This window comes from Lactobacillus psittaci DSM 15354, from assembly GCF_000425905.1.
In the GTDB taxonomy this organism is placed as follows: Bacteria; Bacillota; Bacilli; order Lactobacillales; family Lactobacillaceae; genus Lactobacillus; species Lactobacillus psittaci.
This window is the reverse complement of sequence record NZ_AUEI01000008.1, coordinates 1-99,836: the sequence shown is the minus strand read 5'-3', so window position 1 is coordinate 99,836 and position 99,836 is coordinate 1. Positions and strand designations below refer to the sequence as shown.

The following is a 99,836-nucleotide window of genomic DNA, read 5'->3' as shown; positions in this document are numbered from 1 at the left end:
AACCTGATGATCACAGGACTACTAGCATTAGAAGTAATAAATCTAATATTAGTCTGAAGATGACCATTATGAATCAGATTAACAGAACTGCAAAAAGGACAAGCAGGCTGAATAAGAGTAGCTTGAAAGACCTTATACTTAATACCGTTAATTAATTTAAAGAAATGAGCATTAAAAGTGATATTAGGGTCTTGGATATCGAGCGAAAATTTAATACAATCATTGTAAGAGGACATAGAAAAACCTTCAATCTATTAAAATTTGAGTCGTGTTGAATTTTATTGTAAGTAGAGGGGCTATGGCCTCTTTTTTTTGCAATAAAAAGGATTGATATACCATAACGTGTATATCAATCCTTTTTTAGTTTTATTTCTCGATCAAATCACTTTCAATATCAGCTAACATTTGCAGGCCAATTCGTTTAAAAGCATGATCTTCAATTTTATCCGTATACTTCATAATTCCAATTGCTGTCAAAAAGATTAAAAAATCTTTCGACCAAAAACCAAGCGAAAATTGATTAGAAATCTTAGAATTATATCCTGTTAGAAAAGAAGCTATCAATTCCTGATTCTGTTCAAAATCTTGATAAAACAACTTAATAAAGTCCTGGTATCTTGCTCCCTTTCTAGCTCGTTCATAATCAATTAATACTAGTGTATTATTAACCAACTTATAATTTCTAACTCCAACATCCCCATGAAGTACTACCTTATCGTTTGCTAGATTATGTTCAATAACAGATTTCTTTTCTTGAAATTGCTCTAATATTGCTAGTAGTCTAGCTTTGATTTCTTTATTTTTTAAGATTGCAACATCTTGTTCAGCCTTTTGAAAATAAGCTTTTTCGTCATAGATTCCATCAAAGCTTTTAACTTTATTATGAAAACTAGCCAAAACACACCCCATCTTATAAGCCATTTCTTTTGTAACTGGTAAGTCTAAATCTACCGGACAGATATCTGTCATAACTAAGATATATTTACCATTAAGTTCTAAATTTTCTAATATTCGATTAGATAATTGCTTAGTAACTTGTTTTTCAGTCTTAAATTTTGCTCGTGAATTAAAGACTTTCACAAAAACAGAAGCATGATATTTATTACTATATCCTACAAAAGTATCATTAAGTGATTCATGGTTGATTGGAGTTAGATTACCATTTATTTGGTCATTTAAACTTTCTAATATGGTCATCCTTTTATCCCTACTTTGTCGTGCCACGCACAACCAATTCCGGCTTTACATAAGTCTGCCCTTGCGCGGAACCTGATTGCTTAATCTTCTCCAGAATCAATTGTGCTAGCATATCACCCATTTTAAAGATTTGTTGTTTAACTGTTGTTAATTGCGGATTTGACACTTGATCTAGGAACACCCCATCAAAGCCAATTACCCCATAATCTTCAGGTAATTTTTTATTTAAACGTGACAAAGCCCGACATACCCCAATTGCCAAGCGATCACTCGCGCAAATAAAGCAGGTATTAGGCTTAATATTTTCAATCTGCTCATCAATCAGCTTTTCAGCTAAATGTGAATGATTCCCTGTTCTAAAAATCTTCGGTTCTAAATTGCGTTCTTGCATACTTGCCAAATAGCCATATTCACGCGCATACTCAAAGCCTTCTTTAACGTCAATTCCAATAAAAACCGCATCTTGATAACCACGCTCTAAAGCATATTTAGTCGCAATCGAAGTGCCATAGCGATTATCAGTATCGACAAAGTCAAAATTACTTGAAGTTTCACCAAAAAAGATAAATGGCTTCTTTAATTCATCAAAAATTGGATAATTGTATTCACGCGCGCCAGTAATAATATATCCGTCGGCATTACCTTTTTGAATTTGATCAATATCAGTTACTAACTGAATTGCATAACTATCTGCCTTTAAGCCACGTGCAACCCCGAACAACAAGTTCATATAGTACGGCTCAGTTGTATCAATATCTTCCAAGGTGACAAACTTAATAACGTTAGTTCGATTGTTAACTAGTGCTCGGGCAACTGAATTAGGATGATAGTCTAATTTAGTCATTGCCTTTTCAACTAAAGCCAATAATTCTGGCGTAACTTGCTCAGGGTGATTAATCGCCCGTGAAACCGTCATTTTTGAAACATTTGCTTCTTTAGCTACGTCAGAAAGAGTTACCATTATTTTGCCTCCAAGAATTTAGTTCTTATTTCTTGTAAATCATCTTTGCTAAAGCCAAGAACATGAATAAAGAAGTTATCAAAACTTCCCCATCCCATCCGGATAGTTTCAGTAATGCCGGTAATAGCCTGTCCTTCTCCGCGAGTAATGTTCATTTTAGCAACCATTTTTCCTAAATCATCATCGCTAACTTCATCATTTGAATAAGCAAAATGATAGAGTTCATTGGTTAATAAATAGTCCTTGCTGATGGTTTCATCATCAACGCCTAGTCCCATTAAGATTAAGGCCGCTGTCATCCCTGTCCGGTCTTTACCAGCTGAGCAGTGAAAAACTAGCGCCTGATCATCAGCTAATTCAAGCATTTTTTCAAATACTTGCGCAAACATCTTTTGACTATGAGGACTTAAAATTACCCTTTGATAAATCTGACCTAAATAGTCATCTACTGGCTTGATGTGGTGGAGCCACTTTTCTAAAAACTTATTATTACGCTCGCCAGCTTCTGCATATAAGTGACAATCAACTAATTCAGCATTCCAGCGTTTATCAGGTGCCATTTCTTGCTCATAGATTGACCGTAAATCACAGTCAATTCGGATATTTAAGCGCGTTAAAGTTTCTAAATCTTGGTCAGATAATGAACTTAATGAATCTGCCCGATATAATTTACCACTTTTGACCTTGCGGCCATCAAGTCCGACATACCCACCGAGGTCACGGAAATTACTTGCGCCATCTAATTTAACTAAACGTGCCATTTTCTTTTCTTCCTTTTAATGTGCAAATACTCGAACTGCCTTTACCGCCTTCTGCCAGCCGGCATAAAGTTTATCTTTTTCTACTTCATCCATCTGCGGATTAAAGGCTTGACCTATAGCAAAAATATTCTTAATTTCATCAAGGTCTTGCCAATATCCTACACTTAAACCAGCTAAAAAAGCTGCCCCCATACTAGTGGTTTCTAATACCTTGGCCCGCTGAATGGTCGTTCCTAAGATATCTGCTTGAAATTGCATTAAATAGTTGTTGTTGGAAGCTCCGCCATCAACTCTTAAGGCTGGAATTTCAATACCACTATCTCTTTGCATAGTGTCAACTACATCCCTAGTTTGGTAAGCAAGTGACTGTAAGGTGGCCTTAATTAAGTCTTTGTCAGTTGTTCCACGTGTAACACCAAAAACAGCTCCACGGGCTTCAGAATCCCAATATGGCGCTCCTAAGCCGGTAAATGCAGGTACTACGTAAACTTCATTTTCTGATTTTGATTCTAAAGCAGCTGCTTCAGAATCAGCTGCATTTTTAATTAGCTTCATTGAATCGCGTAGCCACTGAATTGCACTTCCGGCCACAAAAACTGATCCTTCAAGGGCATAAGTAACCTTGCCATCAATCTTATAAGCAATAGTAGTTAATAAGTTATTATTTGAAGTAGTTGGCGTATTACCAGTATTCATTACAATGAAAGAACCTGTGCCATAAGTATTCTTAACCATCCCTGGCTTAATTGCTAGCTGGCCAAAAAGTGCTGCTTGCTGGTCTCCGGCCATGCCACTGATTGGCACCTTACCACCAAAGAATTGAAATGGCTCTGTTTCACCATAAACTTCAGAATTACTTTTTACTTCTGGAAGCAAGCTAGCTGGAATATTTAATAAATCCAAAATATCTTGATCCCAGGTTAAATCATGAATATTAAATAGCATCGTTCTGGAAGCATTAGTAAAGTCAGTTACATGAACTGCTCCATTAGTTAGCTTCCATACTAGCCAAGTATCAATGGTACCAAATAATAGCTCACCTTTTTCAGCTCGCTCTTGTCCATTTTCAATTTGATCTAAAATCCAGCGAATCTTGGTTGCTGAAAAGTAAGGATCAATGATTAAGCCTGTCTTTTTACGAATCATTTCACCATAACCAGCAGCTTTTAATTTTTCTGCTAAGGCTGTAGTTTGGCGCGATTGCCAAACAATTGCATTATAAACAGGACGACCGGTTTTTTTGTCCCAAATAACAGTAGTTTCTCTTTGATTGGTAATACCAATACCAGCTATTTGATTGGGACGAATTTGTGAATTAATAAAAGCAGAAGCAATGGTAGTTTGAACTGCATTCCATATTTGTTCAGGGTCATGTTCCACCCAACCAGGTTGAGGGAACAATTGAGGGAATTCCTTTTGTGCCGTGTAGACTTTTTCTCCGGCATGGTTAAAAATTATCGTTCTAGTTGAGGTTGTTCCCTCATCAATTGCCATGATATATTTCTCGTCCAAAATAATCCTCCTACTGTAAACGCTCTTATTAAGAATTTTAGAGGTTTTTGTCAAATTTACAAGCCTTGAATGCTAGTCTGCCCACTTATTTTAAGCTATACTTAAGCTATTAGTAAATACTACCAAGAAAGGGGCATTTTTAATGGCAAAAGAAGAAATTATTGCGTTAACTATTGCTGGTAATGACAGTGATGGTAGCGCTGGAATGCCTGCGGATTTACATGCATTCTATGCACGCAAGGTCTACGGTATGGGATTAATGACCGCCGCTGTCGCTGGCAATACAACCGGAATTTTTGCTGCCCAAGTAATGCCAGTTGATTTTATTCAAAAGCAATTCGAAGTTTTAAACGAGGATTTTTCAATCAAGGCCTTAAAGACTGGAATGCTAGCTAACAAAGAAATTATTGACTGTGTAGCAAATAACATTGAAAAATATGACATGGGCAAGATCGTTATTGATCCCGTAATTATCACTAAACATGGTGCAAGTTTACTTGATGACGATGCTTATGATGCCTTCATCAAACGCTTATTGCCATTAAGTGATATCATTACTCCTAACTTTTATGAACAAGAAAAATTAGTAGGTCAAACTTTAGAAACTGAAGCTGATATCATTACCGGTGCTAAGAAGCTACAAGCTTTAGGTGCTAAAAATGTCTTAATGAAAGGTAAACATACTGGCAAAGAAGAGACAGTTACTGATATCCTATTAACTGAAGAAGGTGAAATTCATAAGTTTACCAAGCCTTACTTTGAAACTAACCGCGTTAACGGTACTGGTGATACCCTTTCAGCTGTAATTGCAGCTGAACTTGCTAAGGGGCATGATTTAATCAGCGCAGTTGAAACTGCTAAAGAATTTACTTATGAAGCAATTGCTCACCCTATCTTAGTAGGTTCAAAATTTGGCCCTATTAACCATTGGGCTGCTCAAGCAAAAATAAAGGAATAAGAAAAGAGTTTAGTAAATGACTGATAAATTAATCAAGATTGCATATTTATACGAAGACTTGATGAATACTTATGGTGACAGTGGTGATGTCAAAATCCTACGTTTTTTGTTAAAACGTCAAGGCTACACTACTCAAGTGGACAATATTTCTTTAGGCGATGAATTTGATGCCTTTGACTATGACTTTATTTTCTTTGGTGGGGGACAAGATTTTGAACAAACTGTTGTTGCTAAAGACTTACCTCGTCACAAGGAAACCTTAGAAAAATACATTAATGGTGGTAATCCAATGCTTACAATTTGTGGTGGCTACCAATTAATGGGCGACTACTACAAAACTAATTCTGGCGTAACCATTAAGGGCTTAGGTATTTTGCCACTTCATACTGTCTTTAAAGCAGATAAGCGAATGATTGGTGATACCAAGTATATGACTGAATGGGGCGAAGTAATTGCCTTTGAAAATCACTCTGGTCAAACTTACTTTGATGACACTAACAAGTTGCATCCCCTTGGTCGCATGATTGAAGGCTACGGTAACAACCCACAAGATAAAGAAGAAGGTTTACGTTACCGTAACTTCATCGGTTCATACTCTCACGGTCCTTTACTTAAAAATGTCAACGTCGCTAATGCTATCGTTGAATTAATTTTGAAACGTCATCAAGACCGTATCAGCGCTTTAGCTAAATAAAAGTAATATAAAAACCGTTAACTCACTTAAGTGAATTAACGGTCTTTTTTTATTCTAAGCCAACTTTTTTAAAGATATCGTCAACGTGTTTTAAATAATAATGATAATCAAAGGCATCTTCAACATCTGCTTTTGATAAATAGTCCATAACTTGGCTATTTAAGACTAAATCTTTAAATTGCTTTTGTTCATCCCAGGACTTGGCAGTTAATTTTTGAACCATATCATATGCAGCTTCTCTTGATAAAGAAGTTTCATCAATTAACTTCAAAAGTAGTCTTTGTGAATAAACCAAGCCATAAGTTCTGTTCATATTTTTCAGCATCGTTTCTGGGAAAACATCAAGGTTTGCCAAGATGCGGTTGAAGCGATTAAGCATATAATCAAGCAAAATTGTCGTATCCGGTAAAATAACCCGTTCAGCTGATGAATGTGAAATATCACGCTCATGCCATAAGCTAACATTTTCATAGGCGGTAATCATATGTCCCCGTACTACCCGAGCTAAGCCACATAAATTTTCTGAGCCAATTGGATTACGCTTATGGGGCATAGCACTTGAGCCTTTTTGGCCTGCTCTAAAGTGTTCTTCGACTTCATGAATTTCAGAACGTTGAAGTGAACGAATCTCAGTTGCCCAATTTTCAATACTTGTTGCTAGTAAGGCTAAGCTAGCAAGATATGCCGCATGTAAATCTCTAGGCAAAACTTGGCTAGTAATTTCTTGCTGGTTAAGTCCTAATTGCTTTAACACACTAGTTTCAACTTCTGGTGGCACGTTAGCAAAATTACCAACAGCCCCTGAAATTTTACCAGACTCAACTCCGCTAGCTGCATGTTCAAAACGGTCAATATTACGCTTAATTTCAGCGTACCAGCGCGCAAGCTTCAAGCCAAAAGTAGTGGGTTCTGCTTGCACGCCATGGGTTCTCCCCATCATTACAGTGTTTTTGTGCTCAAGTGCTCTTTTAGCAATTGTATTTTTCACCATAGCTAAATCTTGGCGTAAAATCTCATCAGCTTGTTTTAACAAGTATCCTTGAGCAGTATCAACAACATCAGTTGAAGTTAAGCCAAAGTGAACCCACTTTTTTTCTGCTCCTAGGCTTTCTGAGACTGTTCTCGTAAATGCAACCACATCATGATGAGTTACTGCTTCCAGTTCAGCCACACGCTCTGCTGTAAAACTAGCATTTTGGCGGATTTTTTCAGCATCTTCTGCTGGGACTTCGCCCACTTCACTCCAAGCATTAGTAGCTGCAATTTCTACTTCCAGCCAAGCTTGATACTTATTTTGATCTGTCCAAATTTTCCCCATTTCAGGGCGAGTATATCTTTCAATCATTAGTTAAAATTCCATGGATTCTTAATTACGATAGTTTGTTCACGGTCTGGTCCGACAGAAACTGTGGCTAGTTTTAAGCCAGTTAACTCTTCTAAGCGTTCTAAGTACTTGCGCGCATTTTCTGGCAAGTCAGCTAAAGATTGAGCTTTAGTGATATCTTCATCCCAGCCAGGCATTTCTTCATAAACTGGCTTACAGCGTTCAAGTTCAGCTAAACTTGCTGGATAATAGTCAATCTTTTCACCATCTAATTCGTAAGCTGTCGCAATTTTAATCGTCTTAAGTCCAGTTAAAACATCAAGCAAGTTAAGAGACAAGCAGTCAATTCCTGAGACGCGCTTAGCATGACGTAAAGCAACAGTATCAAACCAGCCTACTCTTCTTGGTCGACCAGTAACTGTACCATATTCATGACCAGCTTCACGAATATAGTCACCAGTTTCATTTACAAGTTCAGTTGGAAATGGACCAGCCCCAACGCGAGTAGTGTAGGCCTTACAAATTCCCAAAACAGTATCAATCTTGTTAGGTCCGATTCCAATTCCACTAGCAAAACCACCAGCAATTGAATTAGATGAGGTTACAAATGGATAAGTTCCTTCATCAATATCAAGCATAACCCCTTGTGCACCTTCGCAGAGGATTTGATTACCACTATCAATTGCATCATTTACTACTACTGAAGTATCAGTCACATATTGCTTAATCTTTTGGCCAAATTCCAAATACTTATTATAAATTTCATCAAAATCTAGTGCCTCTTTGCCATAAATCTTAGTAAAGATGGCATTTTTTTCGGCCAAATTAAAACGCAATTTTTCAGCTAAAGTATCTTTTTCTAATAAATCACAAACACGGATACCAATTCTTGAAGCCTTGTCCATGTAAGTTGGCCCAATACCATTTTTAGTGGTTCCAACTTTATTTGCACCTTTAGCTTCTTCTTGGTAAACATCTTGCAAAATATCATAAGGCATAATTATGTGTGCCCGGTTAGAAATCTTTAAATTAGAAGTGTCAACACCATGTTCTTCTAAATAAGTTAACTCACCTAGTAAAACTTCAGGATTAATAACAACCCCATTACCAATTACAGCAGCCTTTTTTGCTGCAAAAATTCCAGATGGAATTAAGCGCATCTTAAAAGTATGGCCACCAAAAACAATTGTATGTCCTGCATTGTTACCACCATTAGCACGTACAGTTAAATCTGCATCTTGTCCCAAAAAGTCAGTAATCTTACCCTTTCCTTCATCGCCCCATTGGCTACCAACAACTGCTACAACTGTCATAAAAAATCACCTCATACGTTTTAACACAATTACCTTCACAGTCTAGCAAAGGGATTACTCTTTGTCAATCAAAATACGAACTTTATATTTTATAAAAATAAATTTGTTTAGGTTTTTGTTTGACAAAATGATTTTTTATCCGTATAGTTACTAGCGGATTAAAAATAAAGGAGCTATTTTATGAGCAACTATTTCAGTATGGAAGCCTTTGATTATAACGATATTCAACTAGTACCTAATAAGTGCATTATCAAGAGTCGGAAAGAAGCTGATACTTCTATCAAATTCGGAAGCCGAACATTCAAAATACCGGTTGTTCCAGCTAATATGCAAAGCGTTATTAACGAACAACTCGCAATTTGGTTAGCACAAAACGACTATTATTACGTTATGCACCGTTTTCAGCCCGAAAAAAGAGCTGATTTTATCAAAATGATGCATGATAAAAAGCTCTTTGCTTCAATTTCTGTTGGAATTAAGGATGAAGAATACACTTTTATCGACGAATTAGTAAAGCAAGACTTAATTCCAGAATATATTACAATTGATGTTGCTCATGGTCATTCTGACTATGTCATCAAGATGATTAAATACATCAAGGACAAGATGCCAGATAGTTTCTTAACAGCAGGTAATGTTGCCACTCCTGAAGCAGTTCGTGAACTTGAAAATGCTGGAGCTGATGCAACTAAAGTTGGTGTTGGTCCTGGTAGAGCCTGCATCACTAAGCTAAAAACTGGATTTGGGACTGGTGGCTGGCAATTAGCAGCTCTGAGAATGTGTTCAAAAGCTGCCAGCAAGCCTATCATTGCCGACGGTGGTATTCGCCATAATGGTGATATTGCTAAGTCAGTTCGCTTTGGTGCAAGTATGGTGATGATTGGTTCAATGCTTGCAGGTCATGAAGAATCTCCAGGTAACGTCATCAAAATTGACGGCAAAGTTTACAAACAATACTGGGGTAGCGCATCCGAAGTCCAAAAAGGTGGCCACCACAACGTTGAAGGTAAACAATTACTTGTTCCTTACCGTGGTTCAATCAAGGACACTTTGAAGGAAATGCAAGAAGACTTACAATCATCCATTTCTTATGCTGGTGGTAAGAACTTGCAATCTATTCGCTTAGTTGACTATGTAATTGTCAAAAGCAGTATTATGAATGGTGATATCTAAACAAAAAAGGCATCGCATTAGCGATGTCTTTTTCTCTTTAAAGTTGGTGGATTTACACTTACCAGGAAAACAGCCACAATAACTAAAACTGAGCCAAGTAAATCCATTGGTTTTAAAACTAAGTGAAAGACGATTACTGACCCTATCATTGCACTAACTGGTTCAAAAGCGTCAAGTAAGCTAACTGTACTTGGGCTAATATAGCGTAAGGCACTAGCCATCCACTGAAATGGAATCAAGGTTCCAATGATAATTACCCCAGCTAAATCAACTATCATCTTCAACGTAATTTCCATCTTAGGAAAAGTCGGGTCAATTATCCATAAGCCAATTCCAGCAATTAACAAGCCCCAGCCTGTAATCACAACAGTTGGATAAAACATAATAATTCTTCTAGGAATTAAGGTGTTAGTCGCAACTCCAACAGCGGACAGTAAGCCAAAGAATAATACTAATGGACTCAAAGCCAGTTGGTCCAATCTACCATGTGTTGCCAGTAAAAATACGCCCGTAAAAGCAATCAGTGTAGCAATCATATCTAGATGGCGATATACTTGCTGGCGCGTAATTAACATCCAAAAGATAACGAAAAACGGACCAACAAATTGAATCACTGTCGCAATTGAAGCATTTGCTTCTTTAACTACCATAAAATAAAAGAGCTGAACGGGAATTAAGCCAAACAGCCCATAACAAGCCACTGTTATTGCATCTTTTTTATTCTTCCAGATTGCAAGTGGCTGTTTTTTAGTTACAGCTGCAAAAAGCAAAATTAAAACACCACTAATAACCATTCTAAATTTGGTTAAAAGAGTAGCCGTAATTAAATGGTTAGTATTGAACAAGCTTTTTCCAAAAAGGCCTGAAACGCCCCAAAATATACAAGCTAGTGCTGCTAGTAGCGACCATTTTGCTTTTTGACTCATTAGTTAATATCTCCAATTCTAAAATTCTCAATATCTAATCATACGGAGTTTTTAAAAAGAATCAAGCTAAATTTAAGCCAAAATAAAAAGCCCTAATGGGCTTTTTTTAGTTATTCAAAGCTTTTTCTGCAGCTTGACGTTCACGTTTAGTCAAAATAAATAAAATTAGCGGTAAAATTACTGCTCCGAAAATAAGTGAACCAATTGCAAACCAGTTAAGACTAGTTACTCCATTTACAGTCGTACTAAATTCACCTTTCCAATCATATTCTACTAGCAAAAAGCCAGTAATCAATAAAGACAAGATTGGAAAAATAATATCAGTCACCATATTTCTCTTAGCTACTAAGATTGGTTCTACGTTTTTACCAAAGTAAAACTTCATGACCCCAACAGGCACTACAATGAAACCTAAAAAGCGAACAGTTGCACTTAAAATAATTAAGTTATCAGTTGAGTAATGAAAAGCCATTGGCACTAAAACTGCTAACACTAAAGTAATTAAGAAAGTTCGAGCGGGGAAATTCCGCTTAGTTCTTTTGGCAAGCCATTTAGGGAATTGGTTTTCTCTTGCCATTGCTTCCAAAATTCGAGGCGCATGGAAACTTGAAGCGATATTAATCCCAAACATTGAAACAAGTGCTCCAATCAAAATAATTGCTCGTAAAATTTTATTATTAAAAATCGCTGCTACTGCAACAACTTGCTTAGTTTCAAGTAAAGTTCGAGGATCATAAATCATCGCCACACTAACCACACCCAGATAAACTAAGGCAATAACTAAAATTGCAAGTGGAATCGCTCTTGGTAAGTTTTTAGCAGGATTTTTCATATCTTCTGAACCAGAAGCAACTGATTCAAAGCCAGTAAAAGCATAAAAGGCTGAAACAATCGCCATAACTAGGCCACTCGTAGTCAAAGTTGGGACTACATTTTTTCCGGCAATTTTTAAGGTATCAATTTCACCAAAATTATTAGTACCTGTCATAAAAATTAACAAGCCACCTGCGACAATTACTAATCCTAATGCTGCTAATTTGCCTACTGTGGACCAGTTCATAATTAGCTTTACTGCGCCCTGACCAAATAAGTTAATAATAAAAATTACTAACATCAAAATCACAAATCCCAAACTTACGCTCATAAAGTCATTAGGATTGCCACCAAAAATTGAAATCGTGGATTTAATTACTGCAACTGCCATTACACCCCAAGCTACACTTGCGGAAAAGTAACGTAATACCCCCATATAAAAGCCAACATTTTCACCAAAAGCCGCCTTACTATAGGCATATGCCGCACCAGATTTAGTCACGTATTTGGCAGCAGCAGCAAAAGAAATAGCTAATATTGCAGCAAAAATTGCGGCTGTAATATAAACAAATAAGGCCTTACTACCTACTCTTGAAACCACGCTACCTGGAGTTAGAAAAATTCCTGATCCAATGATTGAATTAATCGCTAATAAGACAATCGACCAAAAACCTAATTTGTCTGTTTCCCGACTTTGATTATCCATTATTAACCGCCTTTTCAATGATGTACTTAAACAAATTATTCTGATATGCCACTTGTCGATTATTATGAAGCATTTCAGGGTGCCACTGCACTCCTATAACTAGTCCATTTTCACTTTCAAGACCTTCAACCACATCGTCACTGGCTTTAGCATTGGCAATTAAGCCTTCACCTAAAGTTTTAGCCAAAAGATGGTGGAAAGAGTTAACTCTAATTGCTTGATGTCCTAAAATTTCAAATAACTTACTGTCTCTTTTTACAGTTACTCCATGAGTTGGCAAACTAGGAGTATGACCTTGATCATGTTTCAAAGTAGTTTGGTTGCGATATGAAATATCCTGGTAAAGTGAACCACCATGAAAAACATTGATTATTTGAAATCCACGACAGATACCTAAAACTGGAATTCCCTTTTCTTCAGCGGCCTTAAGTAATAACATATCGAAATGATCTCTTGCAGGCCAAATCTCACCTAATTTAGGAAGTGGTTCTTCTCCGTACAAATTAGGGTCTACGTCATGACCACCAGATAAAATCAAGGCTTGTACATGATCAAGTTGACTTTTTATTACTTCATCATCTTCAGAAAACGGAATAATAAAGGGAACCCCTCCATTTTTAATGACAGAGTCAACATAGTCTTCATTAACATAACTACGCCGGTAGCCAGGAAACATGCCACCTTGATCAATTAATTCTGAACCTGATATTCCAATAATTGGTTTCGTCATAGCTTGTCCTCCCGCTTACTTTTAGTTCGTAATAAAATAGATTATAAGATTTTTATCAAAAAATGTACAATAAAAAGATTTAGATACCCTTCCATTCTTCCAAAAAACGAGCAATAAAATCTCTCATATAAGCTGTTCGCTCTTGGGCAATTTTTTTACCGGCAGGTGTATTCATTTGCTTTTCTAAATTAAACAACTTTTCATAGAAATGATTAATAGTAGTAGATTTATGTTGTCGATATTGGTCATGACTTTGCAAATCAATTGGTTTAATTTCAGGATCATACATTTTTTGCTTGTGACTTGCACCATAACTAAAAGCTCGGGCAATCCCTATTGCTCCAAGGGCTTCAAGACGATCTGCATCTTGAACATATTGACCGATTAACGGCAATTGATAATGTTGCTCAATATTTTTAGAAAATGACATATGTTCTAAGACAAATAAAATGCTTGAGATTTCATCAGGTCTTAAGCCTTCAGCTACTAGCATTTGCTTCATTTCTGCCTTAACTTGTTCAGGATTAGTAATTACTTTTTCATCTATTGTATCGTGCAAATATCCCATCACTGCAATCAAATCTAGTTGCCTTGAGTCTGCCTTTTTAAAATCTTGCTTAAATAACTTTTGAGCAAGATTTGCAACTCTTTGACCATGATAAAAATCATGACCAGTTACGTCATCATCTAAATACTTATGAGTAAAACGCTTGATGTTTTCTATATCCATATCTTCACCTACTTAACTTTCTTAAATCCAGTTTACTCTTACTTTATTTTTTCACAAAATAAAAAGACTATTTCCTGGGAAATAGCCTTTTTAAATTTATTCACTTCTTAACTAAGCAACCTGCTCACCATTTAATGTAAGCTTGCCATCAGCTACAGCAAAGCTTACGCTCTTAGTATCTGGATGATTCATAATTAATTTAGCAATTGGTGTTTCAAGTTTTTGTTCCATAACCCTTCTAAGTGGACGAGCACCAAACTTCTTGTCATATCCAGCCTTAGCAAGTAAAGCCTTGGCTTCATCACTGATTTCAACTCTAACATTACGCTTTGCCAGAACATTGACAATCTTACGCAAGTACAAGTCACAAATCTTACTCATATCAGCTTCACTCAAATGGTTAAATGGTACAATTGCATCTAATCTGTTCAAGAATTCTGGTCTGAAGTATAGTTCCAAAGCCTTAATCAAACTATCATGATCAACTTTACCATCTTTCAAGACCTTATCTGAAAAGCCAGCATTGGAAGTCATAATAATAATTGTATCCTTGAATGAAACCGTTCTGCCTTGAGCATCAGTCAAACGACCATCATCTAAGATTTGTAATAATGCGTTAAAGACTTGTGGGTTAGCTTTTTCAATTTCATCAAGCAAAATCAAGCTATATGGATTGTGACGAACTCTTTCAGTCAATTGACCACCTTCGCCATAGCCAACGTAGCCAGGAGCTGAGCCTATCAACTTATTAACTGCCATTTGGTCTTGGTATTCACTCATATCAAGGCGAATTAACTTATCACTTGAACCAAATAATTCTTTAGCTAATTGCTTTGCAAGTTCAGTTTTACCAACACCAGTTGGGCCAGTAAGTAAGAATGAGCCTGTTGGGCGGTTAGTATCTTTAAAGATTTGCTTTCTTGAAATTGCATCACAAATTGTTTCAATTGCTTGATCTTGGTCAATTACTACACGCTTTAATTTATTAGCTAAGTCTAAATTCTTCTTAGCTTCACCTTCGTGCAATTCACTCATAGGAATTTTAGTTTTAGCCTCAATTAAAGCATAGATATCCTTCCCAGTTACTTCAACGCTAGTTTCACTATTGCTATTTTCAAGTTTAGCTTTCAAATCCTTAATCTTAGTCTTATACTCGCCAGCCTTATCGAAATCTTCTGCCTTCGCAGCTTCTTTCATTAAAGCTTCAGTATGTTTAATTTCCTTCTTAAGACTAGCTTCATCACTCAAATCAAGGCCTAAACTCTTTTTAGCACCAGCTTCATCAAGTAAGTCAATTGCCTTATCAGGTAAGTAGCGACCTTGAATATATCTTTGTGAAAGTTCAACTGCCAAACGAATACTATCATTATCATATTTTACATGGTGAAAGTCTTCATACTTTTTCTTCAAGCCCTGCAAAATCTTAATAGCCATTTCAGTTGTAGGTTCAGCCACGCTTACTTCTTGAAATCTTCTACTCAAAGCTGGATCTTTTTCAATTTGACGGAATTCTTCTGTCGTAGTAGCACCAATCAATTTCAAAGAGCCATTTGCCAAAGCTGGCTTTAAGATGTTAGCAGCATCCCCTGAATTGTTTTCAGAGTTAGTTGAACCAGCACCTACAATATTATGAAGTTCATCAATGAATAAGATTGTATTTGAATCTTTAGTAGCTTGATCAATAATCTTTTTTAACTTTTCTTCAAAGGCCCCACGCAAACTTGTACCAGCAACCAAGTCGTTGATATTAATTGCATAAATGTGAGCATGACGTAATTTTTCTGGAACTTGTCCATTGGCAATTCTTTCAGCTAAGCCTTCAACAATTGAAGTCTTACCAACACCAGCAGGTCCTGTCAAAACAGGATTATTCTTCTTACGTCTACTCAATATTTCAATTACATTATCAATTTCAGTATCACGACCAATTACTGGGTCAAATTTATTATTTTTGGCTTCTTTTACTAAATCTATACCTAATTTTTCTTTTTGCTTAGGTTGTTTAACTTCTTGAATTGTTTGAGGGTTACTAGAGCCATTTGAGAAATAGTAACGTTTTACATTGTTACCATCTTTAAAGAATGAATCATTTAATTCGTTAAATAAGTTGTCAAAATCGTTGTCAAAGTATGTCATATATCTCTACACCCCTTATGAATATTAACTTTTCGATTAACTATTAGCACTCTAACTCATCGAGTGCTAATCTTTAATCATCTTTAGTATAGCATCTTTTCCACAAGGTGCAAGATAAATGCTTAACTTTTTCCACATTTTTTTGGCTCTTGTGAATAAATAAAAAAGATGGCTATTTAGCCATCTTTTTAGCTTCACAAACTATCTGTTTTTTCTAATCATTCTCCGATTCTGATTATCCTTTTGGAGGACGTATTGCTTAATCAGTTCAACTACTTGCTTATTTTGTGGCAAACTTGAATGCTGTGCGTCAAGTCCTGTAACTGTCATAGCCGTAAAATGAGCAACTTGTTTTTGGAAAACATACTTAGCTGCTTCCACGCTATTTTCAGGTACCAAGCCATCTGATTCATAATTTTCTCCACCAGAAATTGAATAAACCGTTAAGCTTCTAGGAATCTTAGACTTATATTTGATAAAGTCTGTTAACATTTGCGTTTTATTTTTGATGTTACTTTCACTAAAGTTATATGGACTACCTAAAGTCATCAAGACTTTAACTTTTATAATACTTGCATACTCACTATAGTAGTGCTCTAACCAATAAGTCCAAATAAGGCCTCCATTGGAATGTCCAAATGCCTTAAAATTATTAAACTTGTATTGCTTTGATAAGGCGTTAAAGGCTATATTCAGCCATTTAGCTTGCTTTTTGATATTGCTATAGCCATCATGATTATTTTTAAATCCCACTACAATAATTGGCTCTTGATCTTGCTTGCTGATAGAACCAGAATATGTCAGACTTCCATCCGTACCAACATTTACTTTTAGCAAACTATGCTTACGATCGGTTTTTTGATTTAGTAATTTAACTAATTGATTAAAGCGTTCTGTTGTAGCGCTAGATCCTGGAACCATAATTACAGGCGAAAGTTGAGAATTATGGCGCTGAGCACGAGCTTTATTAGATGAATTCATCCATATAATAGTTGGAATTGCCGTCGCTATAACCACTACTAGAGCAGCCAATATCCAGCAATAATCTTTATTTAGTAGCTTTTTGGGCATGAGTTTTTTCATTATTACCTAGCTCCTCTTTGATAATCTTTTTCCGTCCCTTAAAGCTGATTACCCGGCTATCTTGTAAGGTATCAATTTCAGCAATCCGCTTTTGCACATTCATATTTATTTTATAAAAAGGCATAACAATATAAATATCTAATACTACTAAGGCAATCGTCATTACCAAAGCCTGCCATGAACCGTTAGTTCCAATATATGGAATTAATACTCCTGGCGTTCCAGCTAAGACTGGATAAACGCTAACTGGAATTAAATGTAAGGCAATTGCTAATGATGAAATTACAATATTAACTAAAGGAATAACTAAAACTGGCAAGACTAAAAGTGGATTCAAATAAATTGGAAAGGCTACCCAAAATCCATTGAAAGCTCCAAAAAGGGCAGGAAAAATTGAAGCTTTTGCAATTAACTTATTTTGACGACTTTTATCTAATAGCAATACTGCAATAATCAAACTAACGGTAAAAGCTGCGCCAGACAAAGTGCCATATGATTGCACTAAGTTGGAACCTAAATACTTAAATGGCACATTCCAGCTAGAGCCATGAGTCAAGGCATAGTTAAAATTAGCTGTTGCAGCGCCACCATTTTGGCCTGACATCGCTAATTCTAGTGGCGTTCCAATCCCTAACCAATGCAAAAAAATTGCTAATAAAACTAAAGGGACATTAATCAATAAGTTATTACTTGTAATAAGCTTATCCGCCAAAATAGTGACAATATTAGAATTAAAGATTTTAACCTGTAAAATATAAATTAAAATTGCTACTATTATCGCCATTAATAAAGAAGCGGTAATTGGCTTAATTGCAGCAAAAGCACGTTCCTTGATATCAGATACGTGTTCCATTCGTTTTTGAGTGTGGTCTTGACCTAAGAAATGATAAACTTGCCCTACCAAATAACCTATTAACAGCGTGACAAACATTCTTTTTATAGACAATAACTGCAAATTAATCGTACCGAATTCATTATTCACACCTGGATTTCTTATGAAAAAGATTGCGATAATCGCAGTAATACCTGCAAGTTTTGAATCTTTGTTATAAATTCTGGCAGTATAAAGAGCCATAAAATATGCAGCATAAACGCCAAAAAGGCTAAAAATAGCAAAAATTACTCCATTACTAGCAAACCGAGCTACCTGGAAAAAGGCTCTTGGGAATACTTTTCCTAAGTTTAAAATGTTGAAAAATAAACTATCATGACTTAGCAAAATTTTTGAGAACATCTGAAAAAATGCCCCAATCAAAGCAAAAGGCATAATCATCGCAAATGTTCTTTGAGCTGCTCTAAAAAAGACACGCTCACGCATCCTTAAAAGAAGCTTTACTAGTTTTTGTTCCATTTATATATCCACTCCTAGTTTTTATACAATAATTTTATCATTACTCCTGCTATAAGGCAGGTTAAAACAATTGATGTTATAATAAAAATAAAAAGGGGAGTGGAGCTTTATGACGAAGAAGATAGAATTAGACCCTGAAATTGAGCGCTTAGTATCAACTTATTGCGATAAGATGCATCTAGACTTCAACTCTTTAACTAATAAAGCATTAAAATATTATATTGTTAATAAGCTTAGTTCTAAAGAAGTTCGTCAGGCGAAAAGAAATAATGAACCTGATACTAAACTTATCAATGACTTATTCCAAAGTAACTATGGACCTTGGATAAATGATTAAACTGCCTTTAGCGACAGTTTTTTTTATGGAATTGTAATGATTACTTATAAATGAGGTGAGCTTTTGAAAAAACGAATTGATCCTGTTAAATTGCAATATTTACTCTTAGGAAGCTTAATCGCCAATACTGGAATTAGTTTTATTTGGCCCTTAACTACTATTTATTTAACCAAAAACTTGCATGAATCTTTAACGATGGCAGGGATTGTGCTATTCTTAAACTCTGCTTTTACTTTATTAGGTAATTTATTTGGAGGGCAATTGTTTGATCGTTGGCATCCCTTCCAAACCATTGCCACTGGTGTTTTCATCGCAATGGCTTCAACTTTTTGCTTAATTTTTTTAAACGGCTGGCCATATTATGCAATTTTCCTATTAACTCTAGGGATTGGCAATGGAATTGTTGTAACTAATCTGAATTCGATTGCGACTTTGATGCGCTCTCGCAATCCTAGTTATGTTTTTAATGCCCTTTATTTCACTCAAAATTTAGGTCTAGTCTTCGGCTCTTTAATTGTCGGTTTTATTTTGCCTTTAGGGATTGACTACCTTTTCATGCTAGCCTTTCTGATGTTTCTGCTATTTGAAATTATCATTCTTGCTACTTACCGTAACTTAAATGCAGCTAGACTTGCCCATCATACTAATATTCGACAATCTTCAAATAAAGAAAAGATGGCCAAGGCGCATTTAATCCAAATTTTTGCGTTAATGCTCTGCGTCTTATGTGTTTGGATTGCTTATGAACAGTGGAACTCTAATATTTCAACTTATATGTTAAGTTTGGGTATGAAAGTACAGCAATATTCAATCTTGTGGACTTTAAATGCGATTTTGATTGTAATTTTTCAACCAATTTTAACTCATTTTGATAACTTCTTAACAGATCATTTGTCCGCACGTCTGTGCTGGGGCACAGCCTTATTTGCGATTGGCTTTTTACTATTACTTATCAGCCAACAATGGCTATCCTTTGCTCTAGCTATGGCCACTTTAACTATTGGTGAAGTATTTTCACTACCTGCAGTTTCAACTTATGTCAACCAACGTGCCATCGATTCAGAAAAAGGTCGCTATCAAGGATTCGTTCAATCAGTAACTTCAGCCGGTCGAGCAATTGGGCCCTTAGTTGGAGCCTTATTAATTGAAAACTTAAGTTACCAAGCACTATTTATTTTTTGTACAACAATCATTATCATTGCAATTACAATTTTCGCTATTACAGATCAACTAAAAGTAAAGGAAGATTAGATGGATTCAAAAATTAATCAAAATCCTGTTAAGACACCGCTCTTATTACTCGGTTCACTTATTTATAATATTGGGATTAGCTTTATTTGGCCCTTAACTACTATTTATATGCACCAATATCTCCATCAAACCTTGACTGTTGCAGCAATTATTTTACTTTTATATTATGGAACAACGCTTTTAGGTAATGAAATTGGTGGCTGGATTTTTGATCGAATTACACCCTTTAAAACAATTATTTTAGGGGCATTTATTACCAGTTTTTGTACCCTAGCGATGTTTTTAATTCCAGCTTGGCCCTTTTATCCAATTTTTTTGGTCGTTTACGGCATTGGTGATGGAATTGTTACTACTGCAATTAATTCAATTGCTACGACTATGAAAAGTCATGCATCATCTTACTTTTTCAATCTACTTTACATGACTCGTAATTTAGGACTCGTTGTAGGTTCACTTTTAGTTGGGCTTGTAACTATTTATGGCCCTCGTGCCTGGTTTATTTCTGCCTTTGGCTTTTTTGCAGTTTTCATTTTCTTAATCTTAGCCTGCTTTAAAAAGTTAGACCAGCATAACCTAGTTCAAGATATTGAACAAAAAAGCATGACGGTTGGTGTACAAAGGAGCTTCTGGGTTATTCTAAGCTTAATCTGCTGTATGTTCTTTTGCTGGTTAGCATATGAACAATGGGATTCTAACTTATCTGTTCATATGTTAAATAACGGAATTACAACAGCCCAATATAGTTTTTGTTGGACATTGAACTCTGCCTTAATTGCAATTTCTCAACCGATTTTAACCTACTTTGATGACTTTTTAAGTAAAAGAATCAATAGTCGCTTATACCTCGGTTTTGCACTCTTTGCTAGTTCTTTTCTAATCTTAATTGGAGCTAATAGTTACTGGCATTACTTACTCGCAATGTTTATTTTAACTTGTGGTGAAGCTTTAGCCTTCCCAGCAGTAAGTGCTTATGTTCATATGCATGCTCCTAAAAGTCAAGCTGGTCGCTATCAAGGATTAGTTTTAGCTGGAACTAGTGCCGGGAGAGCTTTAGCTGCTTTATTCGGGGCCGTTTTACTTAACTTTGTTAAAATGCCAACTTTGCTTTTAATTTTGGCTAGTTTAATCATATTAGCTCTTATCAACTTTATTATTTTCAATAACCTAACAAAAAAGGACGCCTAAGCGTCCTTTTTATTTATCTCTCAGCTAAACTCAATGGCATCCGTTTCAAAATAACTTGAGCCAAAACAATCATAGCAATTGAAATTAATATTGCACTTGCAATTTCTACCAAATTAAAGCTACCAAAAGCCACTGCTCTTAATGCCTTCAATTGATAAGTTAAGGGATTAATTGCTGACAAAATCTTGATAATAAGTGGGGAATTATCACTAAAAACATACAAGGTTGGTGCTGCATATGAAATTGGTGAAAAAATTAAAGTCATTACCACATCACGTTGCTCATATGATGAAATTCTAGTACTTAAAATAATGCCTAGAGTTGACCAAAATTCAAGCGAAACAATTAAAACTAGGAGTGATAAAAGTAAGTACCATAAATTATAAACACCACCAGTTAATAGCCCTAAAACAATTAAAATTGCACTTTGAAATAGCAGACCAATAATAGGGAAAAAGCTCATCCCAGCAAGATAATGCCAAGGTTGTACCCCATTAGTAAATTTAATTGCCAGTAAACCATACTCTTTATCAACTGTTGCCCGATACATCGCCTGTGACATTTGCGTCGTCATAAAGAAGGTTAAGACCCCAGTTAGTGCATATTGCTTATATGGCAGAGTAAAACCAGCATAATGAACTGCATTTAAATTTTCATTTAAGGCCATTACCAATAAGCCATAAGTAATCAGTGGTTGCATAAACATTGATAAAAGAAGGCCCTTATTATGGACAAAAGCGCGCCATTCATTATTAGCCACAATTTTAATTGATCTTAGTCCTAGTGAAATATTTCTAAATTTAGCAGGATTCATTTAGTTACCTCTTTCTTGCAAATACTTATCTCTCAAGCTAGTACTGTCAGCTAAAAAGTCCTTTAAACTACCAAAGAATTGTTGTTCATGTTCATTAATAAATAAAACCTGATCTGCATAACTTTCTAATAAAGTTAAATCATGAGAAGAAGTTAGAACTAAGGCACCATTTTTAACTTCAGTTTGTAAATAACGAAAGAGCTTCTCACCAGTTTCGACATCTAATCCAGTCGTTGGTTCATCTAAAATATAAATTTTAGGTTTACGGGCAATTTCCCGGGCAATTTGTACCCGTTGTTGTTGTCCACCAGAAATGTGGTCTACTGGCTTATCTTTCAAATCAACAATATCAAGTAATTCTAAGGCAAATTCTGCCTGCTTCTTTGCTACACTCATCTTACAACCAGCTAAAAGTGGTCCCTGAATAACATTGTCAAAAACATTTGTATACCAATCGATCAACTGACTTTGCGGACTAAAACCAACAGCATTAAAAGGATTCTTCTTATCGGTTTCAACTTGCCAGTTAATTTCTCCAGCTAAAGGTTTAACAATCCCAATCATTGTATTAATTAAAGTAGATTTTCCGGCACCATTTGCTCCGATTAAGGCAATAAATTTACCTTCTTCTAATTTAAAATTTAGATCCTTAACTACCGTAGTTGTTTTATAGCCGATTTGCAGCTTATTTGCAGTAATCATTTAAGCTTCCTCCTCCAAATAAGTCATTTTTAATTTAATTTATTTATTTTAATATTTTAATTTTTTTGTATTGCTATGTCAACCTTTTTCTTATAAAAAAGCAAGGCATCAAAGATGTCTTGCTCATAGATAATCAAAATTCAAATCGCTTGTTTTTTACAACAAAAAAGCCCAATTCCACCAACATCGGAACCAGGCTCACACAGTATGTACCATCACTTAAACTGACCACATATAATTAAGAGAAAATGTCTTTGCTACCGAAAAAGATATTTTCATAAGATGGTACATGTAAATATTAGCATAGACTCAAATTTTTAACAATTGTTTTTAAGTATAAATTATTTATAAAGTATCTTCTTGATTTCAGTTAACTGTTTCTTTTTTGCTATACTGTAACTAATTCTTTTAGTAATCGAGAAAGGAAGGAAAAATACTATGCGTGTTTTAGTAACTGGTGGTGCTGGTTATATCGGCTCCCATACTGTCCTTAAATTAATTGAAGATGGCAATGAGGTTGTCGTTTTAGATAATTTAGTAACAGGACATAAAGAAGCAGTTAACCCTCAAGCCAAATTTTATGAAGGCAGTGTTCTTGATACTAACTTAGTCTATGATATCTTAACTAAAGAAAAAATTGATGCCGTAATTCACTTTGCAGCTTATTTACTTGTAGGTGAATCTGTTGAACAACCTTTAAAATATTATCACAACAATGTTACTGGCATGATTAATTTACTTGAAGCAATGCAAAAAGCCAATGTTAAGACCTTAGTCTTTTCTTCAAGTGCTGCAACTTATGGTGTTCCCGAAAAGTTGCCATTAACTGAAAAGTCACCAACTAATCCAATCAACCCTTATGGTGAAACTAAGTTAATGATGGAAAAAATTATGCGTTGGACTGACTCAGCATACGGCATTAAGTCAATTGCTTTACGCTACTTTAACGTTGCCGGAGCTAGTTTAGACGCCTCAATTGGAGAAGATCATGCCCCAGAAACTCACCTAGTACCAAACATTTTACTTTCAGCTGAAAAAGGCGATGGTAAATTCACTATTTTTGGCGATGACTATAATACTCCAGACGGTACTAATGTCCGTGACTATGTTCATGTTGTTGACTTAGCTAGTGCCCACGTCTTAGCTTTACATTACCTAGGAAAAAATCGTCAAAGCGAAATTTTTAACTTAGGTTCAGCTCACGGTTTCTCAAACTTAGAAATCTTAAAGAGCGCCATTAAAGTTACTGGCATTGACATCCCTTATACAATGGGACCACGCCGACCAGGTGATCCAGATTCTTTAGTTGCTGATTCAACTAAGGCTAGAACAATTCTCGGCTGGAAGCCAAAATATGATAATATCGATGATATTATTGCTAGTGCCTGGAAATTTGTTCAAACTCATCCCCACGGCTATCAAAACTAATAGCAAAATAAAAAGCAAGAATCTTATGATTCTTGCTTTTTTCTAACCAATAATTAATGGTGTTAATTTATTCATTTCAGCTCGTAATTTGTAAAAGTTACCAGTTTGATAATTAGATTGAACGATAATGGCATCTTGTCCATCATTTGAAGTTCTTACAAAGGTATAGTAACCATCACTGGCACCATTTGCTCCCTTAAAAGATGAATTATTGTAAAAGCCACCATTGTAAAAGCCAGGGGGATTCCCCTTAAAAATGATTTGCCGGCTTTGCTCTGTCAAAATATTACCAGACAAAGCATCTTTTAACACCTTATATAAATCCTGATTAGACATAGCTAGTGAGCCTGCACCAAGTTCGCCATGAATCTCATTCAAATCAAGCTTGGTTTTATTAACTTTACCATTTGAGCCCACACTATATCCTGAAACAAAATTAATATTAGCTAAAATCCTAGCCTTGCTCCAAACAAAAGCTGTGTGTTTTAACTTTAAACGTTTAATGAAGTATTTCTCAACTAGTTTTTCATAGCTAGTGTGGTTAACTTTAGCTACGATTCCACTCAAAAGTACATAGTTCAAAGTTGAATAAAAACTTTTGCCTAACATTTTGGAATCGAACTGAGTATTAGCTACGGCATATTTAAAGTTTTTAGCATCACTAACAAAAGGTACTGTACCTAACTTAACTTTATCTTTCAAAGTTAAACCTGAAGTCATTTGTAATAAGTTAGCTATGGTAACTTTATTACCACCTGGGATATTAGGATAATACTTAGCCACCTTATCATTTAAACTCATCTTACCATCTTGAACTGCTCGCATTACTAATGTAGCAGTCATAAATTTTTGGACGGAGTTAATTAGATAACTAGTGTCAGTCTTATTCGCTGTAGCATAATTCATAGCTACTTTGCCATTCTTAATTACCAAGACGGAACCATGAAAAGCTAATTTATTTAAAGACTGGCGCACTATTTTTCTTTTAAAGAGCTAAGTCCACCTTTTTCAGAATTGGTTGATTCATTGATTTTTTTAACTTTAGTTTTGTTTTGCCAATAGCGAGTAAAGAAATAATTATCGATATGATAATCAATAGGTACATCCTTAGTTTGCATAAATGGCTTGACATACTTATCAACTGCAATCCAACCATTCCAACCTAAGTGAATTGTATCTTGCATGAAGTACTCTTTACGCCCATCTTTAGACAAGTCTGCAATATTGTAAAAGCCTTGCTTTACAAGCTGATACTTAATCTTAGCAACAGACTTTTGGTACATATCTTTATTAAGACCAGTGTAATTAGCCCACTTATCATTAATCGGTGGAATAATGAACAAGACATTAGTATGTTGACTAGCAAATTGCTTAAGCATCAACTCAAAGTCTGAATATTCAACTGATTTAACATAATCAAACTTAGCTTGACTACCCTTTAGTTTCTTTAATTCCTTTAAGTTTAAGCGGGTCTTAAAGAAGGTATTATCAATTGCAAATTTATTATTAGTTGTATGCTTCTTTCCTTGTGCATTAGCAACCTTAGTTAAACCAGAAACTGAATAATTATCAGGTAATAACTTAGCTTGATTCTTAATGTGGTTAATCCGGTCAGGCAATTGGAATGTACTGAAGAAAGTATCTTCATTTATCAAAACTCGACGACGCAGCTTTAGCCACAATCTTTGTTCTTTTGAAAGCTTTTGACCTGAAGCAATCGTCATCAAGGCATACTTGATAGTCTCTGTTGATTTCCCACTTGGCATTTGCAAAAGACGGCGAGCTGCATATCTAGTAGCAATGGAGTCCTTGGCATCTAATAAGAAGTCGATTGCTTGTAAGTTTGAATAGTATAAACTGAAAGCTTGTTTATTTTGACCATGCTTGGTAAACCATTGTGGTGAAATAATTACAACAGCTTTTTTGTTAGTTAATTCAGACTTAGTTCCCTGCATCCCAAAGTATTGAGCTAATGACTGACTACCTGGACCTCCTAATAAGAAGGGAGTGTAGTTTCTCTTATACTTATAAGCTAAAACGCTTGGGTGAAGTGGGTCCATTCGTGAAAGTTCACTCGAACCATAAAATGGCACATAGTTAGAACTAAAAGCTTCTTGCTTCATCCGTTGACCCTTAAAAATTCGATCACCTTGTGAAGTAGCCGCTTCAAAAATACTATTAGCGCTATAAGTTCGGTCCCATGGGAAAAGCAATACGCAGACCAGTAATACTACTGCGCAAATGACTGGGCCGAAGATTTGCCACAGTCTACGTTTGTTACTCATTTTCTAAACTTTCTACCTTTGCCACAATCTTGTTTGGAGTATCCCATTCTTCACGGTTAAATTCTGATACTGGAACTTGAATACCAGTTTCTTCTTGTAAGTTCAAAAGCATTTGAACTGTTGCTAATGAATCAAGTAAACCATTTTCAAAGATATTTTCATCCATTTGGTCACTTAAATCTTCACCAGTTAAATCTTCTAAAACGTTTAAAACAACTTCTTTTGCATCCATAATAAAATCTATCCCTTTCTAGTTACTTCCTAATGGTGCATTGGATGGAACCATAAGGTGTCTAAAAATCCTGAGAAAATCAAGAAACTAAAACAAATAACATTAAATGTAATAAAAATTGCCAATGCCTTAGTATATTTGTTACTTGGCAATTGCTTTTTATGCTTACGCTTAAATCTTAACCAATAATCATTAATAATGATAGCGCAGGCATGGAAAATACCATAAACAACGTAATACCAAGTTACCCCATGCCAAAAGCCCATGATTAAGAAGTTAATTAAATAGGCTACTTGAGAGAGGCGAATTCGGTTTTTGAATAACTTTTTCTTCATAGCAAAAAAAGTAAAGCGCATGAAGATAAAGTCTCTAAACCAAAATGATAAAGTCATATGCCATCTATTCCAGAATTCCTTAATATTTGGTGAACTAAATGGCTTATTAAAGTTCATTGGTGTCTTAATCCCCATAAAATATGAGGTTGAAACTGCAAATAATGAATATCCGGCAAAGTCAAAGAATAAATACATACTGTAGCAGTACATATATCCGACTAAGGCCCAAGATAAACGTAATCCGCCATTAATTTTACCATTAACAATAGCTGCTTGTGCTAGTTGTGGCAATAAGTATGTTCCAAAGAACCATCCTAAAACAAACTTATACAAGAAACCTTGGAAAAGATATTTAACAGCCTTTTCCAAGCTATCAAGATAATCTGATCTACTTGGAGCTTCATTAAAATCTTTAGCAAAGCGGCGATAACGATCAATCGGACCAGATGAAATTACTGGGAAGAACAATAAGAAGCGCGCATATAAAATTGGGTCTACTTCTTTAATTGTTCCGTCTCGAAGTTCCATAATAACTTGAACTGTCTTAAAAGTTAAATAAGACACACCCAAAAATCCAATTGTTATTGACTCATTGGCTGGAATTACCGGAGCTAATTTTACTAGTGTTAATGGCAGAATTGCCAAAATTACAAATAGTGAAAAAATACTAGTCTTTTTACCACCATTTTTGACGTATTTTTGGAAGGCAAAGGTAACCAAAAATTGGTAGACAATATATCCTAGCAAGGTTACTCCTTGCACCCACTTATCGCCGCCAAAAGTTAAAACTAAGAAAACAATTGAAAAGATTGCTTCATATGTCTTAAACCGACGACCAAAATAAAGTCCAATTATTAACGGTAACAGCAGCAAGAGCAATAATAAGAAATATTGCGGGTTACTGTATGGTTGTAAATTTATCAAGCGTTAACCTCCTTAATTACGGCCTTGATGTCAACCTTACCATTTTGAGAAATTGGCATATCATCACGATAAACAAAGCGTTGTGGAATCATGTATGGCATCAAGTTCTTAGCTAAGTCTTCACGCAAAATCTTAGTGATTTCAGCGTCAGAATACTTATCTTTAACACCATCATTTAATTCGATTTGCGCTATTAATTGCTTAACTTTGTGATCACGGTCATATTTTGGTGCCACTACACCATAACGAACCAAATCATTCTTACTTAAGTAGAAATTAATTTCTTCAAGCTCAATCCGGTAACCGTTAAACTTAATTTGGAAGTCAATCCGGCCACGGTAAAATAGCATATCGCCATCAAAAAATCCTGCATCCCCAGCGCGATAACTTGCATATGCTTGCTTTTCATCTTTAAAGAAAGCGGCCGTTGTCTTTTCTGGATTGTTCAAGTATCCCTTTGAAACGCTAGGACCAGTAATGATAATTTCACCTTCGCCTGGCTTTTCTCCCTTGCTTTCGTCGATAGTAATTTGGGTATCGTCTTTTACCTTACCAATTGGTAAACGATCATACTTAGCAAGTAATTCATCAGTAATTTCTACTTGGGTAACGGCAACTGTTGCTTCAGTTGGTCCATAAGTATTGAAAATCTTACTTTGTGGGAACTTCTTCTTTAAAGTTTCGGCACATTTATGAGTTAATTCTTCCCCGCAGAACAAGAAATGAGTTAAATCAGGATGGTGTTCACCATTAAATGTAGGATCTAAGAAACACATTTGAGCAAATGAAGGGGTTGATACCCAAACATTAAATTGTAACTTTGGTAAAGTGGAGAACAATTGACCCAAGTTTTCAGTTACATCATGTGGTAAAACAACTAACTTACCAGCAGTAACTAAAGCTGGGTATAAGCTCATCACTGACAAGTCAAATGAATATGGAGCTTGGGCTAAGAAACTAGGATTCTTAGGTAAGTCATAATCTTCAAGTTCCCAATTCACAAAACTTAGCAAGTTATCATGACTAATTTGAACACCCTTAGGCTTACCAGTCGTACCTGAAGTGAAAATAATATAGTAATTATCATCTCCAGCCACAAACTTGCTTTCATCGCATTCAAAGTCACCAGTTTCAAGTTCACTTGGTTTAACCACAGTTAAATTATCCAAATCAATATCAGGTAAAGTATCAATTGCTAAAACAACACTGGCTTTTGATACTTCTTGAATCATAGTTAAACGTTCAGCATTAGAATAGCTAGCAATTGGAATATAAGCATGTCCTGCTTTAACACAGCCTAAAAAGCTAGCAATCATTTCAAAGTCTTGCCCGCCCCAAATCATAATAGGTTCTTTAGCTGCAATGTCTAAGCTTGAAATTTTATGTGCCCATTCATCAGAGCGCTTTTTCAAATCTCCGTATGTATTGGTTGTTCCAAGATAATCATAAGCAATTCGGTTAGGTTCTTGAACTGCGATTTGATCAATCTTCTTGATAATGTTTTCAATCACTGGTAAAACCTCTATATTTGTTAAAATTCATTGTAAATAAAGTGCACTGAGTCAATCCCACTGTATTCGTAGAGATAAATGAGTGCAATTAATATGGCGAAGTAAAAAAGTGTTCTCAAGACAAAGCTAGTAATAGCTTGCTTGCGAGAAACGACCTTCTCCTCTTTCTTGTCTGTCATATTCTCACCTCTAATAACCTAAGGATATATTACAACAATGTTACAAAATAATGCCTATTGTATACCTATCTTTACAAAATATTAGTATCTTAACTAATTAGGAATCTTTTTAGCAGCCAAAAATAATGGAATAGATACCACTGGTGAAACGAATAAGATTGCAAAAATAGCCAGTCTAAACATTACTTTTCTATTATAGCAAAGGCCTGTCTGATTACTAAGCAAGATAACGGTTGCAAAAATAATTGTTACTAATAATTCAAAAATTGCCAAATTCGCTAATCCACTATTCAGTTGAAATAGCAATAAATACATTGAAGCTGGCACTAAACATAACCATCCCGCAATTTTAGTTAAAAAAACTATTTTCTTTTTAGTAGCATCAGTCATCGCGTTTCTCCTAAGTTTAATATGTTGCGAATAACGCATTAATATTAATTGATAAAATTCGATCCATAATCGTAATTTGTGAACGGGCGTAATTTTTTGAACCTGATTCAAACAAGCATAGTAACTGACCATGCTCAACTGTTAATTGCTCTAAATATGGTGGCATATCAATTACCTTTTCGGCATTCTTTTCATCCAGTGAATTTAAAGCATTAGTTGAAAAAATATATAGTTTAGAATTTTGACTGCCATATGATTGTGATAAGAAAATCTTATCTTGGTAAAAAGCTATCCCTTGAATTTGTTTGTCCATGCTAGCTGAGCCACTAGCCGTTGACCAAGCAGCTGAACCGGTACTTGCTTTAATTTCATTAGTTGTAATCGAACCCTTAAAGTTTCCACTTCGAGCAATTGGATAAGCAGCTACAGTCCCTTTTTCATACATATTAAAGAAGCCGACAAATAATTGATTATCAAAATAGGTCACAGTTGAAGCTCTAGAAATACCTGGTAAAGCCATCCGGTTATTATACTTAATGGGTTTTCTTCCTTTATACTCTATCAAAGCCTTCAGCGGAAAAGAAGCTAGCGCTGATTCATCTCCTAATGAACTAGTTAGCCAGATATTTTGAGCAACTGGATCATACGCAATCCCTCCTAGGTGCGGCCGACCAGGTACTTGAACAGTTTTAAGATACTTACCGGTATTTTTATCTAAGACCCAAATAACAGAGGCATGTTCATGTTTCCCATCATATGCAGTAATTAAGAGGTACTCTCCAGCTATCGCTAAGCCTTGTGGCGTCATATTTCCGCTAGTTTCAAACTTTTTATTTTTGAAGTTAAAGCTTTTAGTTGATACTAGTCCTGGAATAACCACGTTTTTTCCGACGTTTGTTAGACTAGGTGTATTAAATGAAACATTATATATGAAAGGATAATTTTTACGAATTTTCTTTTCATATTCTGCTTCACTATACCAAGCTGGACTAATACTAGTTCCATCTTTTGCCTTCTTAACTGCTGGCCTTTTACTAATTAAGGCCTCATACGCACTATAGCGCTGATATGATTGATATAAACGATATGCTCCATAAAAAGTTGCTAATAGAAATAGACACAAAAAGCAAACTCGAAAAACTTTTTTGAGCCACTTCCCCACGAATATCACGTCCTCATCATGTATTAGTGTCTATTATACCTGAATATAAGAAAAAAGATTCCCGAATTAAATTCGAGAATCTTTTTAGGCTTTTAATTTTAATACTTAGCTTCCCACTTAATTGCCTTAATTGCAGCTTCAGCATCCTTAACACTGTCATCAGCTAACCCTTGCTTAATAGCAGTTTCGCAAACAGCCTTAGCGACAGTTTGAGTAAAGGTATGAATTTGTTTTACTGGTGGTAAAACGGCTGCACCTGGCTTAGTAGTATCAACTAAGCCACCAAGTGAGTGAGCTGCGGCAGAAATCATTTCATCACTAACAAGTTTTGCCTTAGCAGCTAAGACGCCCAAACCTACACCTGGGTAAATTAAAGCGTTGTTAGCTTGACCAATTTCGTAATTTACACCCTTGTATTCAGTTGCTTGAACTGGAATACCAGTAGCAATTAATGCGCGGCCATCAGTCCACTTAAGTAGGTCATTTGGCATAGCTTCAATCAACTTAGTTGGGTTTGAAATTGGGAAAATAATTGGTCTTTCAGTATTAGCAGCCATTGCTCTAATTGCACCTTCAGTAAAGGCACCTGGAGTAGTTGAAGTACCAATCATCACGCTTGGCTTAACTGCCTTAATGATAGCTTCAAGATCAGTTAATTCTTCACTATTTTCAAATTCACTACGTTTTCTGACAAATGGCTTTTGTTCTGGAGTTAAACCTTCAGTATCTTCAAATAATAAGCCTTGCTTATCAACTAAGTAGAAGTGCTTTCTAGCTTCTTCATCACTTAAGCCTTGAAGTTTTAATTCCTTAAAGAGTAAGTTAGCAATTCCCATACCAGCAGTTCCGGCACCGAAAGTTAAGAACTTTTGATCAGTCAATTTTTGACCAGAAATTTCAAGTGCACCTAAAACACCAGCTAAGCAGACAATTCCTGTACCTTGAACGTCATCATTGAAGACAGGAATATCATTACGGTACTTATCTAAAATCTTGGTTGCATTGTCACGGCCGAAGTCTTCAAAGTGAATGTATACTTCTGGGAAAAGCTTACGTGCACTCTTAACGAACTTATCAACCATGTCGTAGTACTTTTCACCAGTAACACGCTTGTGCTTAAGACCTAAATAAAGTGGATCATTTAATAAAGTTTCATTATTAGTACCAACATCAAGTGAAACAGGTAAAACTTGGCTTGGATCAATTCCTGCAGCAGCAGTATAAATCATTAACTTCCCAACAGAAATGTTAACACCATTAGTACCCCAGTCACCGATACCTAAAATACCTTCTGCATCAGTAACAACGATTAAACGAATGTCACGACCATCAGCGGCATTCTTTAAGCTTTCTTCAATTTCATCAGTATCATCAATTGAAAGAAATGCTGCTTCTTGTGGTAACATAAAGATTTCACTGTATTGTTCAATGGCAGGGGCAATTACTGGATCATAAACAATAGGAAGTAATTCTTCAATATGGTGACTCAATACGTAGTAGAATAAAGTACGGTTAGTGTTAAATACTTCCATTAAGAACTTACGCTTTTGCATACCATCAGGTCTAATTTTGTATTGGTCGTAAACTCTCTTAGCCTGTTGTTCAATAGTTTGAACGTCACTAGGTAAAGTACCAATCAAACCTAATTTTTTACGTTCTTCTTTAGTAAAAGCAGTGCCTTTGTTTTTAAATGGGTTGTGAATAATATCAATAGCTTTCATAAAACTCACCTTTCTGATAATTTGTCATATTTATCGCGTTTACAAGATGAGTTTATTATCCTAAATAATTTATTGTCAAAGGTTGCTTCTACCATAAATTTTATTTATATGAGGTGTAAAATGAACTTACAAGACTTAAAATATTTTCATGAATTAGTTAAGCAAAAAAGCTTTACTAGAACCGCTGAACGCTTTAACGTGAGTCAGCCAACTATTACTGCTGCAATTAAACGTTTAGAAGCCCAATTTGGTAGCCATTTACTAATTCGGGATCAGTCCCACAAAAAAATCATTATTACTAAAGCTGGAATGCAACTAGAACAACATGCTCAAGCCGTTATCAAAGAGATGGCAGTTGCTGAAACTGAACTGAAGCAAAATGCTGAAGAAGATATTTTATTTGGTTTGCCTCCTATTATAGGTGATCATTTTTTCCCAGCTTTTGCAGGCAAGCTATTAAAAGAAAATATTTTAAATCATTTAAATGTACTAGAATTCGGCTCAAATGAACTACTAAAAATGCTCTTGGCTGGTAAGATTAATTTAGCTTTGCTAGGCCTAGTTAATATTCATAGAAGTACAGATGTTAAATTAACAGTTTTAGCAAAATATCCTTTTAAAGTGATTGTTTCTAAAAATCATCCCTGGGCTAAGAAAAAAGGCCTTTACTTTAATGAATTAGCTGATCAAAACTTCATTAACTTAACAGAAGACTTCGTCCAAAATCGCGCTCTCCGGCATTTACAGGAGCAAAATAAGGTTACACTAAAAACAATTTATCGCTCTCCTGACGTGGCTATTATTAAATCTCTAGTTGCCCAAAATTTAGGAATTTCAGTCTTAACTTCACTTGCAATTGATGATACTCAAGACTTAGTAGCTCTACCTTTACTTGATGACAATAACCCTAGTTTTAACGTCGTTATTGCCACAAGAAACAACTATCTCCTTAGCCAAAAAGAAGAACAATTGTGGAATATTTTGACTCAATCATAAAATAAAAATATTTTCTTTACATTTATTAATATATTTCGTCAAAGTTTTTTCACAATTTCCCTCTAATATATAAACCATAGCAAACAGGAAGATCCCCCTGATGCTATAACATCCAACTTTTTTCATTCATTCTCCTCCAAGTAATGAAAATCAACTTTTTAATCTACATTCCCCAAGTAGATTCTCATATATATTCCTCAATACATGCCCTGCATTTTTGCAGGGTTTTCTCATGTCCATTTTTTGTCTTAAACATTTGATATATTTTTCTTTACCTTTTCTTAAGGATTAAGGCAAAATTTGTTCACAATTTGTCTTTATTATATAAACCATAGCAAGCAGGTAGACTTGCTATACTCCCACTTTTTATTTCATTCATTCTTACTCCTCCAAAGTAGATTGAAACCCTATATAGTCCCGCTTTTGCGGGACTTTTTTTATGCAAAAAGCTAGCTTTTCGATTAAAATTTAGATTAGTAGTTAGGAGGTCATATTTGATGTTTTCCCCTGAAATCCAAAAACTTATTTCTGAAAAGGCCGGTGCTTTTCTAATCCCTGCTTCCAAAATTGCCTTTGTCCAAGCCGATGCGCCACTTTATCATGCCTTTTTACTTTTAAGTAAAGTAAAATACGCTAAAATTCCAGTACTTGATTCTGAACAAAAGGTCGTCGGCTTAGTTTCTTTAGCGATGATTACCGAGAAAATGTTAACTAACGATGATATCGTTATTGAACCCTTGTCTAATTTAAAAGTAAAAGATGTTATGCAGACAAACTTTCCTGCCATTAACTTTGTGCAAACAACTTTAGAAAAACAACTTCACTTACTCATTGATAATCCTTTTATTCCAGTAGTTAATGATAGTGGCGTTTTCCAAGGTTTATTAACTAGACGAGAATGGATTAAAGCCTTTAATTATGTAGCTCATACAATTAATGAAAAATATGATTTTACACCTAAAGATGTTGGGAAATAAAACCAGCATCTTTTTTATTTGACACATTCTTAATTTATAATGATTATATTTTGCAATTTAGAATCATTCTAGTTTACAAATTGGATTCTTGGTGTTACATTTTATTCAGAACATCACTTTTCACCTATAAGGAGAAGGATTATGAAACATCAATGGAAATTAATTTGCGCCATTATCATCGGAATTGTTGGCGTAATTCTAGACTTCGGTCTACACTTACCAAATTTAACTGCTTTAATTGTTGATATTGCCGCTATTTTAATGGCGATTTCTATGCTAAAAGAAATGATTGCTGATATTCGCGCTGGCCGTTGGGGTGTCGACATCTTAGCGATTATCGCTGTTATTAGTACTGTAGCTGTAAATGAATTCTGGGCAGCCTGGATGATTTTAGTAATGTTAACTGGTGGTGAATCACTTGAAGATTACGCTACTAGCCAAGCTGATAAAGAATTACGTTCACTACTTAATAACACTCCTCAGCTTGCTAATAAGTTAGTTAACGATCAAATTCAAGAAGTTAAAGTTGACGACCTAGCAATTGGTGATCTCGTCTTAGTAAAACCAGGTAGCCAAGTGCCAGTTGACGGTGAAATTGTTGCTGGTGAATCAAGTTTTGATGAATCTTCTTTAACAGGAGAATCTGTTCCTGTTAATAAAAAGCCCGGCGATAAAATTATGTCTGGTTCAATAAACGGCAATATCGCTATTAAGATGAAGGTAATCAAAAAAGCCGCAGATTCTGAATATCAGACTATCGTTGCCTTAGTTAAGTCATCAGAAGCTAAGCCAGCCAAGTTTGTTAAAATGGCCGATCGTTATGCCGTCCCATTTACAATAATTTCATTAATTATCGGGATTTGTGCTTGGATAGTTTCTGGTAATCCAATTCGTTTTGCTCAAGTTATGGTTGTTGCTTCTCCCTGTCCGCTATTAATTGCAGCTCCTGTTGCATTGGTTAGTGGTATGAGCTCAATGTCAAAAAATCACATTATTGTTAAATCTGGTACCACCTTGGAAAAGCTGGCAAAAGCTAAAACTTTTGCCTTTGATAAAACTGGCACCTTAACCAAAAATGAATTGGTAATCGACGAAATCCATCCAGAAAATGGCTATACAGCTGATGAAATTCAAAGTTTAAGTGCCAGTGTTGAACAACAATCGAGTCATATTATTGCCACTAGTTTAGTTAAAAATACTTCAGCTCAAAACTTACTACCAGTAACTAACTTGAAAGAAAAAGTTGGTAACGGCGTTAGTGGTACCGTTGCTGGTAAAGAAGTTAAAGTTGGTAAATTAACTTATGTTGCTGCTAATCAACAAGCTAATACTAAAAATGCAACTACTATTTATATTTCCATTGATGGTAAATATGCTGGCTATATTAGCTTTAAAGATCAAATTCGCCCTGAAACTAGTGCAACTATCGCTAGCTTACGTAAGCAAGGTGCCCAAAGTATTATGATGCTAACTGGTGACCATAAAGCTGTTGCTAAAAAAATCGCAGCTAGCGCCGACATTGACGATGTTCGTAGCGAACTTTTACCTGCACAAAAAATTGCCGCTGTTAAGGAAGTCAGCGCTGAAAATCGTCCAGTAGTAATGACTGGTGATGGTGTCAATGATGCTCCTAGTTTGATGGCAGCTGATGTTGGTATTGCTATGGGTGCTAAAGGGGCAACTGCTGCTAGTGAAAGTGCTGATGCTGTAATTATGGTAAATGATTTGAGCAAAGTTAGTGATGCAGTCGCAATTTCTAAACATACCATGAAAGTAGCTCATGTGGATATTTTGACAGCAATTAGTATTGTTATTTTAATTGAAATTATTGCCTTTACAGGTATTATTCCAGCAATGGCAGGGGCCGTTTTACAAGAAGTTGTAGACTTAATTACAATTTGTCTTGCATTATTAGCCAAGACTACTCCCAAAATTATGAAAAAAAAGCCTACAAATCAAATACTTGCAAAGCAAGTTAAGTTTTCGTAGAATATTTAATTAGTTAAATATTAAATTTAGTGGTTGGAGTTTTTAAACTTTCAAGATTTGCTTCTTTGGGTCAAGAAGCCTCTTGGAAGTTTTTTTCTTTTCTCCTGCTTTTTGAAAGGATGAATTAACATTGCATTTTATCGGTGAATTAATCCTGATTTTGCTTGCAACTACAGTTTTAGGACAAATTTTTACACGGTTGAACTTGCCTCCAGTAATTGGTCAATTATTATCGGGTATCGTTTTGGGCCCAGCATTACTTGGAATAGTCCATTTAAACAATACTATCAGTCTATTTTCAGAGCTAGGTGTAATCTTACTGATGTTTTTAGCTGGTTTAGAGAGTGATTTAAACCTATTAAAAAAATACTTTAAGCTGAGCTTTTCCGTTGCCTTCATTGGCGTCATCTTGCCTGTAGTCTTCATGACAACTTTCACTTTATTATTTCACTTAGCCTTTTTAGAAGCTCTATTTATTGGGATTGTCTTTGCTGCTACGAGCGTTTCAATTTCAGTAGAAGTTTTACATGATGCCGGACAACTTCACACTAAACCTGGCGTCGCCATTTTAGGAGCAGCGGTTGTTGATGATATTTTAGCTGTTGTTGTTTTAAGCTTGTTTACTTCATTTTCACATGAAGGTGGCAGTAGCGGTTTAACTAACAATTTAGCTCTTAACTTCTTAATTGAAATTATTTATTTCGTTGTTGTCTGGTTTATCTTCAAATTTGTAACACCTTATTTCATGCGTTATGCCGAAAAGTTTGAAATTAACTACTCTGTTGTTATTGCTTCTTTAATCTTAGCCTTTACTTTAGCTTGGTTTGCGGATATCACCGGCTTAAGTGCAGTGGTTGGTGCCTTCTTTGGTGGACTTGCAATTCGTCAAACTCCTCAAGCCAAAGAAGTCAAAGATTCCGTTAGTGCAATTGGTTATTCAGTGTTTATTCCAGTATTTTTTGCGGGAATCGGCTTAGAAATGACTTTTGCCAGCCTAAGTAAAGATATGATTTTTATTATTGGAGCTACTATCCTAGCTTTATTATCCAAATTCTGGGCAGGCAAGTATACCTGCAAGTTTTATGGGTTTAATAAGGTTGATGCCAGCATTGTTGGTGCGGGTATGATTTCTAGAGGTGAAGTTGCTTTAATTGTTGCTCAAATTGGAATTTCGCATAAGCTCTTCCCACAAGATATTTATTCCAGCTTAATTTTAGTCATCATTGTTACTACCATCTTATCGCCATTTATTTTAAATTACTATATTAAGCAAAAGTCCATAGCTGAAGCATAAAATAAAAGAGCAAGCTTTCAAAAGAAAGCTTGCTCTTTTTTCGTTATATTAGCAATTTTTATTTTCCAATTAAGGAGAGCATTCCTAAAACTGCAACACAGTTATTTAAGATATGAACAATTATTGAATAACGTAAATCCTTAGTCTTTAAGTAAACTAACGCTAAAATCATCCCCATTGTAATGTAAACTACAGATGATTTTGATAGGCTAGGATCGTGCAAAAAGCCAAATAAAAATCCATTAAAGAAAATCCCTAGCCAAAAATTCAATTTGTTTTCTTTAGTAAAGAAAACATTGAAAAATAAACCTCTAAAAATAAATTCTTCAAAAATTGGTGCTAAAAATGCAGTGTATATGAAGAAAAGGATAGTTGCCTTGTTAGCAATCTTTTGTAATAATTCTTGGTTATTTGAGCTTTGACCATGAGTTAAGAATATACTTAAAATAATTTGAAGAGCCATGATTGCAACAAAACCTAAAATGCTAAGTCCGATTCTTTTAGAAGACCAATGAGGTTTTTGGTTAAAATTCCAATCATTATCATAATCAAGCTGCTTACGATAACAATAACGGAACAAGAAAAATAAAGCGATTGTTACAAGCACAGTTATAGCTATTATTGCTAGATAGAATTTATTTTGTTCCCAAGTCTTAGGTAAACTATAGCCTAGGAGCGAAAGTTCATATAAAACAAATAAAAGAACTGCTAGAGAAAGTCTTTTAACATAAGTCCAAAGTGACATAGAAACCTCCGAAATTAATTATTACTACAATGATATATAAAACAACCACTTAAATGCAAATACAAAACCTAGTTTACCTATAATTTAAAATTTTTTGTTATTCTTATAACAAGAATGGAGGTTGACACATGAATTTAACTGAATTAATCTTTCAAAAAATCAGCTCACACTTTGCCTTGTTCTTGGTTACAATTAGCTTAATTTTCTTTTTTGCCCTCTTTTTCTGGCTATGGTTAAGAGAACCACGGCGCTTACTAAATGGTAATATTTTAACTATTTCCCTGGCCATACTAGCTTTTTGGTTAAGCATTATTGTTTATGAATATGGGCCCCTTTGGCTACGCCTGCTCTGGTATGATGCACTTCTTGCGGGAATATTAATAATTTTATTAATTTCATCAGTTTCTTGGCTGTTGCTACTTTGGAATTCGTACTTCGTACTAAAACATGAAAGCCATACCCTTCCCAACTTATTAACTTTATTTCTAGGACTTGGTCTCGTCGCTTTTTGGTTTTACGGGGTTTTTACACGCTGGCTCCATGTTCCAGTTTATTTGATTCCAATTATCGGAATTGCACCAACTATTGCATTTTATCTACTGATAGTTATGTACAGTTTTCTAATTAATCTTTTCCTTTATCAATTTGTCCCGAAAAAATATCATGAAGACTACTTAATTGTCCTTGGAGCTGGATTAATTAACGGTGAAACTGTCACCCCACTTTTAGCCAAAAGAATTGATCGAGCAATTACTTATGCGCAAAAACAAGCTGCTAAGACAGGAAATTTCCCTAAAATTATTATGTCCGGTGGTCAAGGCTCTGATGAAAAGATATCTGAAGCTAAAGCAATGGAAAATTATGCTCTTACATTTGCTATTCCCCGGGAAATGATTCTCTTAGAAGATAAATCTAAAAACACTTATGAGAATATGCTCTTTTCTAAAAAGCTAGCTGAAGATAATTTTGGTAGTAAAAACTTTAAGGCTAAATTTTTCACTAACAATTATCACCTATTACGCGCCGGTATTTTAGCAAAACAGGCTGGACTTGATGCTAATGGGGTTGGTGCTAAAACTCGCCTTTATTATTTGCCAACCGCTACTTTAAGAGAATTTGCGGGAATTTGTATCTTACATAAAAAGCGTCATCTAGCTGTTATTTTACTGATAATCCTATTTTCATTACTAAATGCGGTTTTGTCCTATGTTAACATCCGTTAATATTCGTGATTAAGTCGTATCTCACACTTATAGCTGACCAAAGCTAAGATTTTTATGGGAATTTCTGCCGACGTTTCAGTTTGTATCTGAACAATGTTTGTAATCAATTTAAAAATAGTTCGCAATTTATCTTGACGAACTATTTTTTTATTGGTAAAACATTACTTGTAAGCTATTAAAGCTAACTTGGAGGTTTATATGAAGTTAAAGAAGATTTTTGTTACAGCTGTAGCCCTCGCTACTGCCGTTGTTGCCACTGCTTGCTCAAGCAGCAATACTGCTAAAAACAGTAGTAAGGCTTATACCCCTAAAAAGGTATTAAACGTACAATTTGTTCCTAGTTCTCAAGCAAGTACTCTTGAAGCTAAGGCTAAGCCACTTGAAGGCTTACTTAAAAAGCAACTTGGTATTCCTGTTAAAGTAACTGTTTCAACTAGTAACAACGCCTTAGTTGAAGCTATGCAATCCCACCAAGTTGATGTTGGTTTCTTGCCACCTGACTCATACGTTTTAGCTCACAAGCGTAACATCGCTGATGTTTTACTCCAAGCCGAACGTTTCGGTTACGATGAACCATCAGGTAAGATGAACAAGACTTTAATGGACAAATACCGCGCTATGGTTGTTGTTAAGAAAGGTTCAAAGATTAAGTCTTGGAAAGACCTTAAGGGCAAGAAGATTGCTGTTCAAGAATCATCTTCAACTTCTGGTTATGTTTTCCCTGTAGCTGAACTTTACAAAAAAGGATTAAATGTTGTTAAGGATTCTAAATTAGTTCAAGTTCAAGGTCACGACCAAGCAGTTTTGTCAGTATACAACGGTGACGTTGATGCAGCCTTTGTCTTTGCAGATGCAAGAAATATTGCAGCTAAGGATACTCCACAAGTTATGAAAGACGTTGTGCCTATTTACTTCACTAAGTGGATTCCAAACGACACCATTTCAGTTCGCTCAGATATGTCTAATTCATACCGTAACAAGCTTAAGAAAGCATTCAAGGCTATCATGAAGACTGCTAAAGGTAAGAAAGTTATGTCTAGTGTATACCAACATTTAGGTTACAAAGATTCTAAAGATTCTAACTTTAATGTTGTTCGCGAATACGAAAAAACTATCGACAAAGTAACTAAGTAATTTTTCTATAGATTATCCCTTTAAATCAAGGTATCAGCACAAAGCTGATACCTTTTTATTATTAAAAATTTGATAGTTATTCCACTTTTTCACATTTTTATCCACAAGATATTGTGTTATTTAAAAATATTTTTTCAAAATATTGTGTAATCCTTTATTGTTCTAGGTTTCTCACCCTCTTTGAGTACTTTTATAAATGTTGATATACCAAGGTTTATAGCGTTTTTCCCTTCTTTGACAAAATAAACATGGCCTGCTAGGCTAATTTTCGTTGTTTATTTTGGAGGGATAAAAATGAAATTTAAAAAGTTGTTAACTGCAGCTCTTGCGCTCGTAATCGCCGGAACTGCCACTGCTTGTTCAAGCAATAAAACTAGTCAATCTGGTAATGGCTACACACCTAAAACTTTGAATGTACAATTTGTGCCAAGTGTTCAAGGTAGTCACTTAGCGGACCGTGTTAAGCCACTTGAAGGTTTACTAAAAAAAGAACTTGGTATTCCTGTTCATGTTTCTGTTTCAACTAGTAATACCGCTTTAGTTGAAGCTCTTGCCTCAAAAAAGGTAGACGTTGGTTTTATTGGCGGTGATACTTATGTTTTAGCGCACCAAAAGAAAGCTGCTGATGTCTTGCTTCGCGCCATGAACGAAGGTTATGATGAGCCTTCTGGTAAGCCAAACGGCCAAAAAATGAGTCACTATCGTTCAATGATTGTAGTTAAGAAGGGCTCTAAGATTAAATCTTGGAAGGATCTTAAAGGCAAGAAAATCGCCGTTCAATCACCTTCTTCTACTTCCGGCTACGTTGCACCTGTCGGCGAACTTTATTCTAAAGGCTTAAATATTCCTAAACAAACTCGCATGGTTCAAATTCAAGGGCACGACCAAGCAATTTTATCAGTATATAACGGTGACGTTGATGCCGCTGCTGTTTTTGCTGACGCTAGAAACTTAGCAGCTAAAGATGAACCAAAGGTAATGACTGGAGTTAAGCCAATTTACTTCACTAAGTGGTTACCTAATGACACTGTTTCAGTTAGAACTGATATGTCTCAAAAGTTCAGAAAGAAACTAGCTACTGCTTTTAAGAAAATTATCAAAACTAAAAAAGGTAAAGATGTCTTGTTCCACATCTATAACCACCTTGGCTATGTCAATGCCAAAGATAGCGACTTCGATATCGTTCGTAAATATCAAAAATTAGCAAACGAAGCTACTAAATAAGCCGAAAAGCACTCCTACCAGGAGTGCTTTTATACATATTGTGTCTATATCGGTTTTTAATCACAATATTTTGGGATTAATCCACTTATTCACACTTTTATCCACAAGATATTGTGCTATTTTATAAAATAATCAATATATTGCCCCTGATGCATTGATACATAAGGCTTAACACTATTTCGCCATATTTTTAAAACGTTGATATATCAACGTTTATCGTGTTTTTGTTGCCTTTGACAGCTTAGATAAAGACTGCTAATCTTGATTGACGTTAAAAGTATTTTTTAGGGGAGAATATGAGGATGTTTACCAAAACTAAAAAAGTTTTGTCTTTTAGCGTCATCCTAGCAGCACTCGGCCTGACAGCTACTGCTTGTGCTAATAAGTCTGCTAATAACGCAAAAAGTTCAAATCACAGTGTTGCCTTAGTCACTAACAATACTGGGGTTGATGATCATTCGTTCAACCAATCAGCTTGGCAAGGTCTACAAAAATATGGTAAGTCTCACGACTTATTAAAAGGTCCTGGCGGATATAATTATTTCGAATCTAGTTCTGCGAGTGATCATGTGCCTAACATCGAGCAAGCTATTAAAGCCAACTATAAAACAATTGTCGGTGTTGGTTACGAATTAGGTGATGCTATTAAAAGTGAGGCTGCTAAGCACCCTAAGAACAATTTCATCATGATTGACAATGTCATCAACAAAAAGAATGTTGCTAGTGCAACTTTCAAATCTAACGATGCATCTTATCTAGCTGGGGTTGCAGCAGCTTACACTACCAAGACTAACGTTGTTGGTTTTGTCGGTGGTGCCCATGGCGTTATCTTAGATTTGTTCGACGCCGGTTTTGCTAAAGGAGTTTACGATGCAGCCAAAGCCCAACACAAGAAAATTCAAATTTTGAATGCTTATGTTGGTAACTTCTCAAGTGTTGATAAAGCTAATGCTATTGCTAAAGCAATGTATGCTCGTAAAGCTGACGTAATTTACCAAGTTGCCGCTACTGCCGGCGAAGGGGTCTTCCAAGAAGCTAAGAATATCAACGCTAAAAAGGCTGCTAGTGACCGCGTTTGGGTTATCGGTGTTGACTCTGATCAATCAAGTCTTGGTCAATACACCGATAAAAACGGTAAAGCTGCTAACTTCACTTTAACTAGTACCATTAAGGGTATCGGAACCGCTGTTGCTGATATTGCCAACAGAGCTTATAATAACGACTTCCCTGGTGGTAAGCACTTTGTTTACGGCCTTAAAGGTAATGGTACTTATGTACTCAAGGGTAATATGAATAATGCAGCCTGGTCTGCAGTAGAAACCGCTAAGCAAAACATTATTGCTGGCAAGATTAAGGTTCCTACTACACCATCTAATAATTAATTAAGTTAACTAATGTTAAAAAAATAATTGAGGAGAATGGATTTTTATGAAATTTAAGAAAATTACTACAATTGCTGCCATTGCAGCTGGTTTAGGTCTTACTTTAACCGCTTGTTCAAACAAAACCGCTACTAACACTAACGGCAAGAAAAATAAGGGTACTGTCGCTTTAATCACTGACGGTAACGGGGTTAACGATAACTCATTCAACGAATCAGCTTGGAATGGTTTTAAAGCTTATGGTAAAGAACATGGCTTAAAGCAAGGTAACAATGGTTACCAATACTTCCAAACTAGTGGTGCTTCTGAATTTGTTCCTAACTTGGAAGAAGCTGCTAAGAATTTCGATGTCGTTTATGGTGTTGGTTACCAATTAAAGGATTCTGTTGCTAGCGTTGCCAAGAAATATCCTAAAAAGAACTTTGCCATCATCGATGATGTAATTAAAGGTCAAAAGAACGTTGTTTCTGCTAACTTCAAGTCAAACCAAGCTGCTTACCTTGCAGGTGTAGTTGCTGCTTACACTACTAAGACTAACGTTGTTGGTTTCATCGGTGGTGCTCACGGTGATATCGTTGACTTATTCGACGCTGGTTTCACCAAGGGTGTTAACGACACTGCTAAGAAGCTTGGCAAGAAGATTACCATTTTGAACCAATACATTGGTAACTTCAATTCAAGTGACAAGGCTAAGTCAATTGCTTCTGCAATGTACGCTAAACATGCTGACATCGTAATGCACGCTGCTGGTGGTGCTGGTAACGGTTTATTCCAAGAAGCTAAAGCCCTTAACCAAACTAAGAAGGAAAAAGATAAAGTTTGGGTTATCGGGGTTGATATTGACCAATCAAGTCTTGGTAACTACAAGTCAAAAGATGGCAAGAAATCTAACTTTACTTTAACTTCAGTTATTACTGGTGTTAACATTGCTACTAAAGATATTGCAGACCGTGCTTACAAGGGCAAATTCCCTGGTGGTAAGAACTTACAATACGGTCTTGATACTAATGGTGTTTCAATTACTCGCGGTTACATTTCAGACAAGGCTTGGAAGGCTTCAAGAACTGCTAGACAAGATGTCATCAAGGGCAAGATTAACGTTCCAATTCACCCAAGTAAATAATTAATATTAATTCACTAAAGAAGAGATAGTTTTGCAAAGAGCTATCTCTTCTTTTTTACCCTCCCCGCATAAAAATCGAACTTTATTATAACTAGGTTTACTCAATGTATGTATTTTATATTGACAGAGATAATTTTGCTGTTAAAATATTATTTATACATCTAATATGCAAACATTTATCAAATAACAGCAGGAGGACGTTGTTGTGAAAAAATCAAGTTTTAGTAAGGTATTGAGTACTAGTATGGCAGTTATTGCTACAGGTTTATTATTAACCGCCTGCCAAAATAAGAGTGCAAAAAATGCGAACAATGGGAAGGCTAACCACTCTATTGCTTTAATCACTGATGGTAATGGGATTGATGATAAGTCATTTAACCAAGCAGTTTGGCGTGGCTTTCAAGCATATGGTAAAGAACATAATTTAAGCCAAGGTAAAGGTGGATATCAATACTTCCAATCTTCTAGTGCTGCTGATTTTGTTCCCAACTTCACTCAAGCTGCTAACGCCGGTTACCAAACAATCTACGGAGTTGGCTACATGATAACTGATGCTGTTAAGTCTACTGCTAAGAAATTCCCTAAGAAAAACTTTGTTATCATCGATGACGTAGTTACCGGTAAAAAGAATATCGCTAGTGCAACTTTCAAATCTAACGATTCTTCATACCTTGCTGGTGTAGCTGCTGCTTACAGTACTAAAACTAACACTGTTGGTTTCATTGGCGGCGCTAAGTCCACTGTTTTAGATCTATTTGAAGCTGGATTCAAACAAGGTGTAGCTGATACAGCTAAAAAATTAAATAAGAAAGTTACAGTTTTAGATCAATATATCGGTAATTTCACTTCAATAGACAAAGCTAAATCAATTGCCCAATCAATGTATGCCAAAAAGGCTGATATCATCTACCAAGCTGCTGGTAATGCCGGTAACGGTGTTTTCCAAGAAGCTAAAGACTTAAACTCAGAAAAAGCAGTTAATGATAAGGTATGGGTTATCGGGGTTGATATCGATCAATCTTCTCAAGGTAAATACACTGCTAAAGGTGGACAAAAGTCAAACTTTACCCTTACTTCTGTCCTTAAAGGTTTGAATATTGCCGCTAAAGAAATCGCTGACAAAGCATATCAAGGTAAATTCCCTGGCGGTAAGCACTTAGTATTCGGACTACAAGATAATGGTGTATCTCTTACCAAAGGAAATTTAAATTCAAAAGCCTGGAAAGCCGTGCAACAAGCGCGTCAAGATATCATTGATGGCAAAATTAAGGTTGCAACTTCTCCAAGTAAGTAGCACAATATATAGTGTGTCATTTCTAAAACACTTCGTAATGATACGGAGTGTTTTTTGCTAAATTTATACAGGGAAGGAAAGCTATGGAAAAAGAGAACACAAACATTATTGAGATGCGCCATATCGTTAAAGACTTCAATGGTTTTAAAGCTAATAACGATATCAACCTCACGCTTAAAAAGGGCGAAATCCTGGCGCTTCTAGGTGAAAACGGGGCTGGAAAATCGACTTTAATGAGTATTCTTTCTGGTCTACTAGAACCAACCTCCGGCGAAATTATTGTAAGAGGAAAAAAGGTGGATATTTCAGGTCCTAATGTAGCTAAAGATTTAAAAATTGGGATGGTCCACCAACACTTTATGTTAGCCAAGGCTTTCACTGTCCTTGAAAATATTATTTTGGGTCATGAAACTACTAAGGGTCTTAAAATCGACTTTAAGACTGCGCGCAAGCAAATTCTTGCCCTTTCACAAAAGTATGGGTTAGCGATTGATCCTGATGCTAAGATTTCAAATATTACTATTGCTCAACAACAAAGAGTTGAAATCTTAAAAGTACTCTACCGCGGTGCTGATATTTTAATTTTTGACGAACCAACTGCTGTTTTAACACCACAAGAAATTACTGAGTTCATCAAGATTATGAAGAACTTACGTAACGAAGGTAAGTCAATCATTTTAATCACCCACAAGTTAAAAGAAATCCGTGAATCAGCTGACCGTGTAACAGTTATTCGTCACGGTAAAAGTATTGATACGGTTGACGTTGCTGGTGCAACTGATGAAAGCTTAGCCGAAATGATGGTTGGCCGCCATGTTAACTTCAACTTAGCTAAGAAAGAAAATCAACCTGGTAAAACCATCTTAAAGGTAGATAACTTAAAAGTTAATGAAGACCGTGGGAATTTAGCTGTTAAAGGTTTAAGTTTTGAAGTTCATGCTGGTGAAATCTTAGGTCTTGCTGGAATCGACGGCAACGGTCAAGATGAATTAGTTGAAGCTTTAACTGGTTTACGCCATGTTGCAGCTGGTCATTTTGAAATTAAGGGTCAAGATATGACTAACAAGCGCCCTCGTCAAATTACTGAATTAGGTGTTAGCCACGTCCCTGCCGACAGACAAAAATTCGGCTTAATTTTGGAAATGTCTTTAGCTGATAACATCGCTTTGCAAACATACTACCAAAAGCCATATTCAAATCACGGTATTATTAACCACAACGCTATTACCGCTCATGCTCGCAAACTAATTAAGAAGTTCGATGTTCGGACTACTGATGAAAACTTAAAAGCTGGTGAATTATCAGGTGGTAACCAACAAAAAGCAATTATTGCTCGTGAATTAGACCGGAATAGTGACTTAATCATCGTCTTCCAACCTACACGTGGTCTTGATGTTGGAGCGATTGAATATATTCATAAGCAACTTTTAGCTCAAAGAGACGCCGGTAAAGCAGTCTTGTTAATTTCATACGAATTAGACGAAATTATGCAACTTTCAGATCGAATCTTAGTCTTACATGATGGCCAAGAATCCGGTGAAGTTAACCCACAAACAACAAGTGAAAGAGAGTTAGGATTATTGATGACTGGAGCTAATCAGAAAGAAGGTACCAACTAATGTTTAAAGTTACACCGCAAACAAAGAAAATCTTGGTACCACTTATTTCTATTATTGCTGGCTTTTTAGTCGGTGCGATTATCATGTTAATTTGGAGCTACAACCCATTTGTAGCTTACTCTTCAATGTTTTCTAGTGCCCTAGGTAATATGAATGGTATCGGTGAAACTATTCGTGAAGCTACGCCATTAATCTTTACAGCAATTGGATTTTCAATTGCAAGTAGCGCCGGCTTTTTCAACATCGGCTTACCTGGTCAAGCTCAAGGTGGCTGGCTAGCAGCAATTTGGATTGCCTTAGCTAATCCACACTTACCCAAGTATATCCTCTTACCTTACGCAATTATTGTAGGTACCTTAGTTGGTGCTTTAATTGCTGGGATTGCCGGAGTTTTAAGAGCATACTTTGGCACTAACGAAGTTATTGTTACTATCATGGTTAACTACATCGTGCTTTACTCATGCCAATACTTGATGCAAAACGTGATGAACAAAAACCTCAGAGTTTCAACTGATGCAACCAAGACTGTTCCTGCAGCTGGTAGCTTACAATTAGACTGGCTTAGCAACATCTTCGGTGGTTCAAGAATTAATGCCGGAATTTTCTTAGCTTTAATTGCTCTACTTGTCTTTTGGTTCATTATGAAAAAGACCGTAACTGGTTTTGAAATTAAATCAGTTGGGCTTAACCCATTTGCCTCACGTTACGCTGGTATGAGTGCTAAGAAGAATATCATTATTTCTATGCTTTTATCTGGTGGATTCGCAGGTTTAGGTGGCGTTGTTCAAGGCTTGGGAACTTACCAAAACTACTTTACTCAAACAACTAGTGTCGACATTGGTTTTGATGGAATGAGCGTTGCCTTGCTTGGTAGTGGCACTGCTTTGGGGATTTTATTTGCCGCTATTCTTTTCTCTATCCTCAAAATTGGTGGTTTAGGGATGCAGACTTTAGCTGGAATTCCTTACGAAATTGTTTCTATCGTTATTGCCGCAATTATCTTCTTTGTCGCAATTAACTATGTTATTGGCTTGCTCTTTACCAAGAAAAAACCTAATTACAACCAACCTGAAACTTTAGCAAATATTCCAAATAATAGTGTTGATGGCCCGGCAGTTAAAGTCGGGAAAGGAGGAGAAGTTTAATGAATATCGTTTCAATTATTGCCTTGATTGTATCTTCAACCTTGGTTTATTCTGCTCCTTTAGTTTATACCGCTTTAGGTGGCGCATTTAGTGAACACAGTGGAATTGTTAATGTTGGACTTGAAGGCATTATGACCATGGGAGCATTTTCAAGTATTGTCTTTAACTTAACTTTTGCTTCTACCTTCGGTTCTGCTACTCCTTGGATTGGCTTACTTGTTGGTGGGATTGTTGGTTTGATTTTCTCACTATTGCATGCGGTCGCAACTGTTAACTTCAGAGCTGACCACATCATTTCTGGGACAGTTTTAAATTTAATGGCTCCTCCACTTGGCGTTTTCTTAATTAAGGCCATGTATGACAAAGGTCAAACTGAAAACATTTCAGCTAACTTTGGTTACTACAATGTTCCTGTACTGTCTAAAATTCCTGTAATTGGTGATATTTTCTTTAAAGATACTTCAGCTCCTGCATGGATTTCAGTTATCCTAGCAATCTTCTTATGGTGGGTACTTTATAAGACTCCATTTGGCTTGCGTCTTCGTTCAGCTGGTGAAAATCCTAAAGCTGCTGATACTATGGGAGTTAACGTTTATGCGATGCGTTATGCGGGAGTTTTAATTTCTGGCTTCCTTGGTGGTATTGGTGGTGCTGTTTTTGCCCAAGCGATTTCAGGTAACTTCAGCGTTTCAACTATCGTTGGTCAAGGCTTCATGGCTTTAGCTGCGATGATCTTTGGTAAATGGGATCCAATCGGCGCAATGCTTAGTTCGTTATTCTTTGGCTTTGCTCAAAGTTTAAGTATTATCGGTAGTCAATTACCATTCATTTCTCATGTACCATCTGTTTACTTACAAATTGCACCTTACGTAATTACAATTATCGTTTTGGTGGCATTCTTCGGTAAGAGTGTTGCTCCTGCTGCAGATGGCCAAACTTATGTAAAATCTAAATAACAAGAATTAATAAAAAGAAGCTCATAGTCTTTAAATTAAGGCTATGAGTTTTTAATTCTAACATGTGTACTTTTTTGTGTACACATGTTAAAATTCTATTGAAGATTGTTTTAGAAAGAAGGTATATAATTTTGACTATTAAAGCAACAACTGCCAGAGATTTACGAAAGAATTTTAAGCAAATTGCTAATGATGTTTCAGACTATAATGATATTGTTTTTATTACTAGACCTGAAAATAAAAATGTTGTCCTTCTATCCGAAAAAGAGTTTAATTCATGGCAAGAAACTAATTATTTGTTATCTACAAAGGCTAATAAAGAAGCTTTACAAAGAGGCTTATCATCTAAGCATAGCAACAAAATTTTAAGCCCCGAAGAATGGGATAATTTGGTACAAACTAATGACTAAAAGATTAAATATAGAATTCAAAGGTGATAGTTGGCAAGAATATTTGTATTGGCAAAAGCAAGATAAAAAAACATTAAAAAGAATCAATTCTTTAATTACAGATACAATTAGAAATCCTTTTTCAGGTTTAGGGAATCCAGAACCATTACAACATGAATTAAGTGGATACTGGTCACGCAGAATTAACGAAAAAGATCGTTTAGTTTATTGTGTTTTTGAAGATCGAATAGAAATTATCCAATTACGTTTCCACTATTAAATTAATAAAAAGAAGCTAGAAAAATCTAGCTTCTTTTTTGACTTTTGGACTATACCGGTTTATAATGGACTATACCAAAGTAAGAAGGGAGTCCTAATTATGAAAATTATTGTTACCAAAGATAAAATTACCGGCGGAGCCCAAGCTTTCAAGATTTTTGCTAATGAAATTCAAAATGGTGCTAAAGTCTTAGGTCTAGCAACTGGCTCATCTCCCATTGAACTATATCAAGAATTAGCTCATAGTGATTTAAACTTTTCAAATCTTACCAGTATTAACTTAGACGAATATGTTGGCTTAGATCCTAAAAATGATCAAAGCTACCACTACTTCATGAACGAGCACCTCTTTAAGGCAAAACCATTTAAGCACTCCTACCTCCCTAATGGTCTAGCAAGTGATACAGCTAGTGAAGTTGCCCGCTATGATCAAATAATTAAAGAACATCCAATTGACTTACAACTTTTAGGAATCGGTCGTAACGGTCACATTGCCTTCAACGAACCAGGCACTCCATTTGATAGTACCACTCACGAAGTCAAGCTTACGCAAAGCACGATTGAAGCTAACTCCCGCTTTTTTGATAGCATTGATGAAGTACCTAAGTCAGCTATTTGCATGGGAATTGCGTCAATTATGTCAGCTAAGAAGATTGTTTTACTAGCATTTGGCGAAAAGAAGCGTTGGGCAATCAAGCATATGGTTGAAGGTCCTGTCACTGAAGAAATGCCAGCATCAATTTTGCAAAAGCACCCAGATGTGACAATTATTTGTGATAAAGCTGCAGTTCAAGACTTAGATCCTAAATATTTAAAGTAAACTAATTTCAAAATTAAATAACAAATTTAGTCAAGTAGATTAAGTTTTTCTACTTGACTTTTTTGTTTTCAACTTAATTAAAAAAAGGCTTGTAGCTCCCAATATCTTGAATTAAACTAGTAAAGGTAAACTATATCTAGTAATTTTCATGTACAGAAAGAGCGTGATGACAGTTATTGTATTGAGCGGGCCCATTGGAGCCGGTAAATCCAGTTTAACCACCATTTTAGCCAAGCACTTAGATGCTAAGGCATTTTATGAAGATGTTTCTCAAAATCCTGTTTTGCCTTTATACTACAAGGATATGAAACGCTACACCTTCTTACTTAATACTTATCTACTTAATAAGCGCTTAGCCCAAATTAACGAGGCACTTGCGACTGGTAATAAGAATGTCGTATTAGATCGATCAATCTACGAAGATGCGCTCTTTTTCAAAATGAACGCCGACAGCGGGATTGCTGATCCAACTGAATGCGAAATTTACGATGACCTCGTTCATAACATGATGGAAGATGTTCCAGGCAATCCTCACAAAAAGCCTGATTTATTAATCTACATCAACGTTTCCCTTGATACTATGCTTAACCGCATCAAGCGTCGGGGACGCTCTTTCGAACAGCTTGAAACTGACCCAAGCTTGAAGGAATATTATGAACGCTTACGCAACTACTACGAACCTTGGTACGAAAACTACGATGAATCACCTAAGATGATTATCGATGGCGACAAGTACAACTTCGTTGATAACGAAGCTGATTGCGAGGCTGTTTTGAAGTTGATTGATGACAAGTTACGTGAACTTGGAAACATATAATTAAAAAGAGAGAATGTGATGACAGTTATTGTATTAAGCGGGCCTATTGGAGCCGGTAAATCCAGTTTAACCACCATTTTGTCAAAGTATTTAGGAACTAAGCCTTTTTATGAAAGTGTTGATAATAACCCTGTTTTGCCACTTTTCTACAAGGATCCTAAGAAGTATGCATTTTTATTACAAATTTTCTTCTTAAATACCCGTTTTCACAGTATTAAGGCTGCTTTAACCGATGATAATAACGTCTTAGACCGTTCAATCTACGAAGATTCACTCTTCTTCCATATGAACGCCGATATCGGTCGTGCAACCAAGGAAGAAATCGCCACTTACGATGAATTGCTTGATTCCATGATGAAGGAATTAAAGCACATGCCTAAGAAAAATCCTGACTTATTAGTCCACATTGATGTTTCTTACGACACAATGATTCACCGAATTCAAAAACGCGGTCGTGAGTTCGAACAGCTCGACTATGATCCTACGCTAGAAGACTACTACAAGCGTTTATTGAGTTATTATGAACCTTGGTATGAAAACTATGACTACTCACCAAAGATTAAGATTGACGGTGATAAGTTAGACTTTATGGCAAGTGAAAAAGATCGTCAAGAAGTCTTGGATACGATTGTTGCCAAGCTTAAAGAAATGGATAAGTTACCTGAAGATTGGGTACCTAGTCATAACTAAATTAAAAGCTGATATATCTTCTGTTTTGAGGATATGTCAGCTTTTTATATTTATTCAGTTTTAGTGATAAATAACTTTTTAATTCGCTTATCAAGTAGCATCACAACAACTGTTAATATCATAATACTACCGACCAAAAATACTGTAATAGAATTAATTTCTTTTATTAAACCACTAAATCCAGCAGAAATTGGGCTTAATGCGCCAAAAATCGAAAAGATAATTCCAAAAGTAGTGCCTAGTTTACTGCCATCTACTAATTGCTGGATTTTGGTTACAAAAATTAGACTTGATAAGAAGTTAAATACTCCATATAAAAGCCAGGCTCCAAGCAAAATTGCTAACTTCACCACTTCGTTATTAGTAATCATAAATAATAGTGGCATCAAAACAATTCCAATAGATTGAGCAAGAAGAAAAGGTACATACAACTTAGAATATTTAACAATATAGTTCGAAAACTTAGTTAGATATATCCCGCAAATAAAGGCCGCAAAGGCAATCGTAAATTCTTGTAAAGAATAGGCAAATTTAAAAGTAGGAAACTCTTTACTCAAATATATTGGCATTAAGTAGTAATAAAGCCAATAGCTCAAGTTCATTAAACAAGCATAAGGAAATAGAATTTTGATAATATCAATACTCCAGATAGTTTTAAAGCCCTTAAAAATATGTTTGAATGCCAATAGTTTTACAGGTTGATTTTTGTGACTTTCAGTCTTAGCAGCTCCGAGCTTAATCACAAAAATTGCCGAAATTAAAGTTATCCCAAAAACAGCTAGATAACTCAAAGTGGGATAAAAAACTACAATCAGTAAGCTTCCTACTCCCGCTCCAGCTAGAGAGGCAATCTGTCCTGCCATACTAATAAAAGTATTATTTTTAAATAAGTCATTTTCATCAGTAGAAATTTCAGGCACAATTGATTCAATTGCAGGAGTATAAAAGGCATTCACAATGCTTAAAGCTGCCGAAACAATAATAATGCTATAGCTAACTTTTTGATGATTAACTAATAAATAAACTAAGAGTAAGCCAAATAAGCAAGTTTTTAAATAACTAGTTATTTGAATAATTCGAGCTTTTGAGTATGAATCTGAGTATGCTCCTCCAATTGGCGACAAAATAATATTAAAAATGCCCACACTCCCAAATAAGGCAATTAAATGTTGATCTTGAGTAACTTGAGCAATATACCAGATTGTATATACATCAAAGGCTTGAATTGCTACAGTACTGATAAAATCGTTGAGTGTTAATTTGTAGATTTTTCTCAAATAAATGGCCCTCCCACTCAATAAAAATAATATTTAAATGTGATTTTAATACCTAATTTAAGCTTTTACAAGTTTTTTTATTATGTTAAGATATTTATAACTTATTCCCATTAGCCGGCCTTTTATTGGAGGTGTTTTAATGAGTATTATTAAAATAAGCAATCTATCATTCAGCTATGACAATAGCGATAAAGTTATTTTTTCTAATTTAAATCTTAATTTAGATAGTTCTTGGAAACTAGGCTTAGTTGGTAGAAATGGTCGTGGAAAAACAACATTCCTGAACCTACTGCGAGGCAAACTCAAAGGAAGTGGCGAGATTTCAACTAATCTAACTTTTTCCTACTTCCCTATCAAAATTGCTAATCCAGACAATCTAGTTTTATATGAACTGCAGAATCAAGTTAACTTCGAAGTTTGGCAATTAGAGCGCGAACTAAACTTAATGCAGCTTAATCCCGATTTACTTTGGCAGCCATTTAATACTTTAAGTGGTGGCGAGCAGACGATGGTTTTGTTAGCTTTATCGTTTGTTAGCCAGAATTCTTTTGCCTTAATTGATGAACCAACTAACCACCTAGATGTAGCTAACAGAAGGCAAGTTGCCAACTACCTGAAAAAGCACAAAGAAGGGTATATTATTGTCAGTCACGATCGTGACTTCTTAAATGAAGTCAGCAATCACGTGCTGGCAATTGAGAATAATGAAATTCACTTATATCAAGGTAATTATGCTAGTTATGAAGCAACTAAAGATAAGCGAGACAAATATAATCAAGAAAAAAATCTTAAGCTAAAAAGCGAGATTGCTTCACTCAAAAAGAGCGCTAGACAAATTAAGAATTTTTCTGAAAAATCGGAGAAAAACAAAACTGCTGCTGCCCATAAAAATGAAATTCACGCTGATATCAATAAGGGCTTTTATGGTCATAAAGCTGCCAAAATAATGAAACGCTCAATCACTATGCAGCAACGAGTAAATAAAAAGATAACTGAAAAAGAAGGCCTTTTAACTAATATTGAAAAGGCACCAGAATTATTAATGAACTTTAGCCCTAATTACCATCAAACTCTCCTAGAACTGCAACACTTAAGTTTAAGAATTGATAATAAACCTTTATTTCAAGACTTAAACTTAATCATTAAAAATCATGGTATTGTTGCCCTAGAAGGGAAAAATGGTTCTGGTAAATCTACCCTACTAAAATTTATTCTGAATAAGTCTAAGGCTGAAGCTAGTGGCAAAATGATACTAGCAAATGGGTTAAAAATTTCCTACTTGCCACAGACTTTTTCAACATATACTGGCACCTTAAAGGAGTTTTCTGAAAAAGAACACATTACATATTCTGATTTGCTGAATAATTTGAAAAAAATGGGCTTTCCGCGAGCTGACTTTACCTTAAAAATTGAAGATATGAGCATGGGCCAGCAAAAAAGAGTCGCGTTGGCAAAATCATTAGTTGAAGACGCTGACTTTTACTTATGGGATGAACCCGCAAATTATCTAGATGTTTTTAATCAGGATCAATTAATTAAGCTGCTAAAGCAAACTAAACCTGCTATGATTCTAGTTGAGCATGATAAATATTTCATTGAGCAAGTAGCTGAGAGAAAGATAGAGTTAACTAGTTAGTTTGCCAAACAAAAATAGCATCCACATGGATGCTATTTTTTATGCCTTAGTCAACTTCAATTCTCGGTCGAATAACTTATGCATTTCAGGAGTTAAATTATGGGCAATAAAGATGACAGTAGCGGGACTTTGCAATAAATTCTGCAAAATAATTTGCGTATTCTTAGAATCAATTGCACTAGTCCCTTCATCAATTAAGACTAACTTACTTTCATAAACTTGGGTCCGGGCCAAGACTACCTTCTGTCTTTGCCCACCTGATAAATTATCTTTATCTAAATCAGCCATAGTCTTAATCCCTTGAGGGAACTTGGTTAAATCAGTTCCTAATTGAACCTTGTCAGCCCAAGCTTTTGCTTTTTCATTCAAAGAATCATTAAAGAGTGTGATATTTTCTTGAATTGTTCCAGGGAATAAGACTGGATCTTGCGGAATATAACCAATTTGATTCAAGTTAGGCTTGAGAAGCTTACCATTTTTGTCTTTGAAGATAATTTTTCCGCTACTTGGCGTTAGTTCATCTAAAATTAACTTAAACAGTGTTGACTTCCCGGCTCCACTTTCACCCGTTAAAAGAACCTTTTCACCTTGTTTAACTTCAAAATCTGGGAAACGTAACTGCTCACCATTAGGGAAGTTAAGGGTTAAATCTTGGCCAGAAACAGTCGCAAAATTATCCAAACTATCACTAGCAAGTTCAGTATCTTCTACTGTCATATTAGCAGTAATTTTTTGGTTCAATTGCTTACTAGATTGAATCAAAGTAATCTGACTAACAATAGTAAACAACCCCGTAAAAATTACTCCAGAAAAGTTACCGATACTAAAAAAGGCACCAAATGGCATATTCTTAGTTACTACCAATAATCCAGCTGTAAAGATAATTAATACTTGGGCTGAACCATTAACTAAGTCATTAAAGATTGAGGTTTGACTAACCTTTTTTGAGCGATTAACGTTTGCTTTTTCCAACTTATCAGAACTCTTAGCTAAGACCTGAAATAATTTTGCTTTAACGTTATAACGCTTCAAAATTGCAATACCTTTAAACCACTTTTCGATTGTATCAAGATATTCTTTATTATTTTCAGAAACAGCAACTGTCGCTTTTTCAAGCGGCTTTGAGATAAGTTGTGGCAAGACAAACATTGCTACTGCCAAGATTAAAATTAAAACCACTAAAATCCAGCTATAAGTAAAGACAATGGCAATTGAAAATACAATATTAAAAATTGAACTGATAATTTGATAAATCGGCGTTAAAAAGTTATCGTTCATCATATTCAAATCATTAGTTAGTGAGTTTTGAACATCTGTTGGTTTGGTAATTTCTTTTTGCCCAAACAACTTATTAACTATTTTAGCCCTAATCTGATGGAGATAGGCTTGAACTTGCTTATTGAACAAATATGTTGCGATAAAACCCAATATTTCTCCCAAAGTTCCTACAAGGAAGAAAATTAAAATATAAGTTATAAAAATGTTAACATTATACTTTAATAACGAGTTACCCAGACTAGTTAAATATGAATTTCCCAGAGCAACTAGACTCGCTGATGCAATTGCCAAGACAATAAAACTAATTGCTCTTAGCCAGTTGGTTTTGAGCAGCTTTAAAAACGACATTGATTCTCCTCCTGATTAAAAAAATTATTTTTCTTCAAATCACTTATTATTTTTACAATCCCTTTATTTCCATCTTTAAATTTTACAGAAACATCTCCAAACGTATCATCAATCAAGTAAAGTAATTTATCCTTTTTATATAAATAATATGGAATTATATCGACTAGTTCCCGTATACGACTATCTACAGCTGTATCTCTAAAAATCATTTTATATTTAGAGATTGCTATAACAATACCTGCCAATCCATTGACAACTGAGCCTCTTTGAGGTATCTCACTACTTTTCAAAGTTTTTACAAGCTTCAAAATTAAATTATCATATAATTCTGTATTATACCCTTGCCTTATTTCTAACAGACATAATAGCAATCCAGCAGATCCATTAGATAAATATGGTGAAACTTGTGAACTACCTTCCGTTAGCTTTAAATAATATCCTTTACCAGAAACAACTAGAAACTTATTAAACACACTCTTCAAGTACTCTTGTATATCAACTAACTCAGGTTTAATATAAACAATCATGCAAAATAACGTAGCGATTACATCGTCGGATTTCAAGTCAGAATATTGCTTTACAGCCCCCTCCATCTTTATTTTGTTAATCCTCCATTCATCGTAAATCTTCTTCTTTAATTTCTCAGTTATTTCATAGCTTCCATATTCTAAAGTACTAATAAATAAATCTTTGCTATCGTTTCCTTTCTTACTATAAGATTCTTTTGCCCTTTTTAATTTCAATTGATTAATAAAAATTGTCTGCTTTAAGTTTCTTTCTATTTTTTGAATATCATATTTTTCCTCAAAATGATATTCAATACTTAAATCAGCATTTTCTAGCTCATTTATCAATGGTTTTAAGCTTTGAGTTGGATTACGATACAGCTTAAAAATCAAAGTAACAAATGCTTGCGGAATTTTATAAAAATTACTGTATTTTTTAAAGAATTTAATTGTGGTTTTTCCACTATTGTCAAGCTTTAAAAACATGTTTGCTCTCGAAAATAAAGATATTAATAGATAGACTAATTGTGCTTTATCTTGATCCAATAATGATAAATCATCAATTCTTTTATCATAATAACCCATAGTTCTAAAGAACACTTTATCATCTGGTTCCCTTTTATTTATATATTTACTTTGCGCAAGATCTATAAATGAAACCCTTCCAGACTTAAGATTAATTATTAAATTATTATCTGAAATATCTCCAATAAAAAATTTCCTTTTATGAAGTAAATCAACCTTTCTAAGCAAATCGAGAATTAACAAGCGATAAAATCTTAAAGTATCCTGTCTTTTTTTAGAATTTAAGAAATCAAATCTTTCTAGCGATCTTAATTCACTAGCAACTATCCCTTCCATTTTTTCTTCACACAAGAAGTAATCTTTATTTTCAAAAAAATCATCAACATATTTAGGGATAAAATCTAAGTCCGAAAGACTTATTAAGTTTTCCTTTTCACGTTTCAAAAGGTTAATTATAGATATATTCTCACAAAAGAAATTTGGGTGAGCATTTTTTAATATAATTTCTCTTTCCTCTTTTGCTTGTTTAGCTATAAATGTAGCCCCTGATCCTTTGTGATTAACTGCAGCAATTGGAATATATTCTTTGTAAAATTTAGTAGCTTGCCGTAAATCATCAATATTATTAGGAAATGGTTCTTCTATCCAACTAGGTATTTTATAAGTAGGGCTATCATAATCATAATATTCAATTTTCTTTGTAACAGGATTAACGATTTCTTTTCCTGGTCCAATCAGTCTACCAAATCTGTAAAAAATTAATTCTGAGTCCTTATATCTTCTATCAGAAAAAATTGTAACGCCCTGTTGTCTTTTGAAAAAATCATTATTATGTAAACTTAGCAGAATATTTTTAAACCTATGAGTAGTAGGATAAATAGTAATTACCTTTCCAATTGCCCATGAACAAACAAAACCGTTTAAATTCTTTTCAATTTCTTTTCTCTTTGCAATATATTTAAAATTAATTTTCTGATTCTTGCAGAATTCAAAACAATGATTAATCACCTCTTCATAATTATGAATTGTTGCAGAAATATGGATTTTAAATCCTTGCAAAGGTATTTCTTCTTTGTCTTCAAAATTAAATTGCGCGTAATAATTGTCTGAAGATAGACCAAAATATTTTTTATCTTCATCATCAAAACTTTTAGGTAAAATATCACAAGGTCCCCTCATTTTTACACCTTCTTTAAGCATTTTTTATTTGCTAATTATTTTATCACACTTTTTTATTTTGTTGGGAATTATTTAAAAAATATGTTGACGTTAATAATAAAATCATTTATAGTTAAGCTAAATCCAAAAAAGGAGATGATATGTATGGAAGAAATGCTCAAATTGCAAAAGCTTTGTGCCCAAACCGAAAAGGACAAAGACACAAAAGTGGACTTTACCAATTTTACATGGAAGTGCAAAATGAAGGATTAGTTTATTTTTAGTAAATATCATTTGTATATTTAAGTTAAGCTAGCTTAGGTAAATTTAATAGCATTGCTTTTTTACCCTCTAGACCAAATAGTGAATTAATTATCTAACAAGATAATTAATTCACTATTTTTTTCGTAAACTTTTAAACAGAGATAAGATACTATACCGTATAGTATTCAAATGCAGGAATTCGTATAAAAAAGGTAGTTTTATCTTTCAATTTGTAGCTATCTCGAAGAATGTGAACATTTGACACCAAGCTAAAAAAATTAAGTCTGATTGTCTAGTTAAATACCTTTTATCGCTGATTCAAAAAAACAATTACACTAATAAAAACAACAATAAAATTTAAGTAAACAAAAAGAGCCTTACACATAACATGTAAAGCTCTTTAAGTAGATAGTTTGTTTGAGTTGTTTATTGCTTAAATTTTAGTTTTTATTAGTGTTTTGAAGCGCCACTAACAGCGTCTTGTGTACCTTCTAATTGGTTATCCTTAGTTACAGGATATGGTTTTCTGACAGCTGGATCAGTGTTTGAAGGTAAGTTGTCAGCAGTATAATTAATTTGTCGAATATCTGCATGCTTAACATCTTCAACAGTCTTGCAACCAGTTAATTGCATCAAAATCTTAAATTCGTTATTGATTTGGTTAATTACACTTTCAACGCCCTTCGCACCGCCAAGTGCTAAGCCGTATAAGAATGGACGACCAATTCCAACTAAGTCAGCACCTAAAGCTAAAGCTTTAAAGACGTGAGAACCACGACGAACACCAGAATCAAGGATGATTGGAACTCTGCCGTTAACTGCAGCTGCAATTTCTGGAAGCATGTCAATTGTTGCTGGAGCGGTATCAATTTCACGACCACCGTGGTTAGAGACAACAATCCCATCGGCACCCGCACCCATTGCTAAGTAAGCATCTTCTGCGTTCATAATTCCCTTAACAAAGACAGGTAAGTCAGACAATTCCTTAATCTTTTCAACGTCTTTAGGACCAATCTTTTGAGCTGAGTTAGCATACATTTGAGCTACACTCATCCCTTCACCCTTACCATAACGAGTGAAGAAGTCTAATGGCACTGGGTAAGTGAAGTTAGTTCTCAAGTTAGCTTCACGATAGCCTGATACAAGGGCATCAACTGTTAACATAATGCCCTTGTAGCCAGCTGCCTTAACGGCATCAAGTACCATCTTGTTAAAGTCCCAATCCTTACTTAAGTATAATTGGAAGAACTTAGGTGAGTCACCAGTTGCACCTGCGATATCTTCCACACTTCTATTAGCATAAGTACTTGAACTAAATAATGCACCTGCAGCCTTAGCACCTTCTGCGGTTGCTACTTCGGCATCCTTATGTGCAATTCCGTGACAAGCAATTGGACAAATCATAACTGGAGTCTTTAGGTCCATCCCCATAAACTTAGTATCAGTTGAAGGGTTGTCCATGTCAGTCAAAGAACGTGGGATAATCTGGAAATGGTTGAAAGCTGCAGTATTGTTTCTCCAGGTCCATTCATTTTCTGAACCAGAAGCAATATAGTAGTAAGCTGCTTCAGGCATTACCTTTTTTACACGTTCCTCAAGTTCATCTACATTTACCATCTTAATGGCTTGATTACGGTCACTTTGTGGAAAGCCTTTATAAAATACAGTCATATTTCTGACTCCTTTAATTAATCTGATATATTATCACTTCTATTATATTCTTAACAGGAAACGCTTTCAATTAAAAAGCTAGCACCGATTATTCAAAAATTTAGATTAAAACCGTTTCTTTTGATAATATTCGTGTTTACAAATAAAAAGCGGGATGGTAAAGTTAAATAGTTAGGTATTTTACCTTAATAGTCGAATTTTTACTACTGAGGAGATAAAGAATGGAAACAATTGCCAAGTACTTTGACTTAAAAAAGTTGGGTACTAATATCAAAATCGAATTTTTAGCTGGACTTACTACTTTTGTAAGTATGTCCTACATTTTATTCGTTAACCCTAATGTTTTAGGGGCTAGTGGAATGGATAAGGGCGCTGTCTTTACCGCAACTGCTTTAGCTAGCGCACTGGGTTGCTTTGTTATGGGGATTTTTGCTAATTACCCTATTGCGACTGCTCCAGCACTTGGAATTAATGCCTTCTTTGCTTACACTGCTGTCTTAACCATGCATGTTAAGTGGCAAACTGCCTTAGCTGCGGTTTTTGTAGCTTCATTTATCTTTATCTTAATTACCATGTTCAAGTTAAGAGAAAAAATCATTGATGCAATTCCTAGTGACTTAAAGCATGCCATTAGTGCCGGAATCGGAATCTTCATTGCCTTTCTTGGCCTAGAAAATGGTGGGTTAGTTCAAGCAAGCAAGTCTACTTTTGTTACTGTTGGTTCATTAAAGAATCCACTAGTTTGGATTGCAATTTTTGGCTTGCTAGTCACTATCATCTTAATGATTATGGGCGTTCCTGGGGCGATTTTTATCGGAATGGTTTTATCTGCTGTCTTTGGCATTTTAATTGGCCAAATCAAATTACCTTCAGCCATTGTTTCATCAGCTCCAAGTATTGCACCAACTTTTGGTCAAGCATTTAAGCACATTGGTGATATCAATACAATGCAAATGTGGGTAATTGTCTTAACTTTCTTATTAGTTACCTTCTTTGATACCACTGGTACTTTAATTGGATTAGCTAGTCAAGCTGGTTTAATGAAGGACAACAAGATGCCACGTGTTGGTCGCGCACTCGCTGCTGACTCAACTGCTATGATGGCAGGATCAATTTTAGGTACTTCACCAGTTGGTGCTTATGTTGAATCAAGTGCCGGTATTGCCGTTGGTGGTAAGAGTGGTTTAACAGCTGTCTTTGTCGGAATTTTCTTCTTAATTTCAATGATTTTCAGTCCATTACTTAGCGTAATCACTACTCAAGTTACTGCTCCAGCCTTGATTATTGTTGGGGTCTTAATGGCACAAAACTTAGCTAAAGTTGACTGGACCAAACTTGAAATTGCCGTTCCTGCTTTCTTGATTGTAATCGGAATGCCACTTACTTACTCAATTTCAGACGGCCTTTCATGGGGAATGATTACTTACCCAATCACCATGATTGCTGCTAAGCGTGGTAAAGAAATTAGCCCAATGATGTGGGTCTTATTCGTAATCTTCATTATCTTCTTATGGGTATTGAATGTTTAATTACTATATCTATCTCCAAAATAGCCTTGATTTCAAGGCTATTTTATTTTTCTTAGAATTGAGTTATGCTAGATATAATATTTTTTATGGAGGATAAAAGTGAAAAACATAGATGATTTTTTCAAAGTAACTGAGCAAGGTAGCTCACTCAAACGTGAAGTTGTTGCTAGTTTAACTACCTTTGTTAGTTTGAGTTATATGCTCTTTGTTGTTCCTAATATTTTATCAGCTAGTGGACTAGGTAAGGGTACAGTCTTTACCGCCTTAGTATTAGCTAGTGCATTAGGTTCCATGGTAATGGGAGTTTTAGCTAACTATCCAATTGCCCTTGCACCAACTCTTGGTAGTGCCTCATTTTTTGCTTACACTGTTTGCCAAGGAATGAAGATTAACTGGGCTACTGCCCTAGCTGGCGTTTTAGTCGCATCGATTTTATTCGTCTTAATTACCATCTTTAAATTAAGAGAAATTGTAATTAACGCGATTCCGCAAGATTTAAAATATGCCATCAGTGCAGGGATTGGAATTTTCATCGCCTTTATCGGCTTACAAAATGGGAAAATTATCGTTAATTCAGATTCATCATTAGTTGGCTTAGGCTCATTCAATAACCCAGCAATTTGGATTGCTGTCTTTGGTTTAATTGTTACTATCGTCTTAATGTGTTTAGGAGTACCGGGTTCAATCTTTATCGGGATGGTTTTAACTGCTATCTTTGGCATTTTAATTGGTCAAATTCCTTTACCAAAAGAATTTATTTCTACCCCACCTTCAATTGCACCAAGTTTCGGTCAAGCTGTTACACACTTGGGTAATGTTAATACCGTTCAAATGGGCATTGTTGTAATTACCTTCTTACTTGTAACATTCTTTGATACTGCTGGTACTTTAATTGGGATGACTCAACAAGCTGGCTTAACTGATAAAGATGGTAAGATTCCTCGCATTGGGAAAGCTTTAATGAGTGACTCAATTGGGATGATTATCAGTTCAGTCTTTGGGGTTTCACCTCTTGGTACTGTAGTTGAATCAAGTTCAGGCATTGCCATGGGTGGTAAGACTGGTTTAACCGCTGTTTTAGTTGGAGTTTGGTTCTTAATTGCCATGTTCTTCAGCCCATTATTAACTGTTATTCCTACTACTGTTACTGCTCCAGCTTTAATTATTGTTGGAGTCTTAATGGCAAGCAACCTTGCTAAGATTAACTGGGGCAAGTTCGAAGTAGCCTTACCTGCTTTCTTAGTAGTTTTGGGGATGCCACTTACTTACTCAATTTCAGATGGTTTAGCCTTGGGGATGATTACTTATCCAATTACCATGCTTGCTTCAAAGCGTGGTAAAGAAGTATCACCAATCATGTACGGGCTATTCTTCATCTTCATTATTTATCTTTGGATTATTAATATTTAGCAAACAAAAAGAAGTAGTTTCACGTGAAACTACTTCTTTTTTTATTTCTGCATTGCTTTTATTTGGTCATAGACCTTGCTTCGACATTTGCTGTCGACTTCTAAAACAACTAAGTCACCAGCTAAAAGCTTAGTCTTTCCAAATGGAATAATATCATGAGCTCCTCGATGAATTAACTTCACCAAGGTCTTTTCCGGCCATTTAATTTCTTTTACTTCTTTATCAGCTAACTTACTCTCTTCAAAAATAGTTACTGTCAATTCATCGACGTTGTCGGCATATACTTCAAGATTTGCTGTTTCCATCCGATCAGCTAGACTTTCATAAATTGGCTTTCCGCCAAGTAAGTCATTAACTAAATAAGCTACTAAAGCCAAAACAGCTAGTGGCATCAAATGAAGTAGTGACCCTACCATTTCAGTAATTAATAAAATCGCAGTAAAAGGTGAGCGGACAATTCCACTAAATAAACCGGCCATGGAGAAAATTACCAAGTTAACAACCAAGCCCTCTGGTAGCATCCCCAATCTAACCATAATCAAGCCATAAAGTTCACCTAAAATCGCTCCCATGGTCAGAATCGGTAAAAAGATGCCCCCTGGCAAACCTGAGTCATAAGAGATAATCGAAAAGATAATTCTAACAATGAAAATTATACTTAAGAGCTTAATTGCATTAATTGAATGCCAACTCAAAATTAATTCATTACCCCCACCAATTATTTGCGGCATGATAAAGGCAATTGGAATTAACAAAAACAAAGGAATTAAGCCATGCATAAATCTAGGAATAAAAGTTAACTTATCATAAATCTTTTTACCATTAAGAAGGCCCCATTGGTAAAAACGAGCAACTAATCCTAAGATAATACCTAAAATAATCAAGTGGCCATAAAGATGCACATCAAAGGGATGATTATACGGAATGGCTAAGACTGGCTTTTGGCCAAAGAGGTTGCTGACTAAGAAATTAGCCGCTAAAGCTCCAGTTAAGGAATTAAGCCAAACTCTTGGTGAAAAGTTATGAAAGACTTCTTCTAAGACAAACATCGTCCCACCAAGTGGTGCACCAAAGGCTGCACTTAACCCGCTAGCGGCACCAGTAGCAATTAAAACTCGGCGATTAGTTTGACTAGTTTTTGAACCAAAACCTTGGCCAATTGCAGCACCTAGTTGAATTGAAGGACCTTCTCTCCCTAAGAATAAGCCACTTCCAATTGCTAAAACGCCACCAAGAAACTTACGCCAGAGAATTGACCACCAATTCAGATGTAGTTTTCCTTGCAGTTGCAGTTCAACTTCTGGAATACCACTACCACCTGCATGAGGCTCTTGCTTAACCAAATAGCCGGCAACCAAGCCGATAATAATAAAGCCCAGGAGAATTACACCTAAGAGCCATAACTCAGCGTGAGCAGCCTTAAAAATCGTCAGCCAGAACGTTTGCATTTGACCAATTGCAAAGCGAAAGGCCCCAACTACTAACCCTGCTACAATACCAACTACTAAGGAGATGGCCATCAACTTTAAATTAATTATCTTTTGTTTATCCATCTATCTTCTCTCCAAAAAAAACAGCATAGTCTTATTGTAGCGCAAAAAAAGGATGCCTAATAGACATCCCTTTTGAATAAATTATTAACCAGCAATTAACATCAAGGCTGGAACTACAATTACGAAGAGTAAAGTAGTTAATGCCACAACGTTAGTAGCATATTCCTTATCGCCATTACCTTGATCAGCTAAAATTGGTAAAACAGCTAATGCTGGAGTAGCGGATTGAATAATAAAGGTATTAGCCATTAAGTGTGCTAAGTGTAAGCCCATAGCTGGAGCAACAACTCTAATTAAAAGAATCATTACTGCTGGAGCAATTACTAATCTACCTAAAACAGCCAAAATAGTTTGTAAGTCGAACTTAATGTTCTTAATCCCGATATTAGCTAACATAATCCCAATGTAGATTAATGAAAGTGGAGTAACTAAGTTACCAACATAAGTAAAGGTATTAGTTGCAAAATCTGGTAACTTCAATCCAGTTAATAGCCAGACAATTGCAACAATAAATCCTATTAGTGGCATCGGCAAAAGCTTCTTCCAGTTAAAGCTTGCTTGTTCTTTAGCCTTACCTGGCATTGCATCCCCTTGCATGAAGAAAATACCAACAGCCCAAGTAGAAACAGTATTAATCACGTAGTAGATTAAGAAGTATTGCATCGCCTTATTGCCAAATAAAGCCATGTTAAGTGGCATCCCAATAAAAATTGTATTGGCATTTGCAACTGTATTGATGAAAGTTCCCCGTCTACCGGCTGGAATTCTAAACATTGCAATTAATAAAAAGGCAATAATATAAGTTAAAAATACCCCTAAGGCTGGTATCAGCATTCCTTCAAATAACTGTCCCAAACTATCCTTAGTTAAGTTCTTTTGAACACTAACAAAGATTGAAGCTGGAAGGGCTATTTGCATAATTAATTTAGAAATATTACCTGAAAAAGTATCAGCAAACCAGTCTTTGATTCTTAAAGTATATCCTAGTGCAATAATCAAGATAACCACGATTACACTAGAAATAGATGAGATAAACGTTGACATAGCTTCCTCCTTTTTTAAAAACAATATAGAAATACTATATATACTCAAGATAGCTATAGTCAAACTTACCAGCTTTTATAAATTATATTTATAAGACAAAAATGAAGGCTATAAAGCCTTCATCTTCACTATTCTTTATTTAGCAATTATATAATTACCATATTATTTTTCATCATACCATTCAGTGTGGAAGACACCTTCACGGTCATTTCTGAAGTAAGTGTGAGCACCAAAGTAGTCACGTTGACCTTGAATCAAATTAGCAGGCAAGCTTGGGTTAAAGATTGATTCTAAGTAGTTAAGGGCTGCACTCAAAGTTGGAGTTGGAATACCATTTTCAGCAGCAACACTAACAACTCTTCTCAAGTCAGGTAAACGATCTTGCATCATCTTAGCAAAGAATGGTGCTTCGAATAAGTTATTAATTTCTGGATTTTCTTCAAAGGCATCTTCAATATCCTTCAAAGTCTTAGAACGAATAATGCATCCAGCTTCCCAGTTTTGGGCAATACCTGGGTAGCGTAAAGTCCAATCATAAGCCTTAGCAGCCATCTTAAGTTGCATAAAGCCTTGAGCGTAACAAACTGCTTGACCTAGGTATAAAGCACTGGCGATAAGTTCTGGTAAATCACTACTAATCTTACTTTGATCAACGCTAATTTCCTTACCAGTTCTAGTAGTAGCCTTAGACATAAATCTGGCAAGTACAGCTTCTGCAATCACACTAATAGGTGCACCTAAGACAATTGCATCTTCCAAAGTCCAGTTACCAGTACCCTTGTAAGAAGCTTCATTCAAGATATGATCAATAACCTTATCACTGGTTAAATCATCATCTTTTTTCAACACTTCAGCTGTAATTTCAGCTAAGTAGCATTGCAAGTCTTCATGGTTCCACTTATCAAACAAGGCACTCATTTCATCATTTGAAAGTCCGCAAGCCTTTCTAAGCATGTCATAAGCTTCTGAGAAAAGTTGCATAATCCCATATTCAATTCCATTGTGGACCATCTTAACGTAGTGACCACTAGCTTCAGGACCAATATAACTTACACAAGGACGACCTTCTGGAGTCTTAGCAGCAATTGCTTCTAAGATTGGTCTTACCTTTTCAAAAGCTGCTTCATCACCACCTGGCATCAAGGCTGGTCCATGAAGGGCACCTTCTTCACCACCAGAAACACCCATACCGATAAAGTGCAAACCAAATTTTTCTAATTCATGGAAACGGCGACGGGTATCGTGGAAGTTAGAGTTACCACCATCAATTACGATATCACCAGGTTCAAGAAGCTTGGTCAACTTTTCCAAAGTCAAGTCAACAGGCTTACCTGCTCTAATCATAATCAAAATCTTACGGGGTTTTTCAAGTGAATTTACAAATTCTTCCCAAGTATAAGTTGGCTTAAGTTTATCATCTGCATATTTTGCCAAAGCATCAACTTCTGGCTTATCAATACTAAAACCAGCAACAGAGTAGCCCTTACTGTGGATGTTAAGAGCTAAGTTCTTACCCATAACGCTAAGGCCGATAACACCGAATTCTTGCATATATTTACCTCCATTTAACCATATACTACTATTATACTTTTTACCCTAGAAAAATGCTAAGTTAAGGCAAGAAAAAAGCCTTCAACTCAGAACTTTATTCTAAGTTAAAGACTTTCTTTTAATGGGTTTTATATAGAGCTATAGAAATAAGTATGATTTAAAAGATTGAAATTAAAATTCTCTCTTCTTAGTTGCAAATGCGGCTAATGAACCTAAGCCTAATGCAAGTAATCCAAGAGCTTCTGCTGCATTAGTTTCCATACCAGTTTGTGGTAATGACTTGCTGCTTGAAGAAGCAATTTGTGAATGTGCAGCGATTGCAGCTACTTTAGCCTTAGTGTTTGCGCTTAATACTGAAGGCTTTGCTTCTGAAGCAGTTGACTTAACGCTTGCTGCAGCTGGCTTAGTATCTGATGATACTACACTGTCGTTTGACTTAACGTCTGATGATGAGTTGGTGTCAGTAGTTGAACTTTGTGAGCCTTTGTTTGAGTCAGTATCAGTTGAAGTGCTTTGTGAACCTTGGCTAATTCCTTGGTATTCAGTACCTCTGTCATCTTGGAACAATGGGGCGCCAGTCTTGCTCTTTGGCATACCTTCGTATTCATGACCTTGTCCATCTTGGAATAATGGTTCACCGGTCTTTGATTCATACTTAGGTACGCTAACAAGCATGTTGTTAAGAACGTTAGTATCTGCCTTCAAAGCATCTTGCCAAGTATTCAAAACGTTTTGCTTCTTAGCTAAATCGTTGTTAAGAGTTGATAAAGTCTTGTTCAAATCCTTAACAGCTGCAAGGTTTTTAACAGCTTCATTGTATTTGGCAATAATAGCTTCATCTGCTGCGATTTCAGCATTTGCACGGACAACAAATGGATCCTTCTTAGCTGCATCTAACTGCTTATTCCACCAGTCAAGTGCTTTTTGTCTGTCAGTAACATCTGCAGTGTGTCTGTCAACACTAACTTGGTGTCTGTGTAATGCTGCATTTGCTGAATCAGCTAAACTTTGCTTTTCAGCAACTTCTGCAGCTAATACATCGTTACTTGAATCCTTGGCTGCTGCAGCTTTAGCATCTGCTAATGCCTTGTTTGCATCATCTGCTACCTTCTTAGCTGCGTCAAGTTGCTTAGTAGCTTCATCTAAAACTTTCTTAGCGTTGTTCAATACGATAGTTGCATTCTTAACATGAGTTTCGTTTTCTGCTACTGCTTTGTAAGCTGCTGCATTCTTATCACGATTAATTTGACCTTGTGCTGCAGTCGCTGCATCTCTTAACTTGCCTAATTCATAGTTGTTTGGTAAGTTAGCTTCTTTACGAGCTTGTGCGTATTCATCAACTTTTTCTTGAAGTGATAATGCACTTGCTTTTCTAATAGCTTGTAAATCAGCTGCTTCCTTAGCTGCTGCATCATATGATGCTTGTAAGTCAGCTACGCTATCAGCTGCCTTCTTGTGACCTGCGTAATCGCCTCTCTTAAGGATTAAGTCAGCATCTCGAATAGTCTTGTTAGCTGCATCAATCTTGTTTTGAGCATCAGTTGCTGCTTGTTTGTGCTTTTGTGAAGCTTGGTATAAAGCATTTAACTTATCTGCCTTAGCCTTCATAGCTGGATCAGTAGCAATCTTAGCTTGATCAAAGCCTTCAAGTGCTGCATTGTATGCTGCATCATCAGTCTTAGCTGCAGCTTTTTCTGCGTCAACAATCTTTTGTTGTTCTGCGATAGTCTTGTTAGCATCGTCCTTCATTTTAGTTAACTTAGCATAAGTCTTAGCTTCATTCTTATCCCAGTTATCCTTGTATCTCTTAGCGTCATCTAAAGCTGACTTTGCACTAGTAGCTTTTCTTTGAGCTGCGTTATAAGTGTGCACTGCGCTATCAGCATCTTTTTCAGCTTGCTTCCAAGCATCATGAGCGGCTTGAACTTTACCAGCTGCTTCGTTAGTCTTCTTAGCGTTGTCGATAGCAGTTTGGGCATCATTTACATCTTTTTGAGCCTTGTCTACTTGTGCTTGGTCGTCTGCTACTTTAGCCTTTTGGTTGTTGTAAGCTTCTTGAGTAACACCATCTTTAAGAGCTGAAGTTTCTGACTTAGCTTCATCCTTAGCTGGAGTTGCATCTTTAGCAACCTTTTCAGTTGCAGGTTGTTGTGCATTAGTTTCTGCAGCCTTAACTTGACCATTTGCTCCCATTGACATGAAAGTTACAGTTGATAACAACACTGATGCTGCACCAATTGTTAACTTACGAATTCCAAAACGTTGAACGCGCTTTTCATTCTTAAAATTCATACTTTTTTCCTCCAAGATTAAAAAATATAGGAGACACTTATCCCCTTTGTCTACAAGCTCGATTTTACCCCCCCAATTTTATTGTCAAGTGGTTTAACAAATTTAATGTATTTTTTTGAAATTTTCTGCCATTTATATATCTGTTTAGTTATATATTTTTTCATATTATTCATTTGCAATTTACAGATTCACAAAATCTTATCTCTAAGCATCACGTCAGCATTTTTATAATTTATCCGGTATAATGTACCCATAATTAACTATTAGGAGGCTTATTTGCATGCTTTTTAAAAAGAAAAGTCCTTCAAAACTATCACAGCATGTTCTTGCTGCTATGTTTTCAGCGACAATTCTTTTTGCCATTTCAATTAATAACCAAGTTACGGCTGATGCTCTTTCTGACAGCTCTGACAAGTCAACTAGTTCTGGTAGCTTACCCCCTGCTAAGCTAGCTGATTCAATTAAGATGCCTGATAAGGTCACTGTAGCTAATCAAGCTGCCTTGTCTGCTGATGAACTTGCTCAGATTAAGAAGAATATTGAAACTGCTAACCCTAATGCAACTGCTATTGTTAATGACGACGGTAGTGCTAGGGTGCAATTTATCGATGGTTCTACTCATGACCTTACGTCTCAAAACACCTTTGTTTCAAATTCAGCTGAAACTGATAAAACTAGTGATAATAACAAAGCTGAATCTTCAAATTCTGAAACTCAAAATCAAACAAATAACTCAAATAGCAATACTAGCGAAGATAAGGCAGATTTAGCTGCGGCTGTTAACTTCGAAGATACAGTCAAAAGATCCGCCCCTTATAAAGGTGCTAAAGAAAAGAACAAGCAGGCTTATAACCAAGCTGTCGCTGCCGGCCAAAAAATTTTAAGTCAAAATAACGCTAGCCAATCTCAAATTGATCAAGCTACCAGCGCAATTAATAAGGCCAATGCTCAGCTCGACGGCCACGTTCATAAAGTTAAAAATTCCAAACCAAAGAAAAAGCCTGCAGCTTCGACTAAGAAGCCACAAGCTAGTTCTCAAGCTGTAACTGCCCATAAAAAGGCCCAAAAAGCTACATCTAAGCCTAAAAAATCTAACACTTCAAGTATCATCATCGGCTTTAGTAGTATCGGTTTATTACTTGCCCTTTTTATTTCTCTTGGAGTTAAGATTAAACAACAATAATTAAATAATTAAGTACAAAAAAGAAGCGAAACCTAAAGTTTCGCTTCTTTATTTTTGTTTATTTGTCAAAATTAGTGAGCTGAAGCACCTGAAGTTGCATCTTCTTCTGGTTCTTCTTCAACTTCTTCTTCGTGAGCTGAAGCACCAGTTGCAGCATCATTTTCTAAGCCAAACTTTTCAGCAAAGTATGAGAATGGCTTCAATGGTTGTGCTTGGTACTTTTCAACGAATGCTGGGTCACTAAGAGTGTTAAGTTCAGTTGAGTAGTGCATGTCGTGGGTGTACTTAATGTCGATTAACATTGGTCCATCCATCTTCTTCCATTCCTTAACTGCTTCTTCAAATTCTTCCTTAGTACGTACAGTTACACCCTTAACGTTCATACCTTCAGCAACCTTTGCCCAGTCGTTATCTGGAATGATAACACCTGACAATGGTTGGTTAGATTCATCTTCTTGTTCTGCTTGGATGTAACCAAGAGTTTCGTTAGTGAAGACAACGTTTAATACGTGCATGTTGTAGCGTGCCATGGTCAACAATTCTTCACACATCATTGCGAAGCCACCATCACCAGCTAATTGCCATACTTCACGGTCTGGGTAAACTGTTGCTGCAGTAAGAGCTGCTGGAGCACCATAACCCATAGTTGCATGAAGACCTGAAGTAGTCCACTTTTGGTCACCGTGCATCTTAAGAAGACGGGTGTGGTCCATGTTTACGTTACCAACATCAATAGCAAAGACTGCGTTGTCTGCAGCTTCTTTGTTGATTACATCCCAGATTGGTTCTTGACGAACTGGACTTTCCTTTGAGTCCTTGAAGCTGTCAAGCCATTCATCCCAATTTTGACGGTCAGCAAGAGCAGCCTTGTATAATGGAGATTCATCACGTGCTTCACCAGCATCAATAATAGCACGAAGTGACTTCTTAGCATCTGCAAGCATTGATACATCAACCTTGTGACGCTTACCAAACTTAGCAGGATCAACATCGATTTGGATTACTTTAGCATCCTTTGGGAACCATAATACTGAGAATGGTGAGTTGTTACCAACCCAAACTACCAAGTCAGTGTGACCTTGAATTTCGTTAGCTGGCTTTGGCCCGATACGGCCAATAGTACCCATGTATGCAGGGAATTCATCTTCTACAATACCTTTACCAAGGTATGAAGTAAGAAGTGGTGTCTTGAATTTTTCAGCAAATTCCTTAATTTCTTCGCCACATCCCTTTGCACCATTACCGTAGTACATAACAGGGTTCTTAGCTTCTTTAAGAAGTTTAACCGCTTCTTCAACTGAAGCCTTAGTTGGTGCAGCATAGTTGTCTTCAACACGTGCATCGTAGTTTACACGGAAGTTATCATCAATCTTTTCCCAACCTAAGTCCTTAGAAATAATCATTACTGCAGGACCTTTTCTTGCGTAAGCTTGACGAATACATTCGTCCATTACTACTGGGATTTGAGCTGCAGTCTTTGGTTGACGGCAGAATACACTAGCGTTCAAGAACCACTTGTCTTCATCGAATGCTTGGAAGAAGTCGATGTCTTGACGGCCTTCTGGAACGTTAGCAACGATTGCTACCATAGGAGTCTTGTCAAACTTAGCATCGTACAAACCGTTGAATAAGTGAGCAGCACCTGGTCCAGCTGAACCAAAACATACACCAACTTTACCAGTTAATTTGTATTCTGCTGAAGCGGCTAAAGCACCTGCTTCTTCGTGACGAACTTCGATAAATTTAATTCTATCTTTCCAGTTGTGAATAGCGTTCATACTTGAGTCAAATGAACCACCTGGAAAACCATAAACGTGATCAATATGCCAGTCGTATAAAACTTTAAACATAGCGTCTGAGCCATTAATTTTTGCCATATTGTGCATCTCCTTAATGTTATACTTACATTTGTAATTAAAACACTTTTTTTCACAATTGCAAGTGTTTGCTATCGTTATCATGTCGCAAATGTAACCGCTTTTCCAAAGATAATGATTTCACAAGCTGACGTTATTTATTTTTATTTTTACTGATATTACAAGCTTTAAATTTGTGATAGCATTATCAATCCTTACTTTTTGTACCCACTTTTTCAACTTTTTAAATTGTAAGCACTTAACTTGTTATTTTTAAATTTAACCAATTCATAAGATTTATTGTAAAAAAATAGGGCCACTTTATCGTAGCCCTATTTTTCTTATTTATTACTTTTCAATTTTTGAATACTTACCTTGTTGAATGTAAACCGTCAAAATTGCAATATCAGCTGGATTTACCCCTGAAATCCGTTCTGCTTGAGCAATTGATTCTGGCCGAATCTTCTCAAATTTTTGCCGTGCTTCAGTAGCCAAGCCATCAATCTTACTATAGTCAATTCCTTCTGGAATCTTCTTTGATTCAAGTCGGCGAAGCTTTTCAACTTGCAATTCTTGCTTCTTGATATAGCCAGCATATTTAACATCGATTTGCACTTGTTCACGTACATAACGATCACTTGCGATTTCTTCACCAGTTAATTTTTCAATTGCTTCAACTGTTACCCCTGGGCGACGCAAGAAGGCACTAGCTCTAAGGCCAGCAGTCAATGGACTTTGATTAATTGATTCAAGAAATGCTTGCACTTCATCAGTTGGATGAATTTTAACATCATAAAGTTTAACCAAAGCTGCCTTAATGGCTGCTTTTTTAGCTTCAAATCTTTGGTAGCGTTCATCACTAATTAATCCAAGTTCATGACCATATTCTGTTAACCGCAAGTCTGCATTATCATTACGCAAAAGCAAGCGATATTCAGCTCGACTAGTAAGCAATCGATAAGGTTCATTGGTTCCTTTAGTAACTAAGTCATCAATTAAGACACCAATATAAGCTTCATCCCTACCCAAAGTAAAACCAGGCTTACCTTGTGCACGCAAAGCCGCATTAATCCCTGCAATAATTCCTTGACCGCCAGCTTCTTCATAGCCACTAGTCCCATTCATTTGACCAGCAGTAAACAAGTTCTTAATATTCTTGGTTTCAAGCGTATGCTTTAATTGCCATGGCTCAATTACATCATATTCAATTGCATAACCAGGACGCATCATTTCTGCATTTTCAAGACCGGCAATCGAATGCACCATATCTTGTTGAACTTCTTCTGGCATTGAAGTTGAAAAATCGCCGACGTAATATTCATCCGTATTTTTGCCTTCAGGCTCTAAGAAAATTTGATGCCGTGGCTTATCCGCAAAACGCACAATCTTAGTTTCAATTGATGGACAATATCTCGGGCCTACCCCTTCAATCACCCCAGTATACATCGGAGCACGATCAAGATTATCTCGAATTATCTGATGAGTCCTTTCATTAGTGTAGGTCATCCAGCAAGAAAGTTGTTCTTTGAGATAGTCCTCATCTTTGGTTTCAAATGAGAAGTGTCTTGGTTCGCTATCCCCAGGTTCTTCTTCTGTCTTTGAAAAATCAATTGTATTGCCATTAACTCTTGGTGGAGTCCCAGTCTTAAACCGGCGCAATTTAAAGCCTAGTTTTTCAAGATTTTCTGAAAGTTTAATAGCTGCGATTGTATTGTTAGGACCTGAAGAATAAGTAAGTTCCCCAATAATGATTCGGCCACGAGCTGAAGTCCCGGTTGTTAAAACCACACTTTTAGCTAGGTATTTTGCACCAGTATTAGTAATAACGCCATGACAAACGCCATCTTCAACAATTAATTCATCAACTGTTGCTTGGCGCAAAGTTAAATTAGGTGTGTCTTCAATCGTCTGCTTCATTGTTTCATGGTATTGCACCTTATCAGCTTGCGCACGCAAAGCACGCACTGCAGGACCCTTACCAGTATTGAGCATCCGCATTTGAATATAAGTGGCATCAATATTTTTACCCATTTGACCACCTAAGGCATCGATTTCTCTAACAACTGTACCTTTGGCAGGTCCACCAACTGATGGGTTACATGGCATGAAGGCTACCATGTCTAAACTAATCGTAAGCAATAAAGTTTTTTGACCCATTCTTGCACTAGCAAGGGCTGCTTCACTACCTGCATGTCCTGCTCCGACGACAATTACATCATATTCATTTGAGCTATATGTTTTCAGCATTTTCTTCTCCTACTTACCTAAACAGAATTGACTAAATAATTGTGTAATTAACTCATCAGGTGCGCTATCTCCCGTTATTTCACCTAAAGTATCCCAGGCTCCGGTAAAATCAATTTGCGCAATATCAACTGGCACATCATTATCAACGGCTTCAATCACATCCGTTAGTTGAGTTTTGGCCTTTTCAAGTAGGCCAGCTTGCCTTTGATTAGTAACCAGTACTTCATCATTAGAATTGTGGATTCCACTAAAGAACAGTTTCCTGATTGCTTCTTCTAGATCATCCAAGTTCTCTTCTTTCAGAATTGAAGTGACTACAATTTCTGCATCAGTTTTTGCAGCTAAGTCCGCTTTTTTCAGTTTTAGTCCCAAATCAGACTTGTTTAAAACCACAATACGCTTTTTATTCTTGGTGTACTCAATTAATTTTTCATCTTCAGGCGTCAATTCCTCGCTCGCGTTAAGCAATAATAAAACTAAATCTGCCTGCTCGATAGCCTTTTTTGACCGTTCAACACCAATTTTTTCAACCTTGTCTTCAGTATGGTGAATTCCGGCGGTATCAATTAACTTCAACGGTACACCCTTAATTGAGACATATTCTTCAAGCGTATCACGTGTAGTCCCAGCAACGTCAGTCACTATCGCCTTATCATCTTGAGTCAAATAGTTAAGCAGGGAGCTCTTTCCCACATTAGGTCGGCCTACAATTGCCGTTGCTAAACCATTACGCATTATCTTGCCTTCACTGGCAGTTTTGAGCAAACGATTAATTTTGGCAATTACACTTTTTGAAGTTTCTTGCATCTGTTTGGCAGTAACTTGATCGGCATCATATTCTGGATAGTCGATATTTACTTCTACATTAGCTAAAGTATCTAAAATTTCTTGGCGCATTGCCCGAATCTTAACTAGCAAACCACCTTCAAGCTGATTCATCGCTACTTGTCGTGCCTTGTCAGTCTTAGCTCGCACAATATCCATCACACTCTCAGCTTGGGTTAAGTCAATTCGGCCATTAACAAAAGCACGCTTGGTAAACTCTCCCGCTTCTGCCATTCTTGCCCCATTTTTCAAAAGTAATTGCAAAATTTTATTGGTGACTACAATCCCACCATGGCAGTTGATTTCTACCATATCTTCTTTAGTGAAAGTCTTGGGTGCAAGTAGGACTGAAACCATTACTTCATCAATCACTTGCTTAGTTTCAGGATTAACAATATGACCATAATTGATAGTGTGACTATCAACTTTACTTAAATCTTTTCCCTTAAATAGTTTATTAGCAATCTTAACTGCATCTTCGCCTGATAATCTAACAATTGATATTCCACCTTCACCAATTGGCGTTGAAATTGCAGCAATCGTATCAAACTCAGTTAATGTCGGCATCATTATCTTCCTTTTTTGTATTAAAAAAAGCGCAATTTCCATCACGATGTGATGGATAAAGCACTTTCACTACTTTATCTAATCAAAATTAGATTTATTAACTTTTATTTCTTTCTTCCGATGCGCTTGTACGCCTTACGTATCTTACGCTTGCGTTCCCTTTCAGCATTTTTCTTTGCTTCTTGCTCCCTCGCATATTTGAATGGGTTTTGCAAGATGAAAGTTTGCACAACGGAGAATAAACTTGAAATTACCCAGTAAAGAGTAATTGCAGTTGGGAAACTAATTGCGGGGATTGCAACAATGATTGGAGTAACCCAAGTCATCGCCTTAGTCATCCCGGCAGATGATGAATCCGGCATTGACATTTGACTTACATATGAAGCCATGAATGTAAATACCGCAGCCAAAATTGGCATGACATAATAAGGATCCGCCTTACTCAAATTCATCCAAAGAAAAGTTCCAGCTTGTAATTGCTTAGTCGCATAAATAGATTGGTACAAAGCAAACATAAATGGAATTTGCAAAAGCATAGGCAAGCAACCAACATAAGGATTTACGCCGGCTTCTTTATAGAGCTTTTGTGTTTCTTCGTTTAATAATTGTCGACTTTCGACATCATTACCTGCATACTTTTTTCGCAACTTATCAAGTTCTGGCTGAAGCTGTTGTTGCTTAGCCGTACTCTTGAGTGAAATTGCGAAAAGCGGAAAGATTAACAACCGAACCAAAATTGTAAATACAATAATGGTTAAGCCATAGTTCTTACCTAGCAAGTCTGCTAACCAAAGCAGGAATTGAGAAAAGTAATAAATGACGTAACGATCCCACCAACTACCACTTGTATGTGATACATGGCCAGTATTAGCAGAGCAACCAGCTACAACAACTGCAACTGCAACTACTGCTAAAAGTGCCAGGATTCGTTTGACATTTTTCTTATTTAAAATGCCTTTCATCCTAGTTCCCCTTATTTTCTTCTGAACTATTTTCGATTACCTTAGCTAAAGTTAAAGCATGAATCAGATTCTGTTTAACTTCGGTCATTCCGAAATCACGAGCATATGGTCTAGTAATTACCAAAAAATCTGCTTGTGCATCAATTTGGTCCCTTACTTCTGTAACAGTTGCTCGGATGTAACGTTTGAGACGATTTCTAACTACCGCCGTATGACCGACTTTTTTACCTACAGAAATTCCAATCCGAAAATGTTTGTTTTCGGGCCGAACTAACTTGTAGACCACAAAAGCGCGATTAGCTACTGAATCGCCTTTTTTAAAAACAGTCTGAAAATCCTTTTCCGATTTTACGCGATAAGATTTTTTCAAAATGTTTCATTCCATCCAAACATTAAAAAAACCACTGGTAAATTCAGTGGTTTAAGCAGATAAGACTTTTCTACCTTTTGCACGGCGTCTTGCTAAAACCTTACGGCCGTTAGATGTGCTCATCCGTTTCATGAAACCATGTACACGTTGACGGTGACGTTTCTTAGGTTGGTATGTTCTCTTAGTTGTCATTGTATCTAGCACCTCCATTTTTTATTGCTAACAGCACAATTTACTATTAAGGATAGCATGTTTAAAGCGAAAAACCAAGTAATATTTCCAAAAAAGGCTAATTTTTTTCGAGCGCTAGCAAGATTTGTGGATAAAAATAAAAAAATTTTTTAGCCATTTTTTGGAAAATCACAGGCTTGTACTCGCACTTTTCCACAAGTCACAACTTGTCAAAAAGTTTTTCCACAGCATGTGGATAGTGTTTTCAAAAAGTCACTTAATCCTTTGGTATTATTTCAAAAGTTATGCACAACTTTTGCTGTAGATAAGTCTGTTTTTTAGTTTTTCGCAGTCAAAAAGTGGATATCTTTTTAGTCACTTATGCACAGCTTGTGAATTCTTAATTCTTTTTATTCACTTGTGGAAAACTTCTGCAAGTAATGCTACACTTAATATGTTTTTACAGTTAAAGTGAGGAATTTTTTGTGTTCGATTTACAGAAATTTTGGGATTACTTTAATGAACAAATGCGCCAAGAGTATAACGAAGTGGCTTATAATGCCTGGTTCAAAAATACTAAGCCTATTTCCTATAATAAGGAAACTGGTGAATTGGTCATTGCAGTAAAGAATCCTATTGCTAAAGGTTATTGGGAAACCAACCTTTCTACCAAGTTAATTCAAACGGCTTACGCCTATGGTAATTTTGAAGTTTTACCAGTGTTTGAAATTGACGGAGAAGAAAGTCCAGAACGTTTTAAAGCACCCGAGCCACCAAAAAAAGTACCTGCTAAAAGTACACCTGTTGCCAGTGACTTTATCACTAAGGATTTGCAACTTAATGATAAGTACACTTTCGATACCTTTGTTCAAGGTGAAGGCAACAAGTTAGCTGAAGGAGCTGCACTTGCAGTCGCTGATAGCCCAGGTAGTTTTTACAACCCGCTCTTCATTTTTGGGGGCGTTGGTTTAGGTAAAACCCACTTGATGCAGGCTATTGGGCACCAAATGCTCAAGGAACGTCCTAATGCGAAAGTTGTTTACATTCAAAGTGAAACTTTCGTTAATGACTTTATCAACTCCATCAAAAATAAAACTCAAGATGAGTTTCGTGAAAAGTACCGGACAGCTGATTTATTATTGGTTGACGATATTCAATTCTTTGCCAAAAAAGAAGGGATTCAGGAAGAATTCTTCCATACTTTTGAGACCCTTTATAATGATCAAAAGCAGATTGTTATGACTAGTGATCGCTTGCCAACTGAAATTCCAGATTTATCTGAACGGTTGGTATCGCGGTTCGCTTGGGGCTTACAAGTTGAAATTACCCCTCCTGATTTGGAAACTAGAATTGCAATTTTGCGGAAAAAAGCGGAATCTGACGGTTTAAGAATCGACGATCAAACGCTAGACTATATTGCATCTCAAGTTTCCACAAACATTAGAGAACTTGAAGGGGCCTTAGTTAAGGTACAAGCACATGCTACCATTGAAAAAGCTGACATCAATGTCAACTTGGCTCGAGATGCCTTAACTGATCTAAAATTAGTCCAAAAGAGTCGCGGAATTCAGATTCCAAAAATTCAAGAAGTAGTTGCTAACTATTTCCAGACAACAGTTAGTGAATTAAAAGGCAAGAAGCGGGTTAGACAGATTGTCGTCCCTCGTCAAATTGCAATGTACTTAGCACGAGAGTTAACAGATGCTAGCTTGCCAAAAATTGGTCAAGAATTTGGCGGTAAAGATCACACCACAGTTATGCATGCTTATGAAAAAATCGAAAAAGACGTGCGTACTGATAGTGAAATCAAAAATGCGATTTACGAATTGCGTCAAATGTTAGAGCATTAAGTTAATAACATGTGGAAAACTTGTAGAGTTATTCACAGTTTGCCCACCGCCACAAATGCGTTATTTTAAGGGTTGAGCCTATTTTTCAACATAATTAACAGGCCCTACTACTACTTCTAAAATAAATTAATATAATAATTAATAAATATAGTCGCCAAAAGAACTTCAGGAGGTCAAAATGAAATTTACAATTAACCGTAACTTATTTCTTGATAATTTGAATAATGTTATGCGGGCTATCTCATCAAGAGCAACTATTCCAATTCTTAGTGGGATTAAAGTCGATTTATCAAATGACGAAATGGTTTTGACAGGTAGCGATACTGATATTTCAATTGAAATCAAAATTCCTGTTAGTGAAGACTTAACCGTCGAATCTACTGGATCAATTGTTTTACCTGCACGCTTTTTCAATGAAATCGTAAAAAAATTGCCTGGTAAAGACTTACTCTTTGAAGTAAAAGAAGGTATGCAAACTCAAATTAGTTCTGAAAATAGTGAATTTACTATTAACGGCTTAGATGCTAATAACTATCCTCGTTTACCAGAAATTGATTCAGAAACTGCTTTTGATATTTCTGGTAAAACTTTCAGAGAAATTATTAACGAAACTAACTTTGCAGTTTCAACTCAAGAAAGTCGTCCAATTTTAACTGGGGTCCACTTTGTTTTCAACTCAGATAAAATTAAGGCTGTTGCTACTGACTCTCACCGTTTGTCTCAAAGAACAATTACCCTTGAAAATGGCCCTCAAGTTGAAACTGATTTGATTATTCCTGGAAAGAGCTTAGTTGAACTTTCTCGAATTATTGGTGAACAAGATCCGCAAGTTCATGTAAATCCTGGTGAAAATCAAGTCTTGTTCGTAATTGGTAATGTAAGTTTTTACTCACGTTTACTTGAAGGAACTTATCCTGATACTGATCGTTTATTGCCAACTACTAGTTCAACTCAAGCTGAATTCGATAAAAGTGACTTGTCTCAAGCCCTTGATCGGGTTAGCTTATTGACTCACGCTGGTCGCAACAACGTAGTTAAGTTGACTTTGGATACTGAAAGTGGAATTGCCAAATTAGAAGGTGATTCTCCTGAAATTGGTAATGTTGAAGAAAGACCAATGGTAAAATCACTTACTGGTGATAAGCTGGAAATTTCATTCAACCCAGACTACTTGAAAGCAGCCTTAACTGCTTCAATTACTGATACTGTGGTCATCAACTTCACTGAACCACTTAGACCATTTACAGTTGTTCCTGGTAAGGATGATGTTGAATTTATTCAATTGATTACACCAGTTAGAACTTACTAAAAAGACAAATATGAGCAAAGGCCATCACACGATGGCTTTTTTCTTTGCATTCATAATCTGGCCCGTTTTAGGGGCTATTTTTAGTTAAAAGGCTTTTGAATACAGTTATCCGTTTTCTTAAAAATCCGCTTAAATCGGCTTATATTAGGGAATAGGTTTGTTTTTAGCCTCTGAAAAGCTTATAATATAAGAGTATTAGTTAGGTTTGAGGTGAGGAAAATAAAAACTTTTAAAATTAAAGGTGACCATATTACTTTAGGCCAGTTTTTGAAAGAAGAAGATTTTATCAGTTCAGGTGGCCAAGCGAAGTGGTTCTTAGCTGAACAGAGCGTTTGGCTGAATGGCGTTGAAGAAAATCGGCGTGGAAAGAAATTATATCCAGGCGACAAGTTGAAAATTCAAAATCAAGAGTATGTGTTTGAGCAAGCATAATGTATCTTAAACAGTTAACTTTAAAGGATTATCGCAATTTTGAAGAGCTAGCGACTAATTTTTCGAAGCATGTAAATATTTTTATTGGTCAAAATGCCCAAGGTAAGACGAACTTACTGGAGGCTATTTATTTTCTAGCCTTAACCCGATCTCACCGGACAAGTAGTGATAAGGAATTGATTCGGTTCGGGCAGGCAAGTGCGAGCCTTGCTGGGCACGTGGTCAAAAGCCAAGTAGAAACAGATTTAAAATTATTAGTTAATAAAAAGGGCAAAAAGGCCTGGATTAATCGCATTCAGCAAGCTAGACTTTCTCGTTACATCGGGCAGTTAAATGCAATTTTGTTTTCACCAGAAGACTTAGCGCTGGTTAAGGGAGCGCCAACGATTCGGAGACGGTTTATGGACCTAGAATTTGGGCAGATTAATCCGGAATATTTATATTTTTCAAGCCAATATAAACAAGTTCTGCAACAAAAGAACAATTACTTAAAGCAACTAGCAAAGGGCAAGAGTCAAGATAAGGTCTTTTTAGAGGTTTTATCCGACCAGCTGGCAGGCTTAGCTGCTGAAATAATTGCGCGACGCTTGAAATATTTACATGACTTAAGTGAGTTTGCGGCTGAAGCTTATCAGGCAATTAGTCAAGGAAAAGAACAACTTGAGGTGGTATATAATCCTTCAGTTGAAATTAAGGCAACAGCGGTTGAAGAAATTTATCAGCAGGTTTTGGCCAGCTTTCAAAAAAATCAAGCTAGTGAAATTAGAACGGGGACGACCCTTTCAGGTCCTCATCGCGATGATTTGCAATTCTTGCTGAATCAGCAAGATGCTCATTTTTATGCCTCTCAGGGGCAACAAAGAACGATTGCTTTAAGTTTAAAATTAGCGGAAATTCAACTAATTCATAAAATTACCGGTGAATATCCAGTCTTACTTTTGGATGATGTGATGAGCGAACTTGATCATACTAGACAGTCAGCCTTACTCAACTACATCCATGGAAAAACGCAGACGTTTATCACTACGACAGATTTAGCAGGAATTTCCTGGGAAATAGTAAAAGCACCAAAGATTTTTATCTTGAACAAGGGAGTTATTAGTGAAGGGAAGGTTAAATAATGGCAGATGACAAGATGAAAGATGTCAAAGAGTACGAAAAAGAAGCAGATAAATATAATGCCAGTCAGATTCAAGTCCTAGGTGGACTTGAAGCGGTTAGAAAAAGACCTGGGATGTATATTGGCTCTACTAGTTCTCAAGGTTTGCACCACTTGGTATGGGAAATCATCGACAATGGGATTGACGAATGTCTAGCAGGTTTTGCGACTAAGATTGAAGTCACAGTTGAAGCAGATGGCAGTGTCACTGTTCAAGATGATGGTCGTGGTATCCCGGTTGATATCCAAAAGAAGACCGGCCGTCCCGCAGTTGAAACTGTTTATACAGTTTTGCACGCTGGTGGTAAGTTCGGCGGTGGCGGATACAAGGTATCTGGTGGTTTGCATGGGGTTGGTGCTTCAGTAGTGAACGCCTTATCAACTAAGGTTGAAGTTACTGTTATGCGTGATGGTAAGAAGTACTTTATTGATTTTGATCATGGCCGGGTAAAGCATGAGTTAAAAGAAATTGGCACCGTTGATCCAAGTCAACATGGGACAATTGTTCATTTTTATCCAGATCCTGATATCTTCACTGAAACAATCGTTTTTGATGATAAAATTTTGAAAAAGCGGATTCAAGAATTGGCTTTCTTGAATAAGGGGCTTAAATTAACCTTTACTGATAAGCGCAAAGATTCTGCAGAAACCGATGTTTACCACTATGAAGGCGGAATCAAGGAATATGTAGCCTTTTTGGATAAAAAAGAAGAAAAACTCTTTGATACTCCTGTTTATGTCGAAGGCGACTATGATGGTATTAATGTTGAAGTGGCCTTGCAATATACAACTGGCTATAAGACAACATTGATGACTTTTGCCAATAACATTCATACCTATGAAGGTGGGATGCATGAAGCCGGCTTTAAGACAGCATTGACGCGGGTAATTAATGACTATGCGCGCAAGGCAAAAATCTTTAAAGATAGTGATACTAACTTGTCTGGTGAAGATATTCGTGAAGGGATGACAGCAGTTATCTCAATTAAACACCCGAACCCACAATTTGAAGGCCAGACTAAGACTAAGTTAGGTAACTCCGATGCTAGAGCTGCTGTTGATAAGGCCTTTTCTGAGGCCTTTAGCAAGTTCTTATTAGAAAACCCAAGTGTAGGCCGCAAGATTGTAGAAAAGGGACAATTAGCTGAAAAGGCTAGAATTGCTGCTAAGCGTGCACGTGAAGTTACTCGTAAAAAGTCAGGCCTTGAAATTGCTAACTTGCCAGGTAAATTAGCTGATAATACCAGTAATGATCCTGAAATTTCAGAATTGTTTATTGTCGAAGGGGACTCAGCCGGTGGTTCTGCTAAGCAAGGTCGTTCAAGATTGACTCAGGCTATTTTGCCAATCAGAGGTAAGATTTTGAACGTTGAAAAGGCCTCAATGGATCGAATTTTGGCTAACCAAGAAATTAGAACCTTGTTCACAGCTTTAGGGACAGGTTTTGGAGCTGATTTTGATGTTAAAAAGGCACGTTATCACAAGTTAATTATCATGACTGATGCCGATGTCGATGGTGCTCACATTAGAACCTTGCTTTTAACCTTGTTCTACCGCTACATGAAGCCAATGATTAAGGCAGGATATGTGTACATTGCTCGTCCACCACTTTACCAAGTAAAGCAAGGTAAGATTGTTAAATATCTTGATAGTGATGAAGAATTACATGATTATTTGGGCTCACTTCAACCTAGTCCTAAGCCAACTGTTCAACGTTACAAGGGGTTAGGTGAAATGTCAGCTGATCAATTATGGGAAACTACCATGGACCCAGAAAATCGTCGCCTAGACCGTGTTGACCCAGCTTATGCCGAAGATGCAGATGCCGTCTTTGAAATGCTAATGGGTAATGAAGTTGGTCCACGGCGTGACTTTATTACTAAGAATGCTAAATACGTTGAAAACTTGGATGCATAAGGAGGAGCTAGATGGATAATCAAGGTCAAGATCGCAGAATTAGAAATGTCGATTTAACTCACACCATGCGTAGCTCTTTCCTTGACTACGCAATGAGTGTTATTGTTGCCCGGGCATTACCTGATGTTCGTGATGGGATGAAGCCGGTACAACGCCGGATTCTTTACGGAATGAATGAATTAGGGGTTACTCCTGACAAGCCTTACAAAAAGAGTGCCAGAATTGTCGGGGAAGTTATGGGTAAGTTTCACCCACACGGTGACTCTTCAATTTATGAAGCGATGGCCCACATGGCTCAGGACTTCAGTTACCGGTATATGTTAGTTGATGGTCACGGTAACTTCGGTTCCGTTGATGGGGACCGCCCAGCTGCCATGCGTTATACCGAAGCTAGAATGAGCAAAATTGCCCTAGAAATGCTTCGCGACATTAACAAAAATACGATTGACTGGCAAAGAAACTATGATGATACCGAAAACGAACCATTAGTATTACCGGCTAGAATTCCTAGTTTGCTAGTTAACGGTGCTAGTGGGATTGCCGTAGGTATGACTACCAATATTCCACCACATAATTTGTCTGAAGTTATTTCCGGATTGCACCTTTTGATGAAAAATCCAGATGCAACCACAATGGACTTAATGAAAGTGATTCCAGGACCTGACTTCCCAACTGGTGGGGTAATTATGGGTCGTAGTGGTATCTTGCATGCTTACGAAAGTGGTAAAGGCAACGTTGTTGTTCGAGCAAAAACTAACATTGAAGAAGAAAAGAGTGGCCGTGAACGGATTATCGTTACCGAAATTCCATTTATGGTCAACAAGGCAATGTTAGTGCAAAAGATTGCTGAATTAGCACGGGACAAAGTAATTGATGGTATCACTGGGGTTCGCGATGAATCTGACCGTCATGGGATGAGAATTACCATTGATATTCGGCGTGATGCTAGTGCTAGTGTGGTTTTGAATAATTTATTCAAAGAAACTCAAATGCAAACTAACTTCGGGATGAATATGGTGGCAATCGTTAATGGAGCACCACACTTCTTAACTTTGAAGCAAATGCTCCAATACTATCTTGATCACCAAGAAGATGTCGTTCGTCGAAGAACTAAGTTTGATTTAGATAAGGCTGAAGCTCGTGCCCACATTTTAGAAGGTTTGCGAATCGCCTTAGACCATATTGATGAAATTGTTAATATTATCCGTAACTCTGAATCAAGCGATATCGCTAAGGCAACTTTGATTTCACGCTTTGAATTAGACGATAAGCAAGCTCAAGCTATCTTGGATATGCGTTTAGTTCGCTTGACAGGTTTAGAGCGAGACAAGGTTGAACAAGAATATCAAGATTTGTTAGTAAAGATTGCTGACTACAAGGATATTTTGGCTAAACCTGAAAGAATTGACCGCATTATATATACTGAATTACTCGAGATTCAAAAGCGTTTCGGTGATGACCGAAGAACTGAAATTACAGCTAGTGAAGTTGTTTCAATTGAAGACGAAGATTTAATTGAAAAGCAAAATGTACTTTTAACTTTGACTCATAATGGCTATATTAAGCGGATGCCAGTTAGTGAATTCAGAACGCAAAACCGTGGTGGTCGTGGAATTAAGGGTATGGGAGTACAAGATGACGACTTTATTGAACGCTTAACATACTCAAGTACGCATGATTATTTATTGTTCTTTACTAATAAGGGTAAAGTATATTCTAAGAAAGCTTATGAGATTCCTGAATATAGCAGAACCGCTAAGGGTTTACCAATCATCAACTTGCTCCAACTAGATAAGGGCGAAAAGATTCAAGCTATGATTAATGTTCCTGAAGGGCATGAAGAAGGCAACTTATTCTTTATTACCAAGATGGGGGTTGTAAAGCGGACTAGTGTTGAAGAATTTAGTAATATCAGAAATTCTGGTTTAATTGCTTTAACCTTACGTGATGGGGATGAATTGAGTAATGTTTTAACAACTGATGGTAAGCAAAACATTATCATCGGCACTCACTTAGGCTATGCAGTAAGCTTCAAAGAAAGCGACGTTCGGGTAATGGGACGTTCAGCTGCCGGAGTTCGCGGAATTAACTTGCGCGAAAATGACTATGTTGTCGGCAGTGAAGTGCTTAAGCCAGGTGCAGAAGTCTTAGTAATCTCTGAAAATGGTTATGGTAAGCGGACCAGCGCTAGTGAATACCCAATTAAGGGGCGTGGCGGTAAAGGTATTTTAACGACCAAGTTAGGTAAGAAGAATGGCCCACTTGCCGGGATGACTGTAGTTGATGGGACAACTGATATCATGTTAATTACCACTGACGGAATTATGATCAGATTTAAGACTGAGGATGTCTCACAAACTGGTAGAGCAACTATGGGTGTTCGTTTAATTAAGTTAGGCGAAGGCGATAGTGTCGCAAGTTTGACCGCAGTTCCTAATGAAGATGATGATAACGATAATCAAGAAGAGAAAGCAGAAACTAACGATTCAGAAAAATAAATTCTAAAATCGTAAAATAAAAAAGAAAAATTACCAACTTTTCGTGTATTTTATAGTGATGGCTAAAAACATCAGGATCACGTGTAAAAAAGTTTGGTAATTTTTTGGTTCTGTGCTAAAATTATGAATTGCGAGTAATATTTTTTCGATTACTCCTTGTTCTTAACTTAGTAAGAACCATTTAGTCCAGAAGGAGGTGCAATAGTCAATGACAACCAAGTATGAAGTAACTTACATCATCAAGCCTGATATTGATGACGAAGCAAAGAAGGCCGTTGTAGATAAGTACGATAAGCTTATCGCTGACAACGGTGCTACAATGGTTGAATCAAAAGACTGGGGCAAGCGTCGTTTTGCATACGAAATCAACAAGTATCGTGAAGGTACTTACCACATTATGACTTTCACTGCAGAAGATGCTAACGCAGTCGACGAATTTGGTCGTCTTTCAAGAATCGACAACCAAGTTTTACGTTCAATGACCGTTAAATTAGATAAGTAGTTTATTTTCGTGAATTAGGAAAGGGAGGACCTAGGTATGATTAATAGAGTTGTACTTGTTGGCCGTTTAACACGTGATCCTGATTTACGCACTACTGGTAGTGGGATTAGCGTTGCTACCTTCACATTGGCAGTTGATCGTCAATTTGCAAATGCTCAAGGTGAACGCGGGGCTGATTTTATTAGCTGTGTAATCTGGAGAAAGGCTGCAGAGAATTTCTGCAACTTCACTAATAAGGGTTCATTAGTAGCTATTGATGGCCGAATCCAAACCAGAAGCTACGATAATAAGGATGGGCAAAGGGTCTACGTTACTGAAGTAGTAGTAGATAACTTCTCATTACTTGAATCACGTAAAGACCGTGAAGCTCGTTCACAAAATGGTGGCTATGCGCCACAAGCTAACGGAAGTTCATTAGGTGCTAATAACAATAGTACTAATAATAGTGCTCCAAATACCAATAATACTGCGCCACAAGATCCATTTGCGGATTCTGGCGATACAATTGATATTTCGGATGATGATCTTCCATTCTAAATTAATAGAAAGGATCTAGAGACATGCCTCAACAAAGAAGAGGCGGCCGTCGTCACCGTAAGGTAGACTTCATTGCCGCAAACCACATCGACTATGTCGATTACAAAGATGTTGATCTGTTGAAACGTTTTATCTCTGAAAGAGGTAAAATCTTACCACGTCGTGTCACTGGCACTAGCGCAAAGAACCAACGTAAGTTGACTATTGCGATTAAGAGAGCTCGTATCATGGGCTTATTGCCATTCGTAGCAGAAGACTAAAAACAGACTTTCACTAAGCGTCTAGCAGTAGCTAGATGCTTTTTTTATGCACAGAAACTGAAAAAGGACTTGAATATACGGTATAATAAATAATGATGTAGTTTATTTTCAAGCTAGAGAGGATCTGCATGAAAGATTTTGTTAAGAAACTTGAATTACCGGAATTTATTAAAGATTCCCGCTTAACAGCTTCGGTTGTAATCGTAATCTTTTTGTCACTCTTTAGTACTGTAATTGGGATTATGATTAATCCATTTTTTGGATTAGCCATGTTATTAATTTTTATTTTAATAGCGATTTTTACAGTCTATGGAGTGTACATTTTAGCCGGTAATGCGAATAATTTTGCAGCTAATTTATCATATCGAATAAAACGTAGTGAGCAAGAAGCAATGATCAAGATGCCATTGGGAATCTTGCTCTATGATTCTAACTATCATATTCAATGGGTGAACCCATACTTGCAACTGTATCTAAAAGATCAGGATTTACTTGGCCGCTCAATTGCCTCAGTTGATCCAGAATTAGGACAGATTTTTCAGACAGTCTTAGATGATAAAAAGACTAATGAAAATCGCTTGGTTCAATGGGGGAAGCACAAGTTTGAAATGACAGTCCAAGATAAGTTGGGGGTGGTATATTTACTTGATATCACTAGATATGCCAAAATCGAAGAAAAATACCAAGCTGAACGCTTGGCAATTGGGCAAATCTTTATTGATAACTACGATGAATTAAGTCAAGGGATGCATGACCAAGAGTTAACCTTGATGAGTTCATATGTCCAAAACACATTAAGTGAATATGCTAGCCGCTTCAATGCTTATTTAAAGCGGATTGATGAAGACCACTTTATCTTACTAGCTCACGTTCAAGACTTGAAGAAAATTGAAGAAGACAAATTCTCAGTCTTGGATAAGGTGCGCTTAGAAACTAGTCGCAACAATACGCCATTGACGCTGTCAATAGGGATAGCTTATGGAAGCGACTCCTTGAATGAAATTGCTGATCAAGCGCAATCTAACTTAGACTTAGCTCTAGGCCGAGGGGGAGACCAGGTGGTATTGCGAGTTCCTGGTGAAGAGGCACGCTTTTTTGGTGGAAAATCCAACCCAATGGAAAAGCGGACCCGAGTTAGAGCGCGGATGGTATCACAAGCTTTACAAGAGATTTTTAAAGATGCTGATCAAATCTTTATTGTGGGCCACCAACGTCCAGATATGGATGCCATCGGTGGTGGGATTGGTGTTGCTAAGATTGCCAGAGCCCACGGAACCAAGGCAAGCGTGGTATTAGATACCAACCATACCAACTACGATGTTGGGCGCTTAGTTTCTCGAATGGAGAAAGCCGGAGACTTAGACTTATTTATCAGTCCTGAAGATGCTTTAAGTCAAGCAACCAGTAATTCACTATTAATTATGGTTGACCACTCTAAGTATTCAATTACTTATAGCCCTAAGCTTTATGAAAAATTAAAGAACCGGCTAGTAATTATTGACCACCATAGACGTGGTGAGGAATTCCCTGAAAACCCAATGCTGATTTACATTGAGCCCTATGCTTCATCAACTTGTGAATTGGTAACTGAAATGATTGAATATCAACCACAACGTGGTGAGCAGTTGCTGACTGACTTAGAGGCAACGGCAATGCTAGCCGGGATTACAGTCGACTCCAAGGAATTTTCATTGCGGACTGGAACTAGAACTTTTGATGCAGCCAGTTACTTACGCTCAATTGGTGCTGATTCTGCAGTAGTTAGTGATTTGCTTAAAGAAGACCTAGATAGCTTTATGCAAAAGGCCAAGTTAGTTGCTACCTTGAAGATGTATCATGATAATATTGCCATTATGCTGGGTGAAGATGATAAGATAATTGACCCAATTGTTACGGCACAAGCTGCTGACATGGCTTTGTCATTAGAACACGTTGATGCTAGTTTTGCGGTAACTCGTAGAAAAAAGGACCTGGTTGGTATTTCGGCTCGGTCAATGGGTGATATCAATGTCCAAGTCATTATGGAAAAATTGGGCGGAGGAGGCCACCTTTCAAATGCGGCTACGCAATTAAAGGATGTTACAATTGAACAAGCCCAAGCTCAATTAACCCAAGCTATTGACGAGTATATTGAAGAAAATGAATAGAAGAAGGAGAAAACAAATGAAAGTTATTTTTACACAAGATGTTCGCGGTCGTGGTAAGCGTGGAGAAGTTAAAAATGTTCCTGATGGTTATGCTCAAAACTATTTGTTTAAGCGTGGCTTGGCCAAAGAAGCTAATAAAGGTAACCTTAATACTTTAAAGCGAGTAGAAGCTAATGAACAAGCTGCATATGAAGCTGAAAAAGCTGCTGCAGTAGAAGTTAAAAAGCAACTAGAAGCAGATAATACTGTTGTTCAATTTAAGTCTAAGGCAGGGACTGATGGTCGTTTATTTGGCTCAATCAGTGGTAAGAAGATTGTTGAAGGGTTAGAAAAGCAATTTGGCTTGAAAATTGATAAGCGGAAGCTTGAATTGCCAGAACCAGTTAAGGCTTTAGGCTACACCAATGTTAAGGTGAAATTATTTAAGGGTGTTGAATCAACAATTCGCGTTCATATTACTGAAGAATAAGGTTAGTGTAAAAAATGGATAATGTAGTTTCACCACAAATTCCACATGATTCTGAAGCTGAAAAAGCGGTCTTAGGTGCGATATTTATTGACCCAGAGTCATTAGCTGATGCAGAAGCGGTAGTTACACCAGATGACTTTTATGAGCGTGCTAACCGAATTTTATTTGAGGCGATGTTGACAATATCAGATCGTGAAGAAGCGATTGATCCGCTAACAATCCAAGATGAATTAGCTAAAAGAAAGCAACTTGAAGATATTGGTGGGATTAGCTATATTTCAGATTTGGCCATGGCGACGCCAACTGCGGCCCATGTCACTTATTATGCTCAAATCGTCCATCGTAAGGCCTTGTTACGTCGCTTAATTTCTGCCAGTCAAAAGATTATTCAAAATGCCATTCAAGGTAGTGATGATGTTACAGATATTCTTGACGATGCTGAAAGCGAGATTATGAATGTCTCTTCAGACAATAATTCAACTGGCTTTCGAAAGATTAAGGATATTGTAAATGCGACAGTTGATGAAATTAACTCAATTCCCGAAGATGGAAATGATGTTACTGGTCTTGCAACTGGCTTCATCAATCTTGATAAAATGACAACTGGTTTGCATGATGATGAGTTAATTATCTTAGCTGCCAGACCTGGTGTTGGTAAAACTGCCTTTGCCTTGAACGTTGCTCAGTATGCTGGTTTACATGACAATAAAACAGTTGCGATGTTCTCACTAGAAATGAGTGGTGAACAGTTAGTACAAAGAATGCTGGCTTCTGAAGGGTTAATCAATTCTATGCACCTTAGAACTGGCCAACTTGAAGAAGAAGAATGGAAAAAGTTGATTTTAGCAGCGGGGTCACTATCGAATGCGTCAATTTATATCGATGATACTCCCGGAATTAAAATGAGCGAAATTAGGGCTAAAGCACGGCGATTGGCTAAAGAAGATGGCAACTTGGGTTTAGTTGTTATTGATTATTTGCAGCTGATTGAAGGGCCAAGAAGTGAGTCACGTCAACAAGAAGTATCTGCGATTTCGCGGCAACTAAAAAAGTTAGCTAAAGAATTGCATGTTCCAGTAATTGCTTTATCACAGTTATCACGTTCAGTTGAACAAAGACAAGATAAGCGACCAGTTTTATCTGATATTCGTGAATCTGGATCAATTGAACAGGATGCCGATATCGTTGCCTTCCTTTATCGTGAGGATTATTACCGTGATGATGAAGGAGAAGGAAACAATAATGATGCTCCTGGACCAGAAGATGATGACAATGGTGAAGTGGAAGTTATCATCGAAAAGAACCGGTCGGGTAGTAGAGGTACAGTAAAGCTGATGTTCTCCAAGCCGTATAACCGTTTTTCAAATCTTGATTATGCGCATGATGAAAAGTAAGGAAATAGATTCGTTGGAGTCTAGTTCCTTTTTTTAATGTTAGCAATTTAAGTTGACAGTTTATATAAAAATCGATATTCTGTTATTAAGTTGATTTTTTATCGAACTATACAAAAGATATTGGGTTTTATAATTCGTTTTTAGGAGTAATGTAATGAAAAAAGCAAGTAAGTTTATCCTGCTCTCAGCAACTTTATTAACTTTATCGTTTGGGTCAAGCCAATTAGCCTTCGCGGAAACAGCGCAAGATCCAGCCCCTGTTATTCAAGCCAATAAAGCCAAAGACAAGCATAAGCGTATCTTGTTTGATAACACTCACGCTCAGACATCTGGTTCAGCTGACTGGGTTATTGATGGTGGTTTTTCTGATTATGCTAACGCTTTAGCAAATGAAGGTTACTACGTAACAGAGCTTAGAAAGACTACTCCAATCACATTGGCTGATTTAAAGAATTATGATGTGTTTGTGATACCAGAAGCAAGTATTCCTTATAAGGTATCTGAGCAACAAGCTATCAGTGATTATGTAAGTCAGGGGGGCTCGGTCTTTTACATCGCTGATCACTATAATGCGGATAGAAATAAGAATCGATGGGATGCTTCAGAAGTGTTTAATGGCTTTAGAAGAGGGGCATTTTCTAATCCTGCTAAAGGGATGAGTGAAGATGAAAAAAATTCTGCAGCAATGCAAGGCGTTGAAAGTCGGGACTGGCTAGCGATGACTTTCGGTGTTAGATTCCGTTACAATGCTTTAGATAATATTCCTGATTTTAAGTCTGAAATTATGACAGATGCCTTTGGTATTTTAAACGGCGTTAAAAGTGTGGCATTGCATGCAGGTAGTACTTTAGCAATTACCAATCCTCAAATTGCTAAGGGTTTGGTATATTTACCATCAGGCTTAACTAGTGCTAATAAGTGGGCCCATGCAGTTGATCAAGGGGTTTACGATGGTGGTGGTATTGCAGAAGGGGCATATGTTGCAATTTCCAAGCATGGTAAGGGTAAAGCTGCATTTATTGGTGATTCGTCAGCCGTTGAAGATGCTACACCTAAGTATACTAACGAAGAAACTGGTATGAAGAAGGGAACATATGATGGCTTTAAAGAAGAAAGTGATGCCAAGTTGCTTTTGAATTTGACGGATTGGTTGTCAAAACAAGAAAACTACACTTCATTTTCAGAAGCTAAGATTGCCTTATCAGAAAAAACTAAGTTGAATGATAATGAAAGTCCAGATAAGACAACTGAACCAGAACCAGAACCATGGTCAAGCTCAAAGGCAGGATATAAATGGTGGGATTCAAGTACTTTTGCTCCAGGTTCTTACGGCTCAAAGATTAATCCTACTAAACAAGCTGATTACTATTTCACCTTACCTGATAAGATTGAAAAGGGGAAAGCTGCTACAATTGAACTTAAATTCAGTGGTCTTAAGCCTAATGAAACTGTATCAGGTTATAGTGTAGGTGTTTATACTACTAAAGCAGTTGGAAGTTACAGCCAGGGGGCACAAGTGGGCTATGTTGACGCTACTAACAGCAATAACTTCCCTAAGCAAGCTGGCTATTCAGATACTTTTTCTGTTACAGCAGATGCTGATGGTAATGCCAGCAAGAAGCTTGCTATTAGAGTAGATGAAGTGGGGCAATTTAATATTCGCTTGCGTAACGGTAAAAGTAATTTGAAGACTTTTGATAAATACAATGTGGTAGAAGCAGCGCTAGCTTCAAAGCCTGAAACAACAACTCCTTCTAAGCCACAAACTCCAGTAAATTCAAAACCAAATAATCAAACAACAACTAATGCTACTAGCACTACTAGTGTCAAAAGCCCTGCAACTGAAGAAGAATTTACTGGTGTTGTTTATGTTCCTGTAATCAATAATAAGCCTAATTGGAAGATTGCTTTGCTTGATGGCCAAGGACATTACACTGGTCAATTCATTTCAACTAATACTAGCTGGAAAGTCTTCGCTAAAAAGCAAATTAATGGTAAGACTTTCTTTAGATTAGGTACAGATAAGCAATGGATTCCAGCAGATTACACTGGCCAAAAAGCAACAGAAATTAAGCTAAATAAGACTGCTTTTGCTCCAATCATTAATCATTCAGCTAATTGGAAGATTGCCTTACTTGATGGTGAAGGCCATTATACTGGTCAATTTATTAAGACTAACAGCTACTGGAAAGTTTTAGCTGAAAAGCAAATCGCCGGTCGAAAGATGTACCGCTTGGGTACAGATAAGCAATGGGTACCAAGCTCATACTTAAGATTTTAAAGACATAATAAAAAGCCTGTTTCACGTGAAACAGACTTTTTTAATCCTTAAAATCATAACTGTCAAAGAAGATTGCAGCCTTACTTGAGTCATTACTCTTGGGATAATTACTAAAATCAATTTCAGAAAATGGTAAGTAGTTGTTTTTAGCACTTTCATAAATTAACTTAATCATTTCAATAGCAACATGACGAACTTCGGGATCTAACCCCATGACAACTCTTCCTAAAGTCCAAGGCCCTTTAATTCGATGCTCAGTAAAGACGTTCATATCTGTGATATCCATATTTTCAAATGCAAGGAAAATTGCAGACCATAATTGTCCACGCTTTTCTGCAGGGATGGATTTATTAAATTGAATTAAAGCATGACGGATAACCCGAGCTGATGTAGATAAGCCATCAGCTAAGACGAAACTATCACGGCCTATATTCCATTTAAGTGGTGAATGTTGGTGCATCATAGGATAGTCGCTTTTGATAACTAAAGTTCTTTCAGGATGATCAAGCATAATACCAAAAACAGACCCTTCAGGGACATAAGTCCGCATTTTGGGCAGTGCGCGTTTGAAACTATCACTATCGGATACAAGTGAGCGATAACCGGGGCCGTCATAGCTATATGCTAAGATAACGCGGTCTTGCACTTCAGGTTTACTTTCAGCTAAAGAGTGGATGGCATAGTGGCCACCTTTAGAGTGACCGACAACATAAATCTTTTTATCAGGATATTTAGCAGAGATAGTTTCTAAATAGTCCCGGGCAACAGTTTGACCATAAATTTGGTAACTGTAATTCATAATCATATCTTCATTCCAGCCAACAACAGAGCTGTCAGTTCCTCTAAAAGAAACAACAATAGTATTTTCATCTAATTTAACAGTTAACGCTGCAAATTGAAGTGGGGTTGGCTTTTCTTCTAAGCGTGAAGTCCAATCTAAGATTTCTAAATTTCCGAATCGCGGACTCTTAGTGATTAAAGCAGCTTCAGTTCGCTTGGTTAAATCGATTTCTGCCTTATAGTGCTCCAAAATCCGCTCACAGGCTTCTTTTAGTGTATGAGATGTAGTAGAACTATCAAAGGGCAAATAAGCGACACAGGCTAAAATAGCGCCATCTACACTATTGAAAGGTGCTACTTTATAATTTAAGTCTCCACGCCAGCGTAAATATTCAAGTGGTCCAGCCATAGTGTATCCTTTCTTTAGTCAGTTAAAATCTATTTTAATACATTTTAAAAAAAGACAGAAAAAAAGAAGGCCCAATTTTTGACCTTCTTAAGAAATTATTTACCACCACGAGTGTAAATAATTCGTTTAATATCAGGATACCTACGTAAGTTCATAATAATATTGTTTTCGTCTTTTTTGTTATCAATAATTCCATCAACGTTGAAGATGATTTGTTCATCACTAACATCTAAAATTTTGATAGCAATTGATTCAACTTCATTGTTTTCTAGTTCAGTTTTGATTTCGGTTAAAATGTTAGGCGTATTAGTAGCAACAATCTGAACATTAAAGCGAACGTGCATGATGACACGAGAGATAATTGAGTCATCATGGAAGAGCATTTGAATGAAGAAAATAAAGATAGTTGATAAAACTCCAATTGGATAAAGACCAGAACCAATTGCCATCCCAATTGCTGAAGTTGCCCAAACACCAGCGGCGGTAGTTAAACCAGAAATTTGTTCCCGGCGAACCAAAATAGTACCTGCACCGATGAATGAAATCCCAGTAACAATTTGAGCGGCAATTCTTGAAGGATCGAGTGCCACATCGTGAGTAGCTAATAAATCAGCAAAGCCATACTTTGAAACAATCATAAATAAAGCAGATGCCACAGCTACAACAATGTGAGTTCTAACACCAGCGCTTTTACGTTGAATAGCTCGCTCATAACCAATTACAGCCCCACAAAGAGCCGCAACGATAATTCTGATTAACCAGTCCAGTTGGGCTGAAAAATTTGATAATGCAAAAACTGACATGATAACTCCCTTTTCATACGGTTAATTAGGCTTATTTGCCATCACTTCAATTCTAATATAAATTTTCAAAAAAAAAAGAAAACTTTTTTCGTAAAAACACTTGCGCGATTCAATTGTTTATGGTTAAATTAATAAATGTGTTAAGGCAACACATAAAGTTGCTGACTTAGCTCAGTTGGCAGAGCACCTCACTAGTAATGAGGAGGTCGAAGGTTCGAACCCTTTAGTCAGCATTGAATGAATGAAGTTGGGCACCGATACGTTCGGTGTCTTTTTTGTTGTCTAAAAAATAATTATTAATGTTTTCGGTGCAAAATTTGCGATTTTTGCACCGATAATTTTTATTTTGCACTGATAAATTTTAATTCAATAAAATTATTGGTGATTCACTATCCTTATTATTTGCAATTTTTACCTCTAACACTGTAGAATATGAGATAAAAATTAAAAAGAGGTGCAAACTATGGATAAAGAGGAACGAATTCAGGTTTTAACCGATTTAATTAAAATCAACTCCGTCAATGGCAATGAACTTGAGGTAGCTACCTATTTGAAAGCTTTATTTGCTAAACATAATATTGAAGCTATGATTGATGCCTTTGGCGATAAGAGAGCTAATCTAATTGTGGAGTTAAATCCGCAAGCTTCAGGGCCGATTTTAGGTCTTACTGGGCACATGGACACTGTTGACTTAGTAAATGAAGCTAAGTGGCAGAGCAATCCCTTTGAACCTAGGATAGACGGTGATAAGCTTTATGGTCGCGGCAGTGCAGATATGAAAAGTGGCTTAGCAGCAGAAGTTATCGCCTTGATTGAACTGGTTGAATCAGGCCAAGTAACAGGGCATGTGCGCTTTTTAGCCACGGCTGGAGAAGAATATGGAACTCCTGGTGCTAATCGCTTAGAAGCTCAGGATTATGCGGCAGATTTAGCTGCTTTAGTAGTTGGTGAGCCAACAGGTGGCGATATTGTATATGCTCATTCTGGTAGTTTGAACTATCGCGTAAAAAGTTATGGTCAAGCGGTTCACTCATCAAGACCAGAAGAAGGAAAGAATGCAATTACTGGCTTAGTTAAATTTTATGTAGCTGAACAAGAGTTATTTAACAACGCACCAAAAGATCCATATTTAGGTGAAATTAAGCACAGCATCACGGTCATTGAAGGCGGAAAGCAGGTTAATATTATTCCGGCTGAAGCTAAGTTAGAAGGGAATATCAGACCAACTAAAGCCTTTAGCAATGAAGAAGTAATTAACTTATTGAAATCCTTAGTTACAAAGCTTAATCAAGATGAAGATACTCACTTGGAATTTGAATTAATTCATAATTTTTATCCAGTAGTTACAAGTCCTGATAATTCATTTATTAAGGCGGGGCTAGATGCTACTACTGAAGCTTTTGCACACTTGAGAGAGCCTAAGCTCAGAATTATTAATGGAGCAACAGATGCATCTGTTTTTGTTAAACGTAGACCAGATTTGCCGGTCTTTATTTTAGGTCCTGACAAGTGGGAATTGGCGCACCAAATAAACGAATATACGACAATTTCTTCATATCTAGCAGTAATTGAAGCTTATAAGAATATCATTTTGAATTTTTGGCTCTTTGTCAAATCCTGTTGATAAAGAGTGATTTAAAGAATCAAGCAATATATAAATTGCTTGGTTCTTTTTCTTTAACTTTGTTTTCTTCTAATCTAATTCTTGTTAGTAAGTTAATGTAATTTGAGTATCCATAAGCAGTACGCTCAATCTGTTTAATCTTACGATTGAAACCTTCTAAACAACCATTAGAGTAGCTGAATCTAGCACCATTTAAGACTGCTCGTAAGTTATGCTTAAAGGTCAATAAAGTCTTGTGCATCAAAGTGCCAACCTCAGCTTTAGAATTAATTATTTCTTTCAAAGAATTAGTATCTCTAGCTTTAAGAGCAGCCATAAAGTC

85 protein-coding genes, 1 tRNA gene, 1 pseudogene and 1 other annotated feature are annotated in these 99,836 nt (G+C 36.3%); of the genes and pseudogenes, 44 read left to right on the top strand and 43 right to left on the bottom strand.

Features of this window, described 5'->3' with window-relative positions; genetic code table 11:
- The 5 genes and pseudogenes from H628_RS07950 to glpK all read right to left on the bottom strand — a co-directional run.
- Nucleotides 1–236 (bottom strand): annotated as a pseudogene (locus H628_RS07950) (ISL3 family transposase); the annotation flags it as partial.
- A gap of 130 nt (nucleotides 237–366) precedes the next feature.
- Nucleotides 367–1,197, bottom strand: coding sequence for a phosphotransferase (locus H628_RS0102825; RefSeq protein ID WP_027825107.1), 831 nt, complete (start codon nucleotides 1,195–1,197; stop codon nucleotides 367–369).
- Between the two features lie 10 nt (nucleotides 1,198–1,207).
- Complete coding sequence (locus H628_RS0102820; protein WP_027825106.1) at nucleotides 1,208–2,158, bottom strand: LacI family DNA-binding transcriptional regulator; 951 nt, start codon at nucleotides 2,156–2,158, stop codon at nucleotides 1,208–1,210.
- Entirely contained in the window at nucleotides 2,158–2,919 is a 762-nt protein-coding gene (locus tag H628_RS0102815; RefSeq protein WP_027825105.1) for a tyrosine-protein phosphatase, read from the bottom strand. Before H628_RS0102815 ends, H628_RS0102820 begins: the two co-directional genes overlap by 1 nt.
- A gap of 15 nt (nucleotides 2,920–2,934) precedes the next feature.
- Nucleotides 2,935–4,431 carry a glycerol kinase GlpK gene (glpK, locus tag H628_RS0102810; protein WP_027825104.1) on the bottom strand — a complete coding sequence of 499 codons (1,497 nt, stop codon included), beginning with the start codon at nucleotides 4,429–4,431 and terminating at the stop codon, nucleotides 2,935–2,937.
- Between the two features lie 142 nt (nucleotides 4,432–4,573).
- On the opposite strand from glpK, the gene thiD reads away from it, so the two are divergent.
- Nucleotides 4,574–5,389: a bifunctional hydroxymethylpyrimidine kinase/phosphomethylpyrimidine kinase gene (gene thiD / locus H628_RS0102805; protein WP_027825103.1), complete on the top strand. Its 816-nt coding sequence runs from the start codon at nucleotides 4,574–4,576 to the stop codon at nucleotides 5,387–5,389.
- A gap of 16 nt (nucleotides 5,390–5,405) precedes the next feature.
- A complete protein-coding gene (locus H628_RS0102800) occupies nucleotides 5,406–6,083 on the top strand; it encodes a type 1 glutamine amidotransferase (protein ID WP_027825102.1) in 678 nt (225 codons plus the stop codon).
- Nucleotides 6,084–6,132: 49 nt separating this feature from the next.
- On the opposite strand, the gene purB is transcribed toward H628_RS0102800, so the two are convergent.
- On the bottom strand, nucleotides 6,133–7,428 hold the full coding sequence (gene purB, locus H628_RS0102795) for an adenylosuccinate lyase (RefSeq protein WP_027825101.1): 1,296 nt from the start codon (nucleotides 7,426–7,428) through the stop codon (nucleotides 6,133–6,135).
- Nucleotides 7,428–8,720, bottom strand: a complete 1,293-nt coding sequence (locus H628_RS0102790) for an adenylosuccinate synthase (RefSeq protein WP_027825100.1) — start codon at nucleotides 8,718–8,720, stop codon at nucleotides 7,428–7,430. Before H628_RS0102790 ends, purB begins: the two co-directional genes overlap by 1 nt.
- Before the next feature lie 180 nt (nucleotides 8,721–8,900).
- Between H628_RS0102790 and H628_RS0102785 the strand changes: the two genes are divergently transcribed.
- On the top strand, nucleotides 8,901–9,893 hold the full coding sequence (locus H628_RS0102785) for a GMP reductase (protein ID WP_027825099.1): 993 nt from the start codon (nucleotides 8,901–8,903) through the stop codon (nucleotides 9,891–9,893).
- Nucleotides 9,894–9,910: 17 nt separating this feature from the next.
- Here the strand turns inward: H628_RS0102785 and H628_RS0102780 are convergent, their stop codons facing one another.
- From H628_RS0102780 to H628_RS0102750, 7 genes are all read right to left on the bottom strand, one after another.
- Nucleotides 9,911–10,819, bottom strand: a complete 909-nt coding sequence (locus H628_RS0102780; protein WP_027825098.1) for an EamA family transporter — start codon at nucleotides 10,817–10,819, stop codon at nucleotides 9,911–9,913.
- 106 nt (nucleotides 10,820–10,925) lie between these two features.
- Nucleotides 10,926–12,338: an APC family permease gene (locus tag H628_RS0102775; protein WP_027825097.1), complete on the bottom strand. Its 1,413-nt coding sequence runs from the start codon at nucleotides 12,336–12,338 to the stop codon at nucleotides 10,926–10,928.
- Nucleotides 12,331–13,068, bottom strand: a complete 738-nt coding sequence (locus tag H628_RS0102770; RefSeq protein WP_027825096.1) for a gamma-glutamyl-gamma-aminobutyrate hydrolase family protein — start codon at nucleotides 13,066–13,068, stop codon at nucleotides 12,331–12,333. Before H628_RS0102770 ends, H628_RS0102775 begins: the two co-directional genes overlap by 8 nt.
- Before the next feature lie 79 nt (nucleotides 13,069–13,147).
- Nucleotides 13,148–13,798, bottom strand: coding sequence for an HD domain-containing protein (locus H628_RS0102765; protein ID WP_027825095.1), 651 nt, complete (start codon nucleotides 13,796–13,798; stop codon nucleotides 13,148–13,150).
- A 111-nt stretch (nucleotides 13,799–13,909) separates the two neighbouring features.
- Nucleotides 13,910–15,934 carry an ATP-dependent Clp protease ATP-binding subunit gene (locus tag H628_RS0102760; RefSeq protein ID WP_027825094.1) on the bottom strand — a complete coding sequence of 675 codons (2,025 nt, stop codon included), beginning with the start codon at nucleotides 15,932–15,934 and terminating at the stop codon, nucleotides 13,910–13,912.
- A gap of 201 nt (nucleotides 15,935–16,135) precedes the next feature.
- Entirely contained in the window at nucleotides 16,136–17,017 is an 882-nt protein-coding gene (locus H628_RS0102755; protein ID WP_027825093.1) for an alpha/beta hydrolase, read from the bottom strand.
- Nucleotides 16,983–18,368 carry a PTS sugar transporter subunit IIC gene (locus tag H628_RS0102750; protein WP_027825092.1) on the bottom strand — a complete coding sequence of 462 codons (1,386 nt, stop codon included), beginning with the start codon at nucleotides 18,366–18,368 and terminating at the stop codon, nucleotides 16,983–16,985. The genes H628_RS0102755 and H628_RS0102750 overlap by 35 nt, the downstream gene beginning before the upstream one ends.
- Nucleotides 18,369–18,477: 109 nt before the next feature.
- Here H628_RS0102750 and H628_RS0102745 point away from each other — a divergent pair, with 109 nt between their 5' ends.
- The 3 genes from H628_RS0102745 (at nucleotide 18,478) to H628_RS0102735 (ending at nucleotide 21,141) form a co-directional block, all read left to right on the top strand.
- Nucleotides 18,478–18,705 (top strand): hypothetical protein, encoded by a 228-nt coding sequence (locus H628_RS0102745; RefSeq protein ID WP_027825091.1) that lies wholly within the window; start codon nucleotides 18,478–18,480, stop codon nucleotides 18,703–18,705.
- Nucleotides 18,706–18,768: 63 nt separating this feature from the next.
- Nucleotides 18,769–19,956, top strand: a complete 1,188-nt coding sequence (locus H628_RS0102740) for an MDR family MFS transporter (protein WP_027825090.1) — start codon at nucleotides 18,769–18,771, stop codon at nucleotides 19,954–19,956.
- Nucleotides 19,957–21,141, top strand: a complete 1,185-nt coding sequence (locus H628_RS0102735) for an MFS transporter (RefSeq protein ID WP_027825089.1) — start codon at nucleotides 19,957–19,959, stop codon at nucleotides 21,139–21,141.
- A 13-nt stretch (nucleotides 21,142–21,154) separates the two neighbouring features.
- Here the strand turns inward: H628_RS0102735 and H628_RS0102730 are convergent, their stop codons facing one another.
- Both H628_RS0102730 and H628_RS0102725 read right to left on the bottom strand, forming a co-directional pair.
- Nucleotides 21,155–21,955, bottom strand: coding sequence for an ABC transporter permease (locus H628_RS0102730; RefSeq protein WP_027825088.1), 801 nt, complete (start codon nucleotides 21,953–21,955; stop codon nucleotides 21,155–21,157).
- Nucleotides 21,956–22,657, bottom strand: a complete 702-nt coding sequence (locus tag H628_RS0102725) for a metal ABC transporter ATP-binding protein (RefSeq protein WP_027825087.1) — start codon at nucleotides 22,655–22,657, stop codon at nucleotides 21,956–21,958.
- Nucleotides 22,658–23,095: 438 nt separating this feature from the next.
- Here H628_RS0102725 and galE point away from each other — a divergent pair, with 438 nt between their 5' ends.
- The gene (galE, locus tag H628_RS0102720; protein ID WP_027825086.1) at nucleotides 23,096–24,085 is read left to right on the top strand and encodes a UDP-glucose 4-epimerase GalE; all 990 of its coding nucleotides are present in this window, start codon (nucleotides 23,096–23,098) and stop codon (nucleotides 24,083–24,085) included.
- 42 nt (nucleotides 24,086–24,127) lie between these two features.
- On the opposite strand, the gene H628_RS0102715 is transcribed toward galE, so the two are convergent.
- The 9 genes from H628_RS0102715 to H628_RS0102675 form a co-directional block, all read right to left on the bottom strand.
- Nucleotides 24,128–25,060 carry a serine hydrolase domain-containing protein gene (locus H628_RS0102715; RefSeq protein ID WP_027825085.1) on the bottom strand — a complete coding sequence of 311 codons (933 nt, stop codon included), beginning with the start codon at nucleotides 25,058–25,060 and terminating at the stop codon, nucleotides 24,128–24,130.
- On the bottom strand, nucleotides 25,060–26,370 hold the full coding sequence (dltD, locus tag H628_RS0102710) for a D-alanyl-lipoteichoic acid biosynthesis protein DltD (protein WP_027825084.1): 1,311 nt from the start codon (nucleotides 26,368–26,370) through the stop codon (nucleotides 25,060–25,062). The genes H628_RS0102715 and dltD overlap by 1 nt, the downstream gene beginning before the upstream one ends.
- Nucleotides 26,363–26,602 (bottom strand): D-alanine--poly(phosphoribitol) ligase subunit DltC, encoded by a 240-nt coding sequence (gene dltC / locus H628_RS0102705; RefSeq protein WP_027825083.1) that lies wholly within the window; start codon nucleotides 26,600–26,602, stop codon nucleotides 26,363–26,365. The genes dltD and dltC overlap by 8 nt, the downstream gene beginning before the upstream one ends.
- 29 nt (nucleotides 26,603–26,631) lie before the next feature.
- A complete protein-coding gene (dltB, locus tag H628_RS0102700) occupies nucleotides 26,632–27,861 on the bottom strand; it encodes a D-alanyl-lipoteichoic acid biosynthesis protein DltB (protein ID WP_027825082.1) in 1,230 nt (409 codons plus the stop codon).
- Nucleotides 27,858–29,372, bottom strand: a complete 1,515-nt coding sequence (dltA, locus tag H628_RS0102695) for a D-alanine--poly(phosphoribitol) ligase subunit DltA (protein WP_027825081.1) — start codon at nucleotides 29,370–29,372, stop codon at nucleotides 27,858–27,860. The genes dltB and dltA overlap by 4 nt, the downstream gene beginning before the upstream one ends.
- Before the next feature lie 20 nt (nucleotides 29,373–29,392).
- A complete protein-coding gene (locus tag H628_RS07525; RefSeq protein WP_081662439.1) occupies nucleotides 29,393–29,551 on the bottom strand; it encodes a teichoic acid D-Ala incorporation-associated protein DltX in 159 nt (52 codons plus the stop codon).
- Between the two features lie 93 nt (nucleotides 29,552–29,644).
- Complete coding sequence (locus H628_RS0102685) at nucleotides 29,645–29,941, bottom strand: hypothetical protein (RefSeq protein WP_027825080.1); 297 nt, start codon at nucleotides 29,939–29,941, stop codon at nucleotides 29,645–29,647.
- A 16-nt stretch (nucleotides 29,942–29,957) separates the two neighbouring features.
- Entirely contained in the window at nucleotides 29,958–31,103 is a 1,146-nt protein-coding gene (locus H628_RS0102680; protein ID WP_027825079.1) for a YncE family protein, read from the bottom strand.
- A 98-nt stretch (nucleotides 31,104–31,201) separates the two neighbouring features.
- On the bottom strand, nucleotides 31,202–32,824 hold the full coding sequence (locus H628_RS0102675) for a malolactic enzyme (protein ID WP_027825078.1): 1,623 nt from the start codon (nucleotides 32,822–32,824) through the stop codon (nucleotides 31,202–31,204).
- Between the two features lie 120 nt (nucleotides 32,825–32,944).
- Here H628_RS0102675 and H628_RS0102670 point away from each other — a divergent pair, with 120 nt between their 5' ends.
- The 4 genes from H628_RS0102670 (at nucleotide 32,945) to H628_RS0102650 (ending at nucleotide 38,080) form a co-directional block, all read left to right on the top strand.
- The gene (locus tag H628_RS0102670; protein WP_027825077.1) at nucleotides 32,945–33,820 is read left to right on the top strand and encodes a LysR family transcriptional regulator; all 876 of its coding nucleotides are present in this window, start codon (nucleotides 32,945–32,947) and stop codon (nucleotides 33,818–33,820) included.
- Between the two features lie 497 nt (nucleotides 33,821–34,317).
- Complete coding sequence (gene cbpB / locus H628_RS0102660) at nucleotides 34,318–34,797, top strand: cyclic-di-AMP-binding protein CbpB (protein ID WP_027825076.1); 480 nt, start codon at nucleotides 34,318–34,320, stop codon at nucleotides 34,795–34,797.
- A gap of 141 nt (nucleotides 34,798–34,938) precedes the next feature.
- Nucleotides 34,939–36,786, top strand: coding sequence for a heavy metal translocating P-type ATPase (locus H628_RS0102655; protein WP_027825075.1), 1,848 nt, complete (start codon nucleotides 34,939–34,941; stop codon nucleotides 36,784–36,786).
- 31 nt (nucleotides 36,787–36,817) lie between these two features.
- Nucleotides 36,818–36,865: a sequence feature (sodium ion sensor (DUF1646 type); this cis-regulatory element may regulate processes involved in with the transportation of sodium ions), on the top strand.
- Between the two features lie 51 nt (nucleotides 36,866–36,916).
- Nucleotides 36,917–38,080, top strand: coding sequence for a cation:proton antiporter (locus tag H628_RS0102650; protein WP_027825074.1), 1,164 nt, complete (start codon nucleotides 36,917–36,919; stop codon nucleotides 38,078–38,080).
- Nucleotides 38,081–38,138: 58 nt separating this feature from the next.
- Here the strand turns inward: H628_RS0102650 and H628_RS0102645 are convergent, their stop codons facing one another.
- On the bottom strand, nucleotides 38,139–38,825 hold the full coding sequence (locus tag H628_RS0102645) for a CPBP family intramembrane glutamic endopeptidase (protein WP_027825073.1): 687 nt from the start codon (nucleotides 38,823–38,825) through the stop codon (nucleotides 38,139–38,141).
- A gap of 128 nt (nucleotides 38,826–38,953) precedes the next feature.
- Here H628_RS0102645 and H628_RS0102640 point away from each other — a divergent pair, with 128 nt between their 5' ends.
- From H628_RS0102640 to H628_RS0102575, 14 genes are all read left to right on the top strand, one after another.
- Nucleotides 38,954–40,048, top strand: coding sequence for a YdcF family protein (locus H628_RS0102640; protein WP_034538159.1), 1,095 nt, complete (start codon nucleotides 38,954–38,956; stop codon nucleotides 40,046–40,048).
- A gap of 198 nt (nucleotides 40,049–40,246) precedes the next feature.
- Entirely contained in the window at nucleotides 40,247–41,182 is a 936-nt protein-coding gene (locus H628_RS0102635; protein WP_027825071.1) for a phosphate/phosphite/phosphonate ABC transporter substrate-binding protein, read from the top strand.
- A gap of 294 nt (nucleotides 41,183–41,476) precedes the next feature.
- A complete protein-coding gene (gene phnD / locus H628_RS0102630; protein ID WP_027825070.1) occupies nucleotides 41,477–42,406 on the top strand; it encodes a phosphate/phosphite/phosphonate ABC transporter substrate-binding protein in 930 nt (309 codons plus the stop codon).
- Nucleotides 42,407–42,708: 302 nt separating this feature from the next.
- Nucleotides 42,709–43,788, top strand: a complete 1,080-nt coding sequence (locus tag H628_RS0102625) for a BMP family lipoprotein (protein ID WP_027825069.1) — start codon at nucleotides 42,709–42,711, stop codon at nucleotides 43,786–43,788.
- A 46-nt stretch (nucleotides 43,789–43,834) separates the two neighbouring features.
- Entirely contained in the window at nucleotides 43,835–44,911 is a 1,077-nt protein-coding gene (locus tag H628_RS0102620) for a BMP family lipoprotein (RefSeq protein ID WP_027825068.1), read from the top strand.
- 244 nt (nucleotides 44,912–45,155) lie between these two features.
- The gene (locus H628_RS0102615) at nucleotides 45,156–46,205 is read left to right on the top strand and encodes a BMP family lipoprotein (RefSeq protein ID WP_051237954.1); all 1,050 of its coding nucleotides are present in this window, start codon (nucleotides 45,156–45,158) and stop codon (nucleotides 46,203–46,205) included.
- Nucleotides 46,206–46,288: 83 nt separating this feature from the next.
- Nucleotides 46,289–47,824, top strand: coding sequence for an ABC transporter ATP-binding protein (locus H628_RS0102610; RefSeq protein WP_027825066.1), 1,536 nt, complete (start codon nucleotides 46,289–46,291; stop codon nucleotides 47,822–47,824).
- The gene (locus H628_RS0102605) at nucleotides 47,824–48,969 is read left to right on the top strand and encodes an ABC transporter permease (RefSeq protein WP_027825065.1); all 1,146 of its coding nucleotides are present in this window, start codon (nucleotides 47,824–47,826) and stop codon (nucleotides 48,967–48,969) included. Before H628_RS0102610 ends, H628_RS0102605 begins: the two co-directional genes overlap by 1 nt.
- Nucleotides 48,969–49,925 carry an ABC transporter permease gene (locus tag H628_RS0102600; protein WP_027825064.1) on the top strand — a complete coding sequence of 319 codons (957 nt, stop codon included), beginning with the start codon at nucleotides 48,969–48,971 and terminating at the stop codon, nucleotides 49,923–49,925. The genes H628_RS0102605 and H628_RS0102600 overlap by 1 nt, the downstream gene beginning before the upstream one ends.
- Before the next feature lie 131 nt (nucleotides 49,926–50,056).
- Nucleotides 50,057–50,335 carry a type II toxin-antitoxin system Phd/YefM family antitoxin gene (locus H628_RS0102595; RefSeq protein ID WP_236692247.1) on the top strand — a complete coding sequence of 93 codons (279 nt, stop codon included), beginning with the start codon at nucleotides 50,057–50,059 and terminating at the stop codon, nucleotides 50,333–50,335.
- Nucleotides 50,328–50,594 (top strand): Txe/YoeB family addiction module toxin, encoded by a 267-nt coding sequence (locus H628_RS07875; protein WP_027825062.1) that lies wholly within the window; start codon nucleotides 50,328–50,330, stop codon nucleotides 50,592–50,594. The genes H628_RS0102595 and H628_RS07875 overlap by 8 nt, the downstream gene beginning before the upstream one ends.
- Before the next feature lie 99 nt (nucleotides 50,595–50,693).
- On the top strand, nucleotides 50,694–51,413 hold the full coding sequence (gene nagB / locus H628_RS0102585; protein WP_027825061.1) for a glucosamine-6-phosphate deaminase: 720 nt from the start codon (nucleotides 50,694–50,696) through the stop codon (nucleotides 51,411–51,413).
- A 163-nt stretch (nucleotides 51,414–51,576) separates the two neighbouring features.
- Nucleotides 51,577–52,230, top strand: coding sequence for a deoxynucleoside kinase (locus tag H628_RS0102580; RefSeq protein WP_027825060.1), 654 nt, complete (start codon nucleotides 51,577–51,579; stop codon nucleotides 52,228–52,230).
- An 18-nt stretch (nucleotides 52,231–52,248) separates the two neighbouring features.
- Nucleotides 52,249–52,920, top strand: a complete 672-nt coding sequence (locus H628_RS0102575; protein ID WP_027825059.1) for a deoxynucleoside kinase — start codon at nucleotides 52,249–52,251, stop codon at nucleotides 52,918–52,920.
- A gap of 50 nt (nucleotides 52,921–52,970) precedes the next feature.
- On the opposite strand, the gene H628_RS0102570 is transcribed toward H628_RS0102575, so the two are convergent.
- Entirely contained in the window at nucleotides 52,971–54,197 is a 1,227-nt protein-coding gene (locus H628_RS0102570; RefSeq protein WP_027825058.1) for an MFS transporter, read from the bottom strand.
- A 139-nt stretch (nucleotides 54,198–54,336) separates the two neighbouring features.
- On the opposite strand from H628_RS0102570, the gene abc-f reads away from it, so the two are divergent.
- Nucleotides 54,337–55,833, top strand: a complete 1,497-nt coding sequence (abc-f, locus tag H628_RS0102565; protein ID WP_027825057.1) for a ribosomal protection-like ABC-F family protein — start codon at nucleotides 54,337–54,339, stop codon at nucleotides 55,831–55,833.
- 39 nt (nucleotides 55,834–55,872) lie between these two features.
- Here abc-f and H628_RS0102560 read toward each other — a convergent pair whose 3' ends face one another.
- The 3 genes from H628_RS0102560 to H628_RS0102545 all read right to left on the bottom strand — a co-directional run bounded on the left by H628_RS0102560 (nucleotide 55,873) and on the right by H628_RS0102545 (nucleotide 61,583).
- Complete coding sequence (locus H628_RS0102560) at nucleotides 55,873–57,459, bottom strand: ATP-binding cassette domain-containing protein (RefSeq protein WP_027825056.1); 1,587 nt, start codon at nucleotides 57,457–57,459, stop codon at nucleotides 55,873–55,875.
- The gene (locus H628_RS0102555; protein ID WP_236692246.1) at nucleotides 57,447–59,690 is read right to left on the bottom strand and encodes a class III lanthionine synthetase LanKC N-terminal domain-containing protein; all 2,244 of its coding nucleotides are present in this window, start codon (nucleotides 59,688–59,690) and stop codon (nucleotides 57,447–57,449) included. The genes H628_RS0102560 and H628_RS0102555 overlap by 13 nt, the downstream gene beginning before the upstream one ends.
- Before the next feature lie 672 nt (nucleotides 59,691–60,362).
- Entirely contained in the window at nucleotides 60,363–61,583 is a 1,221-nt protein-coding gene (locus H628_RS0102545) for a lactate oxidase (RefSeq protein WP_027825054.1), read from the bottom strand.
- 221 nt (nucleotides 61,584–61,804) lie between these two features.
- On the opposite strand from H628_RS0102545, the gene H628_RS0102540 reads away from it, so the two are divergent.
- Entirely contained in the window at nucleotides 61,805–63,112 is a 1,308-nt protein-coding gene (locus H628_RS0102540) for an NCS2 family permease (protein WP_027825053.1), read from the top strand.
- Nucleotides 63,113–63,211: 99 nt separating this feature from the next.
- Nucleotides 63,212–64,522, top strand: coding sequence for an NCS2 family permease (locus tag H628_RS0102535; protein WP_027825052.1), 1,311 nt, complete (start codon nucleotides 63,212–63,214; stop codon nucleotides 64,520–64,522).
- A gap of 41 nt (nucleotides 64,523–64,563) precedes the next feature.
- On the opposite strand, the gene H628_RS0102530 is transcribed toward H628_RS0102535, so the two are convergent.
- The 4 genes from H628_RS0102530 to H628_RS0102515 form a co-directional block, all read right to left on the bottom strand.
- The gene (locus H628_RS0102530) at nucleotides 64,564–66,075 is read right to left on the bottom strand and encodes a ClC family H(+)/Cl(-) exchange transporter (RefSeq protein ID WP_027825051.1); all 1,512 of its coding nucleotides are present in this window, start codon (nucleotides 66,073–66,075) and stop codon (nucleotides 64,564–64,566) included.
- A gap of 84 nt (nucleotides 66,076–66,159) precedes the next feature.
- Nucleotides 66,160–67,119 carry an AEC family transporter gene (locus tag H628_RS0102525; protein WP_027825050.1) on the bottom strand — a complete coding sequence of 320 codons (960 nt, stop codon included), beginning with the start codon at nucleotides 67,117–67,119 and terminating at the stop codon, nucleotides 66,160–66,162.
- A gap of 162 nt (nucleotides 67,120–67,281) precedes the next feature.
- Nucleotides 67,282–68,670, bottom strand: coding sequence for an NADP-dependent phosphogluconate dehydrogenase (gene gndA / locus H628_RS0102520; RefSeq protein WP_027825049.1), 1,389 nt, complete (start codon nucleotides 68,668–68,670; stop codon nucleotides 67,282–67,284).
- A 171-nt stretch (nucleotides 68,671–68,841) separates the two neighbouring features.
- Nucleotides 68,842–70,962 carry a YSIRK-type signal peptide-containing protein gene (locus tag H628_RS0102515; RefSeq protein ID WP_027825048.1) on the bottom strand — a complete coding sequence of 707 codons (2,121 nt, stop codon included), beginning with the start codon at nucleotides 70,960–70,962 and terminating at the stop codon, nucleotides 68,842–68,844.
- 280 nt (nucleotides 70,963–71,242) lie between these two features.
- Here H628_RS0102515 and H628_RS0102510 point away from each other — a divergent pair, with 280 nt between their 5' ends.
- Nucleotides 71,243–72,145 (top strand): FIVAR domain-containing protein, encoded by a 903-nt coding sequence (locus H628_RS0102510; protein ID WP_027825047.1) that lies wholly within the window; start codon nucleotides 71,243–71,245, stop codon nucleotides 72,143–72,145.
- A gap of 71 nt (nucleotides 72,146–72,216) precedes the next feature.
- Here H628_RS0102510 and spxB read toward each other — a convergent pair whose 3' ends face one another.
- The 6 genes from spxB to rpmH form a co-directional block, all read right to left on the bottom strand.
- Nucleotides 72,217–74,022, bottom strand: a complete 1,806-nt coding sequence (gene spxB, locus H628_RS0102505; RefSeq protein ID WP_027825046.1) for a pyruvate oxidase — start codon at nucleotides 74,020–74,022, stop codon at nucleotides 72,217–72,219.
- 327 nt (nucleotides 74,023–74,349) lie between these two features.
- Nucleotides 74,350–76,248 carry a tRNA uridine-5-carboxymethylaminomethyl(34) synthesis enzyme MnmG gene (mnmG, locus tag H628_RS0102500; RefSeq protein WP_027825045.1) on the bottom strand — a complete coding sequence of 633 codons (1,899 nt, stop codon included), beginning with the start codon at nucleotides 76,246–76,248 and terminating at the stop codon, nucleotides 74,350–74,352.
- 9 nt (nucleotides 76,249–76,257) lie between these two features.
- Nucleotides 76,258–77,643: a tRNA uridine-5-carboxymethylaminomethyl(34) synthesis GTPase MnmE gene (gene mnmE / locus H628_RS0102495; RefSeq protein WP_027825044.1), complete on the bottom strand. Its 1,386-nt coding sequence runs from the start codon at nucleotides 77,641–77,643 to the stop codon at nucleotides 76,258–76,260.
- Between the two features lie 101 nt (nucleotides 77,644–77,744).
- Nucleotides 77,745–78,602: a YidC/Oxa1 family membrane protein insertase gene (locus H628_RS0102490; protein ID WP_027825043.1), complete on the bottom strand. Its 858-nt coding sequence runs from the start codon at nucleotides 78,600–78,602 to the stop codon at nucleotides 77,745–77,747.
- Between the two features lies 1 nt (nucleotide 78,603).
- A complete protein-coding gene (gene rnpA / locus H628_RS0102485; RefSeq protein ID WP_027825042.1) occupies nucleotides 78,604–78,972 on the bottom strand; it encodes a ribonuclease P protein component in 369 nt (122 codons plus the stop codon).
- Between the two features lie 51 nt (nucleotides 78,973–79,023).
- Nucleotides 79,024–79,164: a 50S ribosomal protein L34 gene (gene rpmH / locus H628_RS0102480; protein WP_006585370.1), complete on the bottom strand. Its 141-nt coding sequence runs from the start codon at nucleotides 79,162–79,164 to the stop codon at nucleotides 79,024–79,026.
- 464 nt (nucleotides 79,165–79,628) lie between these two features.
- Between rpmH and dnaA the strand changes: the two genes are divergently transcribed.
- The 13 genes from dnaA (at nucleotide 79,629) to H628_RS07945 (ending at nucleotide 95,898) form a co-directional block, all read left to right on the top strand.
- Nucleotides 79,629–80,993 (top strand): chromosomal replication initiator protein DnaA, encoded by a 1,365-nt coding sequence (gene dnaA, locus H628_RS0102470; protein WP_027825041.1) that lies wholly within the window; start codon nucleotides 79,629–79,631, stop codon nucleotides 80,991–80,993.
- 178 nt (nucleotides 80,994–81,171) lie between these two features.
- Nucleotides 81,172–82,302 (top strand): DNA polymerase III subunit beta, encoded by a 1,131-nt coding sequence (gene dnaN / locus H628_RS0102465; RefSeq protein WP_027825040.1) that lies wholly within the window; start codon nucleotides 81,172–81,174, stop codon nucleotides 82,300–82,302.
- A 210-nt stretch (nucleotides 82,303–82,512) separates the two neighbouring features.
- Nucleotides 82,513–82,734: a S4 domain-containing protein YaaA gene (yaaA, locus tag H628_RS0102460; protein WP_027825039.1), complete on the top strand. Its 222-nt coding sequence runs from the start codon at nucleotides 82,513–82,515 to the stop codon at nucleotides 82,732–82,734.
- Nucleotides 82,734–83,855, top strand: a complete 1,122-nt coding sequence (recF, locus tag H628_RS0102455) for a DNA replication/repair protein RecF (protein WP_027825038.1) — start codon at nucleotides 82,734–82,736, stop codon at nucleotides 83,853–83,855. Before yaaA ends, recF begins: the two co-directional genes overlap by 1 nt.
- The gene (gyrB, locus tag H628_RS0102450; protein WP_027825037.1) at nucleotides 83,855–85,810 is read left to right on the top strand and encodes a DNA topoisomerase (ATP-hydrolyzing) subunit B; all 1,956 of its coding nucleotides are present in this window, start codon (nucleotides 83,855–83,857) and stop codon (nucleotides 85,808–85,810) included. The genes recF and gyrB overlap by 1 nt, the downstream gene beginning before the upstream one ends.
- An 11-nt stretch (nucleotides 85,811–85,821) precedes the next feature.
- Nucleotides 85,822–88,308: a DNA gyrase subunit A gene (gene gyrA, locus H628_RS0102445; RefSeq protein WP_027825036.1), complete on the top strand. Its 2,487-nt coding sequence runs from the start codon at nucleotides 85,822–85,824 to the stop codon at nucleotides 88,306–88,308.
- 208 nt (nucleotides 88,309–88,516) lie between these two features.
- Nucleotides 88,517–88,810 carry a 30S ribosomal protein S6 gene (gene rpsF / locus H628_RS0102440; RefSeq protein ID WP_027825035.1) on the top strand — a complete coding sequence of 98 codons (294 nt, stop codon included), beginning with the start codon at nucleotides 88,517–88,519 and terminating at the stop codon, nucleotides 88,808–88,810.
- Between the two features lie 36 nt (nucleotides 88,811–88,846).
- A complete protein-coding gene (ssb, locus tag H628_RS0102435; RefSeq protein ID WP_027825034.1) occupies nucleotides 88,847–89,347 on the top strand; it encodes a single-stranded DNA-binding protein in 501 nt (166 codons plus the stop codon).
- Between the two features lie 23 nt (nucleotides 89,348–89,370).
- Nucleotides 89,371–89,607, top strand: a complete 237-nt coding sequence (gene rpsR / locus H628_RS0102430) for a 30S ribosomal protein S18 (protein WP_006585377.1) — start codon at nucleotides 89,371–89,373, stop codon at nucleotides 89,605–89,607.
- 128 nt (nucleotides 89,608–89,735) lie between these two features.
- The gene (locus tag H628_RS0102425; protein ID WP_027825033.1) at nucleotides 89,736–91,754 is read left to right on the top strand and encodes a DHH family phosphoesterase; all 2,019 of its coding nucleotides are present in this window, start codon (nucleotides 89,736–89,738) and stop codon (nucleotides 91,752–91,754) included.
- Between the two features lie 16 nt (nucleotides 91,755–91,770).
- Nucleotides 91,771–92,223: a 50S ribosomal protein L9 gene (gene rplI / locus H628_RS0102420; RefSeq protein ID WP_027825032.1), complete on the top strand. Its 453-nt coding sequence runs from the start codon at nucleotides 91,771–91,773 to the stop codon at nucleotides 92,221–92,223.
- 14 nt (nucleotides 92,224–92,237) lie between these two features.
- Nucleotides 92,238–93,617: a replicative DNA helicase gene (dnaB, locus tag H628_RS0102415; protein WP_027825031.1), complete on the top strand. Its 1,380-nt coding sequence runs from the start codon at nucleotides 92,238–92,240 to the stop codon at nucleotides 93,615–93,617.
- A 154-nt stretch (nucleotides 93,618–93,771) separates the two neighbouring features.
- Entirely contained in the window at nucleotides 93,772–95,898 is a 2,127-nt protein-coding gene (locus H628_RS07945) for an SLAP domain-containing protein (RefSeq protein ID WP_236692245.1), read from the top strand.
- 40 nt (nucleotides 95,899–95,938) lie between these two features.
- On the opposite strand, the gene H628_RS0102405 is transcribed toward H628_RS07945, so the two are convergent.
- A complete protein-coding gene (locus tag H628_RS0102405) occupies nucleotides 95,939–97,087 on the bottom strand; it encodes an Mbeg1-like protein (RefSeq protein ID WP_027825030.1) in 1,149 nt (382 codons plus the stop codon).
- Between the two features lie 95 nt (nucleotides 97,088–97,182).
- Nucleotides 97,183–97,890, bottom strand: a complete 708-nt coding sequence (locus tag H628_RS0102400) for an MgtC/SapB family protein (RefSeq protein WP_027825029.1) — start codon at nucleotides 97,888–97,890, stop codon at nucleotides 97,183–97,185.
- 160 nt (nucleotides 97,891–98,050) lie between these two features.
- Here H628_RS0102400 and H628_RS0102395 point away from each other — a divergent pair.
- Both H628_RS0102395 and H628_RS0102390 read left to right on the top strand, forming a co-directional pair.
- Nucleotides 98,051–98,123: transfer RNA gene (locus H628_RS0102395), tRNA-Thr, on the top strand.
- Nucleotides 98,124–98,353: 230 nt separating this feature from the next.
- Complete coding sequence (locus H628_RS0102390) at nucleotides 98,354–99,514, top strand: ArgE/DapE family deacylase (RefSeq protein ID WP_027825028.1); 1,161 nt, start codon at nucleotides 98,354–98,356, stop codon at nucleotides 99,512–99,514.
- A gap of 19 nt (nucleotides 99,515–99,533) precedes the next feature.
- On the opposite strand, the gene H628_RS07180 is transcribed toward H628_RS0102390, so the two are convergent.
- Nucleotides 99,534–99,836: transposase (locus H628_RS07180; RefSeq protein ID WP_034538154.1), on the bottom strand; the 303-nt coding region annotated here is incomplete at its 5' end.

Coding starts and splice junctions, on each gene's coding strand:
- H628_RS0102825 (WP_027825107.1), bottom strand. CDS start 1,197: ATGACCATATTAGAAAGTTTAAATGACCAAATAAATGGTAATCTAACT.
- H628_RS0102820 (WP_027825106.1), bottom strand. CDS start 2,158: ATGGTAACTCTTTCTGACGTAGCTAAAGAAGCAAATGTTTCAAAAATG.
- H628_RS0102815 (WP_027825105.1), bottom strand. CDS start 2,919: ATGGCACGTTTAGTTAAATTAGATGGCGCAAGTAATTTCCGTGACCTC.
- thiD (WP_027825103.1), top strand. CDS start 4,574: ATGGCAAAAGAAGAAATTATTGCGTTAACTATTGCTGGTAATGACAGT.
- H628_RS0102800 (WP_027825102.1), top strand. CDS start 5,406: ATGACTGATAAATTAATCAAGATTGCATATTTATACGAAGACTTGATG.
- purB (WP_027825101.1), bottom strand. CDS start 7,428: ATGATTGAAAGATATACTCGCCCTGAAATGGGGAAAATTTGGACAGAT.
- H628_RS0102790 (WP_027825100.1), bottom strand. CDS start 8,720: ATGACAGTTGTAGCAGTTGTTGGTAGCCAATGGGGCGATGAAGGAAAG.
- H628_RS0102785 (WP_027825099.1), top strand. CDS start 8,901: ATGAGCAACTATTTCAGTATGGAAGCCTTTGATTATAACGATATTCAA.
- H628_RS0102780 (WP_027825098.1), bottom strand. CDS start 10,819: ATGAGTCAAAAAGCAAAATGGTCGCTACTAGCAGCACTAGCTTGTATA.
- H628_RS0102775 (WP_027825097.1), bottom strand. CDS start 12,338: ATGGATAATCAAAGTCGGGAAACAGACAAATTAGGTTTTTGGTCGATT.
- H628_RS0102770 (WP_027825096.1), bottom strand. CDS start 13,068: ATGACGAAACCAATTATTGGAATATCAGGTTCAGAATTAATTGATCAA.
- H628_RS0102765 (WP_027825095.1), bottom strand. CDS start 13,798: ATGGATATAGAAAACATCAAGCGTTTTACTCATAAGTATTTAGATGAT.
- H628_RS0102760 (WP_027825094.1), bottom strand. CDS start 15,934: ATGACATACTTTGACAACGATTTTGACAACTTATTTAACGAATTAAAT.
- H628_RS0102755 (WP_027825093.1), bottom strand. CDS start 17,017: ATGAAAAAACTCATGCCCAAAAAGCTACTAAATAAAGATTATTGCTGG.
- H628_RS0102750 (WP_027825092.1), bottom strand. CDS start 18,368: ATGGAACAAAAACTAGTAAAGCTTCTTTTAAGGATGCGTGAGCGTGTC.
- H628_RS0102745 (WP_027825091.1), top strand. CDS start 18,478: ATGACGAAGAAGATAGAATTAGACCCTGAAATTGAGCGCTTAGTATCA.
- H628_RS0102735 (WP_027825089.1), top strand. CDS start 19,957: ATGGATTCAAAAATTAATCAAAATCCTGTTAAGACACCGCTCTTATTA.
- H628_RS0102730 (WP_027825088.1), bottom strand. CDS start 21,955: ATGAATCCTGCTAAATTTAGAAATATTTCACTAGGACTAAGATCAATT.
- H628_RS0102725 (WP_027825087.1), bottom strand. CDS start 22,657: ATGATTACTGCAAATAAGCTGCAAATCGGCTATAAAACAACTACGGTA.
- galE (WP_027825086.1), top strand. CDS start 23,096: ATGCGTGTTTTAGTAACTGGTGGTGCTGGTTATATCGGCTCCCATACT.
- dltD (WP_027825084.1), bottom strand. CDS start 26,370: ATGAGTAACAAACGTAGACTGTGGCAAATCTTCGGCCCAGTCATTTGC.
- dltC (WP_027825083.1), bottom strand. CDS start 26,602: ATGGATGCAAAAGAAGTTGTTTTAAACGTTTTAGAAGATTTAACTGGT.
- H628_RS07525 (WP_081662439.1), bottom strand. CDS start 29,551: ATGACAGACAAGAAAGAGGAGAAGGTCGTTTCTCGCAAGCAAGCTATT.
- H628_RS0102685 (WP_027825080.1), bottom strand. CDS start 29,941: ATGACTGATGCTACTAAAAAGAAAATAGTTTTTTTAACTAAAATTGCG.
- H628_RS0102675 (WP_027825078.1), bottom strand. CDS start 32,824: ATGAAAGCTATTGATATTATTCACAACCCATTTAAAAACAAAGGCACT.
- H628_RS0102670 (WP_027825077.1), top strand. CDS start 32,945: ATGAACTTACAAGACTTAAAATATTTTCATGAATTAGTTAAGCAAAAA.
- cbpB (WP_027825076.1), top strand. CDS start 34,318: ATGTTTTCCCCTGAAATCCAAAAACTTATTTCTGAAAAGGCCGGTGCT.
- H628_RS0102655 (WP_027825075.1), top strand. CDS start 34,939: ATGAAACATCAATGGAAATTAATTTGCGCCATTATCATCGGAATTGTT.
- H628_RS0102645 (WP_027825073.1), bottom strand. CDS start 38,825: ATGTCACTTTGGACTTATGTTAAAAGACTTTCTCTAGCAGTTCTTTTA.
- H628_RS0102640 (WP_034538159.1), top strand. CDS start 38,954: ATGAATTTAACTGAATTAATCTTTCAAAAAATCAGCTCACACTTTGCC.
- H628_RS0102635 (WP_027825071.1), top strand. CDS start 40,247: ATGAAGTTAAAGAAGATTTTTGTTACAGCTGTAGCCCTCGCTACTGCC.
- phnD (WP_027825070.1), top strand. CDS start 41,477: ATGAAATTTAAAAAGTTGTTAACTGCAGCTCTTGCGCTCGTAATCGCC.
- H628_RS0102625 (WP_027825069.1), top strand. CDS start 42,709: ATGTTTACCAAAACTAAAAAAGTTTTGTCTTTTAGCGTCATCCTAGCA.
- H628_RS0102620 (WP_027825068.1), top strand. CDS start 43,835: ATGAAATTTAAGAAAATTACTACAATTGCTGCCATTGCAGCTGGTTTA.
- H628_RS0102615 (WP_051237954.1), top strand. CDS start 45,156: ATGGCAGTTATTGCTACAGGTTTATTATTAACCGCCTGCCAAAATAAG.
- H628_RS0102610 (WP_027825066.1), top strand. CDS start 46,289: ATGGAAAAAGAGAACACAAACATTATTGAGATGCGCCATATCGTTAAA.
- H628_RS0102605 (WP_027825065.1), top strand. CDS start 47,824: ATGTTTAAAGTTACACCGCAAACAAAGAAAATCTTGGTACCACTTATT.
- H628_RS0102600 (WP_027825064.1), top strand. CDS start 48,969: ATGAATATCGTTTCAATTATTGCCTTGATTGTATCTTCAACCTTGGTT.
- H628_RS07875 (WP_027825062.1), top strand. CDS start 50,328: ATGACTAAAAGATTAAATATAGAATTCAAAGGTGATAGTTGGCAAGAA.
- nagB (WP_027825061.1), top strand. CDS start 50,694: ATGAAAATTATTGTTACCAAAGATAAAATTACCGGCGGAGCCCAAGCT.
- H628_RS0102575 (WP_027825059.1), top strand. CDS start 52,249: ATGACAGTTATTGTATTAAGCGGGCCTATTGGAGCCGGTAAATCCAGT.
- abc-f (WP_027825057.1), top strand. CDS start 54,337: ATGAGTATTATTAAAATAAGCAATCTATCATTCAGCTATGACAATAGC.
- H628_RS0102560 (WP_027825056.1), bottom strand. CDS start 57,459: ATGTCGTTTTTAAAGCTGCTCAAAACCAACTGGCTAAGAGCAATTAGT.
- H628_RS0102555 (WP_236692246.1), bottom strand. CDS start 59,690: ATGCTTAAAGAAGGTGTAAAAATGAGGGGACCTTGTGATATTTTACCT.
- H628_RS0102545 (WP_027825054.1), bottom strand. CDS start 61,583: ATGACTGTATTTTATAAAGGCTTTCCACAAAGTGACCGTAATCAAGCC.
- H628_RS0102540 (WP_027825053.1), top strand. CDS start 61,805: ATGGAAACAATTGCCAAGTACTTTGACTTAAAAAAGTTGGGTACTAAT.
- H628_RS0102530 (WP_027825051.1), bottom strand. CDS start 66,075: ATGGATAAACAAAAGATAATTAATTTAAAGTTGATGGCCATCTCCTTA.
- H628_RS0102525 (WP_027825050.1), bottom strand. CDS start 67,119: ATGTCAACGTTTATCTCATCTATTTCTAGTGTAATCGTGGTTATCTTG.
- gndA (WP_027825049.1), bottom strand. CDS start 68,670: ATGCAAGAATTCGGTGTTATCGGCCTTAGCGTTATGGGTAAGAACTTA.
- H628_RS0102515 (WP_027825048.1), bottom strand. CDS start 70,962: ATGAATTTTAAGAATGAAAAGCGCGTTCAACGTTTTGGAATTCGTAAG.
- H628_RS0102510 (WP_027825047.1), top strand. CDS start 71,243: ATGCTTTTTAAAAAGAAAAGTCCTTCAAAACTATCACAGCATGTTCTT.
- spxB (WP_027825046.1), bottom strand. CDS start 74,022: ATGGCAAAAATTAATGGCTCAGACGCTATGTTTAAAGTTTTATACGAC.
- mnmG (WP_027825045.1), bottom strand. CDS start 76,248: ATGCTGAAAACATATAGCTCAAATGAATATGATGTAATTGTCGTCGGA.
- mnmE (WP_027825044.1), bottom strand. CDS start 77,643: ATGATGCCGACATTAACTGAGTTTGATACGATTGCTGCAATTTCAACG.
- H628_RS0102490 (WP_027825043.1), bottom strand. CDS start 78,602: ATGAAAGGCATTTTAAATAAGAAAAATGTCAAACGAATCCTGGCACTT.
- rpmH (WP_006585370.1), bottom strand. CDS start 79,164: ATGACAACTAAGAGAACATACCAACCTAAGAAACGTCACCGTCAACGT.
- dnaN (WP_027825040.1), top strand. CDS start 81,172: ATGAAATTTACAATTAACCGTAACTTATTTCTTGATAATTTGAATAAT.
- recF (WP_027825038.1), top strand. CDS start 82,734: ATGTATCTTAAACAGTTAACTTTAAAGGATTATCGCAATTTTGAAGAG.
- gyrB (WP_027825037.1), top strand. CDS start 83,855: ATGGCAGATGACAAGATGAAAGATGTCAAAGAGTACGAAAAAGAAGCA.
- gyrA (WP_027825036.1), top strand. CDS start 85,822: ATGGATAATCAAGGTCAAGATCGCAGAATTAGAAATGTCGATTTAACT.
- rpsF (WP_027825035.1), top strand. CDS start 88,517: ATGACAACCAAGTATGAAGTAACTTACATCATCAAGCCTGATATTGAT.
- ssb (WP_027825034.1), top strand. CDS start 88,847: ATGATTAATAGAGTTGTACTTGTTGGCCGTTTAACACGTGATCCTGAT.
- rpsR (WP_006585377.1), top strand. CDS start 89,371: ATGCCTCAACAAAGAAGAGGCGGCCGTCGTCACCGTAAGGTAGACTTC.
- H628_RS0102425 (WP_027825033.1), top strand. CDS start 89,736: ATGAAAGATTTTGTTAAGAAACTTGAATTACCGGAATTTATTAAAGAT.
- rplI (WP_027825032.1), top strand. CDS start 91,771: ATGAAAGTTATTTTTACACAAGATGTTCGCGGTCGTGGTAAGCGTGGA.
- dnaB (WP_027825031.1), top strand. CDS start 92,238: ATGGATAATGTAGTTTCACCACAAATTCCACATGATTCTGAAGCTGAA.
- H628_RS07945 (WP_236692245.1), top strand. CDS start 93,772: ATGAAAAAAGCAAGTAAGTTTATCCTGCTCTCAGCAACTTTATTAACT.
- H628_RS0102405 (WP_027825030.1), bottom strand. CDS start 97,087: ATGGCTGGACCACTTGAATATTTACGCTGGCGTGGAGACTTAAATTAT.
- H628_RS0102400 (WP_027825029.1), bottom strand. CDS start 97,890: ATGTCAGTTTTTGCATTATCAAATTTTTCAGCCCAACTGGACTGGTTA.
- H628_RS0102390 (WP_027825028.1), top strand. CDS start 98,354: ATGGATAAAGAGGAACGAATTCAGGTTTTAACCGATTTAATTAAAATC.